This window comes from Fictibacillus arsenicus (genome assembly GCF_001999465.1).
Classification (GTDB): Bacteria; Bacillota; Bacilli; order Bacillales; family Fictibacillaceae; genus Fictibacillus; species Fictibacillus arsenicus.
In genome coordinates this window covers 230685-346027 of record NZ_MQMF01000001.1, presented here as the reverse complement: position 1 = coordinate 346027, position 115343 = coordinate 230685, and the positions used below count along the sequence as shown (strand labels likewise).

111 protein-coding genes and 3 other annotated features (2 of these 114 cut by a window edge) are annotated in these 115343 nt (G+C 38.8%); of the genes, 89 read left to right on the top strand and 22 right to left on the bottom strand.

Annotation, left to right across the window (positions count from 1 at the left end; genetic code table 11):
* Positions 1 to 126, top strand: partial view of a hypothetical protein gene (locus tag UN64_RS01670; protein WP_077359364.1) — the final stretch only. Its footprint begins 411 nt before the window's first position; 126 of the gene's 537 nt are visible here — the last part of the coding sequence; its start codon lies off the left edge, out of view; it ends in the stop codon at positions 124 to 126.
* 370 nt (positions 127 to 496) lie between these two features.
* On the opposite strand, the gene UN64_RS01665 is transcribed toward UN64_RS01670, so the two are convergent.
* Both UN64_RS01665 and UN64_RS20720 read right to left on the bottom strand, forming a co-directional pair.
* Positions 497 to 700 (bottom strand): PepSY domain-containing protein, encoded by a 204-nt coding sequence (locus tag UN64_RS01665; RefSeq protein WP_077359363.1) that lies wholly within the window; start codon positions 698 to 700, stop codon positions 497 to 499.
* Positions 669 to 806 (bottom strand): hypothetical protein, encoded by a 138-nt coding sequence (locus tag UN64_RS20720; protein ID WP_171978770.1) that lies wholly within the window; start codon positions 804 to 806, stop codon positions 669 to 671. Before UN64_RS20720 ends, UN64_RS01665 begins: the two co-directional genes overlap by 32 nt.
* A gap of 232 nt (positions 807 to 1038) precedes the next feature.
* On the opposite strand from UN64_RS20720, the gene queD reads away from it, so the two are divergent.
* The 6 genes from queD to mltG all read left to right on the top strand — a co-directional run bounded on the left by queD (position 1039) and on the right by mltG (position 5935).
* On the top strand, positions 1039 to 1512 hold the full coding sequence (gene queD, locus UN64_RS01660) for a 6-carboxytetrahydropterin synthase QueD (protein WP_077359362.1): 474 nt from the start codon (positions 1039 to 1041) through the stop codon (positions 1510 to 1512).
* Complete coding sequence (locus UN64_RS01655) at positions 1509 to 2237, top strand: 7-carboxy-7-deazaguanine synthase QueE (protein WP_077359361.1); 729 nt, start codon at positions 1509 to 1511, stop codon at positions 2235 to 2237. The genes queD and UN64_RS01655 overlap by 4 nt, the downstream gene beginning before the upstream one ends.
* A gap of 4 nt (positions 2238 to 2241) precedes the next feature.
* Entirely contained in the window at positions 2242 to 2913 is a 672-nt protein-coding gene (gene queC, locus UN64_RS01650; RefSeq protein WP_077359360.1) for a 7-cyano-7-deazaguanine synthase QueC, read from the top strand.
* Positions 2914 to 3000: 87 nt separating this feature from the next.
* Positions 3001 to 4074 carry a M42 family metallopeptidase gene (locus UN64_RS01645; RefSeq protein ID WP_077359359.1) on the top strand — a complete coding sequence of 358 codons (1074 nt, stop codon included), beginning with the start codon at positions 3001 to 3003 and terminating at the stop codon, positions 4072 to 4074.
* Between the two features lie 14 nt (positions 4075 to 4088).
* The gene (locus tag UN64_RS01640; RefSeq protein ID WP_077359358.1) at positions 4089 to 4604 is read left to right on the top strand and encodes a DUF84 family protein; all 516 of its coding nucleotides are present in this window, start codon (positions 4089 to 4091) and stop codon (positions 4602 to 4604) included.
* Between the two features lie 305 nt (positions 4605 to 4909).
* Positions 4910 to 5935, top strand: coding sequence for an endolytic transglycosylase MltG (gene mltG, locus UN64_RS01635; RefSeq protein WP_077359357.1), 1026 nt, complete (start codon positions 4910 to 4912; stop codon positions 5933 to 5935).
* Positions 5936 to 5973: 38 nt separating this feature from the next.
* On the opposite strand, the gene UN64_RS01630 is transcribed toward mltG, so the two are convergent.
* Entirely contained in the window at positions 5974 to 8142 is a 2169-nt protein-coding gene (locus UN64_RS01630) for a methyl-accepting chemotaxis protein (protein ID WP_077359356.1), read from the bottom strand.
* A 170-nt stretch (positions 8143 to 8312) separates the two neighbouring features.
* On the opposite strand from UN64_RS01630, the gene UN64_RS01625 reads away from it, so the two are divergent.
* The 7 genes from UN64_RS01625 to murC all read left to right on the top strand — a co-directional run bounded on the left by UN64_RS01625 (position 8313) and on the right by murC (position 16873).
* Positions 8313 to 9320 carry a PTS sugar transporter subunit IIC gene (locus tag UN64_RS01625; RefSeq protein WP_077359355.1) on the top strand — a complete coding sequence of 336 codons (1008 nt, stop codon included), beginning with the start codon at positions 8313 to 8315 and terminating at the stop codon, positions 9318 to 9320.
* Positions 9321 to 9333: 13 nt separating this feature from the next.
* Positions 9334 to 9651: a thioredoxin family protein gene (locus UN64_RS01620; RefSeq protein WP_077359354.1), complete on the top strand. Its 318-nt coding sequence runs from the start codon at positions 9334 to 9336 to the stop codon at positions 9649 to 9651.
* A gap of 72 nt (positions 9652 to 9723) precedes the next feature.
* Positions 9724 to 10149, top strand: a complete 426-nt coding sequence (gene queF, locus UN64_RS01615) for a preQ(1) synthase (protein WP_077359353.1) — start codon at positions 9724 to 9726, stop codon at positions 10147 to 10149.
* Positions 10150 to 10212: 63 nt separating this feature from the next.
* On the top strand, positions 10213 to 11031 hold the full coding sequence (locus tag UN64_RS01610) for a DUF1444 family protein (RefSeq protein WP_077359352.1): 819 nt from the start codon (positions 10213 to 10215) through the stop codon (positions 11029 to 11031).
* Positions 11032 to 11186: 155 nt separating this feature from the next.
* On the top strand, positions 11187 to 13835 hold the full coding sequence (locus UN64_RS01605; RefSeq protein ID WP_077359351.1) for a DNA translocase FtsK: 2649 nt from the start codon (positions 11187 to 11189) through the stop codon (positions 13833 to 13835).
* Positions 13836 to 14235: 400 nt separating this feature from the next.
* On the top strand, positions 14236 to 15333 hold the full coding sequence (locus tag UN64_RS01600; protein ID WP_077359350.1) for a nicotinate phosphoribosyltransferase: 1098 nt from the start codon (positions 14236 to 14238) through the stop codon (positions 15331 to 15333).
* A gap of 232 nt (positions 15334 to 15565) precedes the next feature.
* Positions 15566 to 16873 carry a UDP-N-acetylmuramate--L-alanine ligase gene (gene murC / locus UN64_RS01595; RefSeq protein WP_077359349.1) on the top strand — a complete coding sequence of 436 codons (1308 nt, stop codon included), beginning with the start codon at positions 15566 to 15568 and terminating at the stop codon, positions 16871 to 16873.
* Between the two features lie 144 nt (positions 16874 to 17017).
* Here murC and UN64_RS01590 read toward each other — a convergent pair whose 3' ends face one another.
* Positions 17018 to 18130 (bottom strand): aminopeptidase, encoded by a 1113-nt coding sequence (locus UN64_RS01590; protein ID WP_077359348.1) that lies wholly within the window; start codon positions 18128 to 18130, stop codon positions 17018 to 17020.
* A 175-nt stretch (positions 18131 to 18305) separates the two neighbouring features.
* Here UN64_RS01590 and UN64_RS01585 point away from each other — a divergent pair, with 175 nt between their 5' ends.
* The 3 genes from UN64_RS01585 (at position 18306) to ytxJ (ending at position 19605) form a co-directional block, all read left to right on the top strand.
* Positions 18306 to 18761: a DUF948 domain-containing protein gene (locus tag UN64_RS01585; RefSeq protein WP_066291735.1), complete on the top strand. Its 456-nt coding sequence runs from the start codon at positions 18306 to 18308 to the stop codon at positions 18759 to 18761.
* Positions 18762 to 19184 carry a YtxH domain-containing protein gene (locus UN64_RS01580; RefSeq protein WP_077359347.1) on the top strand — a complete coding sequence of 141 codons (423 nt, stop codon included), beginning with the start codon at positions 18762 to 18764 and terminating at the stop codon, positions 19182 to 19184.
* 82 nt (positions 19185 to 19266) lie between these two features.
* Positions 19267 to 19605, top strand: a complete 339-nt coding sequence (gene ytxJ, locus UN64_RS01575) for a bacillithiol system redox-active protein YtxJ (RefSeq protein WP_077359346.1) — start codon at positions 19267 to 19269, stop codon at positions 19603 to 19605.
* A gap of 73 nt (positions 19606 to 19678) precedes the next feature.
* On the opposite strand, the gene UN64_RS01570 is transcribed toward ytxJ, so the two are convergent.
* On the bottom strand, positions 19679 to 21832 hold the full coding sequence (locus UN64_RS01570; RefSeq protein ID WP_245801939.1) for a cell division protein FtsA: 2154 nt from the start codon (positions 21830 to 21832) through the stop codon (positions 19679 to 19681).
* A 128-nt stretch (positions 21833 to 21960) separates the two neighbouring features.
* Here UN64_RS01570 and UN64_RS01565 point away from each other — a divergent pair, with 128 nt between their 5' ends.
* The 3 genes from UN64_RS01565 to UN64_RS01555 all read left to right on the top strand — a co-directional run bounded on the left by UN64_RS01565 (position 21961) and on the right by UN64_RS01555 (position 25016).
* Complete coding sequence (locus UN64_RS01565) at positions 21961 to 23049, top strand: bifunctional 3-deoxy-7-phosphoheptulonate synthase/chorismate mutase (protein WP_077359345.1); 1089 nt, start codon at positions 21961 to 21963, stop codon at positions 23047 to 23049.
* A 245-nt stretch (positions 23050 to 23294) separates the two neighbouring features.
* Entirely contained in the window at positions 23295 to 24293 is a 999-nt protein-coding gene (gene ccpA, locus UN64_RS01560) for a catabolite control protein A (protein ID WP_077359344.1), read from the top strand.
* Between the two features lie 21 nt (positions 24294 to 24314).
* The gene (locus UN64_RS01555; protein ID WP_077359343.1) at positions 24315 to 25016 is read left to right on the top strand and encodes a 5'-methylthioadenosine/adenosylhomocysteine nucleosidase; all 702 of its coding nucleotides are present in this window, start codon (positions 24315 to 24317) and stop codon (positions 25014 to 25016) included.
* A gap of 229 nt (positions 25017 to 25245) precedes the next feature.
* On the opposite strand, the gene UN64_RS01550 is transcribed toward UN64_RS01555, so the two are convergent.
* Genes UN64_RS01550 through UN64_RS01540 form a run of 3 tightly spaced genes read right to left on the bottom strand, consistent with a single transcriptional unit; the run spans position 25246 to position 27717 of the window.
* Complete coding sequence (locus UN64_RS01550; RefSeq protein WP_077359342.1) at positions 25246 to 26400, bottom strand: acetoin utilization protein AcuC; 1155 nt, start codon at positions 26398 to 26400, stop codon at positions 25246 to 25248.
* Positions 26390 to 27040, bottom strand: a complete 651-nt coding sequence (locus tag UN64_RS01545; RefSeq protein WP_077359341.1) for an acetoin utilization AcuB family protein — start codon at positions 27038 to 27040, stop codon at positions 26390 to 26392. The genes UN64_RS01550 and UN64_RS01545 overlap by 11 nt, the downstream gene beginning before the upstream one ends.
* Positions 27041 to 27084: 44 nt before the next feature.
* On the bottom strand, positions 27085 to 27717 hold the full coding sequence (locus UN64_RS01540; protein WP_077359340.1) for a GNAT family N-acetyltransferase: 633 nt from the start codon (positions 27715 to 27717) through the stop codon (positions 27085 to 27087).
* Positions 27718 to 27876: 159 nt separating this feature from the next.
* On the opposite strand from UN64_RS01540, the gene acsA reads away from it, so the two are divergent.
* Complete coding sequence (gene acsA / locus UN64_RS01535; protein ID WP_077359339.1) at positions 27877 to 29592, top strand: acetate--CoA ligase; 1716 nt, start codon at positions 27877 to 27879, stop codon at positions 29590 to 29592.
* Between the two features lie 42 nt (positions 29593 to 29634).
* On the opposite strand, the gene UN64_RS01530 is transcribed toward acsA, so the two are convergent.
* Complete coding sequence (locus tag UN64_RS01530) at positions 29635 to 32499, bottom strand: transglycosylase domain-containing protein (RefSeq protein ID WP_245801938.1); 2865 nt, start codon at positions 32497 to 32499, stop codon at positions 29635 to 29637.
* A gap of 125 nt (positions 32500 to 32624) precedes the next feature.
* Positions 32625 to 32849: a binding site (T-box leader), on the top strand.
* 54 nt (positions 32850 to 32903) lie between these two features.
* Between UN64_RS01530 and tyrS the strand changes: the two genes are divergently transcribed.
* The 3 genes from tyrS (at position 32904) to UN64_RS01515 (ending at position 36169) form a co-directional block, all read left to right on the top strand.
* A complete protein-coding gene (gene tyrS, locus UN64_RS01525; RefSeq protein WP_077361073.1) occupies positions 32904 to 34163 on the top strand; it encodes a tyrosine--tRNA ligase in 1260 nt (419 codons plus the stop codon).
* Between the two features lie 67 nt (positions 34164 to 34230).
* Complete coding sequence (locus tag UN64_RS01520) at positions 34231 to 35133, top strand: aldo/keto reductase (RefSeq protein ID WP_077359338.1); 903 nt, start codon at positions 34231 to 34233, stop codon at positions 35131 to 35133.
* Positions 35134 to 35239: 106 nt separating this feature from the next.
* Entirely contained in the window at positions 35240 to 36169 is a 930-nt protein-coding gene (locus tag UN64_RS01515) for a methyl-accepting chemotaxis protein (RefSeq protein ID WP_077359337.1), read from the top strand.
* A gap of 582 nt (positions 36170 to 36751) precedes the next feature.
* On the opposite strand, the gene rpsD is transcribed toward UN64_RS01515, so the two are convergent.
* Entirely contained in the window at positions 36752 to 37354 is a 603-nt protein-coding gene (gene rpsD / locus UN64_RS01510) for a 30S ribosomal protein S4 (RefSeq protein WP_077359336.1), read from the bottom strand.
* 345 nt (positions 37355 to 37699) lie between these two features.
* Here rpsD and megL point away from each other — a divergent pair, with 345 nt between their 5' ends.
* A complete protein-coding gene (gene megL / locus UN64_RS01505; RefSeq protein WP_077359335.1) occupies positions 37700 to 38878 on the top strand; it encodes a methionine gamma-lyase in 1179 nt (392 codons plus the stop codon).
* A gap of 43 nt (positions 38879 to 38921) precedes the next feature.
* Here the strand turns inward: megL and UN64_RS01500 are convergent, their stop codons facing one another.
* Positions 38922 to 39407: a GAF domain-containing protein gene (locus UN64_RS01500; RefSeq protein WP_077359334.1), complete on the bottom strand. Its 486-nt coding sequence runs from the start codon at positions 39405 to 39407 to the stop codon at positions 38922 to 38924.
* 151 nt (positions 39408 to 39558) lie between these two features.
* Between UN64_RS01500 and refZ the strand changes: the two genes are divergently transcribed.
* The gene (gene refZ / locus UN64_RS01495) at positions 39559 to 40245 is read left to right on the top strand and encodes a forespore capture DNA-binding protein RefZ (RefSeq protein WP_077359333.1); all 687 of its coding nucleotides are present in this window, start codon (positions 39559 to 39561) and stop codon (positions 40243 to 40245) included.
* On the opposite strand, the gene hisJ is transcribed toward refZ, so the two are convergent.
* Positions 40210 to 41043 carry a histidinol-phosphatase HisJ gene (hisJ, locus tag UN64_RS01490; RefSeq protein WP_245801937.1) on the bottom strand — a complete coding sequence of 278 codons (834 nt, stop codon included), beginning with the start codon at positions 41041 to 41043 and terminating at the stop codon, positions 40210 to 40212. The genes refZ and hisJ overlap by 36 nt on opposite strands.
* Before the next feature lie 213 nt (positions 41044 to 41256).
* Between hisJ and ezrA the strand changes: the two genes are divergently transcribed.
* From ezrA to UN64_RS01460, 6 genes are all read left to right on the top strand, one after another.
* Positions 41257 to 42948: a septation ring formation regulator EzrA gene (ezrA, locus tag UN64_RS01485; RefSeq protein ID WP_077359331.1), complete on the top strand. Its 1692-nt coding sequence runs from the start codon at positions 41257 to 41259 to the stop codon at positions 42946 to 42948.
* Positions 42949 to 43119: 171 nt separating this feature from the next.
* On the top strand, positions 43120 to 44262 hold the full coding sequence (locus UN64_RS01480) for a cysteine desulfurase family protein (protein WP_077359330.1): 1143 nt from the start codon (positions 43120 to 43122) through the stop codon (positions 44260 to 44262).
* 5 nt (positions 44263 to 44267) lie between these two features.
* Complete coding sequence (gene thiI / locus UN64_RS01475) at positions 44268 to 45479, top strand: tRNA uracil 4-sulfurtransferase ThiI (protein ID WP_077359329.1); 1212 nt, start codon at positions 44268 to 44270, stop codon at positions 45477 to 45479.
* Between the two features lie 164 nt (positions 45480 to 45643).
* Entirely contained in the window at positions 45644 to 45832 is a 189-nt protein-coding gene (locus UN64_RS01470) for an alpha/beta-type small acid-soluble spore protein (RefSeq protein ID WP_066291687.1), read from the top strand.
* A 142-nt stretch (positions 45833 to 45974) separates the two neighbouring features.
* Positions 45975 to 47549 carry an acyl-CoA synthetase MbcS gene (gene mbcS / locus UN64_RS01465; protein WP_077359328.1) on the top strand — a complete coding sequence of 525 codons (1575 nt, stop codon included), beginning with the start codon at positions 45975 to 45977 and terminating at the stop codon, positions 47547 to 47549.
* A gap of 84 nt (positions 47550 to 47633) precedes the next feature.
* Complete coding sequence (locus tag UN64_RS01460; protein ID WP_139342994.1) at positions 47634 to 49241, top strand: amidohydrolase; 1608 nt, start codon at positions 47634 to 47636, stop codon at positions 49239 to 49241.
* Between the two features lie 222 nt (positions 49242 to 49463).
* Here UN64_RS01460 and UN64_RS01455 read toward each other — a convergent pair whose 3' ends face one another.
* Positions 49464 to 50261, bottom strand: coding sequence for an NAD kinase (locus tag UN64_RS01455; protein WP_077359327.1), 798 nt, complete (start codon positions 50259 to 50261; stop codon positions 49464 to 49466).
* 147 nt (positions 50262 to 50408) lie between these two features.
* On the opposite strand from UN64_RS01455, the gene UN64_RS01450 reads away from it, so the two are divergent.
* The 11 genes from UN64_RS01450 to UN64_RS01400 all read left to right on the top strand — a co-directional run bounded on the left by UN64_RS01450 (position 50409) and on the right by UN64_RS01400 (position 60114).
* Positions 50409 to 51080 (top strand): DUF2953 domain-containing protein, encoded by a 672-nt coding sequence (locus UN64_RS01450; protein ID WP_077359326.1) that lies wholly within the window; start codon positions 50409 to 50411, stop codon positions 51078 to 51080.
* 2 nt (positions 51081 to 51082) lie between these two features.
* The gene (ytfJ, locus tag UN64_RS01445; RefSeq protein ID WP_077359325.1) at positions 51083 to 51535 is read left to right on the top strand and encodes a GerW family sporulation protein; all 453 of its coding nucleotides are present in this window, start codon (positions 51083 to 51085) and stop codon (positions 51533 to 51535) included.
* A gap of 87 nt (positions 51536 to 51622) precedes the next feature.
* On the top strand, positions 51623 to 52123 hold the full coding sequence (tpx, locus tag UN64_RS01440; protein ID WP_077359324.1) for a thiol peroxidase: 501 nt from the start codon (positions 51623 to 51625) through the stop codon (positions 52121 to 52123).
* Positions 52124 to 52719: 596 nt separating this feature from the next.
* Positions 52720 to 53718: a class I SAM-dependent methyltransferase gene (locus UN64_RS01435; protein WP_077359323.1), complete on the top strand. Its 999-nt coding sequence runs from the start codon at positions 52720 to 52722 to the stop codon at positions 53716 to 53718.
* Between the two features lie 203 nt (positions 53719 to 53921).
* Positions 53922 to 55109, top strand: coding sequence for an acetate kinase (locus tag UN64_RS01430; RefSeq protein WP_077359322.1), 1188 nt, complete (start codon positions 53922 to 53924; stop codon positions 55107 to 55109).
* A 185-nt stretch (positions 55110 to 55294) separates the two neighbouring features.
* Positions 55295 to 56176, top strand: a complete 882-nt coding sequence (locus tag UN64_RS01425; RefSeq protein ID WP_077359321.1) for a carbon-nitrogen hydrolase family protein — start codon at positions 55295 to 55297, stop codon at positions 56174 to 56176.
* A gap of 30 nt (positions 56177 to 56206) precedes the next feature.
* Positions 56207 to 56872, top strand: coding sequence for a GNAT family N-acetyltransferase (locus UN64_RS01420; protein WP_077359320.1), 666 nt, complete (start codon positions 56207 to 56209; stop codon positions 56870 to 56872).
* A 52-nt stretch (positions 56873 to 56924) separates the two neighbouring features.
* Positions 56925 to 57596, top strand: a complete 672-nt coding sequence (locus UN64_RS01415) for a GNAT family N-acetyltransferase (protein WP_077359319.1) — start codon at positions 56925 to 56927, stop codon at positions 57594 to 57596.
* Between the two features lie 186 nt (positions 57597 to 57782).
* Positions 57783 to 58679: an AraC family transcriptional regulator gene (locus UN64_RS01410; protein ID WP_077359318.1), complete on the top strand. Its 897-nt coding sequence runs from the start codon at positions 57783 to 57785 to the stop codon at positions 58677 to 58679.
* 80 nt (positions 58680 to 58759) lie between these two features.
* Complete coding sequence (locus UN64_RS01405; RefSeq protein WP_077359317.1) at positions 58760 to 59596, top strand: EcsC family protein; 837 nt, start codon at positions 58760 to 58762, stop codon at positions 59594 to 59596.
* Between the two features lie 11 nt (positions 59597 to 59607).
* A complete protein-coding gene (locus tag UN64_RS01400) occupies positions 59608 to 60114 on the top strand; it encodes a MogA/MoaB family molybdenum cofactor biosynthesis protein (RefSeq protein WP_077359316.1) in 507 nt (168 codons plus the stop codon).
* A 33-nt stretch (positions 60115 to 60147) separates the two neighbouring features.
* Here UN64_RS01400 and UN64_RS01395 read toward each other — a convergent pair whose 3' ends face one another.
* Complete coding sequence (locus UN64_RS01395; protein ID WP_077359315.1) at positions 60148 to 60462, bottom strand: hypothetical protein; 315 nt, start codon at positions 60460 to 60462, stop codon at positions 60148 to 60150.
* Positions 60463 to 60677: 215 nt separating this feature from the next.
* Between UN64_RS01395 and UN64_RS01390 the strand changes: the two genes are divergently transcribed.
* The 7 genes from UN64_RS01390 (at position 60678) to UN64_RS01365 (ending at position 67475) form a co-directional block, all read left to right on the top strand.
* A complete protein-coding gene (locus tag UN64_RS01390) occupies positions 60678 to 61880 on the top strand; it encodes an argininosuccinate synthase (protein ID WP_077359314.1) in 1203 nt (400 codons plus the stop codon).
* Positions 61877 to 63262 carry an argininosuccinate lyase gene (gene argH, locus UN64_RS01385; RefSeq protein ID WP_077359313.1) on the top strand — a complete coding sequence of 462 codons (1386 nt, stop codon included), beginning with the start codon at positions 61877 to 61879 and terminating at the stop codon, positions 63260 to 63262. Before UN64_RS01390 ends, argH begins: the two co-directional genes overlap by 4 nt.
* A 65-nt stretch (positions 63263 to 63327) precedes the next feature.
* Positions 63328 to 63489: a hypothetical protein gene (locus UN64_RS20400; RefSeq protein ID WP_245801936.1), complete on the top strand. Its 162-nt coding sequence runs from the start codon at positions 63328 to 63330 to the stop codon at positions 63487 to 63489.
* A gap of 344 nt (positions 63490 to 63833) precedes the next feature.
* A complete protein-coding gene (gene ald / locus UN64_RS01380) occupies positions 63834 to 64958 on the top strand; it encodes an alanine dehydrogenase (protein ID WP_077359312.1) in 1125 nt (374 codons plus the stop codon).
* 140 nt (positions 64959 to 65098) lie between these two features.
* Positions 65099 to 65779 carry a metal-dependent hydrolase gene (locus UN64_RS01375; RefSeq protein WP_077359311.1) on the top strand — a complete coding sequence of 227 codons (681 nt, stop codon included), beginning with the start codon at positions 65099 to 65101 and terminating at the stop codon, positions 65777 to 65779.
* A 54-nt stretch (positions 65780 to 65833) separates the two neighbouring features.
* Complete coding sequence (locus UN64_RS01370) at positions 65834 to 66076, top strand: hypothetical protein (protein ID WP_077359310.1); 243 nt, start codon at positions 65834 to 65836, stop codon at positions 66074 to 66076.
* Between the two features lie 82 nt (positions 66077 to 66158).
* A complete protein-coding gene (locus UN64_RS01365) occupies positions 66159 to 67475 on the top strand; it encodes a DRTGG domain-containing protein (RefSeq protein ID WP_077359309.1) in 1317 nt (438 codons plus the stop codon).
* A 544-nt stretch (positions 67476 to 68019) separates the two neighbouring features.
* On the opposite strand, the gene UN64_RS01360 is transcribed toward UN64_RS01365, so the two are convergent.
* Positions 68020 to 68319 carry a YtpI family protein gene (locus tag UN64_RS01360; RefSeq protein WP_077359308.1) on the bottom strand — a complete coding sequence of 100 codons (300 nt, stop codon included), beginning with the start codon at positions 68317 to 68319 and terminating at the stop codon, positions 68020 to 68022.
* Positions 68320 to 68404: 85 nt separating this feature from the next.
* Here UN64_RS01360 and UN64_RS01355 point away from each other — a divergent pair, with 85 nt between their 5' ends.
* Positions 68405 to 69352 (top strand): DHH family phosphoesterase, encoded by a 948-nt coding sequence (locus tag UN64_RS01355; RefSeq protein ID WP_077359307.1) that lies wholly within the window; start codon positions 68405 to 68407, stop codon positions 69350 to 69352.
* Positions 69353 to 69414: 62 nt separating this feature from the next.
* On the opposite strand, the gene UN64_RS01350 is transcribed toward UN64_RS01355, so the two are convergent.
* The 3 genes from UN64_RS01350 to UN64_RS01340 form a co-directional block, all read right to left on the bottom strand.
* Positions 69415 to 69597: a YtzJ family protein gene (locus UN64_RS01350; protein WP_077359306.1), complete on the bottom strand. Its 183-nt coding sequence runs from the start codon at positions 69595 to 69597 to the stop codon at positions 69415 to 69417.
* A gap of 120 nt (positions 69598 to 69717) precedes the next feature.
* Positions 69718 to 70227, bottom strand: coding sequence for a sporulation membrane protein YtrI (ytrI, locus tag UN64_RS01345; protein WP_077359305.1), 510 nt, complete (start codon positions 70225 to 70227; stop codon positions 69718 to 69720).
* On the bottom strand, positions 70227 to 70559 hold the full coding sequence (locus tag UN64_RS01340; RefSeq protein WP_077359304.1) for a YtrH family sporulation protein: 333 nt from the start codon (positions 70557 to 70559) through the stop codon (positions 70227 to 70229). Before UN64_RS01340 ends, ytrI begins: the two co-directional genes overlap by 1 nt.
* Positions 70560 to 70721: 162 nt before the next feature.
* Here UN64_RS01340 and dnaE point away from each other — a divergent pair, with 162 nt between their 5' ends.
* The 8 genes from dnaE to UN64_RS01300 all read left to right on the top strand — a co-directional run bounded on the left by dnaE (position 70722) and on the right by UN64_RS01300 (position 81634).
* A complete protein-coding gene (dnaE, locus tag UN64_RS01335; RefSeq protein WP_077359303.1) occupies positions 70722 to 74105 on the top strand; it encodes a DNA polymerase III subunit alpha in 3384 nt (1127 codons plus the stop codon).
* 114 nt (positions 74106 to 74219) lie between these two features.
* Positions 74220 to 75461 (top strand): NADP-dependent malic enzyme, encoded by a 1242-nt coding sequence (gene ystJ, locus UN64_RS01330; RefSeq protein WP_077359302.1) that lies wholly within the window; start codon positions 74220 to 74222, stop codon positions 75459 to 75461.
* Between the two features lie 20 nt (positions 75462 to 75481).
* Positions 75482 to 76129, top strand: a complete 648-nt coding sequence (locus UN64_RS01325; protein ID WP_077359301.1) for a FadR/GntR family transcriptional regulator — start codon at positions 75482 to 75484, stop codon at positions 76127 to 76129.
* Between the two features lie 16 nt (positions 76130 to 76145).
* Entirely contained in the window at positions 76146 to 77000 is an 855-nt protein-coding gene (gene accD, locus UN64_RS01320; protein WP_077359300.1) for an acetyl-CoA carboxylase, carboxyltransferase subunit beta, read from the top strand.
* 2 nt (positions 77001 to 77002) lie between these two features.
* A complete protein-coding gene (gene accA / locus UN64_RS01315) occupies positions 77003 to 77980 on the top strand; it encodes an acetyl-CoA carboxylase carboxyl transferase subunit alpha (RefSeq protein ID WP_077359299.1) in 978 nt (325 codons plus the stop codon).
* A gap of 118 nt (positions 77981 to 78098) precedes the next feature.
* Positions 78099 to 79058 (top strand): 6-phosphofructokinase, encoded by a 960-nt coding sequence (gene pfkA / locus UN64_RS01310; RefSeq protein ID WP_077359298.1) that lies wholly within the window; start codon positions 78099 to 78101, stop codon positions 79056 to 79058.
* Positions 79059 to 79151: 93 nt separating this feature from the next.
* Positions 79152 to 80906 (top strand): pyruvate kinase, encoded by a 1755-nt coding sequence (gene pyk / locus UN64_RS01305; RefSeq protein WP_077361068.1) that lies wholly within the window; start codon positions 79152 to 79154, stop codon positions 80904 to 80906.
* Between the two features lie 332 nt (positions 80907 to 81238).
* Positions 81239 to 81634, top strand: coding sequence for an FxsA family protein (locus UN64_RS01300; RefSeq protein WP_077359297.1), 396 nt, complete (start codon positions 81239 to 81241; stop codon positions 81632 to 81634).
* A gap of 261 nt (positions 81635 to 81895) precedes the next feature.
* On the opposite strand, the gene ytvI is transcribed toward UN64_RS01300, so the two are convergent.
* Positions 81896 to 83011 carry a sporulation integral membrane protein YtvI gene (gene ytvI / locus UN64_RS01295; protein ID WP_245801935.1) on the bottom strand — a complete coding sequence of 372 codons (1116 nt, stop codon included), beginning with the start codon at positions 83009 to 83011 and terminating at the stop codon, positions 81896 to 81898.
* Between the two features lie 155 nt (positions 83012 to 83166).
* Between ytvI and UN64_RS01290 the strand changes: the two genes are divergently transcribed.
* The 21 genes from UN64_RS01290 (at position 83167) to UN64_RS01190 (ending at position 104982) form a co-directional block, all read left to right on the top strand.
* Positions 83167 to 83625, top strand: a complete 459-nt coding sequence (locus UN64_RS01290; protein WP_077359296.1) for a DUF441 domain-containing protein — start codon at positions 83167 to 83169, stop codon at positions 83623 to 83625.
* 207 nt (positions 83626 to 83832) lie between these two features.
* Positions 83833 to 84948 carry a citrate synthase gene (gene citZ, locus UN64_RS01285; protein WP_077359295.1) on the top strand — a complete coding sequence of 372 codons (1116 nt, stop codon included), beginning with the start codon at positions 83833 to 83835 and terminating at the stop codon, positions 84946 to 84948.
* A 113-nt stretch (positions 84949 to 85061) separates the two neighbouring features.
* A complete protein-coding gene (gene icd / locus UN64_RS01280) occupies positions 85062 to 86330 on the top strand; it encodes an NADP-dependent isocitrate dehydrogenase (RefSeq protein WP_077359294.1) in 1269 nt (422 codons plus the stop codon).
* Between the two features lie 78 nt (positions 86331 to 86408).
* A complete protein-coding gene (gene mdh, locus UN64_RS01275; protein WP_077359293.1) occupies positions 86409 to 87347 on the top strand; it encodes a malate dehydrogenase in 939 nt (312 codons plus the stop codon).
* 86 nt (positions 87348 to 87433) lie between these two features.
* Positions 87434 to 87904 carry a MaoC family dehydratase gene (locus UN64_RS01270; protein ID WP_077361064.1) on the top strand — a complete coding sequence of 157 codons (471 nt, stop codon included), beginning with the start codon at positions 87434 to 87436 and terminating at the stop codon, positions 87902 to 87904.
* 397 nt (positions 87905 to 88301) lie between these two features.
* Positions 88302 to 89015, top strand: a complete 714-nt coding sequence (locus tag UN64_RS01265) for a response regulator transcription factor (RefSeq protein ID WP_077359292.1) — start codon at positions 88302 to 88304, stop codon at positions 89013 to 89015.
* A complete protein-coding gene (gene pnpS / locus UN64_RS01260; RefSeq protein ID WP_077359291.1) occupies positions 89015 to 90748 on the top strand; it encodes a two-component system histidine kinase PnpS in 1734 nt (577 codons plus the stop codon). The genes UN64_RS01265 and pnpS overlap by 1 nt, the downstream gene beginning before the upstream one ends.
* Positions 90749 to 90992: 244 nt before the next feature.
* The gene (gene polA / locus UN64_RS01255; RefSeq protein ID WP_077359290.1) at positions 90993 to 93629 is read left to right on the top strand and encodes a DNA polymerase I; all 2637 of its coding nucleotides are present in this window, start codon (positions 90993 to 90995) and stop codon (positions 93627 to 93629) included.
* 66 nt (positions 93630 to 93695) lie between these two features.
* Positions 93696 to 94517 carry a DNA-formamidopyrimidine glycosylase gene (gene mutM, locus UN64_RS01250; protein ID WP_077359289.1) on the top strand — a complete coding sequence of 274 codons (822 nt, stop codon included), beginning with the start codon at positions 93696 to 93698 and terminating at the stop codon, positions 94515 to 94517.
* 60 nt (positions 94518 to 94577) lie between these two features.
* On the top strand, positions 94578 to 95210 hold the full coding sequence (ytaF, locus tag UN64_RS01245) for a sporulation membrane protein YtaF (protein ID WP_077359288.1): 633 nt from the start codon (positions 94578 to 94580) through the stop codon (positions 95208 to 95210).
* A gap of 14 nt (positions 95211 to 95224) precedes the next feature.
* Positions 95225 to 95830: a dephospho-CoA kinase gene (gene coaE, locus UN64_RS01240; protein WP_306460348.1), complete on the top strand. Its 606-nt coding sequence runs from the start codon at positions 95225 to 95227 to the stop codon at positions 95828 to 95830.
* A gap of 130 nt (positions 95831 to 95960) precedes the next feature.
* A complete protein-coding gene (locus UN64_RS01235) occupies positions 95961 to 97004 on the top strand; it encodes a glyceraldehyde-3-phosphate dehydrogenase (RefSeq protein WP_077359287.1) in 1044 nt (347 codons plus the stop codon).
* Positions 97005 to 97292: 288 nt separating this feature from the next.
* Positions 97293 to 97676 (top strand): adenosylmethionine decarboxylase, encoded by a 384-nt coding sequence (gene speD / locus UN64_RS01230; protein ID WP_066291566.1) that lies wholly within the window; start codon positions 97293 to 97295, stop codon positions 97674 to 97676.
* 103 nt (positions 97677 to 97779) lie between these two features.
* A complete protein-coding gene (locus tag UN64_RS01225; protein ID WP_077359286.1) occupies positions 97780 to 98175 on the top strand; it encodes a hypothetical protein in 396 nt (131 codons plus the stop codon).
* Positions 98176 to 98247: 72 nt separating this feature from the next.
* Entirely contained in the window at positions 98248 to 98709 is a 462-nt protein-coding gene (nrdR, locus tag UN64_RS01220; RefSeq protein WP_066291564.1) for a transcriptional regulator NrdR, read from the top strand.
* 126 nt (positions 98710 to 98835) lie between these two features.
* Complete coding sequence (locus UN64_RS01215) at positions 98836 to 100218, top strand: replication initiation and membrane attachment family protein (RefSeq protein WP_077359285.1); 1383 nt, start codon at positions 98836 to 98838, stop codon at positions 100216 to 100218.
* Positions 100219 to 100230: 12 nt separating this feature from the next.
* On the top strand, positions 100231 to 101175 hold the full coding sequence (gene dnaI / locus UN64_RS01210) for a primosomal protein DnaI (protein WP_077359284.1): 945 nt from the start codon (positions 100231 to 100233) through the stop codon (positions 101173 to 101175).
* 311 nt (positions 101176 to 101486) lie between these two features.
* A complete protein-coding gene (gene mqnC, locus UN64_RS01200; protein WP_077359282.1) occupies positions 101487 to 102593 on the top strand; it encodes a cyclic dehypoxanthinyl futalosine synthase in 1107 nt (368 codons plus the stop codon).
* A 131-nt stretch (positions 102594 to 102724) separates the two neighbouring features.
* Positions 102725 to 102871 (top strand): cytochrome c oxidase subunit 2A, encoded by a 147-nt coding sequence (locus UN64_RS20390; protein ID WP_139342991.1) that lies wholly within the window; start codon positions 102725 to 102727, stop codon positions 102869 to 102871.
* Between the two features lie 12 nt (positions 102872 to 102883).
* Positions 102884 to 103354: a cytochrome c oxidase subunit II gene (locus tag UN64_RS01195; RefSeq protein ID WP_077359281.1), complete on the top strand. Its 471-nt coding sequence runs from the start codon at positions 102884 to 102886 to the stop codon at positions 103352 to 103354.
* Complete coding sequence (locus UN64_RS01190; protein ID WP_077359280.1) at positions 103351 to 104982, top strand: b(o/a)3-type cytochrome-c oxidase subunit 1; 1632 nt, start codon at positions 103351 to 103353, stop codon at positions 104980 to 104982. Before UN64_RS01195 ends, UN64_RS01190 begins: the two co-directional genes overlap by 4 nt.
* A 21-nt stretch (positions 104983 to 105003) precedes the next feature.
* On the opposite strand, the gene UN64_RS01185 is transcribed toward UN64_RS01190, so the two are convergent.
* Positions 105004 to 105513, bottom strand: coding sequence for a hypothetical protein (locus UN64_RS01185; protein ID WP_077359279.1), 510 nt, complete (start codon positions 105511 to 105513; stop codon positions 105004 to 105006).
* Positions 105514 to 105667: 154 nt separating this feature from the next.
* Here UN64_RS01185 and UN64_RS01180 point away from each other — a divergent pair, with 154 nt between their 5' ends.
* The 9 genes from UN64_RS01180 (at position 105668) to UN64_RS01140 (ending at position 113249) form a co-directional block, all read left to right on the top strand.
* Positions 105668 to 106393: a Crp/Fnr family transcriptional regulator gene (locus UN64_RS01180; RefSeq protein WP_077359278.1), complete on the top strand. Its 726-nt coding sequence runs from the start codon at positions 105668 to 105670 to the stop codon at positions 106391 to 106393.
* 124 nt (positions 106394 to 106517) lie between these two features.
* On the top strand, positions 106518 to 107306 hold the full coding sequence (locus UN64_RS01175; protein WP_077359277.1) for a basic amino acid ABC transporter substrate-binding protein: 789 nt from the start codon (positions 106518 to 106520) through the stop codon (positions 107304 to 107306).
* Positions 107307 to 107323: 17 nt separating this feature from the next.
* A complete protein-coding gene (locus tag UN64_RS01170; RefSeq protein WP_077359276.1) occupies positions 107324 to 107980 on the top strand; it encodes an amino acid ABC transporter permease in 657 nt (218 codons plus the stop codon).
* Between the two features lie 101 nt (positions 107981 to 108081).
* Positions 108082 to 108951 carry a sporulation protein YtxC gene (ytxC, locus tag UN64_RS01165; protein ID WP_171978768.1) on the top strand — a complete coding sequence of 290 codons (870 nt, stop codon included), beginning with the start codon at positions 108082 to 108084 and terminating at the stop codon, positions 108949 to 108951.
* Positions 108952 to 109015: 64 nt separating this feature from the next.
* Positions 109016 to 109244: a binding site (T-box leader), on the top strand.
* A gap of 48 nt (positions 109245 to 109292) precedes the next feature.
* Complete coding sequence (thrS, locus tag UN64_RS01160; RefSeq protein ID WP_077359274.1) at positions 109293 to 111203, top strand: threonine--tRNA ligase; 1911 nt, start codon at positions 109293 to 109295, stop codon at positions 111201 to 111203.
* A gap of 376 nt (positions 111204 to 111579) precedes the next feature.
* Positions 111580 to 111719: a sequence feature (ribosomal protein L20 leader region), on the top strand.
* Positions 111720 to 111790: 71 nt separating this feature from the next.
* Complete coding sequence (gene infC / locus UN64_RS01155; protein WP_077359273.1) at positions 111791 to 112294, top strand: translation initiation factor IF-3; 504 nt, start codon at positions 111791 to 111793, stop codon at positions 112292 to 112294.
* Positions 112295 to 112317: 23 nt separating this feature from the next.
* Positions 112318 to 112521 carry a 50S ribosomal protein L35 gene (gene rpmI / locus UN64_RS01150; RefSeq protein ID WP_066291545.1) on the top strand — a complete coding sequence of 68 codons (204 nt, stop codon included), beginning with the start codon at positions 112318 to 112320 and terminating at the stop codon, positions 112519 to 112521.
* Positions 112522 to 112560: 39 nt separating this feature from the next.
* Positions 112561 to 112920, top strand: a complete 360-nt coding sequence (gene rplT / locus UN64_RS01145) for a 50S ribosomal protein L20 (RefSeq protein ID WP_066291543.1) — start codon at positions 112561 to 112563, stop codon at positions 112918 to 112920.
* A 101-nt stretch (positions 112921 to 113021) separates the two neighbouring features.
* Positions 113022 to 113249: a DUF1294 domain-containing protein gene (locus tag UN64_RS01140; RefSeq protein ID WP_077361060.1), complete on the top strand. Its 228-nt coding sequence runs from the start codon at positions 113022 to 113024 to the stop codon at positions 113247 to 113249.
* A gap of 4 nt (positions 113250 to 113253) precedes the next feature.
* On the opposite strand, the gene UN64_RS01135 is transcribed toward UN64_RS01140, so the two are convergent.
* Together UN64_RS01135 and UN64_RS01130 are read right to left on the bottom strand one after the other, a co-directional pair.
* Positions 113254 to 114279, bottom strand: coding sequence for a cytochrome d ubiquinol oxidase subunit II (locus UN64_RS01135; protein ID WP_077359272.1), 1026 nt, complete (start codon positions 114277 to 114279; stop codon positions 113254 to 113256).
* A gap of 16 nt (positions 114280 to 114295) precedes the next feature.
* Positions 114296 to 115343, bottom strand: partial view of a cytochrome ubiquinol oxidase subunit I gene (locus UN64_RS01130; RefSeq protein WP_077359271.1) — the 3' portion only. The gene runs 293 nt beyond the window's last position; 1048 of the gene's 1341 nt are visible here — the last part of the coding sequence; its start codon lies off the right edge, out of view — the gene reads right to left on this strand; the stop codon is at positions 114296 to 114298.

Genomic DNA, 115343 nt, shown 5'->3' with positions numbered 1-115343 from the left:
GCTTTATTGTTTGTCTTAATTCTTGTGCCGTTATTTATTCTGACAGTTTGGGAAAAGCGTCAGTACCTTACTACAAAATTCAAGATCGAAAACAATCTTTACAACCAAGATAGTCTTTATCGTTAAAAACAAAGCCCCACATTAGCTGAAATAGCCAATGTGGGGCTTTGTTTTGTATTGGATCTTTTCTAAAGGCTTTGATCTAAAAGATTGTTGTTTTTGGATATTTTTTATATCTTCACTGACAAGTTTACTGAAGTGCAAGGTGAGTGCCTACCACATGAGAAGCTTCTCGCTAGGTATGCAACGAGGAAGCTCACATCTGAAGCATTTACTTGTAGACGCAGGAGCAAGAAAAACTTACCTGAAGCGGACAGGTGAGACTCCTAATGGCGCAAAGCGCAAGGATGCTCACCGCCCGCCCCGCGGAAAGCGAGCATCCTGGAACGGAAGTCAACCACTTCCAATACCAACAAAGTTTACGGAAAAAGCTTTTTTATTTTTCTTCCAACTGCAGAAGGGTTCCTGTTTTTGCATCAATCAGAAACTCATAATGTACTGGGGCATTTCCATAACTTGAATCAGAAAAGCCGCCTTTATAAACTGTGTATGGAAGACCAAAAACAGAAGTGTTTTCCCGATTTACTAAAATCCATGAACCTGAAATGTTATAGTTTTGATTTGCTTTTTCTTTTAGCATTTTTTAACGCTTTTTCGGGTGAGAGCCACTCTGTTTGTTTTTTAGTAACTGCATATCCTACTGCAGCTCCTGCAAGTCCAGCAAAGATCAGGTTTCTCCATTTCATGATCATTAACCACCTTATGTAAAGTTTCTTTTCTTCTATTTTTTAGTATATCAAAGAAAAGCCTTCTTTTTCTTCTCTGTTTTTGTTAAGATACTCATGATACAGATGGAGGGTTCGCGATTCCCACCCCTCCTAAAACAAAACTAGGGAGCGTGAAGAATGATTTTCCACACTCTCTGCATGTGCAGAGATTTTTTTGTTTTCGTGCTCTCCACTGAAAGGATGAACTGGAATGACATATAAAATTCCAAAAGATGTTCAAATGCTTGACCGTGATATAAAGCGTGAGCAATTAAAATATCACAATAAACGAGTTGCTGTCTGCAAAGAATTTACGTTTGATGCAGCTCACCATCTTCACTGTTATGAAGGTAAATGTAAAAACCTTCACGGCCATACCTATAAACTTGTTATCACCATGAGTGGCTATGTAAATGAGATCGGTATAGCAGTAGATTTTGGAGAAATTAAAGAAATTTTTAAAAAGGCAATTGATGAAAAGCTTGATCATAGATACTTAAATGAAGTGCTTCCTCCAATGAATACAACGGCTGAAAATATGATTGTCTGGATATGGGAACAAATTGATGCTGAACTAGAAGAAAGAAGCCTATCTGAACAGGGACACAGACTCGAAGAATTAAAACTATATGAAACACCAACAAGTTATGCTGTTATAAAAAGAGAATGGATGGTGGGAGAATGAAATCATTTGTTCTGCCGTCTAAAGACATCTGGAAAAATTGGAAACTTCCAATGGTTGAAATTTTTGAGACAGTAGAAGGTGAAGGACTTCAGGCTGGCTATCCAACTGTATTTGTAAGAGTGTTTCATTGTAATCTGCGTTGTACTTGGTGCGACACGACTTATAGCTATGCACCTGCAAAACCTGAATTTGAAGCAACGATTGATGAAATAATCTCAACCATAAACTCTTTCCGTTCTTCTCGTATTTGTTTCACTGGAGGAGAACCTCTCATCCATCGAGAAAAGTCTGCAGCCTTGCTTATGGCAATGGCTGATTTAGATCACATCGTAGATATTCATATTGAAACTAATGGTGCCATTGATTTAGAACCTTTTGAAAATCTTCGTAACTCTCACCCGGAACTTCAAAGGAAAATGAGGTTTGTTATGGATTACAAACTTCCTGCCTCTGGAGAGATGGACAAAATGAACCTAGAAAACTTTAAGGAACTTCAAAATCAGGATGAAATTAAATTTGTGATCGGCTCAGAAGAAGATTTTGAAATTACACAACAAGTTGTTGAGAATCATTATAGAAAAGGGCAAATTTGTGTAAGTCCGGTTTGGGAAAGTATGCCGCCAAGAAGGTTAGTTGAACTTTTGTTAGAAAGTCATTTACCGAATGCTAAGCTGAGCTTGCAGCTTCATAAAGTAATCTGGCACCCAGAAGAGAGAGGGGTTTAACTTCATGAGTAAAAAGGCAGTTATTGTCCTTAGCGGAGGACTTGATAGCACCACATGTATGGGCATTGCGAAAGCGGAAGGCTATGATCTTTATCCTATAACATTTCATTATGGACAGCGTCACAATCGGGAAGTTGAACAGGCAATTGAAGTGGGTAAGTACTATAAAGTTGCTGACCATAGAATCGTTGATCTTACTTTCTTAAAAGATATAGGCGGAAGTGCTTTAACAGATGAGACTTTAGATGTTCCAACTGAGGCCGAAGAAGGCATTCCGGTAACGTATGTGCCTGCCCGAAATATGATTTTTCTTGCATTAGCGAGTGCATATGCAGAAGTAATAGGTGCAACAGCCGTTTATACAGGAGTATCTGCTGTTGATTACAGCGGATACCCTGACTGCCGCCCTGAATTTATCCATAGCATGGAAGAGACGATTAACCTGGCAACGAAAGCTGGGGTTACAGGGAAGAATATCCTTGTGAAAACTCCTTTAATCAATCTTTCGAAAAAGGAAACGATAGAAGCTGGATTATCACTTAATGTTCCTTACGAATTAACAACTTCTTGTTACAACGGAAAAGAATCGGCATGCGGAAAATGTGACAGCTGTTTGCTCCGTCTGAAAGGGTTTAAAGAAGCAGGTTCTTTTGATCCGATCGTATACGAAAACTAGACAATATTCATAAACCTAGAAAACCCCTTCTGATAAGGTGTACAATAAACGTGTACATAGGATTATTTAGAAGGGGTTGTTTTTAATATGAATAAAGAAACACTCGCATTGTTTAAAACGTTAACAGAGATGCCTGCTGCGCCAGGATTTGAAAGAGACCTTCGTAAGTTTGTCCGCCAGGAAATCGAACCGGTTTCTGATGAAATTATTCAAGATGGGTTAGGGAGCATTTTTGGAGTTAAAAAGAATAACGGCGGACCTAAGATCATGGTTGCAGGCCATATGGATGAAGTCGGTTTTATGGTTACAAAGATCACGAAGAACGGGATGCTGAAATTTCAGGAACTGGGAGGCTGGTGGAGCCAAGTTCTTTTGGCACAGCGTGTAAATATACACACAGATTCTGGAGAAGTGATCACAGGGATTATTGGATCAACTCCTCCTCATCTCCTTTCCGAGGATCAGCGCAATAGACCGATGGGAATTAAGAGCATGTATATTGATATCGGTGCAGATGATGATAAAGATGCTTATAACATGGGAGTCAGACCGGGTCAGCAAATCGTTCCAATCTGTCCTTTCACACCTATGGCGAACCCTAAGAAGATTATGGCAAAAGCTTGGGATAACCGTTATGGTGTTGGGCTTGCGATCGAATTGTTAAGAGAACTTAAAGGCGAAACTCTTCCGAACGAACTATACAGCGGTGCGACAGTGCAGGAAGAAGTAGGGCTTCGAGGATCAAAAACAGCTGCCAATTTAATTCAGCCAGATCTATTTTTTGCCCTTGATGCGAGTCCTGCAAATGACATGATGGGTGATAAAAGTGAATTTGGCCAGCTTGGAAAAGGTGCATTGTTAAGAATTCTAGACAGAACAATGGTTACACACAGAGGCATGAAAGAGTTTATTCTAGATACGGCTGAAACAAATAATATTCCATATCAATATTTTATCTCGCAGGGCGGAACAGATGCTGGAAGCGTGCACGTTTCTGGAAACGGTGTACCTTCTGCAGTAATTGGTATCTGTTCCCGTTATATCCATACACATGCTTCAATCATTCATATTGATGACTATGCAGCGGCAAAAGAACTGCTGGTTAAATTAATAAAAACTACAGATGCATCTACGCTCCAAACAATCTTAGAAAACAGTTAAGGGATGAATGTGTAATGAAAATTGGAATTGGGTCATCCAATCCCGCAAAAATTAAAGCTGCTGATGCTTTCTTGAACTATTTTGAGAATGCAGAGCTCGCTGTCTTTTCTTCTGATTCCCTTGTTTCCTCACAGCCATTTTCTGATGAGGAAACGAAGACAGGTGCAGTCAATCGTGCAAAAGATTGTGTACAGCAAGGTGTTGTAATCGGTCTTGGTTTTGAGGGTGGCGTGATGGAAATGGAAGATGGCATGTATTTAAGTAATTGGGGAGCGGTTGCGGATAGCCAAGGAAATATCCTTACTGCTGCAGGAGCTAGAATCTTGCTTCCATCTCAAATCGTTGAGGGTTTGCGTCAAGGCAAGGAACTAGGACAGCTTATGGGAGAATGGACAAATGATCCAGAAGTCAGGAAAAAGGACGGAGCAATCGGCGTATTTACAGCTGGACTTCTATCCAGAGGCGAAATGTTTTTTCATATTGCATCAATCCTGTTAGGTCAGTATGTGTATATGAATAGTAATAAATAAAAGAAGTGTCTCCTTTGAGGCGCTTCTTTTTTCTTAATTATTGTTGCCTTTTGAAGTAGTTGATTTCCGCTCCAGGATGCTCGCTTTCCGCGGGGTGTGCGGTGAGGATCCTAGCGCTTCTGGTATTAGGAGTCTCACCTGTCCCACTGCTCCCGCTGGAGTCTCACACCTTGCACTCCAATCAACTTGTCAAAGAAGAGAAAAAAACGACCTTAAGCAACTATCTTTTAGAAAACAGGCAGTCAAAAAGAATGATTTCAGGTGTTCTGGGCAGATTAGAAACAAAAATGTGAGGCGGATTTACTTTGAACACATTGTCGAAGAGAATTTTAACAGTCTCTCTAATCGTTCTTGCCTGTTTCTCATTATGGATTGGATATGAGACAAGACCTGTAGAAGGCAAGGCAGAAAAGCCTTTTATTCTTAAAGAGAAGACCGATTTTCAAAATCTTGCCGAGAAATTAGAGCAAGACGGATTCATTAGAAATAAGTTTCTCTTTTCTATATATGGAACGATAACTGGCAAAAAGTCTAAAATTGCTGCTGGTGAACATACCTTAAAATATGGGACCGGATACAAAGAGTTATTAGCAGATCTCTCTACACTTGACCGAGAAACAGAAGCTGTTGAAATGATTATTCCTGAAGGTATTACCGTTATAGAGATTGCTGACAGGTTAAGTAAAAAAGGCATCACTTCAAGAGATGAATTTTTAAAAGCATCTAGGAGATGGGATAGCTTAAGGAAAGATCAATTGGAGAGTTTACAATTAGAAGATAAGGAATTAGAGAAGGGAACAAAATATGCGATGGAAGGCATTTTGTTTCCAGATACTTATTTCTTTGAAAAGCAGCTTGATGCGGAAGAAGTAATCCGTCAAATGACAGATCGATTTATTGAAAAAACCGAGTCAATTGAAATAAAGACCGATCAAACACCATATGAGTGGATAACACTTGCTTCGATCATTGAAAAAGAAGCTTTATTGAATAAAGAGAAGCCTGTGATAGCAGGTGTTTTTATGAACAGAATTCAAGATAGCAAAAAGCTTCAATCTTGTTCAACAGTCCAATACTTGCTGGACAAACCAAAAGCAACATTGCGAAGAAAGGACTTAAAAATAAAAAGCCCCTACAATACTTATTTAAATGCTGGACTGCCGCCTGGACCGATTGCCAGCCCAGATCTTCAGTCTTTAAAAGCTGCCGCTGATCCTGAGGAACATGATTATTATTATTTCGTTGCCAAACAGGACGGTACATGGAGCCATTATTTCTCAAAAACGTATAAAGAACACCGCAAATATACTAATTTAAGCGGGAATTATTAAAAGGATGCCTCGATTTAAGGCACCCTTTTTAAATATCACTATTTTTGATCATGATCCTTTAAGTCTTCCGAAAGTAATATATTCTCTGCTAAAGGTTCCTCTTTATTCATTTCTTCTTTTTCAAGAGAATCAGCGTCTTCTATGTTTTCTTTCTCTTCGTAAACGTCGTCTTCATTAGTAACATCTTCTTCTATTGTTGCTGCAGCTTCTTGATATTCTTCCATAAAGTTTACTTTCTCTTCTTCAGAGAACACCGTTTCACCTAAACGGAATTGATCGACTTCCTGCTGAAGTGTCAGAGCAATTTCTTGTAATTCAGTGGCTGCCAGGTTCACTTGGTGGATTGCTTCTTTTTGATGAACACTTGATGCACTTACTTGTTCGCTTGTTGCAACTGATTCCTCTGAAATTGCACTTACCTCGAATAATTTTTCCGATAGGTTTTCATTGGCAGATTCAACACGTCCGATCGCACCTTTTACTTGAGTTATTCTGCCATTGATTTTTGAAACATTATGAATGATGCTTGTAAAAGCTTGTTCTGTCTGTTGTACAGAAATTTGCTGATCGTTTCTGTATTGTTCGAAACGAACTGTTTCTTTTGATAATAATTCCATTTGACTTGTCATTGATTTTACAAGCTTCTGGATTCTAAGTGCCTCATTCTTGGATCGTTCTGCAAGTTTTCTAACTTCACTAGCTACTACAGAGAATCCTCGGCCAGCTTCACCTGCTCTTGCAGATTCAATGGCGGCATTTAATGCAAGCAGGTCTGTGCTGCCAGCAATTTCTTGAATAGTTTCCACAATAGAATTAATTTGTTTAGACTGCTGAGACGCATGCTGAATTTCAGAAATTAAGCTTTGAGCCAGTTCCAAGAATTGTTCAGAATGCGTATTAAGCCGCTGTACAGTATCTGAGCCAGCCTTACCATCGTTTTCAGCTTTTTTGGCATCCTGTGAAATCTCATCACTTATCGTCGCTGTTTCTTTAATGGATTCAGTAACTCCAGATAATAGAACAGTGCATTCATGAAGGTGATCTGCTTGGCTTTGAGCACCAGTTGCTACTTGGGAGATAGCTTCTGTTACTTCATCACTTTGTGCTGTTGTTTCTTCAGATACTGCCGCTAGATTTTGAGAAGAACTCGTCAGCTTTTCAGCAGCATTCTTTACTTCGTTCATAGATTTCTGCATCTTTTCTGCCATTGCATTAAAGGTTTGAGCAAGGTCTGCCATTTCGTCTTTTCCTGAAGTATGTACACGGTAAGAGAGGTCACCTTCGCCGATAATAGTAGCACCTTCTTTTAGTACAGAAATAGAAGATTGTATGGAGCGAAGCAGCCATACACCGATAACTCCTAAAATTGCAAGAATGATTACACTAAGTGCTATTAAGCAGATTGTCAGCCAGAATTTAACCGACTTTTGTTTTGCTGAAAGAGCTGTATTCTCCTTTTGTAAGGATTTTTCAGCATCTGAAGTAGATTGATCTACCACTCCAGCAATTTTTTCAAATGTTTTTATGTCATCTTCAATTCGCTTTGTGATCGTTTGTATGGAATCTGCAGAATTTGTGTACTTTAATAGCTTTGATTTAAAGCTTGATAATTGATCTGCAGGTATATTTTTTGTATCAAGCATTTGATCGAATGCAACTGCACTGTCCTTAAAGTTCTTTACGGAAGTACTATCGTATTTAATATGAACATCTTTTTCATACGTTTGCATTTGCAGCAAGTTTACGAGTAAAGCCTGATCGTTCATCGTCTTTACTGTTTCCGCAAATTCATCAGAAGTTTCTGTCATCATCTGTTTTAATGAATTAAGCTGGCTGGTTAGACCAGTTGCAGATTCAAATGAGGTTTGATAAGCAGTTAGATCACTTTCGATTCCTTTAATGGATTTATCGCCAGTCTCTTTTGCAAGCTTGCTTGTTTCGTTCTGCAATGTCTTTAAATAAGTGAGAACGTTTTGCTTAGAGTCTGCACTTGGAGTACGCAGGTATTCTTGTTCCATTTTGCGTACTTCATTAAATGAACTTCGAATATTGCTGCTAGAAAGAAATGCACTTTGCACACTTTCTCTTTCGCTTTCCATTTGAGAATTCTGCCATAAAAATAAACCGATAAATGCAAGTAATACTATCATTCCGGCTAAACTGATAAGAAGCATCAGTTGAACTCTTTTTCGTATCGTCATGTTCATATGTATTCCCCCCTGCAATTTTATCGGCTTTTTTTACAGTTTTTGAAGTTTTTCTATAAAAGATAATGAAAGGGTTCCACTATTGTATACATGTGTCTTTACACCTGAGGGAAAGAAGATATAATGTGATAGTGTTATTGTTTTTCAACTAGAATTAAAGGAGTAAAGTCATGAGGGATTTTTTACATAAAAAAGGGATAAGTTTGTCTCCGAAGGTTTATTTCATTACAGGTTTTCAATATTTTGCTCTCGGTTTGATGGCTTCTCTTATCGTCGGACTGATTTTTAAAACCATAGGTGAGCAGCTGTCTATTCCGTTCTTTGTTAAAATGGGACAATTAGCTATGACATTGATGGGTCCAGTTATTGGTACGGCAGTTGCTTATGGATTAAAAGCACCTCCACTTGTCCTCTTTTCCGCTGGAATTGCAGGAGCAGCCGGGGCTGAACTTGGCAGTGTTGCGGGCTGTTTTGTCGCAGCTCTAATTGCAGTTGAGATCGGAAAGCTAGTATCTGGTGAAACCAAGTTTGATATATTAGTGACTCCTGCTGTAACCATTTTAACCGGTTATACCGTGGCTGCTTTTGTAGGACCGGGAATCGATCAGTTTATGAAAACTTTTGGACAGCTTGTTATGTGGTCGACTGAGCAAAGACCTTTAATAATGGGAATATTAGTAGCCTTATTATTAGGTCTTGCTCTAACCGGGCCGATATCATCTGCAGCCATCGCAATGATGTTAGGACTCGAAGGTATTGCAGCAGGTGCGGCAACAATCGGATGTGCTGCCCAAATGATTGGTTTTGCTACGAGCAGCTATAGGGAAAATGGCTTTGGGGGCTGGTTGACCCAAGGGATTGGTACTTCAAAGCTTCAGTTTCCAAATGTCGTGAAAAACCCTTACATCCTCATTCCTCCAACAGTTGCAGGTATCATCCTGGCTCCGATTGGAACGCTGTATTTTAAAATGGAGAATATTCCAGCTGGTGCTGGGATGGGGACGAGCGGACTTGTTGGTCAGATTATGACACTCAGGACTATGGGCTTTACCTTTGAAACATTTCTTGCTATATTTATTTTGCATTTTGCAGGCCCTATAATCATTAGTCTGCTATTATCAGAGTGGCTAAGAAAGACAGGCCGGATCAAATTCGGTGATATGAAACTGAATCAATAAGGAGCTGCTTAATATGGAAAACATTAAATCAATCGAACAATTTCAGGAAACGATAAAATCTGGTATAACTGTAGCTGTTTTCTCTGCAGATTGGTGTCCGGATTGTGTTGTTATTAAACCAATCCTCCCTGAGATTGAAGAGGAATATCCACAGTATAACTTCGTCTATGCAGACCGTGATGAACTAATCGAACTATGCCAGGAACTGGACATCTTCGGTATTCCTAGTTTTGTAGCATTTAAAGATGGACAAGAAATCGGCCGTTATGTGAATAAAGAAAGAAAAACAAAAGAGCAGATCACATCCTTTTTAGAAGAATTAAATAACTAGAACTAATAGGATAAAAGTGTATGTTATAATAGCGGTATAGTTATTTTTATAATTGAAGGGAAGTATTTCAGAATGGCAAAAGTTGAAGTGAACCACAGTAAATATGAAGGAATTCGTTTTGATATACAAGATGAGAACGTTATTTTAGTAGATATCTTAGAAACGATTCCATTCGAATATGAAGGTAAAGAAACAATGGTTACGATTCCGACAACAGAATTCACTTCTGTATGTCCTTGGTCAGGACTTCCGGATTTTGCAGATATTATTATCAGCTATATTCCGAACAAAGATCTAGTTGAGATGAAGTCTTTAAAATATTATTTAACATCTTACAGAAACGTAGGGATCTATCAAGAACATGCTACTAACCGCATTAAAGAAGACTTGGTAGAACTTCTAAAACCTAAATATTTAAAAGTTACAGGAAACTGGAATGCACGCGGCGGACTAGGAACTGAAGTAGTAGTAGAATATAAAGAAGATAGCAGCAACTAAATGAAAACCTCCTTTTGGAGGTTTTTCACGTTGATATACTTTCTCGCTTAATGAAAGGAGACGATCGTTTTGAGTAATACGATTAAACTGAAAAAGGCATTGGAACAAAAACTCTCAAATCCTGAACGTGAGATAACGTATCTGAGAGAAGAAGAAACGTTGAGAGTACAAGATACGCAAACAGGAAAAGGGGTTTCTCTTTCTTTAGGCGGACTTAGTGCGAAATGGGAAAAAGGAAAAGACCAGCTTTTAGAGGAGCTCGTCTATTATGTTGAGGAAGGTTTGAAAGCAGTTCGTTTATCTGCTGATGAAGAGTCTCTTTCACGTATTTTCCCTGTTATACGTTCAGCATCATTTCCTGCTGAAACACCAGAGGGTGAGAAACTCTTCTATCAAGAACACACTGCAGAAACCAGAATTTATTATGCTTTAGACCTAGGCAAAACTTATAAACTTTTGACGAATCATAAAATGAGGGATTTAAACATAGAGGAGTCTCAGGTTGTTGATGCAGCAAGATTTAATGTTAAGCGTCTGTCAACAGACTACAAGCAGGACCAGGTAGCCGGAAATACCTTTTTCTTCTTAAATCATAATGATGGTTATGATGCGAGCAGGATTCTAAATATCAGTTTCTTAGAAGAGATGAAGAAGCATATATCAGGTGAGATGGCTGTAGCTGTACCTCATCAAGATGTATTAATTCTTGCAGATATTCAAAATAAGCAAGGATATGACATACTGGCCCAAATGGCTATGCAATTTTTCATGAATGGCCGCGTACCTGTAACTGCTTTACCTTTTATTTATGAGAATAAAGAGCTTGAACCCGTCTTTATTTTAGCGAAAAATAAGCCCGTAGAAGATGAAACGAACGAGTAATCAGTAAATGTAGTTGCAAAATAAAAGCCGCTAGAACATTCTAGTGGTTTTTATTCTTCTTTTTGAGCCGCATGTGCTCAAATAAATATTTATACTATTGTTTCTCTTCTATTTTCGCTACAATAAAGAAACAACCAACAGAAATAGGTGAGAAAATGAGTTGGATAAAAAAATTAATGAATACGTTTTTTGATGATGATGATAATGAGGATGAATCCTTATATGAAAAAGAAGAGCAGTCTGTAAAAAAACAGCCTGCAGATGAGAAAGGCACTCCATCGCATAAGCCGGTCAGAACACCAGCTTTCAAAAACGGGAGAAAGCCTGTTCAACCTAATACTCAGCATTCGGCTAAAATGCTGCATAAGTATCCAGAGAACGCTCCTTTCCGTTTTCCGGTCATACCTGATGAAAAAACAAGCCATAAAGCTCAAGTCCAGCGAAATACATATCAGCCAAGAGAAAATAATTTTGAGAAAGAGCAGGTAGTCCGCAGAGAAGAAAGGTCAGCTAGAAGTGAAAGTAGAAGATCATCTTCTATGGCCCCGAATCAAAAGAAACCAGAACCAAAACGACCGGCATTTAAGGCTACGCACGTTCCATCGCCAGTTTATGGCTTTGAGAAAAAGAATAAAAACTCACATAAGCCAACAAACGATGCAAAAGATTCGGTTTCAGAGGTTAAATCAAGGTTTACTCCTACTGATGTGCCGTCACCTGTCTATGGCTATGGAAAGCGGAAACCTGAAGGGATTTTATTTATTGGGAGAGACATACCCCCAACGAACTCGATTGCGGAAGAACTTTTGAAATCAGTAGATGAAGCACTTCCTTCAGCACCTGAAGAAATCGTTTCTGTTTCAGAAGAAATAAGAGAAAATGTTGTATCTGATCCTGTAACTTCTGATGAAGATTTTGTGGATCAAGAACTAATTGTTCAAGAAAACCGAAAAGCTGAACCTCTATTGGAATTCGAACAAGAACAAGTATTTAAACAAGAACAAGAGTTGAGACAAGAACAAGATCAAGAAATGCTTACTGAGGAAACACAGGTTTTCCATCAGGAAAAAGCGACAGAGATCTTTGAAGAACCGGTTCAGCAGGAAGAGAAAAGAAACAGTGTAAGTGAGTTTTCTTCTACTGAATCTGAACCAGTACAACAAGAAAAAATCGAGCAAGAGAAAGAAGTACAACAAGAATCGGCTCCAGTTATAAAACGTGAAACACCAAGAAGCGGCGGACAGTATGTTCCTTTTAATGTGCTGATGCTAAAAAAGGACAGACAGACAAGCATGTCCCAGCCTAAAAAAGAACAAACAACAGTGAAACCTCAACCGCCTGCCACTCATACAAGACCAAAAAGAACAGTAAATGATACCAAGCAGTTATTTGTTCCCTTATCATTCTTAAATAAGGCGGCTGTATCACTAGAAGATGATGATATTTGGCTGAATGAACAAAAACATACTCTTCAGTCAACATTAGATAATTTTAACGTGAATGCAAAAGTTGTTCACATGACAAAAGGGCCTGCTGTAACTAGATTTGAAGTTCAGCCGGCACCGGGCGTCAAGGTTAACAAAATCACGAATTTAACGGATGACATTAAGTTAAGTCTTGCCGCAAGAGATATCCGTATTGAAGCGCCAATACCTGGTAAAAATGCAATAGGTATTGAAGTGCCGAATCAGCATAGCAGGGCGGTATTCTTGCGTGAAATTATTGAGCATGAGGTGTTTAGAGATTCAGCTTCATCTTTAACAGTTGCCTTAGGTCTTGATATTTCGGGAGCTCCTGTTGTAACTGACTTGCAAAAGATGCCGCATGGTTTAATTGCAGGTGCAACAGGATCAGGTAAGAGTGTCTGCATTAACTCCATATTAGTAAGCTTGTTATATAAAGCGAAACCAGATGAGGTAAGGCTGTTGCTCGTTGATCCTAAAATGGTTGAACTTGCGCCTTACAATCATATTCCTCATCTTGTTACACCGGTTATAACCGATGCAAAAGAAGCGACTGCCGCTCTAAAATGGGCTGTTGAAGAAATGGAACGACGCTACGAAGAGTTTGCAAAAACGGGTGTAAGAGAAATCAAACGGTATAACGAAAAGATGGAGCAGGAGAGGCTCTATCAGAACAAGATGCCTTATATTGTAGTCGTTATTGATGAGCTTGCTGATTTAATGATGGTATCTCCACAGGAAGTAGAAGAAGCCATCTGCAGAATTGCCCAAAAGGCTAGAGCATGCGGTATTCATCTGCTTCTTGCGACTCAGCGGCCGTCGGTAGATGTTATTACTGGTTTGATAAAAGCGAATGTGCCGACTCGGACAGCATTTGCAGTTTCATCTGCTATTGATTCACGAACGATTTTAGATATGAGCGGGGCTGAACGTTTATTAGGCCGCGGTGATATGCTATTTATGGAAAATGGATCGAATAAAGCCGTACGTATTCAAGGTACCTTCGTATCGGATGAAGAGATTGAAGAAGTAACGCGATATGTGAAAGAAGAATATAAAACAGATTATCTATTTACACGCGAGGAACTGATTCAGCATCAGCAAACAACGGAGGTTGAAGATGAGCTTTTTGAAGAAGCATGCTACTATGTGATCGAAGTAGGAGCCGCATCTTCTTCCAGTCTGCAGCGCAGGTTTAGAATCGGCTATAACCGAGCAGCGAGACTTGTTGATATGATGGAGAGCTTTGGATTAGTTTCTGAGGCGATGGGAAGCAAACCAAGGCATGTTCTTCTTACACAAGAAGAATTAGAGAATCGTTTATACAGTCAAGTAGATTAAGATGAAACTTTGTTGATTTTGAAAGTAGTTGATTTCCGTTCCAGGATGCTCGCTTTCCGCGGGGCGTGCGGTGAGCCTCCTGCCGCTCTGAGCCATTAGGAGTCTCACCTGCCACACTCGTCCCGCAGGAGTCTCGCACCTTGCACTCCAATCAACTTGTCAGTGAAGTGAATGAACAAAACTACTTATAAGCAACTATCTTTTAGAAAAGAGCCTTAAAAGAAAGAATAAACTGGCGGAGCTTCCGCCAGTTTTTCTAATTTCCGATGAATGTTCTTCATCCAATGAAAAAGCCCATCATAAATGATTTCCTTGAGTTATTGGGTCTTGTCGGCTATTATAGTGTGGGGAATAGTTCCCTTCTGTTATTAACCATGAAAAAGTCATGAGGAGTAAATAGATGAAAGAAATAGAATTAAAGCTGCAGGGAAAGATTAAGCGGCTGACGAATAAAACATTTAAATTTGATGAACGGATCGGAGAGGGATGGTTCTCTGCTGTTTATTTTCTTAAAACCTGTGAAATAGTAGAATCGTTTAAACCTGATAATATGGTAACGATGCAATTTTTCCAAAAAAGCGAGGCTGTTTTATGTGGTTCGGATGAGGCGATCGCTCTTATAAAGACGTTTGCTAAAGATCCTGACTCTCTAGAAATCTATTCGCTGAAAGACGGCGATAAAATTTCACCTTTTGAAACAGTACTCACTATAAAAGGACCCTATCAGAATTTTGGCTTTCTCGAAGGGATGATTGATGGAATCCTAGCCAGAAGAACGTCAGTAGCCACGAATGTTTATAATGTAGTGAAAGCTGCGAGCAAATCCGGTATCCAAAAGCCTGTGATTTTTATGGGTGACAGGGACGATCACTTTGCTCAGCAGGCTGGTGATGGATATGCATCCTATATCGGGGGCTCAACTGCACAAGCTACTCATGCTATGAATGAATGGTGGGGCAAAAAAGGTATGGGTACTATGCCTCATGCTCTTATACAAATTTTTAATGGCGATATTGTTGAAGCTACGAAAGCATACCATGCGAAATATCCTGAAGATGATCTGATCTCTCTTGTCGATTACAACAACGATGTCATTACAGATGCTCTGAAAGTAGCGAGAGAGTTTGGGGACACGCTAAAAGGGGTAAGGGTTGATACTTCACGTACGATGGTTGATCAATACTTTTTTAGAAACCCAGACGTGCTTGGTTCTTTTGATCCAAGAGGCGTTAACCCTGAGTTGATCTTTGCACTTCGTAATGCTCTAGATGAAGAAGGCTTTCAGCATGTAAAAATTGTTGTAAGCGGCGGATTCAAAAAAGAAAGAATCGAACAATTTGAAGAGCAAAAGGTTCCTGTAGATATTTATGGTGTAGGCAGTAATCTATTAAAGATCAATATTGGATTTACAGGCGACAATGTCCTGATGCATGATAATCATCAAGCAAAAGCAGGAAGAATCTATCGACATAATCCTAGACTTGAACGTGTAGAATAGCTTTAGATTAAATATTCCTTTTTTTGGTGAAGTTATAGGAAGGTATTCTTTTAATATCGGACTATTAGAATCTTATCATCTGTCTATCATGGTGATGAAACTTTATTTTTGCTATAATGGTTCAAGTATTTGAATCAGCCTGTAATTTGTAAGATATAACCATTCAAGTAATCAGGCATATAATAATACAAATAGGCCTTTTAGAAGGTGTTCTTTTTGTGGAGGGCTTTACATGACACAATACCATTTTATTGGAATTAAAGGGACAGGGATGAGCCCGTTGGCACAAATCCTTCATGACATGGGTCATGATGTACAAGGATCTGATATTACTCAATACATCTTTACGCAGTCAGCGCTGGAAGAGAGAAACATTCCTGTTTTACCGTTTGACAAAAATAACATTCAAGAAGGTCAAACCATTATTGCAGGTAATGCATTTGGTGAGCAGCATGAAGAAATTCAAGCGGCAAATGAAAAGAATATACCAATTCACAGATATCATCATTTTCTTGGTGAATTTCTTTCTAACTTTACTTCTATCGCCGTTACGGGTTCGCACGGAAAAACTTCAACGACAGGATTGCTTGCACATGTAGTAGGGGCGGCAAAGCCGACTTCTTTCCTTATTGGTGATGGAACTGGAAAAGGAAGCATGGGCAGTGAGTACTTCGTGTTCGAAGCGTGTGAATACCGAAGACATTTTCTTTCATACGAACCAGACTATGCAATCATTACAAACATCGACTTTGATCATCCTGATTACTTTTCTGATTTGAATGATGTAATCAGCGCATTCCAGCAGATGGCGATGCAAGTAAAAAAAGCGATTATCGCATGTGGTGATGATGCCAATCTTCAACAAATTCATGCTCAAGTTCCCGTTGTATTTTACGGATTTGAAGATCATAATGATTTTCAGGCTAAAAACATTCAACGCGGTGATGAAGGAACGACTTTTGATGTATTTGTGCGCAATACGTTTTATGGTACGTTCCAGATTCCTGGATACGGAACTCATAATGTATTAAATGCACTAGCGGTTATCGCGATCTGTCATTACGAAACACTGCCAATGGATATTATTAAAGAGCAGTTAAAGAGCTTTTCTGGTGTGAAGCGCAGATTTTCAGAAAAAGCAGTTGGCGATCAAATCTTGATTGATGACTATGCGCATCATCCGACTGAAATTAAAGTTACGATTGAAGCTACAAAATATAAGTATAAAAATCGTGAAGTGGTTGCTATTTTCCAGCCGCACACGTTTACCCGAACAAAAACTTTTCTTGATGAATTTGCAGAGAGCCTGAGTGAAGCTGACCATGTATACCTTTGTGATATATTTGGTTCCGCACGAGAAAATGCAGGCAATCTATCTATTGATAATCTTAAAGAAAAGATTCCTAATGCGGAGCTTATTTCAGAAGATACCATCGATGTTCTTAAGAAATTTGATAATGGTGTACTTCTATTTATGGGAGCTGGAGACATCCAAAAGTTCCAAAGAGCATACGAAGAAGCACTTACAGCAACTCCATAGGAAAAAAAGAAGCTGACCTATAATGAAATTATTATGGTGTCAGCTTTTTTCGTTGTAGATTTGAATATAGCTCATAAAACTAAAAGCATTTAAAGGACATTTGAAAAGACCGCCTAAATTAACTTTTAGGCGGTCTCATTCATATTACTTTAAGTTTTCTGGATTCAACTGTTCAAGTTCTGGTAATACGAATACACCATCTTTACGGATTAAAATATCGTCAAAATAGATTTCTCCACCGCCGTAATCAGGACGCTGAATCATTACCATATCCCAGTGAATGTTAGATTCATTTCCGTTATATGCCTCTTCATACGCTTGACCTGGTGTGAAGTGGAAGCTTCCATCGATCTTCTCATCAAATAAAATATCTTTCATAGGGTGCTTAATAAATGGATTTACTCCAATCGCAAATTCACCAACATAACGCGAACCTTCATCAGTATCAAAGATTTTGTTGATACGCTCTGAATCGTTTGCTGTTGCCTTTACAATTTTCCCATTTTCAAAAGTTAATTGTACATTTTCAAATGTGAAGCCATTGTAAGGTGAAGGAGTATTATAAGAAATCGTTCCGTTTACTGAATCTTTAACTGGAGCTGTAAATACCTCTCCATCAGGAATGTTATTCTGGCCAGAACACTTGATAGATGGAATATTTTTAATAGAGAACGACAAATCTGTGCCTGGACCTGTGATACGAACTTTATCTGTTTTATCCATTAAATCTTTAAGGGCAGTCATTGCTTCATCCATCTTGCCGTAGTCAAGGTTGCAGACTTCAAAATAGAAATCCTCAAATGCTTCAGTACTCATGCTGGCTGATTGTGCCATAGAAGCATTAGGGTAACGAAGAACACACCATTTTGTTTTCTTAATACGAATCTTGCGGTGCATTGCAAAAATTGTTTTTTCATAAAGTGCCATCTTTTCAGAAGGTACATCAGACATTTCGTTGATGTTGTCGCCTGAACGGAGTCCAATATATGCATCCATCTGACTCATCAATTCACCTTCGTGCTTTGCGATCATCTCCATTTGTTCTTCTGATGCTTGAGTATACTGTGCACGCATTACTGAATGATCCTTTAGCAATACAAAAGGAAAACCACCAGCTGCATATGCTTCTTGTACTAATGCATTTACTAATTCTTTTTGCAGTCCGAAGTTTTCGATGAGAACTTTTTCACCTTTTTGCAAGTTTACCGAGTATGTAATTAAATTTTTTGCGAGTTGCTGAATTCGCGGATCTCTCATGTTGAATAATCCCCCTATATATTTAATATCTTCTTTATTTTAACTTAATTTAAACAATTTGTAATGTTCTATTAAAGGAATTTAGCTTTATGCCAAGAATACTTAATAAAACACGTTTCCTTTGATATAAACTCGGGAAAAGCTAATAATATACTTTCAGGAGGTGTCTCGTATAATGGAAACCATTATTTCAATCAGTGTAGCTATTATTGCAGTAGCATTTGTTGTACTCGTTTATTTTTTGTCAAGAGCTTTAAAGTCCTTGCAAATAACCCTCGATAATGTCGCGGTAACGCTTGGGAGTCTGGAAAAACAACTGGACGGCGTGACGCGCGAGACAACCGATTTGTTACATAAAACAAACCAGTTAGCCGAGGATGTTCAAAAGAAATCGGATTCATTAAACCACGTTTTCTCTGCAGTACAGGATTTTGGTCAATCTGTTCAAAAGGTGAACCAATCTGTCCGTAAAGTTACTGACCAGATCACGGTAGAAACGGAGCGGCAGTCTAAGCAAATATCGCAAGCGGTTCAATGGGGGAATGCAGCATTGAATTTATGGGAGAAATATAAGCTCAAAAAGTCCAATGTTGATTCTGCAACAAACCAATATTCAAGAGGAGGAGTGTAAATGAGCAACAACAATAACAACAATCAAAACATTGACAGCAAGGATTTTATGATCGGTGCTCTCGTTGGAGGAATGTTAGGGGCGGCTGCAGCATTATTACTGGCTCCTAAAGCAGGAAAAGAGTTGCGAAGTGATTTAAATGAACAAGCTGAGTATTTAAAGGATAAAAGTAACGAGTTTTCGCATTTAGCTCGTGAGAAATCCTCAAATATTGTACGTACTGTTTCCGAGCAATCGAATCAAGTGGCTACAAAAGTTAAAGATTTAACTTCTAACCTGCGCAAAGACATTGATAAATGGCGTGCAAAAGAAGAAGAGAATGCTTCCGAATTGTATGGTGAAATCACAGACGATATTCAGGATGAAAAGACATTAGATTATGATCCTGCAAATGAACAGGAATTAGTAGAGCAAAAATATTGATAAGTAAATAACAAATATGAAAAGATAAGAAAAAGAATTTTATTTCTTTTTCTTGTCTTTTTATTATGGAGGTAGATTATTTATGTCACTTATTCAACTGCACAATGAACAGGATTGGAATTTAGTTAAGGAACAAAAAAAACGTATCCTTATTATGAAAAACAGTACAACATGTCCTGTAAGTCATGAAGCTTTTAAAGAATATCAAAAATTCGCTTCTGATAATGAAGAAGAAACACTATATTACTTAAATGTTCAAGACTCCAGACCGCTCTCTAATCTAATTGCAGAACAAACAGGAGTAAAACATGAATCACCACAAGTTCTGATTTTTGAAGATGATACCGTCGTTTGGCATGATTCACATTGGAATATTACAAATAAGAAATTGACTCAGGCAAATGAAAAAACAAAAGCGTAGCAGTTAACGCTGCGCTTTTTCTTTTTTCGTGAAAAAGTTGTTGATTTTCGATCCATGATACTCGCCCTTTTCCCTAAATAAGAACCTCAAACTTTAATTCTAAAACATCTCCTGTTTCAATCTCTGTTTGAAAGCCAGCTTTTTCTTTGTTTTTTAATATGACTAGTGTTTCACCTGGCCGCGGGGAAATTGCAATATCGACTTTAATAAAAATATCCTGAAAAATAAAAGGCTGCTGTGTTGTTTTTTCCATATTAAGTTCGTCATTTGGGTAAAGAACGGAATCTTCCGTTAGTAACTCACCATTACGATAGAACTTAAATAACGGCCTGCTAAGCGATACTTCTTCATTATTAAATGTTACCGAACAGGATTGATGAAGATTTAATTGAAGAGAATCAAGTAAATCTTTTAAGGTTACCTGTTTGTCTTTAACCGTCTCAAAAGTGAGTTGATCACCATCGTTCCAGTATGATGCTCTATCAATGATCTGGCCGTTTAGATAAATAGAATTATTTATACTTCGCGATAATAGGATCGGCTTGCCATCGACTTTTACAGAGAATGAGGAGTTGTTGTCGATTCGGTGCAATCCCTTTATCTCTAAGATTTCTACAATAGTATTAGGAAAATAAGAAATAAGTTCTTCTCGGTCATTTAATAAAGTTTCAGGGGTAACGAGTTGTTGATTAACATAATATTGTGTTTCGATGGTTGTCGGTTCGCCATTTATAACAATCGTTTTCCTTAAATGTTCTTGAACCGCTTCTTTTGCGGCAACAGAAGCATTTGCTCCATTTACACCTGCCTTATAGGAGATAACAGCTCCGTCAAAAATTTCATGCGATAGAGAAGCTTCCTTTCCGCTCATAATAATTTGCGGAGGGGTTCCAAGACCGCCTTTAATCATTTTTACTTGCCCATTGACCTTGATCATAAGCCCCAAACCAGGTCTGCCATATAGCTTAGAGAGGTCAGCGCCGCCGGCTATTAATGCATCCCCAATCGTTAGTTTTTTCACTTCGAATAACCTTATCGTTTTTTCATTAACAGTGATGGTTACATATTTAACAGGATTTTCTCTTGCTGCTATTCCAATTCCAACGGGGGTAACAAATTCAGGACCGGTCTGTTCAATGGATGAAGTAAGTGATGTTATAGCATCAATGCCTCGAATAGCTGCACGTTCTGTTGGTAAATTAAGCTTTTCGGCAATTTTCTCGCGTAGTCCTGGTGTCATACTTCCTCCGCCTACAAACATGACGGCTTGCGGTGGTTTAGCATTTAGCTGAAGAATTTCTTTTGTTATATTTTCAGCTAGATTTTCAATAGACGGCTTTATTTTTTCCAGAACTTCAGATTTAGATTTTTTAGAGGAAAATCCTAAAATATCGGTATATTCCACGAAGTCACTTTGGTATAGGGATCGCTTCATTTCTTCAGCCACCGGGAAATCCAATAGGAATTCTGAGCTGATTGCTTCCGTGATTTCATCCCCTGCAACAGGAACCATTCCATAAGCCACAACAGTACCTTCAGCGGTTAAAGCTATATCGGATGTTCCTGCGCCGATGTCAACGAGTGCCACGTTTAGTTTCCTCATAGATTGGGGGATCAGCACATTGATTGCTGCGATTGGCTCCAGTGTTAAAGCTTCCATTTCAAGATCTGCTTCTCGGAGAGCTCTAATTAAGGATTCTACAACCACTCTTGGAAGAAAAGTCGCAATTACCTCAACGGAAGCTGATAAACCTTGCTGACCGATAAAGCTTCCGATTTCTTGATCATCCAGGTAATAATGAAGAACCGAATATCCTACACAATCGTAGATATGATTAGATTTTTCATCCAGCATACTGGCTAGCTGAAACTGGGCATGCTGAACGGCTGCAAGCTCCATATGTATAATTTCTTCTTTGGATGTTACAGCAACTGTAGAGATGTCTCTTTCAGATCTGCCTTTAACTGTTTTTAAGGCTCGACCTGCAGCAGCAACACAAACTTTTTGGAGCGGTCCAGTCTCCATTTCAAGCGCTTTTTTAATTTTTACAATAACTTTAGCAACTGCAGGTATATGGTGGATTTGTCCATCCAGCATGGAGCGCTCTTCATGTTCCATGACTTTCATATGCAATATTTCATATTTTCCATCAGAATGCTGCTTTAATATCATACCGACGACTGAGCGAGTGCCGATATCCAGTGCAAATAAAAGATTTTTGTCCACGAAGGCACCTCTTTTTGATACGATAGACGTAAGGAATTGTTTAAACGATTTAAGCTGATAATTTTATAGTCTAATTATTAGAAATGTATCACATTTTTTACATTTTATAAATACAGAGGTGTATATAGATGAATCATCCAGAATTAGACACATTACGGACAGAGCTTGATGAAATCAATAAAGAGCTTTTGGAGTTAATCAGTAAACGCGGCGAGCTCGTTCAGAAGATCGGCAAGATCAAGACTGCACAAGGCATGAAAAAATATGACCCTGTAAGAGAAAGACACATGCTGAACTTAATAGCATCAGAAAATGAGGGTCCTTTTGAAACAGCTACTATGCAGCACCTTTTTAAAGAAATATTTAAAGCAGGTCTGGAACTGCAAGAAGATGATCATAGAAAGGCGCTTCTCGTATCTAGAAAACAGCGGTCACAGGATACTGTTATATCGGTAAAAGGGACTGAAATCGGAAGCGGAAGTCCGATTCTAATTGCCGGTCCTTGTGCTGTAGAAAGCTATGAACAGACAGCAGAAGTAGCCAAAGCTGTAACGAATAATGGGTTGAGAATTCTTCGAGGCGGAGCGTTTAAACCTCGTACTTCTCCATACGATTTTCAAGGACTTGGTATTGAAGGATTGAACATATTAAAAAAAATTGCAGATGAATTCAACTGTGCAGTCATAAGTGAAATCGTTCATCCAGATGATTTAGAAATGGCTTCTGAGTATTTGGATATTATCCAAATCGGTGCTAGAAATATGCAAAACTATGAATTACTAAAAGCAGCAGGGAAAATAGACAAGCCGATTCTTTTAAAAAGAGGGTTATCTGCTACGATCGAAGAGTTCATTAATTCAGCTGAGTACATCATGTCTCAAGGAAACGGCCAGATTATCCTTTGTGAGAGAGGGATTCGTACCTATGAAAGAGCAACTCGAAACACACTGGATATAACAGCTGTTCCAATTCTAAAACAGGAAACACATCTGCCTGTCTTTGTAGATGTTACACATTCTACAGGGAGAAAGGATCTGCTCCTCCCAGCAGCGAAAGCAGCTTTAGCAATTGGAGCTGATGGAGTCATGGCTGAAGTACATCCTGATCCTGCAGTAGCTTTATCAGATGCAGCACAGCAAATGAACATTAGCGAGTTTGAAAAGTTTGTTAGTGAACTTGTCAAAAAAGGCTTTATAAAAATGAATCAGATGGTATAGAGTGTTTCAACTTGCCGGCAGCAAATACGCTGCCGGCATTTATTATGGTTCAAGTACTAAAAAAGAGTATGATAAACTCTAATTTCGCTAAAAATAAGCAAAATAGGTATGTTTTCTTTTAAAATCATTTCAATTATTGAATAAATCGTGAAACATGCTCCTATTCGTTGCCTACTTTACTACTTTATCGTATGATATTAGCATTACATAGCTGTCGGACATGCAGTAAAAAAGGAGGACTTTTTTTGAATACAACAATTTATGATGTGGCACGCGAGGCAGGCGTTTCAATGGCAACGGTTTCACGTGTTGTTAACGGAAACCCAAACGTTAAGCCATCTACCCGTAAAAAGGTATTAGAAGCAATTGAAAGACTAGGTTATCGCCCTAATGCAGTAGCAAGAGGATTAGCAAGCAAAAAAACTACGACTGTAGGGGTTATCATCCCAGATATCTCAAGTATCTTCTTTGCTGAATTAGCAAGAGGAATTGAAGATATTGCAACGATGTATAAATACAATATTATTTTATGTAACTCTGATCAGAACAAGGAAAAAGAAATTCATCTATTGAACACACTGCTTGGAAAACAAGTAGATGGAATTGTGTTTATGGGCGGAAAGATTACTGAAGAGCATGTGGAAGAGTTTAAGCGCGCTCCGGTTCCGATTGTTATGGCAGCAACGGTGGACATGAACGAAGAAGTTCCTTCAGTTAATATCGATTATGAAAATGCTGTGTATGAAGCAGTTACAAACCTTCTTGAAAAGGGACACTCGTCTGTCGCTATGGTAACAGGACCTCTAGAAGATCCGATCAACGGCTACTATAAGTTCAACGGTTACCGAAAAGCGTTAGAGGAGCACGGGAAAAAAGTAGATGAGAGCCAAGTTTTTGTCGGTGAATACACGTACGATTCAGGTATTGAAGCTGTTGAGTCTTTCCTTGATAGCAATAATAAACCATCTGCTATTTTTGTAGGAACAGACGAAATGGCTTTAGGTGTTATTCATGGCGCACAAGATCGCGGTTTAAATGTTCCTGAAGATATTGAAGTAATCGGATTTGACAATACTAGACTTGCAACTATGGTTCGTCCAACCCTTTCAACAGTCGTACAGCCTATGTATGACATCGGAGCGGTAGCAATGAGATTGCTGACAAAATTAATGAACAAAGAAACGGTGGAAGAACATACTGTTGTATTGCCTCATCGTATTCAATTTAGAGATTCTACAAAATAAGTTCTGTTTGAGGTGGGAGAATTGAGAATTGGTATTATCGGTGCAATGGATGAAGAAATCGTATATATGAAAGAAGCACTTGATATATATGGGGAAAGCACTTTTGCACAAAATAAATTTTATGAGGGCACACATCATAATAAAGAAGTAGTACTCTGTAAATCAGGTGTGGGTAAAGTTAATGCAGCAATTACTACACAGATTCTGATCGACAGATTCCAAGTTACTCACATCCTATTCACGGGTGTCGCTGGTGCACTTGATCCTGTTCTTGAAGTGGGAGATATCGTTATTTCATCGAGCGCGATGCAGCATGATATCGATGCTTCTGCATTGAGTCCTGATTTTCCTAAGGGAACCATTCCCATGTTCGCCTTTGATTCTGAGTTTAAAGCAGATGAGAAGCTTGTTAAACTGGCAGAGGCAGCGGCTGAGAATCTTTCAGGACCAAAAGTAAAGGTTGGTAAAGTATTAAGCGGCGATCAGTTCATTGCGGATCGTGAGCTGGTTGAGTATTTTGGTGCTACTTTTAATGGGACGTGTATCGAGATGGAAGGATCAGCTGTAGCTCAAGCTTGTTTCTTAAACGAGGTTCCGTTTGTTATTATTCGTTCGATCTCGGATAAAGCGAACGGTGAAGCACCGGCGAACTTTGGTGAATTTACCGCACTTGCAGCAAGACGTTCATCTGATATGGTAGAGAGTATTATCGAATCACTATAAAAATTAGAACGCTTGTTCATGAAGAGCACCTTATTAGCAAGTTTTTTAGTTGGTGCAGATGTCATTTTTGTCGAAAATTGCATAAATTTTATTTTACCGTTGAATTATTACGGATTACCGTGTATAAAAAAGTTATTACCGTGCATATTTTTTGTTTTACCCTGCATAAATCTTCTAAAGACTATCTTATGGCAAAAAAAGGAGGTCTCCAACTGGAGTCCTCCTTCTTTTATGAGCTTTTTCGAATGGAATACAGGCTTTTTTCAAGTGTTGCCCTGTTTTTTGAAGTGATTTCTTCTTTTCTTGGAATCGGCTTATAGATGCCAGCTTCATCTTCCCATGTACGAGGCAATGGATGCTTGGCTTGTTTATCCCAGCGGGTAAGCCAGCTCTCGGTGATCGGACCACTTGGTGAATGATCATTCATCACACACCATAAATACGACCATGCTCTCGGCACGACACGCCAAATATCATATCCACCTCCGCCTGTTGCTATCCAGCGCCCGCCACAGTACTTATCTGCTACTTCTTTTGCTATTCTTGGTATTTCAGCATACGTTTTCATCGTCACAGATAAGTGGGTTAGAGGATCATAATAATGAGCATCAGCCCCATTTTGGGTGATGATCACATCAGGTTTAAAAAAGTCAGCTACTTCCCAAAGGCTCTTTTCATAGCATTCTAAAAATGATTCATCTTCAGTAAAAGCATCAACAGGAACGTTAAAAGAATAGCCATACCCTTTTCCAGCACCTTTTTCATGAATGGATCCTGTTCCTGGAAATAAATATCTTCCCGTTTCGTGGATCGATAACGTGCATACATCCGGATCGTCATAGAAAGCCCACTGAACGCCGTCTCCGTGATGAGCATCTGTATCTACATACAAAACACGTGCTTTATACTTTTGCTTCATATATTCAATGGCGATAGAACTGTCATTATAGATACAAAAACCGGATGCTTTGCCTCTGAACCCGTGATGAAGACCTCCGCTTAAACTAAGTGCGTGCTTAGCTTTCCCTTCCATGACCCAATCGACAGCCGTAAGTGTAGCCCCAACAATCCAGCTGCTTGCTTCATGCATGTTTTGGAAGATAGGCGTATCTTCCGTACCGAGTCCGTAATTTAGCCCGATTTCCTTACTGAGCGTTCCTTCTCCCGCTTTTTTAACGGCTTCAACATAACCTTTGTCATGAATAAGCATAATTTCTTCATCTGTTGCCTGTCTTGGAAGGACAATCTTGCTATCATCAAGACAGCCTGAATCTTTTAATAGTTCATAGGCTAACTGAACTCTAAGCTGGTTAAAGGGATGTGTATCATTAAATTTATAGCCTAAAAGATCTGGTGAATAAACAAAGACTGAATCATTTTCCATTGTTCTCACCTGGAACTGGTGGCCACTTCACTTCATAGCCATGATCTATTAAATGCTCGATTACTGGCAAAGGGTTCATCGTTCCAATTCTGAAAACAACAATCTTCTCTTTTTCATCATGAGAGGGGTAAACAAGTACAGAGCTGATATTCAAATGAAAATCTTTTAATACACTAGCTACTTTTGCTAGCTGACCCGCTTCGTTAGGTACAGCAACTTCCAAATGAGACCCTGGCTGATGAGTTCCAGTTAATTGAATAAAAGCATGAAGCATTTCACGTTCCGTAACTAAACCTACTAGCTTATTATCATCTAAAACGGGAATACAGCTAATGTTATGTTCGTAAAAAATAGTTGAGAGTTCTTCTGCAATATCTAATGGATGTGCCGTAAAAACCGCATTCTTCATAATCGTTGACACTGGCTTCTCAAAGTCTTCTGGATGTTCATTTTGATGAAAGATAGATGGACTTGCATCTTTTACTTCCCGGTCAGTAACAAGACCCAGCAAATTGCCGCTGTCATCCACAACAGGGAGGTAACGTACATCTTTTTCAAGCATAAGTTTAAGGGATGTTCCAATCGTTTCTTCCGCATGGATAGTCACTGTGTTTTTTTGCATCATATTTTGAACGATCACAATATACCACTCCCAAATAAATTCTCTCTGTATTATCAGTCGAATTAATACATAAATCGATTCTTAAAACGGATTCGATCAAAACGCTGAACGCTATCCAGGTCGATTCGCTTTCCAATTCGCACCATTAAACAGTTTGCAGGGTGTGAACTGATCTCCGGATCGTCGGTGGCCATATATTTAAGGTCCCCTGCATTCATCATTTTTTCCATGATCTTTCTATAATCCCATACAGAAAGTTTTGTTCCTTTTAAGTCCCAATGCCAATAATACTCAGTTGTGATGATGATGTAGTCTTCCATCGCATCATCCATCATAGAAACTTTTAATAGTGTCTTGCCAACTTTAAAATTACGGTAGTCAGGTATTACTTCAATAGCACCAAGCTCTAGCAGATTTTCCATGTTACCTTCTGACCACCGTTCAAGAGGATCCGGATACACATATGTAACATAGCCGATAACTGTATCTTTATTTCTTGCGATAATAATTCTTCCTTCATCCAGCTTAGCAATTCCAGTAACAGCTTTTTTTTGCTCGTTAGCTGGTCTGAACGCCTTTAGATCTTCATGAAAATAAAGACCTTGCAGTGTTTCGGATGACACGGGTCCTTCAACGGTTATTGTGCCATGAGATGTTTTTAAAGCAACGCAGTTATAAGTTTTATTGTGTTTCATGTCTACACCACCTAGGTTTGTTTCCATCTTCTATTATACATGATATCGTCGTATTGTAAGGGGTTTCATAAGCATTTTATAGATAGTTCTAATAAGTTAAAAAATTTTGATAATATGTTATACTTGAAGAGATATTCAATAGGGAAGGGAGAAATAGCAATGAAACTGGAAGCGCTTCCGATAATAAAAGGTGATTTTAATTTACAAGATTATGAGGCAGCATACGGAGCATTTGATTGGAAAGACATTGAGAAAGAATTCTCCTGGCATAAGACAGGTCGAGTAAATATGGCGTATGAAGCCATTGACCGTCATGCTGCATCCCATCGAAAAAACAAAGTCGCTCTCTATTTTTCAGATCAAAAGAGGGACGAGAAGTACACGTTTAAAGAAATGAAGGAAATGTCTAATAAAGCAGGAAACATGCTGCGCCAGTTAGGAGTAGAAAAAGGCGATCGAGTATTTATTTTTATGCCGCGTTCACCTGAGCTTTATTTCGCATTCCTTGGTTCCGTCAAATTAGGAGCAATTGTTGGTCCTCTCTTTGAAGCATTTATGGAAGGTGCGGTAAGAGACAGACTTGAAGACAGTGAAGCAAAAGTGCTAGTGACAACACCTTCACTTTTAGAACGTGTACCTGTCAGTGAACTGCCTAACTTAAAACATGTAATTCTTGTTGGAGAAGATGTAAAAGAAGAAGGACCATATGTAAGTTACTATGACAGCATGGCTAAAGCCTCTAAAGATCTCGATATTGAATGGGTTGACCGTGAAGATGGATTAATCCTTCATTATACATCAGGTTCAACAGGTAAGCCGAAAGGTGTGCTGCATGTACACAACGCAATGCTGCAGCATTATCAGACTTCTAAATGGGTTCTGGATCTAAAAGAAGAAGATGTATACTGGTGTACAGCAGACCCAGGCTGGGTAACAGGTACTTCGTATGGAATCTTTGGACCATGGCTGAACGGGGCTTCCAGTGTAATTAGAGGTGGACGTTTTTCACCAGAAGACTGGTATGGAACCATTGCAAAATACGGCGTAACAGTATGGTACAGTGCTCCTACAGCATTCCGCATGCTAATGGGTGCTGGTGATGAAGTTGTGAAGAAATTTGATCTATCCACTCTTCGTCATATCCTGAGTGTAGGGGAACCTTTAAATCCAGAAGTTGTCCGATGGGGTATGAAGGTATTTAATCTGCGTATTCATGATAACTGGTGGATGACTGAAACAGGAGGCCAATTGATCAGCAACTATCCTGCGATGGAGATTAAACCCGGTTCAATGGGGAAACCTTTCCCTGGTGTTGAAGCAGCAATTATTGATGATCAGGATAATATCTTGCCTCCATACCGAATGGGTAACCTTGCGATTAAAAAGGGTTGGCCGTCTATGATGCGAAAAATTTGGAATAATCCTGAAAAGTATGATTCCTATTTTACTCCTGGCGGCTGGTATGTATCAGGTGATTCTGCTTACATGGATGAAGACGGATATTTCTGGTTCCAGGGAAGAATTGACGATGTGATCATGACTTCTGGAGAACGTGTAGGACCTTTTGAAGTGGAAAGCAAGCTTGTTGAACATCCGGCTGTAGCAGAAGCAGGTGTGATTGGTAAACCAGATCCTGTTCGCGGTGAAATTATCAAAGCATTCATCGCTTTGCGTTCTGGCTATGAACCAAACGATGAACTGATTGAAGAGATTAGAAGTTTTGTGAAATCTGGGCTCGCAGCGCATGCCGCTCCTCGTGAGATTGAATTCCGCGATAAACTTCCAAAAACACGAAGCGGTAAAATTATGCGCCGTGTACTAAAGGCTTGGGAGCTTGATCTTCCAACAGGCGACCTTTCTACAATGGAAGACTAAAAAGGAAGACTAAAAGAATAAAAGACAGCAAAAACCCTCGAATCAATTCGAGGGTTTTTTGTCTTTCTTATTACCTTGTGTAGTGGCTGGTGGAGGATCTCCTGTGCCTGGATCAGTTGGCGGCGGTGGAGGATCCTGTGGCTTGTCTGGTTTATCTCCATCTCCTCCAGACGGTGGAGGAGTTCCGGGTTCTGCAGGCGGTTTCTTTTCACCAACCTGAACCTTTGTCTGAGCAGCTGATTCTTTTCCAGCGATATCAACCGCTGTTACATAGACAACTCCGTTAGAAACTTTCGCAGAAGTTTTATCTGCTGTAACAGACCCTATTTTCTTAAATGATTTGCCATCTGCTGAATGGTAGATTCGGTAGCCGATCACATCATTCTCACCATGTGCTGACCACGATAATACGCCATCAGACATTTTCGCTCCTGTTACAGGTGAAGGAACTTTTCCATTCTCTTTTAATTCTTTCTCAGGTACGATGTTGTTCAAGAGATCAATTTTCTGTGTAAGCTTATTCAGAGTTTCTAATCCTAGTTCTTTTAAGAACTCTTCTTTTATAAGCACACCCACTTTAGTAAATTCTTCAGGTGTTGTTGGCAGTGCTTTATACTTTGCGTCGCCAACAACCACATAACGGCCTTTTGTTAACGTATCATCTACTTCTTTAGGAGTAAACTTTGCGTTAAATAAATCGGTTGTTACAAGACCTGCACTTCGGCAAAGATCTGACGGGAGCTTGCCAGAGATTCCGCAGATTTCACGGCGTACAATTCCTGATGGCATCGCAAATCTTTGTTCAGGGTCAACTAATTGAGGTGCATGTTTATGAGCTGCATTTATTAACTGAGCCCATATAGTCTGATTTCTTTGACCGGTGTTACCAGCTAAATCAGCAGGAGTGTCATAACCGATCCAAACTCCGAATGTAACATTCGGATTAGAGGCTACAAACCATGAATCTTTATCTTCATTAGTCGTTCCTGTCTTACCAGCCCAATCAGACTGGAATGCCAGTTTTCGAGGTACACCTGCTGCAGTACCAGATGAAAGTACATCTCTCATCATATCAATCATTAGATAGGACGTCTGCGGGCTATAAACTTGTTTCGGTTCACTTTTGTGCTGATAGATCACTTCACCGTCATTTGTTTCTATTCTATCAATCATATAAGCATCAACAAATTTCCCGCTGTTTGCAAATGTAGAAAAAGCATTTACATTTTCTTCAACAGTGACCCCAATATCTAGAGCACCTAGCGCCATTGCAGTGTGGGCTCTGTCACCTTTAGTAAGAGTAGTTACCCCCATTTGAATCAGCTTTTCGGTAGCTTTCGCATGATCTACTCTTTGATAAGATCTGATAGCTGGGATATTTCTAGATTTCTTAAGTGAGTGACGAACAGAAACTAGACCATCAAAATCTTTATCATAGTTGTTAGGTTTCCATCCATTTATGTCGATTGGAGTGTCAGGTACGATTGTTCCTGGCTGAACTTTGCCTGTTTCAACAGCATAAGAGTATGCCAGTAATGGCTTCATTGTTGAGCCGTTTTGTCTAGGTGCGCTTGTTGCATGATTGGTTTGTTCTCTGTTAAAATCACGCCCGCCAACAAAACTGATTATCTTTCCTGTTTTATTATCAATTAATGTCGCTCCGACTTCTTCAGGCTGCGGCTTTTCAAGCTTTATTCGCTGACCTTTATTGTTATAGACATATTGATTGTCAGGTCCGAATAATCCATCATTCTTCACAACCTGCTGCATTTCATCATAGATCTTTTGATTGATCGTAGTATGGATTTTAATTCCTTTTTGTCTGATTTGAGTACGTGCGTTATCCTGATATTCTTTTAATTCTTCAGGACTCAATTCTTCTACTTTCTTACCATCTTTTTCAGCTTCTATTTTTGTGAGTACTTCAACTGTACGTTTTTGTATTTCAACAGTTAAAAACGGATATTTTTCGAAAGATGATTGTTTATTTGTCGTTAAGTTCTTTCTAATATCATACTGGATCGCTTCATCATATTCAGCTTGTGTAATCGATCCAGCTGAGAGCATGCGGTTTAGAACGGTTTTCATCCGTTTTAAGCCTGCTGAAATATCTTCTTTTGGCTCACCGCCATTGTTGAAAGGCGTGTACACGAACGGGTTCTTTGGAAGTCCTGCTATGTAAGCTGATTGTGCCAGGTTAAGCTTGGAAGCTTCTACTCCAAATATCCCTTCCGATGCTGCCTGGATTCCTGCCACGTTTCGTCCGGAAGAATTACGGCCATAAGGGACGATATTGAGATAAGCTTCAAGGATCTCATCTTTCTTCAACACTTTTTCAAGACGCATAGCTAGAAGTATTTCTTTTGCTTTTCTATCAAATGAAACTTCATTCGTAAGAATCTGATTTTTTATTAACTGCTGTGTCAGTGTACTTCCGCCTGTTACGATTGCGGCACCTGAAAATTCTTCATACATTGCACGTAGAATCGCTTTAGGCACTATGCCTTTATGTTCATAAAAATATTGATCTTCTGTAGAGATAATCGCTTTTATTACGTATGGAGAAACGTCTTTTAACTTAATTTCTTGCCTGTCCAAGTCTGATTGAAGTTTACCCATGTATTGATCGTTGTCAAAATAAACAGTGCTTGTTTCCTCGTAGTTGTAGATGTCTTCTTTCATAGACGAGTAAGCGCGTACGGGTTCATCCTTTACTAGTGAGGCAAAGAATCCTGCTCCTACTCCAGCTGCGAAAACACCGCCCAAAACAAAAAGAACTGCGACGATCAAAAACATGTTCCAAGTAACGTTATATGTAATTCGTGCTGTTCGAATAATACTTTTTTCATTCAAAAAGTGGACAAATTTCTCCCATTTTTGTTTAAGTCCATCAAAATGAGACATCATTTGGTACTCCCCCCCTGTGTATAAGTATAACATACGGTCGAATTGTGAAAATGGGCAGTTTTTTTGAAATTATAAGATTGACATGAATTTCGTCCATATGGTAAAAATAAAAGAACAATAATAATGATATAGCTAAGATAGGAATAAGTAGCAGATGTCTCCCTGTTTCAGAAAGCTGGTGGTTGATGCAAACCAGCACAAAGGCAGTTTGTGAATTACCTCCTGGAGCTTTCCTTGTGAACCGTTTAGTAGCAAGGAACGGATAGAAACCGTTACGAAATGAAGTGAAAAGCTTTTTTAACGAGCTTTTAATTAGGGTGGTACCGCGAGATTGTAATCACGTCCCTTTCAATTTGAAAGGGACTTTTTTTATTGCCATTAAAAAAGAGAAAGGAAAGAAAGAGATGAACATTTTACAAGACTTAGAATTTAGAGGTCTGCTTAATCAGGTTACAGATCGAGAAGGGCTTGAAAAAGAACTTGAAAGCGGGAAAGTAAAGCTCTACTGCGGGTTTGATCCTACAGCGGACAGTCTCCATATTGGTAACTTATTGCCGATTCTTACATTAAGAAGATTTCAGGAAGCTGGGCATCAGCCTTTTGCTCTTGTCGGTGGTGGTACAGGTCTGATTGGTGATCCAAGCGGAAGACAGACAGAAAGAACATTAAACGAAGCTGAAATCGTTGTTCAATGGACAGAAAAAATTAAAAGCCAGCTTTCTAGACTTCTTGACTTTGAAAGAGAAGGTAACCCGGCAAATACAGTTAATAACTACGATTGGCTTAGCCAGCTGACAATGATCGAATTTTTGCGTGATGTAGGGAAGAACTTTTCTATTAACTACATGCTTGCTAAAGATTCTGTAGATTCTCGTTTAGAAGGTGGAATTTCTTTTACTGAGTTCTCATACATGATCTTGCAGTCTTATGATTTCTTAAATCTTTTCCAAAAAGAAGATATTAAGCTGCAGATCGGCGGAAGTGATCAATGGGGCAATATTACTGCCGGAATGGAGTTAATCAGACGATCCGGAGAAGAAGAGAAGGCTTTTGGATTGACTATTCCTTTGATTACTAAAGCGGATGGCACAAAGTTCGGGAAAACAGCATCAGGGACAATTTGGTTAGATGCAGACAAAACGACGCCATATGAATTCTACCAGTTCTGGGTGAATGCAGCAGATGCTGACGTTATTAACTGGCTGAAATACTTTACATTCTTATCTCAGGACCAAATTGCAGATCTTGAAAAATCGATGGCAGAAGCTCCTGAAAAGCGTGAAGCACAAAAAGCTTTGGGACGTGAAGTAACAACACTTGTTCATGGAGAAGAAGCCTACCTTCAAGCAGTGAAAATTACTGAAGCATTATTCAGCGGAAATCTTAGCGACCTTACAGCAAGTGAAATCGAACAAGGATTTAAAGATGTTCCATCGTTTTCTGTAGAGAACCAAGCAGACATGAACATTGTAGATCTTCTAGTTGAAGCAAATATTTCTCCATCTAAGCGTCAGGCAAGAGAAGACGTAACTAACGGTGCTGTTTCAGTAAATGGTGAAAAGGTTCAAGACCTCTCCTACACAATTGATTCGAAAGACCGAATCGAAAATCGTTTTGTTATCCTTAGAAGAGGGAAGAAGAAGTACACATTGATCAGATACTAAATATATTTAGTAAAGAACCCTTAAACTTATAGGGTTCTTGTCTATTTTCGAAAGGATGTGCAAGCTTTTGAAACGAATTCAAATTGCGGAAGATCTTTCTTTCTCACAAATCATTCATGGACACTGGCGTTTAGCTGAATGGAACATAACCTCAGAAGAATTGCTTCATCTTGTTGAACAATGTATAGAAGCAGGCATAACGACATTTGATCATGCTGATATTTATGGAAATTATATGTGTGAAGAAATCTTCGGACAAGCTCTTTCTCTAAAACCATCATTAAGAAAAGATATTCAAATCGTTACAAAATGCGGCATTAAACTGGTATCAGAAAACAGACCGCATCATAAGATAAAATCCTATGATACAAGCAAAGAGCATATCATTACATCTGCTGAGAATTCATTGCAAAAGATGAATACTGATTATCTCGATGTTCTTTTGATTCATCGCCCAGATCCTTTTATGGACCCATACGAAACGGCTGAAGCTTTCCATCAATTAAAAGAAGAAGGAAAAGTAAGGCACTTTGGCGTTTCTAATTTCACGCCGCGTCAAATGGAGATGCTGCAACGTGAATTCAATGGTCCTTTAGTAACAAATCAGATCGAATTATCAGTGCTGCATGAACAGCCATTCTTTGATGGCACGGTTAACTATCTCCAAAAAGAATACATTAAACCAATGGCTTGGTCTCCTTTAGCTGGAGGGAAACTTTTTAAAGGACATGATGAAAAAAGTTTGAGAGCTAGAAAAGTCCTTGAGAAAGTCGCTAAAGAAACTGGTGCTGAATCCATTGATGAAGTTGCCTACGCATGGCTTCTGGCTCATCCGGCACAAGTGATGCCAATCGTTGGCAGCGGACAAATGAATCGGATTCAGTCAGCAATCAATGCCACAAATATTACATTAACCCGTGAACAATGGTTTGGTATTCTTCAAGAGAGTATGGGAAAAGAAGTAGATTAATAAAAGCATGAACCTCTTAACTAATGAAATTTAGTTAAGAGGTTTTTATTTATATAAAAAGGGTTTTATAATTAGTAATGAATAACTTATTAAATGGGGAAAAGAAATGTCATTGACCGTAGTGAAAAATTACACAACGAGTACACAAGTTTTAAATGAAGGTGCAGTGCTTGCTGCTATCGAAAAATCAGTAGCGATGATTGAATTCAACCCACAAGGCAAAGTGCTTTGGGCTAACAGTAATTTCGCGAAAACAGTGGAATATGAACAGAATGAGATGCCAGGTTTGTTACATAAACAATTTTGTACAGAAGAGTTTGTTAGAAGCAAGGAATATGAAACCTTTTGGAAAAGCTTGCGTGAAGGAAAGACTTTTCAGGAAAAGATTCAAAGGGTTACAAAATCAAACCGGCTGATCTGGCTTGAAGCAACTTATACTCCGGTAAGAGATGAAGTTGGGAATGTCATAGCTGTTGTTAAGATTGCAACTGACATAACAGAAAGAGAAAAAAATACGGTGGAAGTCGTTTCTCAATTGCAGCAGATGGCTGCTGAACTTCTTAACCGCGCTGAAGAAGGAATCAATAAGAGCGGAGAAGTAGCTGCCGCTACGGAAAAGCTTGTTCTTGAATCTACTGAGAACCTAGAAATTCTAACTTCTTTAAAAAAGCAAGCTGCTTCTATAGAAGATATTGTTAAAACGATTCGTGAAATTGCGACTCAGACAAATCTTTTAGCTTTAAATGCAGCTATAGAAGCTGCCCGTGCCGGTGACCATGGAAGAGGCTTTAATGTGGTTGCTGTAGAGGTTCGTAAACTAGCCAACCGCGTACAAGACTCCGTTCAGGAAGTTAATTCGCACATTGAGGGCATTACAAATGAAATAAAAAGAATCAGTAACGTAACGCACCGGTCTCAGCAAAGTATTTCAAACAGTCAAAAGCTTATTACACAAGCTATGGAAGAATTTACTGGAATTGAAATGGCAGCTCGCGACCTTGACATAAAAGCAAGTAAGTTTAAGGATATATTATAAAAAGAGCCGTTTATTTTTTTAGACGGCTTTTCTAAATGTATTCTTTTATGCCAAGACTTCTTTGGCAAGTTGGCTGGAGCGCAAGGTGCGTGTCTACCAACTGGGTATACTTCTTGCAGGGAAAGCGACGAGAAAGCCGCTTCAAAAATTATCTTTTAAACGCAGGAGCAGAAATACTTCCTTGCCCCGATTCTTAACCAAGGCTCACCGCATGCCCCGCGGAAAGCGAGAAGCCTGAAGCGGAAATCAACCACTTTCAATTACCTCTAGATATCCGAAAACAGACTCTTCTAAAAACGAAAGGCTCTTTTCTAAAAGATTTTTGCTTTTGATGTTTTTTTCTTCCTATGCAAGTTGATTGGAGCGTAAGGTGCGAGACTCCTATGGGACGAGCGGTCAGGTGGAGACTCCTAATGGCGCAAAGCGGCAGGAGGCTCACCGCACGCCCCATGGAAAGCGAGCAGCCTGAAGCGGAAATCAACTACTGTCGAAGAGCAACAATGTAGACGAAAACAGCCAAAGAAAAGACCTCGAAAAAAGAAAAACCCTGAAACCAATAAAGGTATCAGGGTTTTTGAACTCTTAACGAGAGTAGTATTCAACGATAAGTTGTTCTGTGATCTCAGCTGGAAGTTCTGAACGCTCTGGTAAGCGAGTGAAAGTACCTTCCAATTTGTTTTCGTCAAAAGTTAAGAAGTCAGGTACGAAGTTGTTTACTTCGATAGCTTCTTTAACAGCAGTAAGGTTGCGTGACTTTTCACGAACTCCGATTACATCTCCAGCAGATAGACGGTAAGAAGCGATGTCAACACGCTTTCCGTTTACTGTGATGTGACCGTGGTTTACTAATTGACGAGAAGCACGACGAGTGCGAGCAAGGCCAAGACGGTAAACAACGTTGTCTAAACGAGCTTCTAATAGAGCCATGAAGTTTTCACCATGGATACCAGGCATTTTACCAGCATCATTGAAAATGCGGCGGAATTGACGCTCATTTACACCGTACATGAAACGAAGCTTTTGCTTCTCCTGTAGTTGTAAACCATATTCAGAGATTTTCTTACGTTGAGTAGGACCATGTTGTCCTGGTGCGTAAGGACGCTTTGATAATTCTTTTCCAGTTCCGCTTAGAGAAATTCCAAGACGACGGGAAACTTTCCATGTTGAACCTGTATAACGAGCCATTAATGACTCCTCCTTCACTTGTTTGTTTTGTGTTAAAACAATACAGTGACTATGACCTTTTCAAAAGCTTATTTTGTATGAAAAACACTTTCACTTCAGCAGCCATGAAGCTACACGGTGTTCCCTGATTAAAAAATCAAGGTACAAAATAATTACTGTTGATGGACACAGTGCTACTTATTTTACACAAAGAACAGTATAAACTTTTTGTGTCCTTTATGTCAACCATGCCTGCTGTATACACAAAAATTTCAGAGGACAATTTGTAAAAAAGTACTCAATCATATATGATAATAAGTAAGAAAGCGCTTACATTTTTAAATCGTCCTAAAAGGAGAACTCAAAATGGATACAAAACGCTTTGAAACAGAAGTAATTCATAAAGGTTACAATGCTTTGCAGCACCATGGGAGTTTGTCTCCTCCTATATTTCAGACGTCTACATTTGTGTTTGATACTGCTGAAACTGGAGCGAGCCGGTTTGCTGGTGAGCAAGAAGGATACATCTATTCACGGTTAAGCAATCCAACTGTTACGATGCTTGAAGAACGCATAGCATCCATGGAAAAAGGTGAAAAAGGCCTGGCTTTTGGATCGGGAATGGCTGCAGTATCAGCTATTTTACTTGGTCTTACTAAGACGGGTGATCATATTCTTTGTTCAGAAGGTGTATATGGCTGTACGTTTGGTCTTTTGCAGTTAATGGAAGAAAAATATCATATCACACATGATTTTCACTCCATGAATGATGAAGATTCACTGCGATCGGCTATAACGGATCATACAACTGTCATTTATATAGAATCTCCAATCAATCCGACAATGAAGCTTGTGGATATAGAGATGGTAGCAAGAGTCGCAAAAGAATACAGCATACCTGTGGTTGTAGATAATACTTTTTCTTCTCCATATTTGCAGCGTCCGCTTGATTTAGGCTGTGATGTTGTCATTCACAGCGCAACAAAATATCTATGCGGCCATGGTGATGTTATAGGCGGGCTGGCAGTAGGAAGCAATGAACTTATGAGCCATCTTGCAATGACAACTCAAAAAGATATTGGAGGTATCATGTCTCCATTTGATGCATGGTTGTTGCTGCGCGGTATAAAAACATTGCCTGTTCGAATGGACCGGCATTGTGATAATGCAAAAAAACTCGCAGAATTGCTTAAAGAACATCCAGCAGTAGAAAAGATACTATTCCCGGGTGATCCTGAATTTCCTCAGTACGAACTAGCGAATAAACAGATGAAAAATGCAGGAGGCCTGATCAGCTTTCAGATAAAGGGAGACAAAGCTGCCGCCCAATCTTTTATGAATTCCTTACAATTAATAAAAATTGCCGTCAGTCTTGGTGACGCTGAAACTCTGATTCAGCATCCAGCAACAATGACACATGCGGTAGTTCCCGAAGAAAATAGAAAACAAATGGGGATTACTGATAAGCTTCTCCGCTTATCAGTTGGATTAGAAGCTTGGAAAGATATCTGGAGTGACCTGGAACAGGCACTGAATAGAATATAATCAAAAAGCACTGAGCAGCCTTTGCTCAGTGCTTTTTGATTTGTTAAATGTATTGAAGAAGAATATTTGAGAATTTCTCCAAATTCTCCCGATCCACTTCATCAAATCTTTCTTTTTCTGGGCTATCAATATCAAGAACGCCTAAAAGCTTCCCGTTTTTCACAAGAGGAACGACGATTTCCGATTGAGACGCTGCATCGCATGCGATGTGTCCAGGAAATTCGTGTACATCTTTAACGACAAGAGTTTCTTGATTTTTGGCAGAAGTACCACAAACGCCTTTTCCTAAAGGGATTCTTACACAAGCCGGAAGCCCTTGAAAAGGTCCTAAAACAAGCTGGTTTGATTCTTCTTCAAATGTGTAAAAGCCAACCCAGTTTACTCGATCTAAGAATTGATTCAACAAAGCTGATGCATTAGCTAAATTTGCTGTTGCATTTGTTTCTCCTTCAAGAAGTGCTGATAGCTGTTTGCATAATAGATCATAAGCTTTATTTCTGTCTGTACTATATTGTTGAACGGAAAACATCAAGATTCCTCCAAACCTGATAAATTGTTTATTCTATCCTATCAAATTATGTTGAACTATACACCCTTAAGCTCTTATTTGTCGAGCGATTATTAAAGGTTTATGTCTTCCGCCCAAGAATTTTATACATTAAAGAAGGACGGTGAAAAAAATGAAGAAAGATCCAGCAGAAACGAAGCTTAAAATTGCTGAAGCAGCCATTTACCTTTTTACAAGTCAAGGGTTTAAAGGTACGACTGTAAGACAGATCGCAAAAAAAGCAGGTGTGAACCTCGCATTGATCTCATACCACTTTGGCGGAAAAAAGGGACTTCTTGAAGAACTGATTACTTCATTTTTTGAAGGATATATCAGAAGAATCGAGATCGTGTATCATACTTCGAGCTCTTCATCGGTTAAAGGCATTTTTATTGAACTTGTTGAGACGCTATTGGTTTACCAGCAAAAGAATTTGCCACTTGCTCGATTTGTTTATCGGGAAATGACGCTCGATTCAACACTTGTTCGCGAACTGATGTCAACTTATCTTTTAAAAGAAAAATATTTTTTGCAAACGATGTTTGAAAAAGGTATGAAGAAAAAGGAGTTTCGGAAGCAGCCAATCGATTTTTTGACGATTCAATTTAAGGATATGATGATGCTGCCTTTTTTACATCCTTTGTATTTATCTGAAGTCTATCAGATTTCAGCGGAAACAGAGACATTCATCAAACCTTATAAAAAGTGGATGATCAATTGGTTTGATAAGTGCGTGTGCCAAACCGAAAGAAAAAATCCCCTGCTGTCTGCTGTTCAAGCGCCATTATTTGGCTCTATCCAAGAGAAGTGGGGAAGTTAATTTTGCATATGGTTCCAGCTGTTCAAGTCCTTGACCGAGTCCCTTAGCGCTATGGGCGTCTGACCCGTAAACGAGAGGGATTTTTCTTTTATGCGCTTCTTTAATAATCCAGCTTGGCGGATAGGGCTCACCGCAAAAAGGTTTAACAACACCGGCACCATTATAGTCTAAAGACATTCCACGTTCAGAGATATTAAGTAGAATGTTATTTATTTCTTCTTCCATGCTGAAATCTGCTGGGAACAGCTTCTGGAATTTCTTAGCTAGAGTTATATGACCGATTCTAAGCGGATGAAAGCTATTAAATGAGTGTTTAACCGACTTTTCAACCGCAGAAAAATACTGTTTATAAACAGAAGCTAAACTTCCCGATTTCCTGACCATCTCTTTAAAAACATTCTCATCATAATCCATACAAAAATATTTTCCCTCGATCTGCAAAAAGTGAACAGAAAGAATGGCATCGTCCAGTTCCGGCCAGACTTCACGAAGCAATTGTTCTGTCTCCAGTTCATATCCTTCGATAAAATCAATTTCCAGACCTGTTTTGATCGTGATAAATTTTTGGTAAGTCTTTTTTAATTCTTGAAGTTTTTGAAAATAATGATGCAGATCTGAATACAGCATGGCACTGTCTTTAGCAGGAGCAGGATCTGCAAAATTTTTAGGCAATGGGGCATGTTCAGTAAACGAAATGCCTTCTATTCCAAGGGAGATCGCTCTTTCAATATACTTTTCGAATGTGTCATTAGACCCATGCGGACAAAATGGAGTATGGACGTGTCCATCATAATACACCCTTTTTCCTCCTCCTTTCGACAAAATCTTCATTAATTTGGAAAAAATTTATCAAATTATGCAATTTTTTTGCGTCAAATGTGTGTTTACATGTTATCATAAAAGCATTAAACTGCAATTTTATACACAGATCAATCTATTAAATAGAAAATGAAATTATTAATACATAATACAGGGAATTAAAGAAATAGAACAGTAGAAGGGGTGCCTCCAATGATATACATAGTCATTGCCATAGTTACATTCCTAGCATTAATCCTTTACGGTACCATGTCGCGCCGAAGAATATATAAAGAAATTGACCGCTTGGAAGCATGGAAAATGCAAATTATGAACCGTCCTTTAACAGAAGAAATTTCAAAGGTTAAAGGAATGGCGATGATCGGGGAAACGGAAGAAAAATTTGAAATGTGGCGTCAGGAATGGGATGAGATGGTTACGACCCACCTTCCTAATCTAGAGGAAGACCTTTTTGATGCGGAAGAATATACTGACAAATACCGTTTTAAAAAAGCCCGCACCATTTTGACTAGTGTAAATAAAGCACTAGAAGGCATGGATGCCAGAATGAAAGAAATAACTTCTGAAATCAATGAATTGGTAACGAGTGAAGAACTTAATAGGGAAGAAATCGTAGAAGCGAAAGAAAAGCTGCAGGAGACAAAAAAGTATTATCTAACACATATTCGTGCACTTGGACAAACTGCAACGCTTTTTGATAAAGAATTAGATGAAATTAAATCGCTCTTTGAAACGTTTGAAGCACTAACTATTCAGGGCAGTCATCTTGAAGCAAGACAAAAACTTGTTGAAAGTTTAAACCGCATATCGGAGTGCAAGACTAAGATGCAGGGTGTTCCTGAGCTTCTTGTCATATTGCAATCTGATATACCTGTATCTTTAAAAGAGCTTAGTGCAGGATTTGTTGAAATGGAACAGCAGGGTTATGTACTGCATCATATTGGAATTGAAAAAGAGATTTCCTCTTTAAAAGAATTAAATGAAACAGCATTAAATAAAGTGTTTGAATTGGAATTGGAGTCTGCTCAAAGGGATATGGATGAGCTTATTCAGAAAATGGACCAGCTTTATGAAATGCTCGAAAATGAAGTGCATTCCAAACAGTTTGTTATGAAAGAAAGAGAGATCTTTACTTTTAACATACAGAACCTGCAAGAGCGCATTGAAAATCTGAAGGTAGAAACAGAAGTGGTTTCTTCAACTTATTTAATCGAACAGAATGAAGCGGACATGCAAAAGAAAATTGAAAAGCTTTTCCACAAGCTGCAAAGCCGATTCATTATTATTCAAGAATCAATCGATGAGAAAAGAGAGTCCTTTTCTGTTATTCGCGAAATGATGGAAGAAATGCAGAAACAAATGGAAGAACTGCAGCGATCTCAAAAGGTGTATGAAGAGATGCTTCATAATCTGAGAAAAGACGAATTAGAGACCAAGCAGAGTCTTAAAGAATTAAGAAGAAAGCTTCTAGAAGCAAGACGAATGGTTCAAAAAAGCAATCTTCCTGGTCTTCCAGAACATTATTTAATTACGATTGGTAAAGCAGAAGAATACATCATAGAAGTTTCAAAAAAGCTTGATGAAAAGCCTTTAGAAATGTCTGATGTATCTTATGTACTCAATAAAGCCCATGATGCTGTGAACGAAGGCTATGAAGAGACATCCCAAATGATCGAGAATGCATTCCTGGCAGAAAAGCTTATTCAATATGGAAACAGATTTAGAAGTTCATATCAATCGGTTTCTATCAGATTGATTGAAGCTGAAATTGCTTTCCGAAATTATCAATATGATGACGCACTTCAAATTGCGGCTTCTGCCATTGAAAGTGTGCAGCCTGGAATACTAAAAGAAATGGAAATCAATATGAAATCACATGTATAAGAACTGTCAGGATCTATTTCCTGCAGTTTTTTTACTGTTGTAAAAGAGTGAATTTCACCTTCTTGCAAAGACTATTTAGTAGGAATTGTATAGATGTCACGGTATTTGAATTATGATATGATATTGTAATGTGTATTTGTGGTCGGTATGTTTCAATTGGAGGATTCAACGATGATTTATCTAGATAATAGTGCTACAACGAAGCCATTTAAAGAAGTTCTTGATACTTTTTTAACGGTTTCTGAAAAATATTTTGCTAATCCATCTTCACTCCATTCTAAAGGTGGAGAAGCGGAAAATCTGCTTACAGCAGCAAGAAAATCGATAGCTGCTTTGTTAGATGTACAGCCTTCTGAAATCGTATTTACCTCAGGTGGAACTGAGGGTAATAATATTGCTATAAAAGGAATAGCGTACCAGCATCAAAATCGCGGAAAACATTTAATTACTACAGCGGTAGAACATGCTTCATCTTATGAGTCTTTTCAATACTTAGAAACACAGGGCTTTGAAGTTACTTATTTGCCAGTAGATGAGGCGGGTATGATTTCAATAGTAGATTTGAAGGAGGCAATGCGCCCAGAAACGGTTCTCGTTTCGATGCTTCATGTGAATAATGAGACCGGAACGATTCAGCCCATAAAAGAAATCGGTGAGATTTTAAAAGAACACAAAAAGATCTTTTTTCATGTAGACAATGTTCAAGGAATTGGAAAAGTACCTCTGCAGCTAAAAGAATGGGGAATAGACCTTTGCACCATATCTGCACATAAGATACATGGCTTAAAAGGAACGGGTTTGCTCTATGTAAAAAATGGTGTAACTCTTTCTGCCTTATTTACCGGCGGTGAACAAGAATATCGAAAGCGTGCAGGAACAGAGAATGTGGCAGGAATTGCTTCCATGGCAAAGGCTTTACGGTTAACATTGGATGAGATGCGTATAAAAAAAGAAAAGATCCTGGCAGTAAAGCAAGTATTTATAGAAGGATTGAAAAAAATAGAAGGTGTAGAGTTAAATACACCGGAAAAACATTCAGCTCCTCATATCGTTAATTTTTCTGTTGAAGGCATTAAACCAGAGGTGCTCATTCATTCTCTTGATAAACGAGATATATTTGTTTCGACGCGGTCTGCATGTTCTTCTAAACAAGGAGGCGCGAGCAGGATACTGTTGGAAATGGGTCTTGATGAACGACGTGCCTCTACCGCGATTCGTATCAGCACATCTTATGACAACTCATTGGAAGAGGCTAAAAACACGTTGCACGTATTAGAAGAAGAGATTTTAAATTTTAAAAAGGTAATGAGGTAATATAAATGCTTTATGATCATTTAGTAGTACGCTATGGAGAACTATCTCTAAAAGGGAAAAACAGAAGACATTTCGAATCTCAATTATTTGTCACTGTAAAAAGAAAGCTTCGTCAATATGACAAGCTTAAAATGGCTAAATTATTTGACCGCATCGTCGTTGAATTGAATGGCGAGCCACATGAGCCTGTTGTAAAAGCACTTCAGGATATCTTTGGTATTCACTCGATCAGCCTTGCACTTAGAGCAGAAAATGATTTAGCAGAAATCCAAAAAGCAGCTTTACTTGCACTTAAAGAAGCGATGATTCAAAAAGGGACTTTTAAAGTAACAGGAAAGCGTTCATTAAAATCATTTCCTGTAAACTCCATGCAGCTTAACCGCGAAGTAGGCGGTTACCTTTTAGAGCATACAGATGGCCTTACAGTTGATGTTCATAATCCTGATGTAAATGTGAAAGTAGAAGTGAAAGATACAGGGACGTATATCAGCTGCCAGACTTATGAGGGCGCCGGCGGTCTGCCGATAGGTGTTGGCGGAAAAGCAATGCTCATGCTATCTGGCGGGATTGACAGTCCTGTTGCAGGATATCTAACAATGAAACGCGGAGTCCGTATAGAAGGGGTTCATTTTCACAGCCCTCCATTTACAAGTGAACGCGCTAAACAAAAAGTTGTTGATTTAACACAGGAATTGACACGCTATAGCGGAGGAAAGATCAAGCTTCATATCGTTCCGTTTACAACGATTCAGCAAACGATAAAAGACAAGATTCCTGCAAGCTACAGCATGACGATCATGAGACGTGTAATGCTGAGAATTACCGAAAAGCTTGCTGAAAATAATCATGCAATGGCGATTGCAAACGGAGAAAATCTCGGACAAGTAGCCAGCCAAACGATGCACAGCATGTACGCGATAAACGAAGTAACAAATATGCCGATTCTGCGTCCGGTTATCACAATGGACAAGCAGGAAATCATGAATATCTCACATAAAATCGGAACTTATGATATCTCAATTCGTCCTTATGAAGACTGTTGTACAATCTTTTTGCCATCTGCTCCAAAAACAAAGCCAAAACGTGATAAGGCAATATGGTTTGAAAAAAACATTGAAAACCTTGAAGAACTCGTTGAAGAAGCGGTTCAAAATGTGGAAACCATCATTCTTGAAGAAGGCAAGACAACTGAGAATACGTTCGAAGATTTGTTCTAATAAAAGCCTGCACATTTTTGTGCAGGCTTTTATTTTCAACTTGTACATGAGAGTGAACGGTTAGAAAAGACAAAACCTTGTGAAATGGCAATACACACAACAATTTCCAAGAATTGAAACGGCCATTTCGTCACACATTATTAGTACGAAGGAGGTGAAACAAAATGGCAAACCAAAGCAACCAATTAGTAGTGCCAGGTGCACAACAAGCTGTTGACCAAATGAAATATGAAATCGCTTCTGAATTCGGTGTAAACCTTGGACCAGATTCAACTTCTCGCGCTAACGGATCTGTAGGTGGAGAAATCACTAAGCGTCTAGTAGCTCAAGCTCTAGGTGGATTCACAAAGTAAATAATAAATGGCTAATGGAGCGGGTTGTCCCCGCTCCTTTTAATATGTCCTTATCCGCTGACGAAATTTTAAAAATTTTCTAAAATATATTATAATGTTAATTGTAGTCAACTTTGAGGTATACGAAAGGGTGGATGTTGAAATGAATTTGGCAGCTCCAAGTATCTACAATTTAACAATGGAAATTGAAAAATACGCAGAGAACCCCGAAAAAATGGCTCTAATCTGGATGAACGAAAACAATGAAAGACAAACCATAACCTATAAAAAGTTAATAGAACGATCAAACCAAATTGCTAATTCACTTGAGGAATTGGGTTTAGGTAAGGGAGATCGAGTTCTTGTTATTATGCCTCGATTAATTGAAACGTACGCTGTTTATATCGCGTGTTTAAAAGCAGGTATCACAGTTATTCCTTGTTCCGAAATGCTAAGAGCTAAAGACTTGAGCTACCGTGTTCAGCATAGTGAAGCAAAAGCAATTATTGCAGACCATCAGTACACAGAACAGGTAAACGAAATAAAAGACGATCTTCCGACTATTACATACAAAATAAGCGCTAACAGTGACACGGAAAATTGGTTAAGTTTAAATGCAATAACAGAGAATGTAAGCGTTTCCTATAAGGCGCCTGAAACTTCAAAGGATGATATGGCATTTCTATCCTACACATCAGGAACAACTGGACAGCCTAAAGGTGTTGTACATACACATGGATGGGCATATGCGCATATCCGTACTGCAGCTAAAAGCTGGTTAAATATTTCCGAAAACGATAAAGTCTGGGCTACCGCAGGACCTGGCTGGCAAAAGTGGATTTGGAGTCCATTTCTTTCAACTCTGGGAACAGGTGCTGTAGGATTTGTCTATCAAGGGAAATTTGATCCTCAAAAATATTTAGCTCTGCTAGAGAATGAACATATTTCTGTTTTATGCTGCACCCCGACAGAATATCGTTTAATGGCAAAAGTGGACAATCTCGATCAGTATCGTTTACCACAGTTAAGAAGTGCTGTTTCCGCAGGAGAACCTCTAAATCGAGAGGTGATCGATACATTTGAAAAGTATTTCCATGTTAAAGTCCGTGACGGATATGGCCAAACGGAAAATACTTTGCTGGTTGGAACTATGGAAGGTATGGAAATTAAGCCTGGATCTATGGGGAAACCAACACCAGGAAATGATGTTGAGATCATTGATGAGAATGGTGCTCCAGTAAAGGCTGGTGAAGTCGGTGATATTGCGGTTCACAAAAATTGCCCTGCACTATTTAAAGAGTATTATAAAGATCAGGATCGAACGTTGATGGCTTTTAGAGGAGATTATTACGTTACAGGAGATAAAGCGAAGAAAGATGATGACGGGTATTTCTGGTTTGAAGGAAGAGGAGATGACATCATTATTTCATCAGGCTATACGATTGGCCCATTTGAAGTGGAGGATGCCCTTGTAAAGCACCCAGCGGTAAAAGAGTGTGCTGTTGTGGCAAGTCCAGATGAAATTAGAGGACATATTGTAAAAGCATTTGTAGTATTAAGAGATGAATCAGCGAGTAAAGAAGCTTTAACACCAGAATTGCAGGAACATGTCAAACAGCTGACAGCACCTTATAAATATCCCCGCTTGATTGAGTATGTGAGCGATCTTCCAAAAACGACATCAGGAAAGATTCGGCGAATCGAGCTTCGTCAGTTAGAAGCATCGAAAATGAGATAAGGTTGAAAAAGCAGGCTTTTGTCTGCTTTTTATTCTGAAAACCGTTATAATACAAAAAAGCAAATGTACAAAGGTGGTAGTATAGTGGGAACTTTGTTTCACAACGGAACAATATATACGATGGTTAGTGAAGATGATCAATGTGAAGCAGTTTATGTAAAAGAAGGGAAGGTTGTAAAAACGGGAACAAAGAATGAGCTAGATGAATGGTTTGGCAGCGAAATGAGCCATACTTTTGATTTAGAAGGCAATGTGATGTTTCCCGGATTTGTGGACAGTCATCTCCATCTCATCGGTCATGGTGAAAAGCTTATGAGATTAGATCTCTCAGAAATGACTTCTGCAGAAGAAATGGAAAAAGCGCTTAAAGATAAAGCGCAAACTTTGGATAAAGATGAGTGGCTGCTTGGCGAGGGATGGAACGAGAACAATTTTATTGACCGGAAAATTTTTCACAAGCACGAATTGGATGCTATTGCTGATGGACGTCCGGTTTTATTATCAAGAGTGTGCCGTCATGCATTTTTAGCAAATTCAAAAGCTCTTGAGTTAGCTGGTATTACGAGTGAAACACCTGATCCAGCAGGTGGCATTATTAAAAGGGATTCTGACGGGGAACCTACTGGTTTATTGCATGACAGTGCAGCTGACCTAGTAAAAAAAGCAGTACCAGAAGTTTCGCAGGAATATTTGAACAAAGCTTTAAGAACGTCTGTTGAATACTTGCTTTCATTAGGGTTAACCGGTGGCCACACTGAGGATCTTAGTTATTATGGATATGTTGAAAGGCCATTAAAAGCTTACAAAAAGGTTTTTGAAGAAGATGATGTAAAATTTAAAGCTCATTTACTCGTTCATCATGATGCCCTTGATGAATTTAAGAAGGTAAAACAAGATTATCAGCTGCCATTCGTAGAATATGGTGCCATGAAAATTTTCGGGGATGGAGCTTTTGGAGGACGGACAGCATGGCTTTCTCATCCTTATAATGATGCTCCCGAAACTTCTGGAGTTTATATTCACGAAGACGATGAACTTTTAAACCTGATTCAAAAAGCACGGAAAGAAAACATGAATGTTGCAGTTCATACCATTGGTGATATGGCTCTGCAGAAAACGATTGAAGCCCTTAAAGAATGTCCGCCTCTTGGTGGCAGAGACCGTTTAATTCATGCAGGTTTAGTATCAGAGTCTTTGATTGAAGAGATGAAAAAGCTGTCAATTATTTTAGATGTTCAGCCAGGTTTTGTTGCATCCGATTTCCCATGGCTGATTGAGCGTCTCGGCACCGATCGGATTCCGTATGCTTATGCTTTTAGAACCTTACTGGATGAAGGCATCATTTGTGCAGGAGGATCAGATGCTCCAATAGAACCGGTTGATCCGCTGTTAGGCATTTATGCAGCCAATGCAAGAAGAAAGCCGGGTGAAGACCATGAAGGGTATGTTCCAGAGCAAAAGCTTACGAGACATGAAGCGATCGGTCTATACACTTATGGAAGTGCTGCAGCTATACAGCAAGAGCATTATAGAGGATACATTAAAGAAGGGTTTACGGCAGATTTTACGGTTTATGACCGTGATTTGTTTTCTGTGCCCATTGATGATTTATTGAATGCTAAAGTAGTTTATACAATAATAGATGGTGAGGTCGCATTCAGCCAATCTGTTAAAAAAGTACCATCTGAATAAGAACAGCCTGCATACCCATGCAGGCTATAGTTTTTTGCTAAGAAGAGCAAGCTAATGTCTAAAAGCCTATAAATTCATTTGAAGGCCCATAAAAAATTTTGAAGGCTCATAAGTTCAATTTTGCACATAGATAAGCTAATATATATTAGATTAAAAAAGCAGGTTCCCAGACGGAAACCTGCTTTTTATATGTTTTACCCTTAAACGAACTCGTTTAGAACTCTACAAAAAACTTCTTTTTACTTTATGCCAGAATGAATTATCTTTTAGTTTTACCGTTTTAATTCTTTTCTCTGTAATTTCAAAACTCAGACTATCGCAATGTTTTATACTCATCGCTTCGTTATCCATTCCGATAATCGGGTAATGGCTGTTATCATGTTTGATCTTTAAGGACATTTTTCGGTTATCACTCAAAATAAATGATGAACCGAGCGTACGATACTGATTATTGTTTAAAGAAGCAAGCTCACTGATCTGATAGCACGCCAGCATTGGATCAACTACAGCACCGTTGACTGATTTATTATAAGCTGTACTTCCAGTAGGAGTGGATATGATTAAACCGTCGCCGCGGAAAGTTTCAAAATAAAGATCATCAATAAAAACATCAATTTCAAGTGTTCTAATAATAGAAGAGCGAAGTGAACATTCGTTCAAGCAATAAAAAGAACCTTGTCCATCAATCGTAACGGAAAGTGCCGGATACTTACGAACTTCGATCTGTTCGTTCTTCATTGCTTCTATCATGCCAGCTTGATCTTCGACATGAAAGTCACAATAAAATTCCGAATCCAGTGTGCTTACTCCCACGTATAAACAATCTTCTCTAAACCCTGTTTTGCGTACTGCCTGCAAAAACGAGCCGTCACCGCCAATACTTGCAATAATATTGGCCTCTTTTTCATCTTCCACAACTTCAAATCCTTCTCTTTCGGCTAACGATTTTAATCCTTCAGCTCTTTCGAGAATAGACTCTTCTCTTTTATAGAAAAAGAAAATCTTATTTCTTTCTGGCATTTTCCATTCCTCCTTTAAATGATTTTCCACAGTTATTGTGTTCGGTCGTAAAATATTGATTCCTTTTATATTGTATCAGACATTCTTATTACGTTTAGATTAAATGTCACTTGCCTATACTGAAAAAACAGAAGGGAAGAGCTTTTTATGGAATGGATCTTAATCATTTTAGGAATTCTTTTATTTTTATTTATTATTTTAATGTTTTCAACGCTGAATGTAGTTCTTCATTTTGTTCATCGCAACGATAACAGTGATATTCAGATCACGCTGCGTATGTATCGGTTTATTCGGTACACATTGCATATACCGATTGTCCAAATAGATGCTGAAGACCATTCAGTAAAGATAAAAGAAGAAAAGCAAACGAGTATGGGGCAGAAGAAAGAAAAGAAAAAGAAAATTTCATTTAAAAAATTAAAAAATCAGTATGAATCGTTTCAAAAAACATTAAAACATGTTCAGAACCTGTATCTCATACTTGCACAATTCTTAAAAAAGATAAAAGTGTCTCAGCTTGAATGGCATAGTGCTATTGGTCTCGGTGAAGCTCCATCATCAGCAGTTGCGGCTGGAACCGTATGGGGAATTAAAGGGATTGTCTTGCAGCTGATAAATACCTTTTTCCGTTTAAAAGGAACTCCATCGATTTCAGTAGTTCCCGTTTTTCAAGGAATGCACAGTGAAACAAGGCTATCCTGTATGGTTTCTTTTAAAATCGGGCATGCTATTGTCGTTATGTTAAAAATACTGAAGTCTTGGAGGAATTCAAGACGTTCATCTCAAGTAAATTCTGAATATATGACTGGAGGAGTGTAAAAATGAGTGAACATCCAATCCAGGGTTTAATGAAAACCGCTATGGAAAATCTTAAAGAAATGATTGATGTTAATACAATCATCGGAGACCCTGTTGAAACTCCTGACGGCAGTGTAATTCTTACCGTTTCAAAAGTTGGATTTGGATTTGCAGCTGGAGGAAGTGAATTCGGAAATCAGCAAGAATCTAAACAATCATCTCAAGGGTCTCAAGGCTCTTCGAACGGTGGAAAAGAAATGCCTTTTGGAGGAGGAAGCGGAGGAGGAGTTTCAATCACTCCAATCGCATTCCTTGTAGTAAGCAATACCGGTATAAAAACAATTCACCTAGACAACAGTACGCATCTATATGAAAGAATTTTAGACTTAGCTCCGGGTGTTATTGATAAGCTGCAGAATTTAATGAATAAAAACAAGCCAAAAGGTTCATCAAACACACAAACAAATGAGTTTTAAAAAGGAAGCTAACGTCTCGTTAGCTTTTTCTTCTGTGATGTTTTAAGATGAATAAGGAAGTACATAAATTTAAAGGAGGAGTTATCGATCATGAGCATAACATTTAAAGATAAGCCAGTCACTTTACTAGGAAAACAGTTAAAAGCAGGGGATCAAGCTCCAGATTTTAAAGTTCTAGCAAATGATTTATCAGAAGTTACTTTGGCAGATTCAAAAGGCACTGTAAGATTAATTGCAGCTGTACCTTCAGTTGATACAGGTGTATGCGACGCAGAAGTTCGCCGTTTTAACGAAGAAGCATCAAAGCTGGGGAATGTTAAGGTATTAACGATCTCTGTAGATTTGCCATTTGCACAAAAAAGATGGTGTGCTGCAGCAGGTATTGAAAATGTTCAGACATTATCTGATCACCGTGATCTCTCGTTTGGTAAAGCTTATGGTGTTGCAATTGAAGAGCTTCGTCTTCTTGCTCGATCTGTATTCGTTATCGACAGCTCGGACAAGATTACATATGTTGAATATGTAGATGAAGTAACGAGTCATCCAAATTATGAAGCAGCTATTGAAGCTGCTAAAGCTGCAAAATAAACAAACCAGTCATCTCCGGTGCAACGTCTGTACCGGAGATTTTTTATAAGCTTTTTTCTTATCGTTGCTTTTGAAAGGAGTTGATATCCGCTCCAGGTTGCTCGCTTTCCACGGGGCGTGCGGTGAGCCTCCTGCCGCTTTGCGCCATTAGGAGTCTCCACCTGACCGCTTCATGGAAGCATCCTTGCTCCTGCGTCTACAAGTAAATGCTACCTATGTGAGCTTCCTCGTCGCATGCCTTGCGAGAAGCTTCTCAGGTGGTAGGCACGCTCCAATCAACTTGCAATTGATGAAAATAGAAAAAGCCATAAGCAGCAATCCTTAAGAAAACAGGTATCACAAAGTGCTTCACTGAAAAGTTAATTGGAGTGGAAGGGCGAGACTCCTGCAGGATGAGTGGGACAGGTGAGACCATTCAATGTCGCAAGGCGACGAATGGGCTCACCGCACACCCTGCGGAAAGCGAGTCCTGTAAAGGAAGTTAACTACTTTCAAAAGCAACCAAATTTACAATAACAGTCTCTAAACCTTTAGATTGTGTATTATGCACTTCATTTGTTAAAATGTTTCCTGTGCAAACATAGGAGGACTCGGTAATGAGTAATTTTAAAGATGTAGAAAAAATGTTTATAGTAATGGATAATAGTGCAACAGCAATTAAGGAAAAGCTTGATCTCCCTTATTTAGACGCTCTCGTTGAAACAGGAGAAAATCTATTTTTTCAAGAGATCCCTAAAGAATATCCAAATGAGCTTATAAGTGCATTAAAAGATGAATATAAAAAGGTTAATCTTGCTGAATATGGCAAGGAAGAACTGCGAAAGGCATTTCAGCTTGCTGTATTGAAAGGCATGAAAGAAGCAGTGCAGCCGCATCACGCGATGACTCCTGATGCTGTTGCTTTATTTACAGGCTATCTCGTTCAAAAGTTTATGAAAAAGGCAGAACATCTTACACTGCTGGATCCTGTAACAGGTTCAGGGAACTTATTGACGGCTGTATTAAACCAGCTTAAAGAAAAGCAGTGTGAAGCGTTTGGTGTGGAAGTAGATGAAACTCTATTGCGTTTAGCCTGGGTTAATGCAAATATTCAAAAACATAAAGTAGAACTCTTTCATCAAGATGTGATCAAACCTCTTTATGCTGATCCAGTAGACGTAGTCGTAGCTGATCTTCCGGTTGGATACTACCCTGATGACGAAAGTGCTAAAGTGTTTAAAGTCAGTGAAAAAGACGGTCACACATTCGCACACCATCTTATCATTGAGCAATCCGTTCATCTCTTAAAGGAAGCTGGACTGGGAATCTTTATTGTTCCCAACAATCTTTTTGAAAGCGAGCAATCAGGCTTGTTGAAGGCTTGGATTAAAGAAAATGTAGCAATTTTAGGATTGCTTCAGCTGCCTGAATCTCTATTTAAATCAACTGTCCATGCGAAGAGTATCCTTATTCTTCAGAAAAATGGCGAAGGAGCTATAAAACCTAAACAAGCAATGCTGGCGCAGCTTCCCTCCTTCTCGAATAAAGCAGGACTTGCAAATGTGATGGAACAAATAAATGAGTGGTTTAAAACTGAATGGGAACGTGAAAAATAACAGCGTGGGACAACCTATGCTGTTTTTTTATGAGTTGCAAACGCATTCAAATCTGAATTGCATGAATATAAGGTGTAAGCGTTTTACAGCCTTGATTATAAATAGGGTCAATGTTTAAATAAGGAAGGATTATAGTAGTAATGAGTTAGAAGTGTGCACCAAAGCGCTCTTCTTTTTCATTGAATATGAAGGAGATGGCTATTTTGGCTAAAATTATTGCGATTAATGCCGGGAGCTCGTCCTTAAAGTTTCAGCTTCTGCAAATGCCAGAAGAAGAAGTTTTAACTAAAGGACTTGTTGAACGTATCGGATTAAACGATTCTATTTTTACTATCGAAGTAAACGGTGAAAAAATAAAAGAAGTAAAAGATATTCAAGACCACTCTGAAGCTGTTTCCATGCTTTTAGATAAATTGATTAAGCATAATATTATTTCTTCTCTTGATGAAATTGAAGGAATTGGCCACCGTGTTGTACACGGAGGAGAAAAGTTTAATGATTCAGTATTAATTACGGATGAAGTTTTAAAAGAAATTGAAGAGATTTCTTATCTTGCTCCATTGCATAACCCTGCAAACGTTGTGGGAATTAAGGCGTTTAAAAATGTATTACCGAATGTACCAGCAGTTGCTGTGTTCGATACAGCTTTCCATCAATCAATGCCGGAAAAGTCATTCCTGTACAGCTTGCCATATGAATACTATGAGCAATACGGAATCCGTAAATATGGTTTCCATGGTACAAGTCATAAGTATGTTTCCGAAAGAGCAGCTGAACTTCTTGGCCGTCCGGTTGAGCAGCTTCGCCTTCTTTCATGCCACCTTGGGAACGGAGCAAGTATCGCTGCAATTGAAGGCGGGAAATCAATCGATACATCTATGGGATTCACTCCTTTAGCTGGTGTAACAATGGGAACACGTTCCGGAAACATTGATCCATCGTTAATTCCTTATATCATGCAAAAGACAGGGCAAAGTGCTGAAGAAGTATTAAATGTTCTAAACAATAAGAGTGGTATGCTTGGCGTTTCTGGTTTCTCATCTGACCTTCGTGATATCGAAAGTGAAGCAGAGCAAGGAAATGAACGTGCTGAGCTTGCTCTAGAAGTATTTGCTAGCCGTATCCACAAATATATCGGTTCTTACGCAGCGAGAATGGCAGGAATAGATGCTATCATCTTTACAGCAGGAATCGGTGAAAACAGTACAGCAGTTCGTGAGCGTGTACTGCGCGGATTAGAATTTATGGGTGTTTATTGGGATCCTGCTTTAAATCAGGTTCGCGGGAAAGAAGCATTTATCAGCTATCCTCATTCACCTGTAAAAGTAATCGTCATTCCTACAAACGAAGAAGTTATGATCGCAAGAGATACGATGCGTATCGCAATGTAGTTTATAGAAGCAATCGTTGTTCATGTGTATGGCATGAACAACGATTGCTTTTTTGATGTGTAAAGTTGACAGAAACACATGGATTTTTGAAGGAATTACATATAGATAAAACTTTCTTTTTTGCTACACTTTAAAAGAAAGTAATTAGATACAGATATTGTAATTTTATGAAGGAGGGGATCACGATGAAACTTCGCGTTTCAGCTGTGCAATATCATTTGCATACGATTTCCAGTTTTGAGGAGTTTGAAAAGCAGATCACACATTATGTGAAGATCGCTGCTGAATTTAAAACAGATTTTGTTTTATTTCCTGAGTTTATTACGACACAACTGATGTCGATTCCATATTTGAATCAAGCCCAGCAGATCAATCAGCTGCCCCAATTTACTGAGGTTTATTATCAGCTGTTTACATCTCTTGCAAAAGAGTACCGTGTTCATATTATCGGCGGAACACATGTCATTGAAGAACAGGGGAAGCTGTATAATGTAGCTCATCTATTCTATCCGGACGGAAGAATTGGCAAACAGCCGAAACTTCATATCACTCCTACCGAGGTAGAAGAATGGAACATAACCCCTGGCGAGGGCTTGCAGGTGTTTGAGACAAACAAGGGTACGATAGCGATATTAACATGCTATGATATTGAATTTCCTGAAGTAGTGCGTATGGCAAGAGCGATGGGAGCAGATGTGATATTCTGTCCTTCTTGTACCGATGATTCACAAGGCTTCCACCGAGTACGATATTCCTGTCATGCTAGAACAATCGAGAACCAGGTATATGTAGTAACAACTGGTACAGTAGGTTCCCTTCCAACAGTTGACTTTATGCGTATGAACTATGGCCAGGCGGCTGTTATTACACCTAACGATGTTCCGTTTCCGCAGAGAGGCATTATGGCTGAAGGAGACATCAACAACGACATGGTCATTAGTGCTGATCTTGATCTCGACCTCCTTTATGAGGTTCGAGAAAGCGGTTCGGTGACCACATGGAGAGATAGAAGAAGTGACCTTTATCCTGATTGGGAACACTTTGTAAAAGAAGAACTGATTGGGTAACAAGTGAAGGTGAAATGGAGGATGCTGTTCATGTACAGAAAAGAACAATATCTTTATAAACAAGGTAAAGCATACAAGGCTGTCGTTCGAAATTATTCACAGCAAGACTTTGAAGAACTGATCAGCATTCAGAAAGAAAGTTTTCCGCCTCCTTTCCCTTCAGAACTTTGGTGGAACGAAGAACAGCTAAGCAATCATATAACACTCTTTCAGGAAGGCGCTCTTTGTGTGGAGATTGACGGCAAGCTTGCCGGTTCTATAACAGGGCTTCTTGTAAAACTGGATCTTAACAACATTGAACATACATGGGAAGAGATCACAGACAATGGTTATATTCGGAACCATGATAAAGATGGAGATACATTATATATTGTAGATATTTGTGTACGCCCTTCCTATCGAAGTCTTGATCTGGGTAAACTTCTTATGCAATCTATGTATGAAACAGTGATCAGCCTTGGGGCAAAGCGGCTCCTCGGAGGAGGGAGAATGCCGGGATTTCATAAACATTCACATGAGATGAATCCAGAGGAATATCTCGAGGGAGTAGTAAAAGCGGAGATCCGCGATCCTGTTATTTCCTTCTTGCTCCGCTGCGGAAGAACTCCTTTACAAATTGTGTCTAATTATCTGGAAGATGAAGAGTCTCATAACTATGCCGCTTTGATGGAATGGAAAAATCCTTTTATACAATAGGTATCGTTAAGGTATGGATAATTTTCAGGAAAATATATATTGGGGGAGAAACATGGAATATATAAAGATAAAAAATATTGATGATCCTTTATTTGTACAATTTTATTCGCTGATGAAAGAGATTTTTCCAAAAGAAGAAGTATTGGATTTTGAACTTTGGAGAGAGCCCCTTATCGATCCTTCTATCCGGATGTTTGTTGCAGTAGACGAAGGTAAAGTAGTCGGAGCTACTGAGTACCGCTATTATCCTGATATGAATATTGCTATGACGGATTTCACACTGATCGGCCAAGAAGGAAAAGGAATCGGTATTTTCCTTGCAAAAAATAGGCTGGAGGATCTTAATCGACTTGCAGCAGAACACGGAAAAAAGATTCGTGGAATGTTCGCAGAAATCTATAATCCTTATAAGGTGGAGGCGATTCCGTTCGGAGGGGTTTCTGCGATGAATCCTTATGTCCGGCGTGAGGTATTGTCCCACATGGGATACCAGAAACTGAACTTCTCTTATGTACATCCATCATGGCTCGATGACGGGGGAGCGGTAACCGGATTGGACCTTTGTTTCCTTCCGTTCGATTCTGAAATCACTTCATTAAACGGAGGTTTTATTGCCGAGTTTCTTTCCACCTATTACAGTGTTTTAGAAAACAAGCCTGCAGAATGGTTAAAGATGATTCATATTTTGCAGGACAAAGAGAAAATTGAGCTTGTAGCTATATAAAGCGGATTGCTTGTTCCTGAGGGAGCAAGCTTTTTATATGTTAAGAAAGATAATATTTTTGCAGGTTAGATAGATCGATACACCAAAAATTTTCAAGAACTAAATATAAGGTCAACCATGTCGCTAGCTTTGCATACAGTCAGCCAACCTGCGAGTTTTCTTTATTTGGTGTAAAATGATAGTACTATGAGTGAAGCGGGTGATGGTGTGACTTCTGCCATTTTAGGAAAGGTTATTAGAGAGAAACGTGAACAGCTTACGAGAGTAAAGTCCAGTTATCTCTCTTTTAAAACGTTTAAAGAGGAAAGTGAACAAACCGAATTTTCATATGAACCTGGCTTGTTGTTTGTGTTAGAGGGAAAAGTGAACTATCGTGTGGGTGATGATGAATTCCGAACAGTAAAGACCGGGGATTTCCTGCTGTACCCAAAAGGAGTCACTATTACGATTGAAGCAGAAAAAGAATCGCTTGGGGCTTTGTTTTACCTGAAGAAAGAGATTGTTGAACAGTTTATTCAGATGCTTATTCAGTATGGAAAAAGAAAGCTCGAGTTAAAGGAAACCAATAGAGTGTGCATTCTCCATCAAGACTGGTCTGCAGAAATAGGAGCAGTTCTTGCTGAGACCATAGAAAGAGTAACGAGTCTTAATGAAGACCAGGATTTCTTTGTGGTACTTTTGTTGAACAAACTGCTGTACTTCATCTTTCCGGATGAACATATGCTCTCAAAGATTTCGTACATGATGGAAACCAATTATTACCCTGATCCTGTATTAAATACAGAGGGTTTTTTCTTGGAAAACTATCATCAAAGAATTCGGATTCAGCACTTATTGGAGATAGCAATGGTTAGTGAGTCCCAGTTGAACCGTCTGTATAAAAAATATATCGGAATGTCTCCTATGGAGCGGCTGACAGATATAAGGATGGAGCAAGCCGCAATCCTTCTTCGCAATCCAGCCGTTGCAATCGCTGATATTGCTGCTCAAGTAGGTTATCAGAGTACATCAGCTTTTCTTCAGCAGTTTAAAAAGAAGTTTGCTCTTAGTCCAAAGGAGTTTCAAAAGTTAAGTTCACGGTAAATGATTGAAGAATATTTAGTCATTTTTTACTTCATTGCTTGTTTATACTAAACTATAAAAAAAGATAAAGGAGGAGCAGCATGTCTTATACCGAGCGAGAAGAACAGATATGGAAATCGATCGAAGCGTGGGAACAAAATTATTTTACATATGAGCCAACGGATTTTGGGCGAACTTATGAAAAATGGGTTACCAACCGGCTCACCCTTTTACCAGATGAAATGCAGGATAAAATAGGAGGTTATGTGGATTCTGTGCTTTTCCATATTCATGCCCTTATTCAAAACTCGCAATTTCAGCTTGATACCAAACAGCGGCTGCTTTCCGAAGCAAGAGTCTTTAGAGACGATATTTATGAAATAGAAGATCTAAAAAAGTGTACGATTGACCAGCTTTCCTATATGGCTGATCAGCAAATCGCACGGAATAGACTTCTGTCCTTTTCCCAGGGGGGGCTTGCGGGTACGGGTGGTGTGCTCTTTTTGGGAACTGATCTCCCAGCGATGGTAGCTCTCGGTGTTCGTTCTGTCCAGTCGATAGCTATGCATTATGGCTATGATATCCAGAGACCATCTGAAATGATGCGCTCACTGAAAGTGTATCATGCTGCAACGATGCCAAAGCGTTACCAGCAGGAAAAGTGGGATGAACTGATGGAGGAGATACGAGGGGAAGATGATCCAATCTTTTATGCAGGTACAGATGTCGTTGCTGATATTTCCTGGATGTCTCATCCAGTTAAACAAATTGTAAAGGTGATGGCTATTTTGCTTGTAAGAAAGAAACTCATGCAGGGCATTCCTGTTTTTGGGATGGCGCTCGGAGCTGTATTGAACTATCAGCAATCAAGAAAAATAACTGAAATTGCACATAAGTTTTATCAAAAAAGATATCTCTTTGAAAAATATAACGGATAGGTGTTCATTTTATGAGTATACAAGAACATAAGGCGCTTGCACCGGAAAAAGCAAGATGCATGATTGTAACCGTTAGTGATACGAGGAATGAAGAAACGGACAAAAGCGGTAAGCTCATCCGGTCATTCCTAATAAAACAGAATCATGACATTCGTGAGTATAGAATTGTAAAAGATGACAAGAGCCTGATTCATGAAGCTGCTCAGACTGCTATTAAAGATGAGAATATTGATGTCGTCATATTTAATGGAGGAACAGGCATTGCTCCGAGAGATGTGACGATAGAATCCTTATCGACATTATTTGAAAAAGAAGTCACCGGGTTCGGAGAGCTTTTTCGTATGTTAAGTTATACAGAAGACATTGGATCAGGAGCTATGCTGAGCCGAGCTGTTGCCGGAGTGCATGGAAAAACAGCTATTTTTGCACTGCCAGGTTCATCAGGTGCTGTAAAGCTCGGAATGGAAAAATTAATTTTGCCGGAACTTACGCATATCGTACAACAGCTGCATAAATAAAAGAGGATGCATAAGCACCCTCTTTTTTCTATTTTATCCATGTATTTTTGATGTTACCTGCTGGTTTAATCTGTACCATAGCCAGAGTTCATTAATGATGGATGCTTGGCTTGCAATTTTATCGTTTAATTCACAGGATAACTCAAAGTTTTCTTCTATAGACAATCGATCTTGAAGTTTATTAATTTGTTTTTCGATTTCTGCAATTCGGTCTGGAATTGTACCCCTTATCTTTTCCCATTGTAATAGAATAGTTCCTTGTTCACCCTTATCATAAGCTTCCCACGATTTATCCAAATCAGGAACTGATATTCCCAGCTTCTCATCCCACACAAAATGGTTATGCATCCGATCATCACCTCTTACTTTCATTGTACAAAAGGCGCTGCTATGAAGCCAGAATTATCATTGATATTATTTTTATACATTTTTAAGAATAACCTTGCATTTTCTTCTCTCTTTTTGTTATAGTATGTATTATTATAAATGGTATTTTTATAAACAATTATGTATAAAAATAAATAAAATATACATTATCAGGTTTTCAGGAGGAGAGATATCATATGGGAAAAAAGGTAGTTTTAGCGTACTCTGGGGGATTAGATACATCGGTGGCAATTCCATGGCTAGCGGAAAAGGGCTATGAGGTAATTGCATTATGCTTGGATGTTGGCGAAGGGAAGGACCTTCCATTTATCCAATCTAAAGCTTTATCAATTGGAGCTTCAGAATCTATCGTATTAGATGTCCAAAAAGAATACGCAGAAGAATATGCATTAGTTGCATTGCAGTCACATGCATTGTATGAAGGGAAATATCCGTTGATCTCTGCATTGAGCAGACCTTTAATCGCAAAAAAATTAGTAGAAACAGCTAAAAAATACGGAGCTACTGCAGTTGCTCATGGTTGTACAGGAAAAGGGAACGACCAGGTTCGATTTGAAGTTTCTGTTGCAGCACTAGCTCCGGATCTTGAAGTACTTGCGCCAGTGCGTGAATGGAGCTGGTCACGTGAAGAAGAGATTCAATATGCGAAACAGCACGATATTCCAGTTCCGATAAAAAAAGAAAATCCTTTTTCAATTGACCAAAACTTATGGGGAAGAAGCAATGAGTGCGGGATTTTAGAAGATCCTTGGGCAGCTCCTCCAGAAGAAGCATATGAGATGACAGCTGCATTGGAAAATACACCAGATGAGCCTCAAATCGTTGAAATTGGGTTTGAAAAAGGTGTTCCAGTTTCATTAAACGGAAAGAATGTTTCACTTGAAAAGCTTATTGATCAGCTAAACGAATGGGGTGGTGCACATGGTGTTGGACGTATCGACCATGTAGAAAATCGCCTGGTAGGAATTAAATCACGTGAAGTATATGAATGCCCTGCAGCAACGACATTAATTAAAGCACATAAAGAGCTTGAAGATTTGACACTTGTTAAAGAAGTCGCTCACTTCAAGCCGATCATCGAAAAGAAAATGACTGAATTAATCTATGAGGGTCTATGGTTCTCTCCATTAAATGCATCTTTAAAAGCCTTTTTAGATGAAACACAGACTCATGTAACAGGAACTGTGCGAGTTAAATTCTTCAAGGGCCATGCAATTGTGGAAGGAAGAAAATCACCTTACTCACTTTACGATGAAAAACTTGCTACTTATACATCTGACGACATGTTTGATCACGGTGCTGCAAAAGGATTTATCTCATTATGGGGTCTGCCTACAAAAGTTAGCAGCATGGTCCAAAAAAATGAGGTGAAAGTGTGAAAAAATTATGGGGAGGCCGTTTTTCAAAACAGCCCGAAGAATGGGTAGATGAATTTGGAGCTTCCATTTCTTTTGATAAACAACTAGCAAGTCATGACATTAAAGGCAGCCTTGCTCATGCCAAAATGTTATTCCAAAGTGGAATTATCAATGAGAGTGCATATGAGAATATAAAAAGTGGTCTACAAGATCTTCAAGTAGAAGAACAAGAAGGCAAGCTAAAGTATTCAGTAAAGTATGAAGACATACATTTGAACCTTGAGAAGCTGCTTACTGATCAAATCGGTCCGGATGGCGGAAAACTCCATACCGCAAGAAGCCGAAATGACCAAGTGGCAACTGATTTTCATCTTTTTGTAAAAGATGAAACCTTGGTGATTATAGATCATATCAATGAACTTCAAAACTCACTGCTGAATCTGGCGGAAGAACATGTTGAAACAATCATTCCTGGGTACACACACCTTCAGCGTGCACAGCCTGTTTCCTTTGCTCATCATGTATTAGCTTATTTTTGGATGCTTGACCGAGATAAAGAGAGACTGCAAGACAGTTTAAAAAGAACTGATATTATGCCGCTTGGAGCAGGAGCGCTCGCTGGAACAACATTTCCGATCGATCGAAATATAACAATGAACGAACTAGGGTTCTCTAAGAAATATTTGAACAGCTTAGACGCAGTCAGTGATCGGGATTTTGCTATTGAATTTTGCAGCAATGCTTCCATGATCATGATGCATCTATCACGTTTTTGTGAAGAACTAATTCTTTGGTCATCAGAAGAATTTGGTTTTATCGAGATCAGTGACAGCTTTACCACTGGCAGCAGCATGATGCCGCAAAAGAAGAATCCTGATATGGCTGAACTGATTCGCGGAAAAAGCGGAAGAGTATATGGTTCTCTTCTTTCATTACTTACATTGATGAAAGGTCTTCCTCTTGCATATAACAAAGACATGCAAGAAGATAAAGAGCCGGTATTTGACGCTGTAAAAACAGTCAAAGGCTGTTTAAGCATTATGACGGGCATGATGAATGAAATAAAAATTAATGAAGACCGAATGAACAAAGCCGTTCATCAAGATTTTTCTAATGCAACCGAACTTGCAGATTATCTTGCAAAAAACGGGATTCCTTTTAGAGAAGCGCATGAATTAGTAGGGCAGATGGTTCTTAATTGCATTCAAAAGGGATGCTATCTGCTAGATGTTAGCCTAAAGGAATACAAAGAATGGTGCCCAATCGTAGAAGAAGATTTGTATGAGGCACTTTCTCCTAAGACTGCAGTTGAAAAAAGAAATTCTGAAGGCGGTACCGGATTCCAAGCAGTACGCCAGCAGCTTGAGGCAGCAAAATCAGCTGTATATATTTCCAGTAATTAACCCAGATAACTTTCTCCTGAAGACAGAAACTAATGATACGTTTTTATATCGAAGGAGGAAGTGAAATGGAAAATAAGAAGCATCCGAATCAGCAGCTGGAATATGATCAAGAAGGCGAAATGACCGTTCATCAGCAGATTACTGAAGCTTACCAAAGCGGAGTAGTTGATAAAGTTGATCAAGGCCAGCAGCGCACAAAGTTAGATGAAGAGGAAAGTCTTCAATAGCAATAAGGAAAGGATAACTCGCCGTGAGTTATCCTTTTTTCTATTTCTTTTATATCGCTGACAACATAATCACACGTTATTTAAGAAAAACACACGTTAATTTAATTAATCGTACGTTATTCCTAAAAATCGCACGTTAAATGAAAAATATCGAATTTTCGAGATACTTCGAAGGTGCTCTTTCCCTTCAATCATGTTAAATGAATGTTTCCATATCAATTCGGGAACATTAAAAGCTGTCTTACATATAGAAATAAATCCGTCTTTTTATTTTAGTTTTTTGGTGGTATGGTAACTATAGATATGAAGAAAAAATTTCCAACAACTTTCAGGGAGGGAATGCAGTGAAGATTGGTGTACCGACTGAAATTAAAAATAATGAAAATAGGGTAGCGATGACTCCTGCTGGTGTACTAAATCTGGTGGCTTCTGGCCATGAAGTTTTTATACAAAGAGGAGCTGGCATTGGATCTGGTTTTTCAGATGAAGAATATGAAGGTGCGGGCGGAGTAATTGTTGAGACTCCGACTCAAGCGTGGTCAATGGAAATGGTTATGAAAGTTAAAGAACCGTTGCCAGAAGAATACTGCTTTTTTCGTGAAGGTCTTATTTTATTTACTTATTTGCATCTGGCTCCTGAACCTGAATTGACAAAAGCGTTAACAGAAAATAAAGTAATCGGAATTGCATATGAAACTGTTCAGCTTCCAAATGGAACGCTGCCTTTATTGACACCGATGAGTGAAGTTGCTGGAAGAATGGCCGCACAAATTGGCGCACAGTTTTTAGAAAAGCCTAAAGGCGGGCTTGGGATTTTGCTAAGCGGCATCCCAGGTGTAAGGCGCGGAAAGGTGACGGTTATTGGCGGTGGAGTTGTTGGAACGAATGCAGCTAAAATTGCTATGGGCCTTGGTGCTGATGTTACGATTATCGATTTAAATCCTGAACGTCTTCGTCAGCTCGATGATATTTTTGGTGTCGAGATTAATACTCTAATTTCAAATCCTCTAAACATAGCACTTGCTGTTCAAGAATCGGCTTTAGTAATTGGTGCAGTTCTGATTCCTGGGGCAAGGGCACCTAAACTGGTAACAGAAGAAATGATTAAGGGAATGCAGCCTGGGTCAGTTATCGTTGATGTAGCTATTGACCAAGGTGGAATTTTTGAAACAGTCGATCGGATTACTACTCATGATAACCCTACTTATGAAAAACATGGTGTGCTGCATTATGCAGTGGCGAATATGCCTGGAGCTGTTCCACGCACATCCACAATTGGATTGACTAACGTAACCGTTCCATATGCCCTGCAGATTGCGAACAAAGGGTATGTTAGAGCGTGTCTGGATAATGAAGCATTACTAAAAGGTATAAATACACTCGATGGTTTGGTAACCTATAAAGCGGTTGCAGAAGCTCACCAGTTAGACTACAAAGACGCAGGTTCAATTCTGGCTCAAAAACAATAGCTGTAATGAAAATAAGTCCGTGTTCAGCCATTTATTCCTTCAGGCTGGAATCGGACTTTTTTTATGTCCTATAATAGGGTATGAAAAGGAAAGTAGGATGAAATCACGAATCCTATTATTTGAAGGAGGGAGTATTAATAATGAAAGTGACGTATCATGGACATTCTGTACTTGAAATTCAAGCAGGTGAGCACTCGGTTTGGATCGACCCTTTTATTAACGGAAATGGTCAATGTAAAATCAGCGTTGAAGATGTAAAAGCAGATGTAATCCTTTTAACGCATGGTCATAATGATCATGTTGGCGACACTGTAGAAATTGCCAAGAAGAATAACTGCCTTGTTGTTGCACCGTTTGAACTTGCGAACTATATTGCTTCAAAAGGTGTTGAAACACATCCCATGCATATTGGGGGCAGCCGTAAATTTTCATGGGGTAAAGTGAAATTCACTCAGGCGTTTCATGGATCCAGTTATGAGGAAGAGAACGGAACCGTAGTCTACACAGGTATGCCTGCAGGAATTTTATTCTCCTATGACAATAAAACTCTTTATCATGCAGGGGACACGGCACTCTTTTCCGATATGAAAATGATTGGTGAATTGGAGAAACCTGATGCAGTTTTTCTGCCTATTGGTGATAATTTTACGATGGGACCAGAAGATGCATTAATCGCAGCAAAATGGGTCGGAGCTCCAGTGACCGTTCCTATTCATTACAATACCTTCCCGCCTATCGAACAAGATCCAGAAAGCTCTTTTGTATCCAAGTTAGGATCTGGTGGAAGAGTAATGCAGAGCGGTGAAAGCTTAAATATATAAATGATTCTAACCTCCCTTTCTATGCATACGAATGATAGTAAGGGAGGTTGTTTTATGAATCAGGAAAAAATCGCAAAGTTACTTATGCTCGTCGTTTTAGTCTACGTGGGATTACCTGCATTATCATTTGAAGGACTTACGCTGCAAACCTTTTTTTCAATTGTCTGGACAGGATTTGCCGGAATGCTGGTGCTAAGTTTACTGTTTAATAACAGTGAAGCTAGAAAAAGAACAGTTAGAAGACAGGCTTTCGTCGTTAATCAAAAGTCACGAAAAAGGGTGCATATGGAAAGTTGAGTTTCTGTTCCATTGCCTGTATAATCTGTATTAGTCGAATAACTGAAACAGATAGATACAGGTAAAAGGAACGGTGAATGTAATGCTAACAAAGCATGAACAAATATTGCAGCATATTATAGAGCTTGATGTTGGGTCGAAAATCTCCGTTCGGCAAATTGCAAAAGATTTAACAGTGAGTGAAGGAACGGCTTATCGAGCGATTAAAGAAGCAGAAAATCAGGGGATAGTCAGTACGATTGAACGTGTAGGTACCATTCGTATTGAAAGGCAAGCGAAGAGCAATATTGAAAAATTAACATTTGCCGAGGTTGTTAACATTGTTGAAGGACAAGTACTTGGAGGCAGAGCTGGACTTCATAAAACATTGCACAAATTTGTAATTGGTGCAATGAAACTTGAAGCGATGATGCGTTATGTTGATGCTGGAAGTTTATTGATTGTCGGAAACCGTGTTAATGCTCATGAGTTAGGATTAAAGGCTGGAAGCGCAATTTTGATCACCGGTGGATTTGACACGGAAGAAGAAGTGAAAAGACTTGCTGATGAATTGGAACTTCCGGTTATCTCTACGAGCTATGATACGTTTACTGTTGCAACCATGATCAATAAGGCGATTCATGACCGGCTAATTAAAAAGGATATCGTATTAGCTTCAGATATTCTAATTCCAATTGATGAAACACACTATCTTTTTCAGCAAGATAAGGTCGAGCGCTGGCATGAACTAAACCGTGAAACCATGCATAGCCGTTATCCTGTAGTGGATCAATCGAATCGTGTAACCGGTGTAGTAACCTCGAAAGATATTATTGGTGTGCCCGAGGACACGAATATTGAAAAAGTGATGACACGATCACCATTAACAGTAACGGAAAAAACATCTGTTGCAGCATGCGCACACATGATGATATGGGAAGGCATTGAGTTGCTTCCGGTTACAGGTTCTTCACATAAACTGATCGGTATTTTAACCCGGCAAGATGTGTTAAAAGCGATGCAGATGATGCAAAAACAGCCTCAAGTTGGTGCGACTTTCGATGATTTAATCACAACAGAATTAAAAGAACATAAGTATGAGAATGAAGTTAACTTCACTTGTAAAATCACCCCGCAAATGACGAATCATTTAGGAACTGTTTCCTACGGAGTGTTAATGACTCTTGTTACCGAAACAGCTCGCAAGGCTTTAAGAAGAATCAAAAAAGGTGATGTAGTCGTTGAGAACGTAACCTTCTATTATATTAAGCCTGTTCAAATAGACAGTGAAATACAATTTGTTCCAAGAGTGCTGGAAGTGAGCAGAAAATTTGGAAAAGTAGATGTTGAGATCTATCATGATGGTAAGATAGCAGGGAAAGCTATGATGATGGCCCAATTAATCGATCACCGTTCTTAGTGTTGAATGGCGTTCTAGGAAATCTTACACATTATGCTCCCTTCTCTGTAAAGGGTCTCAACAAAACAAATAACCAAGCGATCTTTTTAAAAGGCTGTTTTCGTATACTTTGTTGCTTTTGTAAGAGGTTAATTTCCGTTACAGGGCTCGCTTTCCGCAGGGTGTGCGGTGCCTTGCGACATTGAATGGTCTCACCTGTCCCACTCATCCTGCAGGAGTCTCGCCCCTCCACTCCAACTAACTTTCATTGAAGGAATTTATGCCAAATTTCTCAGCAACAACAATCTTTTAGAAAAGAGCGTTTTTATAAATTGTTGCTTAAAAGACATCACTGACAAGTTGATTGGAGTGTAAGATGTGAGACTCCTGGGGGATCAGTGTGACAGGTGAGACACCTAAGGACACAAAGCGTCGAGGTGGCTCACCGCACGCCCCCCGGAAAGCGAGCATCTGAAACGGAGATCAACCACTTCCACGAGCAACTAAGCTAACGAAAACAGCCAAAGAAAAAAGTCCCTTTCGGAGGGACTTTTTCATACTATCTTCAGTTCGTTTCTTTTGCTTCTTGACGAGCAAGAGCTAAAAAATGCTTGTACATTTTCCAGTTCATGAGTAAAAGAACCATTCCGTATGCGAGGAAAATAAGAGCAATCCAAAGCTGGACACGGCCTTCTACAGCTGTTAATTCGTTTAAACCAAAGGAAGCTAAAAATGCCCCAAGCGCCATCTTTGCTTTTGTCCCAGTCCATTGTTTATAAAAAGGCTCTTTTGCACGTACTTCACGAACTTTATAAAACACATATAGAGCAAAAGAAAGTATAATAAGGATAATAAAAATCGGCATAGAAAATTCCCCCAAGTATTTACTCCACTATATTGTAAACGTTTAAAACAAGAATTGCCACAACTAGGTGTAAAAGGAGTTCATTATGAAAGAGGAAATTTTAAATAAAATTAAACAATATGAACGAATTATTATTCACAGACATGTAAGACCAGATCCCGATGCGCTTGGTTCACAAGGTGGTCTTGCGGCCATAATAAAGGCAAGCTTCCCTGAGAAGGAAGTTTACGCTGTAGGGGAAGAGGAAGATAGCCTTATATTCTTAAATAAAATGGATACTGTCGAAGACGACATGTACAGAGGATCTTTAGTTATAATATGCGATACGGCGAATTCGCCAAGAGTCAGTGATACGCGTTACACTTTAGGTGAAACGGTTATAAAGATTGATCATCATCCTAATGAAGATCCGTATGGTGATTTAGTTTGGGTAGATACTGCGGCAAGCTCAACAAGTGAAATGATTATGGATTTTTATCTCTATGGAGCTGATAAAGGCTTAAAGCTGAACAGTAATGCTGCAAAACTTTTATATGCTGGCATTATTGGTGATACAGGGCGGTTCTTGTTTTCGAATACAACAGAAAAGACACATAGATATGCAGCTATGCTGATTGAAACAGGTTTTGCACCTTCTGAGATTCATGAGAACCTTTATAAAATTTCAGAGAAGCTGGTAAGATTAAATGGTTATGTTCTTCAGCATTTTTCAATAGTAGATGAATGTGTCGGTTTTATTCATCTCACAGAAGAAACATTAAAGAATTATGATGCAAGTGCCAGTGAGGCTTCTCTTTTGGTCAATTCATTCTCGCATGTAGAAGGTCTGTTAGCATGGGTTTTCTTTGTGGATGAACCTGATCAAATCAGAGTCAGACTTCGTTCGAAAGGGCCGGTTGTAAATAAGATTGCAGCTAAGTTTAATGGAGGAGGACACCCAAGAGCATCAGGTGCAACTATATATACAAAAGAGGAAACTCAGTCTGTGCTTTCAGAATTAAGGAAAGCTTGTATAGAATATAAAACCAAATAAAAAAGGCCTCATCGGAGGGCCTTTTTACACTTTTGAAGACTTGCTATCAAGTCTTACTTTCATTAATTTTTTTCTGGGATAAACCAAGAGCCAAGATCAGTTACATCTTCATGAACTTTCAAGTTTAACTTAGCAAGCTCTCTTTTAATTAATTCTGCTACTTCTTTCGTTTCTGCGAAAGCAGAGAAACCATTCTGCAATTCTTTAACCTTTTCACGTGCAAGTTCTTTTCGATTAATAATCATTGTAGTTTCCCCCCATTATTCACTCTTTTAATAATATTGTATACAAAAAATGGGGTGAATGCTATTTCGCTGCCTAAAGATTCATAAAAATGTAATATTTAGACCATAATTTATGCATATTCATTCAACTGCATGCGCAGATATAAAAATTCGAAGGTTTCCTGCGTAGAGAAATAAATGGTCGATCTTAACTTCATATTTTTGTTCATCATCGAGCTGAAATGGTTTATTTTCGATAGCTTGTTCGAGTAAAACGTGACTTTTGGCGATTGTCTCAGTGTCTTCGCCAATTAAATGTTCCAGATCATCTTCAACGGCTTTTGTTAAATGCAATTTTGTAAGATTTGATATTTTATCAGATGATGTGCTTGAAAAGCGGACATTAATTTCATGCAGTTTGAATTTCTTTGCCAGTTCCTCGTTTGCCTTTTCATCATCTGAAGTTAAAATTTCATTTTTCTTCTTATAATCATCTATTTTTAACTCTTGCTCTTTTAATTTATGGATAAGACGTTCATGAGCCAATCCGCCCTGAACGAGGAAAAATGCCCAGCCGATGATAAAGCCGATGGCCACACCTGCAAAAAAGCGCTGATAGCCTTTTCGGTGATAAAGCGGTGGAATCCTCATTAGTCTATTTGCTCCTGGCTAAGCCACTGAATTAATATAATTGCAGTATTGGCACCAGCGATTGCAACAAAAATATATGTGAGCTGTTTAAAAATCTCAAAAGTTGCTCCATTTTCAAAACTTCTTTCAAAGTTTGATATGGTATCAAATGTACCTCCGATTGCTGCAACAATCGCCCAGATTTTAAGCTTCTTAGCCAGTTCAATCATTTCGAGAATAGGGGCTTTTCCAACAAGAAATGCTGCTAGTCCGCCTATCAGCGCTCCTCCTAAAAGCACACCAAATGCAATAGCAAAATCGAGAATAATATTTGCAAAAAAATCGCGTATCATGAGAACCCTCCTCTCTTATCCAATGTATGGACAATAAATGAAGAGTATGCTCGTTTTACAGATAAAGAGTTTAACAGACATCACATAGCGTGTTTCATTAACACACTCTAACTTCTGTACTATAATGGAGTTGGAAATAGGTGCAAAAAAGGAAGTGAAAATATGGGATTTGTTCCTCTGCATATACATAGCGAGTATTCTCTTCTCGAAAGCTCTTGCCGCATTGACGCTCTTGTAGAACGAGCAGCCGAATCAGGCTTTTCTGCATTGGCATTAACAGATAAAGCCAATATGTATGGAGCATTGAAATTTTATTCGGCGTGCAAGAAAGCGGGTATAAAGCCCATTTTAGGTATAGAGGCGGAAATTATAGAATCAGATTCAGAAAGTGATTCACATACAAAACAATGGAGTAAAATCCTTTTATATGCACAAAACAATGAAGGATATCAAAATTTATTAAAGCTTTCAACACTGATGCAAACCAAGCAGGGTGGAGAGATTACTCCCATTTCTCATGAAGAACTTTCAACTCATTCAAGAGGTCTGATCGCTTTATCGTCAGGTCCAGAAGGGGAGATTCAACAGTATCTGGCTGCTGAAAGACGTGAAACGAATATGCTGGAAAGATGTATTCGATTTTATCAGGATACTTTTTCAAATCGTTTCTATCTTGGTCTGGAGGATCATGGTACAGGTTTTGAGAAAACGTTAAATCTTCAGCTTCAGTCCCTTGCAAGAGAATTTAATCTTCCGCTCCTTTGTGCGCATGAAACCTATTATTTACACGAAGAAGATGCAAAGGCCCATGATGTCCTTGTTTGCATCAAAAATGGAGAGAAGATAAATAATCCTGAAAGGTATAAACTGCCTACAGGGGAATATTATTTTAAATCTCACAATGAAATGGAAAGATTGTTCTCTCATTCTTCAGAAGTATTAGAAGAAACTCAAAGACTAGCGGACATGTGCAGCCTAGAGCTCACCTTGGGAGAGATTGCACTTCCGAAATATCCTGTTCCAGGTGATAGAGACAGTTTTGAATATTTGAGAGAGTTATGCTTAAAAGGTGTAAAAAATAGATTTGATACGGTGACACGTGAAATCGAAAACCGACTTCAATATGAACTAAATATCATTAAGAGCATGAATTTTGAAGATTATTTCCTGATCGTTTGGGATTTTATGAAATATGCACATGATGTAAAGATGATAACCGGGCCTGGTAGAGGTTCAGCTGCGGGATCTTTAGTTGCATATGTACTTGAGATTACCAATGTAGATCCGATCCATCACAGCCTCATTTTTGAACGATTCCTAAATCCTGAGCGAATTACGATGCCTGATATTGATATAGATTTCCCCGATAATCGCCGCGATGAGGTTTTGAGGTATGTAGCCGAGAAGTACGGTACAGATTATGTAGCTCAAATTATTACGTTCGGTACGCTTGCTGCAAGAGCTGCTGTGAGAGACGCAGGCAGAGTAATGGATTTGCCTCCTGGCTTGATTGATCAAACTGCAAAAAATATTCCTTCTAGACCAGGTATCTCTCTAGAAGACGCATTAAAAGAATCACATGGTTTGCAGCAGACATTTCAATCAGATCAAAGTGTGAAAAAGCTTATTGAAATTGCGATGAAGCTTGAAGGTCTTCCAAGGCATGCCTCAACCCATGCAGCAGGGGTGGTACTCTCCCGAAACCCGCTCGTACAAACAGTTCCGCTGCAAACAGGACATGATGGGATACCGTTAACTCAGTACAGTATGGAATGGCTTGAAGCTGCTGGACTATTGAAGATGGATTTTCTTGGCCTGCGAAACCTATCATTAATCGAAAATATTTTACTTTCTATAGAAGAGATTGAACAAATCAAGATCAATCTAAATGAAATACCTTTTACTGATCGAAAAACTTTTGAACTACTATCACAAGGAGACACGACAGGAGTCTTCCAATTAGAATCCGACGGAATGCGAAAAGTTCTGCAGCAGCTTAAGCCTACTGAATTTGAAGATATCGTTGCTGTCAATGCGTTATACAGACCAGGACCAATGAAGAACATACCAGATTATATCGCTGGCAAAAACGGTCTGAAATCAGTGGAGTACATGCATCCTGATCTTGAGCCTATATTAAAGAACACGTACGGAGTTATCGTTTACCAGGAACAAATCATGCAGATTGCAACAAAAGCAGCTGGCTTTACTTTAGGTGAAGCAGATCTGCTTAGAAGGGCAGTAGGAAAGAAAAAGCGTGAAATTTTGATGAAGGAACGCGAACATTTTGTTGCAGGCTGCTTAAAACAGGGATATGATGAAAAGTCTGCAGATGCTTTATATGATCTGATTGTACGGTTTGCTGATTATGGTTTTCCAAGAAGCCATGCAGTGGCATACAGTGTTATTGCATATCAGCTCGCCTTTTTAAAAGCCAATTACCCAATTCATTTTATGGCAGCATTACTTTCGAGCGTTATTGGCAATCATGATAAAGTAAGTCAGTATATAAAGGAATCAACGCAGAAGGGAGTTAAGATTCTCCCTCCCTCTATTAGAAAGAGTACAGCAATTTTTATACCTGAAGATTTAGGTATCCGCTTTGGTCTTTTAGCTATTAAAAACGTAGGAATAAATGCCATTCATACTTTAATGCACGAAAATAAAAAAGAACCATTTCAAGACCTTTTTGATATTTGTGCACGGTGTCCTCAAAAAATTGTGAACAAAAGAACACTGGAGTCTCTAATTTTTGCAGGAACGTTGGATGATTTAGGAGAAGACAGAGCTGTATTGCTTGCTTCCCTTGAAACAGCAATTGAATATGGAGAAGAATTTCAGGAGATATCAAGAAAAAACCAGATGTATCTTTTTGATGATGATATTAATCTTCCTAAACCTTCTTATGTTCAAGTTCAGTCCTTTCAGGATAGCGAGAAGCTGAAATTCGAGAAAGAATCATTAGGTTTTTTCTTCTCATCACATCCTTTAGAAAGATTCCGCACTGTGCTGAAAAGTTGGGCAGCAACTGACATAGCTGGTATAAAGGGTAAAAATCCTTCTGTACGGCTTGGTGTATTAATTGATAAAGTCAGTGTCATAAAAACGAAAAAAGGAGAACTGATGGCCTTCCTTTCGATAAGTGACGAAAGCGGCGAGATAGAAGCTGTCGTTTTTCCTAAAGTGTACGAATCATATCATGGTCTTCTGCAAAAAGGAGAGCAGCTATTTTTGGAAGGAAGTGTTGAACAGCGAAATGATGCTTTGCAAGTATTGATTAATAAGTGTAAGCCGCTGAATGAATTGAAATCAAAAGAGCAAGCTGCTGTGTTTATTAAGATTGATAAACAGCATCACTCATCTGAATATTTGAACGCGATCAAGCAAATATTGGATCAATCGAAAGGGAGCATCCCTGTTGTTTTGATCTATGAAGAAACAAAACAAAAAGTTCAGATCTCACAAAAGATTAATGCTAATGAGGAATTGCTCATGGAGCTCCAATCCGTTGCTGGTGAAGGTAACGTAGTATTTAAAAGAAATTAAAAAACTTTACAGCTTGTTAACATTTGATATAATGGATGAGTCAATAACAGTGGTCTGACCACCTCCTAATTTGACTCATCAACTTTAAATATAAAAACATTAGGAGATGAAACGATGTCTACTTTACGAGAAGAAGCTCTACACATGCACAGAACACATCAAGGAAAACTGGAATCAAAATCAAAGGTGCCAGTCCGTAACGCAAAGGATTTAAGCCTTGCCTATTCTCCTGGTGTTGCAGAACCTTGTAAGGATATTTATGATGACAAATCAAAAGTCTATGATTATACGATGAAAGGGAATACTGTAGCTGTTGTCTCTGACGGAACAGCAGTATTAGGATTGGGGAATATCGGTCCTGAAGCAGCTCTGCCTGTTATGGAAGGAAAAGCTGTTTTGTTTAAAAGTTTCGCAGGTGTTGATGCTTTTCCAATCTGTTTAAGCACAACGGACGTGGATAAGATTGTTGAAACGGTTAAGCTGCTTGAACCTACATTTGGCGGTGTGAATTTAGAAGATATCGCAGCCCCTAATTGTTTCGTTGTTGAAGAACGATTGAAAAAAGAAACAAATATTCCAATCTTTCATGATGATCAGCACGGCACAGCAATTGTTACATTGGCAGGACTTGTTAACGCATTGAAATTAACCGGCCGAGAAATGTCCAAAATCAAAGTAGTGGTAAACGGTGCAGGTGCAGCTGGGATTGCGATTATTAAATTATTGGACCGCTTTGGAGTTAAAGACATCATTATGTGTGACACAAAAGGCGCTATCTATGAAGGCCGTCCATTTGGTATGAACTCTGTTAAAACAGAAGTTGCATCATTTACTAATCGTACAAAACAAAAAGGTACTCTTGCTGATGTAATCAGTGGTACAGATGTATTTGTGGGTGTGTCTGTTGAAGGTGCGCTGACAAAATCTATGGTCGAATCTATGAACCCAGAGCCAATCATTTTTGCAATGGCTAACCCTAACCCGGAAATTATGCCTCACGAAGCACGTGAAGCGGGCGCAATGGTTATTGGAACAGGCCGCTCGGATTTCCCTAACCAAGTTAATAATGTACTAGCTTTCCCGGGTATTTTCCGTGGAGCTTTAGATGTGCGAGCCACTCATATAAACGAAGAGATGAAAATCGCAGCGGTTCATGCTATTGCAAATCTTGTAAATCCAATGGAATTAAGCGCAGAATATGTTATTCCGGCTCCATTTGATCCAAGAGTAGCTCCTGCGGTTGCAGCTGCTGTAGCAACTGCAGCTATGGAAACAGGTGTAGCAAGAATTCGTGTGAATCCAGCAGACATCGCAGAAAAGACAAAGAGGCTTGCTATCATCGGCAAAGATGAATGAAAGTGGTAAAGGAGAGAGGAATGTCTGTCCAGCCTACCGAAAAAGTATATATTGAAATTTTAAAGAAAATCCAGGCCATTATTGTTGAAGACCGTCTTCAAGCAGGTGATAAGCTCCCATCAGAAAGAGAGCTCAGTGACCGCTTAAACGCAGGAAGGTCTTCTGTCCGTGAGGCTTTAAGAGCACTTGAGCTACTTGGCTTAATCGAAACAAGAAGAGGCGAGGGTACTTTTATACGTGAGGCAACAGGACATAGACTGGTAGAAGTACTCGCATCCTTTATTCTTACCGATAAAAAGGCCAGGCACGATCTGCAAGAAACACGAAACATAGTCATTAAAGACTGCATGGAACTTGCAACAATGAGAATCACTTCTCTAGAGATAAGTAAACTCGAGCAATTAACTAAGAAGATGGAACAAAGCGATCAAGAAGTTAGTTATCTTTGTAAAGCATTCGAAAAAAGTGTAATCCAGTCATGCGGCAATCATCTTCTTTATCGTTTATATGTGGAACTTACGGGTTATGGGTCATCAGTACAAGAAACAGATTCATATTGGTCTCCAAAATTTTGCAGGGAAGTTCTTTCTCTTCTTACTGATAAGAATACACAGAAGTTAACGGATCTGTTATCAAAACAAAACGATGCCTTAAACGCAATCGAATAGGTGGTGTTATTCATTCATGATTAAAGGGTTGTTCGTAAAAAAGAAAAAATATGCCACAATACCTACTGGTAAAGTCAAACAAGACGTACCAGAAGGGATTATGAGTAAATGCCCGGAATGCAAGCATATTATGGTCACAAAAGAATTAAAGAAGAACTTGCTTGTATGCCAAGGCTGCCAGTACCATTATTCGATGTCATCGCAGGAAAGAATAGCGAGTCTGATAGATGAGGGTACTTTTACAGAATATGACGCAGATATGATTTCAAAAAATCCATTGGATTTTCCTGATTATCTTGAAAAACTAGAGAGTGACCGAAAGAAAACAAAAATCAATGAAGCTGTAGTTACTGGAGAAGGGAAAATAAACGGTTTGGACGTAACGCTAGCTGTAATGGATTCCCGTTTTAGAATGGGAAGCATGGGTTCTGTAGTAGGTGAGAAGATTACACGTGCTATCGAGAAAGCCATCGAAAATAAAAATCCGTTTATTATCTTCACTGCTTCAGGCGGCGCACGTATGCAAGAAGGCGTTCTTAGTCTTATGCAGATGGCGAAGACAAGCGTGGCTTTGAAGAAACTCAGTGATAAGGGACTTTTATTTATTTCTATTATGACTCATCCCACTACTGGCGGTGTTTCAGCGAGCTTCGCTTCAGTAGGAGATTATAACTTTGCTGAACCAAAAGCCCTTATTGGATTTGCAGGCAGAAGAATCATCGAACAGACAATAAGACAGGAACTGCCGGATGATTTTCAGACAGCAGAGTTCTTATTGAAGCATGGTCAGTTGGATGGTGTAATTCACCGTAGCGATATGAAGAAAACACTTGGTACATTATTAAAAATTCACTCAGAAGGGAGGCGTTAAGCATGGCGGCAGAGCTAGAATTTGAAAGACCGATACACGAACTCGAAAAGAAAATAGCAGAATTGAAGTCTTTTATGGAAGAAAAAGATATTGATCTTACAGATGAAATTCAAAGACTTGAGGAAAAGCTTTCTAGATTGGAAAACAGCACATATTCTGAGATGAAACCATGGGATCGTGTTCAAATTGCCAGACATGCTGAACGCCCAACTACCCTTGATTATATAAGCTATTTATTCACAGACTTCATTGAACTTCATGGAGACCGTCTATTTGGTGATGATGAAGCAATCGTTGGAGGAGTAGCTTTTTATAAAAACCTTCCAGTAACTGTGATCGGGCACCAAAGAGGGAAAGATACAAAGGAAAATCTGCGCAGAAACTTTGGTATGCCTCATCCAGAAGGTTATCGCAAAGCTTTAAGATTAATGAAACAGGCTGAAAAGTTTAATAGACCGATCATTTGTTTTATCGATACAAAGGGTGCATACCCTGGTAAAGCGGCAGAAGAAAGAGGACAGAGTGAAGCAATCGCCCGTAATCTAGTAGAAATGGCAGGATTAACAGTTCCTGTTATTTGTATTGTGATCGGTGAAGGCGGAAGCGGCGGTGCATTAGCTCTTGGTGTAGGTAACTATGTTCACATGCTTGAGAACTCTACGTATTCTGTTATCTCACCAGAAGGTGCAGCTGCAATTCTCTGGAAAGATGCCTCACTAGCAAAAAAAGCAGCTGAATCTATGAGAATAACTGCTCCAGACTTAAAAGAACTAGGAATTATTGATGAAATCATAGAAGAAGTAAAAGGCGGGGCTCATAAAGATCCAAAACGCCAAGCAGAAGAAATTGACAGTGTTTTAGAGTCTTCATTAAACAACTTACTTTCAATGTCTCAAGATGAACTAATTGAGCAGCGTTATGAAAAATATAAAAAAATCGGACAATTTGGGTTTGTAAACGATTCCATTGTTGTTAAATAAGGAATGTGCTCTTCCGCTTTAGGAAGGGCACATTTTTTTGCCTATTGTTGTCTATTGTGTTCAACATTTGAACATGATATTTTAATAAGACGAGAGAACTAGAGAGGTGAAAGGTTTCATGAAACGGATAGGAGTTTTAACAAGCGGCGGCGATTCTCCGGGCATGAATGCCGCGATTCGCGCGGTTGTCCGAAAAGGCATATTTCATGATTTAGAAGTTTATGGGATATACAATGGTTATGCAGGACTGATTTCAGGGAATATAAAAAAACTAGAGCTTGGCTCTGTTGGTGATATTATTCATAGAGGCGGAACAATGCTTCATTCTGCCCGCTGCCTGGAGTTTAAAACACCAGAAGGACAGCAAAAAGGAATTGAACAGTTGAAAAAATACGGAATTGAAGGTTTAGTTGTTATCGGTGGTGACGGCTCATTCCAAGGAGCTAAGAAACTATCTGAACAAGGATATCCTACGATTGGGGTTCCTGGAACAATTGATAATGATATTCCTGGAACTGATTTCACAATTGGTTTTGATACAGCACTTAATACAATTATTGATGCCATTGATAAAATCCGTGACACTGCCACATCACATGAACGCACGTATATTATTGAGGTAATGGGACGCGATGCAGGTGATCTTGCACTTTGGGCAGGACTTGCTGATGGAGCTGAGACAATTCTTATACCAGAAGAAGAACATAAGATGGAACAAGTTGTACAGAAGCTGCAAAGAGGGCACGAACGCGGCAAAAAGCACAGTATTATTATCGTAGCTGAAGGGTGCGGAAGCGGTGTCGATGTTGCAAAAGAGATTGAGACACTAACAGGCTTTGAAACGAGAGTAACCGTTCTGGGTCACATTCAGCGCGGGGGATCACCGACTGCTTTCGACCGTGTATTAGCCAGCCGTCTCGGAGCTCAAGCTGTAGAACTGCTTTTGCAAGGCAAAGCTGGACGAACTGTAGGTATTGAAAATAATAAGCTTGTGGATTATGACATTACAGAGGTTTTATCTAGAAAGCATTCGATAGATAAAGATATGTACAGATTATCACAGGAACTATCCATATAAATAACCCGCAGAATAGCATCGTATAGCTGATGTGTATCTTCAGTCTGTACGATGCCTTCTTGCGAAAAAGAAAATCAGGAGGCCATTTACATGATGCGTAAAACAAAAATCGTTTGTACTATAGGTCCAGCAAGCGAAAGCATTGATAAACTAAAAGATTTAATGAATGCCGGAATGAATGTTTCCCGTCTGAATTTTTCCCATGGTGATTTTGATGAGCATGGACAAAGAATCCAAAATATTCGTGAAGCCTCAAAAGAACTTGGCAAAACGGTTGCTATTCTTTTAGACACAAAAGGTCCAGAAATTCGTACACAAACACTTGAAGGCGGAGTTGCAGAGCTAGTAGCTGGAAATGAACTTATCATATCCATGGAAGAAGTAATCGGAAATGATAAAAAGATTTCAGTAACTTATCCTGGTCTTGTTGAAGATGTTGAAGTAGGATCAAGAATCTTGCTTGACGATGGACTTATTGAGCTTGAAGTTATGGAGATTGGAAGCAAAGAACTGACAACGAAAATTTTAAACTCTGGAACTTTAAAGAACAAAAAAGGTGTTAACGTTCCTAATGTCAGCGTGAAGCTGCCTGGAATCACAGACAAAGATGCAAAGGATATTGAGTTTGGAATTCAGCAAGGTGTTGACTTCATTGCTGCATCTTTTGTACGCCGTGCAACAGATGTTCTTGAGATCCGTGAAATTTTAGACAGACATCAAGCTAATCATATTCAAATCATCCCAAAGATTGAGAACCAAGAAGGTGTCGAAAACATCGACGAAATTCTTGCTGTTTCTGATGGTTTGATGGTAGCACGTGGAGATTTAGGTGTTGAGATTCCAGCTGAAGAAGTACCGCTTGTTCAAAAAATGCTCATTAAAAAGTGTAATGAACTTGGAAAGCCGGTTATTACTGCGACGCAAATGCTTGATTCTATGCAGCGCAACCCGCGCCCGACACGTGCAGAAGCAAGTGACGTAGCCAACGCTATTTTTGACGGCACAGATGCAATCATGTTATCTGGTGAAACTGCAGCTGGTACATATCCAGTTGAAGCAGTATTAACGATGCATAAGATTGCAAGCCGTGCTGAAAGTTCATTAAATTATAAGAACCTTCTATCTTCTAAGAGCAAAGAAAGTAAAACAACGATCACAGATGCGATCTCACAATCTGTTTCATTTACTGCTTTGAATTTGGAAGCTGATGCTGTTATTACAGCTACAGAAAAAGGTCAAACTGCACGCATGATATCAAAATACCGTCCCAAAGCACCAATCATCGCTGTAACAAGCAATGAAGATGTTTGCCGCAAGCTTGCATTAGTGTGGGGTGTTACACCGGTTTTAGGTGAAAAAGCAGCAACGACAGATGAAATGTTCCAGGTTGCGATTGATTCTGCACTTAAAGCAGACGCTGTTAAACATGGCAGCTTAGTTGTTATTACTGCAGGAGTACCTGTTGGTGAATCAGGTTCAACTAACTTGATGAAGGTTCATATCATCGGAGATGTACTAGCTAAGGCACAAGGAATTGGTCAGTCATCAGCGTCAGGTAAAGTAGTAGTAGCGAAAACAGCAAAAGAGGCTATGGAAAAAATGACAGAAGGCGCAATACTTGTTACGGTTGGAACAGACCGTGATATGATTTCTGCATTTGAAAAAGCCGCTGCTGTTATAACAGAAGAAGGCGGTCTTACAAGCCATGCTGCTGTTTGCGGAGTATCTATGAGCATACCTGTAATTGTTGGGCTTCAAAATGCGACAGACATTTTTACGGATGGTCAGGAAATTACAATCGACGCGTCTGTTGGATATATTTATGACGGCAGAAAGAATGTTATCTAAGAAGTAAGCTTTTGTAAGGGTTGAATTCCGCTCCAGGATGCTCGCTTTCCGCGGGGTGTGCGGTGAGCCTCCTAGCGCTCTGCGCTGTTAGGAGTCTCACCTGTCCCACTAATCCCGCAGGAGTCTCGCACCTTGCGCTCCAATCAACTTGCTAAAGAAGTGTAAGAAAAAAATCATTAAAGCAACAATTTTTAGAAAAAAGCTAATATAAAGAGAGAAGGGACGAAACCTTCTCTTTTTTCATACGTAAAAATGTAAAAGATAGACAAGAAGTAGAGTAAGAGCAAGTAGATACGCTTCTTTGTATGTCGTATGAAAGCGGTGATTACTGTATGTTTAGAATTTTATTGCTTATTTTTATTCTTGTGCCAGCCATTGAAGTTGGACTTTTCATTTTTGCAGGACAGTATATTGGAATTCCAGCTACTATTGCGATTATCTTTTTAACAGGAATAATAGGAGCTTTCCTAGCAAAAAGGGAAGGTACCGAGACGATCAACAAAATTAAAATGCAGTTAGGAAGCGGACAGATGCCAGGTGATGCAGTTCTGGATGGAGCTTGTATTTTAGTCGGTGGTGCATTGCTTTTAACACCTGGATTTCTTACTGACTTTGCTGGATTCTCTCTGCTGTTTCCCCCGGTACGAAAAGTAGTGAAGATTTGGCTTAAAGCTAAACTGTATAATAAAATAAAATCAGGCCAGTTTTATATTATAAGGCGACCATAGATTTTCTTTACTTAAAAAGAACGCTGCAGAATGCAGACGTTCTTTTTTATATGATAATTTTACTTATTACTTAATGGTTAATGAGGTCTCTTGTCGAAAATTCGATAAATTTTTGTATGTGTGGAAATATTGAATAATGAGTTTAAATGGATACAGATATTAGCTTACTCGAGGGAATTTTGCTTAGGACTCCGTAAGCCTAAACGCGCCGACTCAACAAAAATGTTCAATAACAACAATCTTTTAGTAAAGAGCCCGTATTTACTTTATTGGTTTCATAATAAATTGATAGATTTCATGAAAGAATTTTGCTTCATATAATGCACGGATCACAACAAGGAAGACAGGACCTATGATCAAACCGACGAATCCAAACAGTTGAAATCCTGCAAAGAGTGCAGCTAAAGTAGCCAGTGGATCTAATCCTATCGTTTGTGCAAGCAGCTTAGGCTCCATGATCTGCCTTTGTATAACAACTACTCCATAAAGAATAGATAATCCAATCGTAAGTGTGTAGTTGCCAGTTAAGAAACAATATGCGATCCATGGGAGAAACACAGCTCCTGTTCCTAAATAAGGAAGAAGATCGATCGCACCTATCAAAACAGAGATCGTAACGGCATAATCAATTCTCAAAATAAGAAGGCCGATTAAAACGATGGAGGCGGTTATTGATATCAAAGTAAGCTGTGCTTTCAAAAAACCAAATAGAGCTTTTCTAAGCTCGAAATATACTGTTTTAACAGTGAACGTAAGTTTTTCTGGAAAGATGTCGGTTAAAAAACCAGTTAATCGATACCAGTCTTTACTTATAAAAAATGCTGCCAGCAGGGAAAAAATAAATACAGTAAGAAATGTAGGCAAACTTACAATCATTAATGACACACTATTAATAATGGCTTGTGTAATTCCAGTTGCGTTTGTAGTGATGCCCGTTCCTATTTTTTCGATGTTATCCATCACGGTTTCCTTCTGATTGGTTCCCAATTTACTGTATATTGAAAGTAAATCATGATAGAGGGGAAGTACCTGGGTTTTAAAGTAGTTCTCAAAATAAAAGACAAGCTCCTGAATATAAGATGGCAGTTCATGAGCAATATAAGCAAATCCAGTCATCATCTCCTGGATAAGCAAGGTGAGGATTAAGACTAGGAATCCGAGAAGAGCTATAATAGCGATTATAACAGCGAGTGCCCTGTTCATTTTAAAACGATATGATAAAAACCCTACAAAAGGATTTATAATAAGTGCAATTAAGGTACCTGCAATAAATGGATAAAGAATGGCTGAAACATAATATCCTGTAAAAATAAGAGCAGCAGCAATTATAATAATATAACTGAAGCGGATTATCCGCTGTACCATATCGGCCTGCAAGGTTAATCACCTTCTTTCATGTGACTTGAAAATGGCTGTTTTCATTAAAATTGTAGCTATTAGAAGATGTTGATTTCCGCTCCAGGATACTCGCTTTCCGCTGGGCGTGCGGTGAGCCAACAGTCTTTTAGAAATGAAATAGAAAGGAATTTATAATGGAATCTTTACTTTTTTTAATGGGTCTATTAATTATTGGGGTGGCTGCAAAAAACCAATCTCTAATAATCGCGATCGTCTTTTTATTAGTGTTAAAATTTACAGGTTTAGGTGAAAAGTGGTTTTCGGTTATACAACAAAAAGGTATTAATTGGGGTGTTACTATTATTACGATAGCAGTTCTTATTCCTATTGCAACAGGTGATATCGGTTTTAAACAACTGCAGGAATCACTTAGCTCTTTCTATGCATGGATTGCACTGTTATCAGGCATTTTCGTTGCAGTTATCGCAAGCAGGGGACTAGTACTGCTTCAAAATGATCCGCATATTACCGCTGCTCTAGTGTTTGGCACAATACTCGCAGTGGCACTATTTAAAGGAGTTGCTGTAGGTCCGTTGATTGGTGCAGGAATCGCATATCTTGCCATGAAAATGGTCGAAATGTTTACTGCATAATCACCTTAATAGGCATGAATTAAGCGTTATCCGTTCACAAAAATCAGATTTTTGTTTATAATTGATGTGTATGTCCCATTTCCTTTAAATAGTCTTTCATTTTCTTCTCTCTTTTTTTGAGAAGAAAAATGTAAGCTCTTTCTATTTTTAAAAAAATGAAACAATTAAAGGAGAAGAGAGAATAACAGAAAAAAAGGAGAGATAGCCATGACAGCTACAAGAGGATTAGAAGGAATTGTTGCAACAACATCTTCTGTCAGCTCTATCATTGACGATGTTTTAACCTATAGAGGGTATAGCATTGATGACTTAGCTGATTATGCAACTTTTGAGGAAGTTGTATACTTGCTTTGGAATGGTAAACTGCCTAACCAATCTGAACTAGATGAGTTTAAATCAGAGCTTTCAGAAGCGAGTGAGCTTCCTGCCGAATTGTTGGAACAAATGAAATCGCTTCCTTTAAAGAACGCACATCCAATGACAGTTTTGCGTACAATCGTGTCTACACTTGCGATGTATGATAAGGATGCAGAGGATATGTCAACGGAAGGAAACTACAAAAAAGCCATCCGTCTACAGGCACAAATGTCTTCACTAGTAACGGCATTTGCACGTATTAGAGATGGAAAAGATCCTTTATCTCCTAAAAAAGATTTAAGCTATGCTGCTAATTTCTTATATATGCTAACAGGCAAAGAACCTGATGAAATTTCTGAAACTGCTTTTAATAAAGCACTGGTACTGCATGCAGACCATGAATTAAATGCATCCACATTCACTGCACGTGTATGTGTTGCGACACTATCCGATATCTACTCAGGAATCACAGCTGCGATTGGTGCTCTTAAAGGGCCGCTTCATGGCGGAGCAAACGAACAGGTTATGAAGATGCTTTCTGAGATTGGTGAAGAAGCTAACGTTGAATCATACTTGGATAAAGCGATTGAAAACAAACAAAAGATCATGGGCTTTGGACACCGTGTATACAAAAATGGAGATCCTCGTGCGAAACATTTGCGTGAGATGTCTAAGCAGTTAACTTCAATTACTGGTGAAGAAAAATGGTATACGATGAGCGTAAAGATTGATGAAACGTTGAAGCAAAAGAAAGGCTTGCTTCCAAACGTAGATTTCTACTCTGCTAGCGTTTATCACAGCCTGGGTGTTGATCATGACTTATTTACGCCAATCTTCGCTATCAGCCGTGTTTCCGGCTGGATCGCACACATCTTGGAGCAGTATGAGAATAACCGTCTGATCCGTCCGCGTGCTGAGTATATCGGACCTGATATGCAGCAATTTGTACCATTAGAGCAAAGATAAGCGAAAATAAAAACAATCATTTGAAAAAGAGAAGGAATTCTTCTTCTCTTTTCACTATGTTTTTTAGTAGACTAGTATGGTAAATGTATTTGCAGAAATAGGAGGAATTTAGAATGTCTAACGGAGAACGTATTACAGTTGACAACGGAGTGTTGAATGTACCAAACCAGCCAATTATCCCTTTCATTGAAGGTGACGGAACTGGACCAGATATCTGGGCTGCTGCTTCACGAGTATTAGAAGCTGCTGTTGAAAAAGCATATAACGGTGAGAAAAAAATTGTTTGGAAAGAAGTTCTTGCTGGCGAAAAGGCATTTAACCAAACGGGAGAATGGCTTCCATCAGAAACTTTAGATGTTATTCGCGATTACATAATTGCGATTAAAGGACCTTTAACTACACCAGTCGGCGGAGGAATCAGATCTCTAAACGTTGCACTAAGACAAGAATTAGATTTGTTCACTTGCTTGCGTCCTGTTCAGTATTTCAAAGGTGTACCTTCACCGGTAAAACGTCCTGAAGATACTAACATGGTTATCTTCCGTGAAAATACTGAAGATATCTATGCAGGTATCGAATATGCGAGCGGTTCTGACGAAGTGAAGAAGCTTATTCAATTCCTTCAAGATGAAATGGGTGCTAACAAAATCCGTTTCCCTGAAACATCAGGAATTGGTATTAAGCCTGTATCTTCAGAAGGTACACAGCGTCTAGTGCGTGCTGCGATCCAATATGCGATCAACGAAGGCCGTAAGAGTGTAACACTTGTTCACAAAGGGAACATCATGAAATACACTGAAGGAGCTTTCAAAAACTGGGGTTATGAGCTAGCAGAAGCTGAATTCGGAGACAAAGTATTCACTTGGGCTCAATATGACCGTATTGTTGAAGAGAGCGGAAAAGACGCTGCAAACAAAGCTCAAGCTGACGCTGAAGCTGCTGGAAAGATTATCGTTAAAGATTCTATCGCTGATATTTTCTTACAACAAATCTTAACTCGTCCAGCTGAATTTGATGTAGTTGCAACAATGAACTTGAACGGTGACTACATTTCTGATGCACTTGCTGCACAAGTTGGCGGAATCGGTATTGCTCCAGGAGCAAACATCAACTACGAGACAGGGCATGCTATTTTTGAAGCAACGCACGGTACTGCACCGAAGTATGCAGGACTTGATAAAGTAAACCCTTCATCTGTTATCCTTTCAGGTGTACTAATGTTAGAACACTTAGGCTGGGGAGAAGCAGCTAAACTAGTTCTTTCATCAATGGAAAATACAATTGCAAGTAAAGTAGTAACATATGACTTTGCACGTTTGATGGACGGTGCTACAGAAGTTAAATGTTCTGAGTTTGCAGACGAACTAATTAAAAATATGTAAGCAAGGGCCCCTTTCATTAGGGGCTTTGCTAAAATTAGTTTAGTAAACGTTTTCTATAATGTTTCTGGAGGGAAAGACATGGCAAACAAGCGTAAAAAGATTTCAGTTATAGGTGGAGGATTTACCGGAGCAACAACTGCTTTCATTTTAGGGCAAAAAGAAATCGGGGATGTTGTATTAGTTGATATTCCTCAAATGGAAAACCCTACAAAAGGGAAAGCGCTTGACATGATGGAAGCAAGTCCTGTCCAAGGTTTTGACGCTGCCATTACGGGTACTAGTGATTACGCTGATACGGCTGGTTCTGATGTTGTAGTAATCACTGCTGGTATTGCACGTAAACCTGGGATGAGCCGAGATGATCTTGTCAATACGAATGCAGGAATCATGAAGAGTGTTACAAAAGAAATCGTTAAACATTCTCCTGACTGTACGATCATCGTATTAACAAATCCAGTGGATGCCATGACTTATACAGTTTTAAAAGAGTCTGGATTCCCTAAACAACGTGTAATCGGTCAATCTGGAATTCTTGATACAGCTCGTTTCCGTACTTTTGTTGCTATGGAGTTAAACCTTTCTGTAAAAGATGTAACTGGTTTCGTTCTTGGCGGACATGGTGATGACATGGTTCCTTTAGTCCGTTACTCTTATGCTGGTGGAATTCCTTTAGAAAAATTAATTTCAAAAGAACGTTTGGATGCAATTGTGGAGCGCACACGTAAAGGCGGCGGTGAAATCGTTAACTTATTAGGTAACGGTTCTGCTTATTATGCACCAGCTGCTTCATTAGTTGAAATGGTAGAAGCTATTGTGAAGGATCAGCGCAGGGTACTTCCTTCGATTGCCTATTTAGAAGGTGAGTATGGCTACAATGGTATCTGTCTAGGTGTACCTACAATCTTAGGCGGCAATGGCTTAGAAGAAATCATTGAATTAGAGCTTACAGCTGAAGAAAAATCTGCACTTGATCAATCTGCAGAATCAGTAAAGGCTGTAATGAAAGTTCTGGCATAATGAAAAAGAAGATTCGGGAGCTTGTCCCGAATCTTTTCTCCTATTAGAAATGAAAGCGTTAACATTAAGGGGGAACTAAAGTGCTGATCGGAAAAAAGAGAAAGCTTGGCCGAAAAATTAATGAAATCCAGGCCGGCGAGAAACTCGAAATGCAAGAAACGATTGAAGATAAAGACCTTTTGCTGTATCTAGGATTAACAAACGATAACAACCCTCTTTTTATACAGCATGATTATGCGACACTTACACCATTCAAAAAGCCAGTAGTACCTCAAATTATGCTGATGGGGATGGTAACTTCATCAGTATCGAAATACCTGCCTGGTCCAGGAAGCTCGATTACACGTTCGAATTTTCATTTTGTAAAACCTGTATATCATTATTCAAAACTAACATTTTTATTTGAAATCACAGAGGTAGACCGGGACCATCATTTAGTCACGATGAAAGCAACTGCAAAAAATGAAGAGGGGACTGAAGTTTTGTACGCAGACCTTCAAGTTTGCCCCCCATATCCGCCAAAATCCATAACATCAAATACGATGGAAAACTTTTAACCCCCTTTCTGATGAAAGGGTGTTATTTTTTTGTGAAGGCTGTTTCGTAGTGCTTTGTTGCTAATTAAAGCGGTTGATTTCCGCTCCAGGTGCTCGCTTTCCGCGGAGATAAGGGAGTACTTGTGCTCCTGCGTCTACAAGAAAATTCTGACGAAGCAAACTTCCTCGTCGCATTCCTTGCAAGAAGGATACACAGGAAGCATGCACGCTCCAATCAACTATTCAGCGATGAAAATGCCTTATAAAACAACAAAGAGATTAAGAAAACAGAATAGTGAATGTAAAATATATGTAAAGAAAATATTAAGCGAGTATGAAAATTTAGCGATTTTTGTACACACTAACAAAAACATAGTATGATAAATTTGTAAAAGTCGCTATAAAGGTGGGAATTTGAATGAGCCAAAAGTTACTCGTTGTAGAAGATGAAATTTCAATTTCAACATTGTTGCAATTCAATCTAGAACAAGCAGGATTTCAAGTAGTAACAGCAATGGATGGCAAAAACGGACTAGAAAAAGCAGAAAGTGAAATTCCTGACCTGATCATATTAGATCTCATGCTCCCAGAAATGGATGGGCTGGAAGTATGCAAAGAGCTGCGCTCAAAAAAGTTAAACATTCCAATTCTTATGCTGACGGCTAAAGATGATGAATTTGATAAAGTGCTCGGTCTTGAATTAGGTGCTGATGATTATATGACAAAACCTTTCAGTCCAAGAGAAGTAGTTGCACGTGTAAAGGCGATTCTCAGAAGGACTGCAGCAGCGGGACATGACACAGAAAAACATAAAAGAGATGAAGTGGAACATCTTCAAATTGGAGAGGTAGATATTTACCCTGAAAATTATGAAGCTTACTTTAAAGAGAAAGCGCTGGAATTAACACCGAAAGAATTTGAATTGCTGGTGTACCTTGCGAGACATAAAGGGCGTGTTCTTTCTAGGGAGCAGCTTTTGTCGGCTGTCTGGAATTATGATTTTGTTGGAGATACGAGGATTGTTGATGTTCATATCAGCCATCTTCGGGAGAAAATAGAGACAAATACTAGAAAACCGATTTATATTAAAACGATTAGAGGACTGGGATATAAATTAGAGGAGCCTCAATAATGAACGAATTTAAAAACCGGGTACTCACGTTTTTTTTACTCGGTATTTTACTGGTTTTTATACTTCTGGCACTCATTATGGGCAATATTGTTCATCACAGTGTTAAGGAAAAAAGAATGCAGTTTTATGCGGGAGAGTTAGGGTTAATTGAACAAGTCTTGAATACAGAAGAAGAGCCTTCAACAATTAAAAATCTATTAAGATATGCCTCAAAGGATTTAAATGGAGAAATTTATGTTCTGGATTCCAACTGGAACGTTAAATATACTTCGGATGGAAATAGTCCTAGAAACATGTCGTCTTATTACCCTAAAAAGCAATCTTCTGATAATGAACTGGTTCAAAAAAATGAGAACGGAAAAATTTATTATACGCTTGAGCGAAAGCAAAAAGAAAATACGGGCTATATACAGTTAGCTATTCCAGAAGGAGCAGCAGAAGCAGCTGAAAGATCCATCTGGATTATGATGTCTATCGGTTTTCTAATATGTTTTGTCATTATCCTGTATGTATCAGTAAAGGTGATCCATAAAATTGTCCGCCCTGTTGATGAAGCAACACAAACTGCAAAAGAGCTCGCTAAAGGAAATTTTAAAGCTAGAACATACGAATATTACGGTGAAGATATTGGGGAACTAAACTATTCACTTAATGTCCTGGCACGTAATCTTGAAAAAATGACAAAGTCTCAGGAGTCTCAGCATGATAGGCTTATAACTTTGATTGAAAATATGGGCAGCGGATTGATTTTGATTGATTCGAATGGATACATTAACCTGGTGAATAAAGCATTCAAAGAATTATTTAAAGAGCATGCTGACTATTGGACAGGTCATTTGTTTTACGAAGTTTTCCCGCATGCAGAAATTAAAGATATCGTTAAAGAAACATATTTAACCGAAAAGAACGTAAAAAAGAATGTTGTTATCCCAATTCATATTGAGCGAAAACACTTTGATGTTTACAGTGCTCCCGTCTTGGATGTGAAGGGGAAGCTTAGAGGAATTGTACTCGTATTCCACGATATAACAGAATTGAAGAAACTGGAACAGGTCAGAAAAGATTTTGTTGCAAACGTATCACATGAGCTGAAAACTCCGATCACCTCTTTAAAAGGTTTTGCCGAAACACTTTTAGATGGAGCAGGGGAGAATGAAGAATTCCGCAATAAATTTTTAACGATTATGCTAAATGAGAGTGACCGTCTTCAAGCTTTAATACAAGACTTGCTGGATCTTTCAAAAAGTGAGCAAGGATTCCATCTGGAAGTACAGAAAGTTAACTTCGAAGATTTGGTTAAAGAAACAATAGAGATATTGCTGCCAAAAGCTGAAAAGAAAAATATTAAACTTTCATTATCCGTTTCTGGTAACCCAATGCTGGACGGGGATGCACCGCGTCTGAAGCAAATTATCATTAATCTTGTGTCTAACAGTCTCACCTATACACCAGCAGATGGATCTGTATTTGTAAATGTGGAAGAAAAGAAAGACCATGTGAAGCTGATTGTTAAAGATACAGGAATAGGTATTAAAGAAAGTGAAATTCCCCGTATATTTGAACGGTTCTATCGGGTTGATAAAGCAAGAAGCAGGAATTCTGGCGGGACAGGTCTAGGGCTTGCTATCGTAAAGCATCTAGTAGAAGCGCACCACGGTACAATTAAAGTAGAAAGCAAGATCGGAGAAGGTTCTCAATTCATAATACGATTCCCCAAAAAGGCAGAGTTATAAGATTTACAATTCCTTTACACCGTTGTTTTCTTTAATTAATAGTTAAACCGTACTATAAAAGTATCCTTTTTCAGTACCCCCTTAGCGAGAGTCCTCCATGGATTCTCGCCTTTTTTTGTAGTTTGAAAAGCAGCCGGACCTCTTCGTAAACAGCCAATCCTTACATACCGTTCCTTCTTTTTTGTTTCTTTTAGCCGTCATGATACAATAGAAATTAGAGAAATGTCCTCAGGAGGTAACGGACTTGGGAAAAAATAAATTAGTTTTAGTAGATGGAAATAGTATTGCATATAGAGCTTTTTTTGCTTTGCCGCTGTTAAACAACGATAAAGGCGTTTATACGAATGCTGTTTATGGTTTTACGCAGATGCTTCTTAAGATTTTAGAAGATGAAAAGCCCTCGCATATGCTTGTGGCATTTGATGCGGGAAAAACGACTTTTCGGCATAAAACGTTCGGAGAATATAAAGGCGGCCGTCAAAAAACTCCGCCTGAACTTTCTGAGCAGTTCCCATTTATCAGACAGCTGCTGGATGCTTTTAAGATTAAAAGATATGAACTTGAAAACTATGAAGCTGATGATATCATCGGAACACTCGCTGCAAATGCCGCAGATGGCAACTGGGAAGTAAAAGTATTTACGGGGGATAAAGATTTGCTTCAGCTTGTAACACCTGATGTCGAAGTTGTTCTGACGAGAAAAGGTATAACTGAAGTAGAAGCTTATACAGTTGAACAAGTAAATGAACGTTATGGCATTACTCCAGATCAAATTATCGATATGAAAGGTCTTATGGGTGACCCTTCCGATAATATTCCTGGTGTTCCTGGAGTAGGAGAAAAAACGGCCATCAAACTCATCAAAGAATATGGCTCTGTAGAAAAAGTGCTGGAGTCGATTGATCAGATTTCAGGAGCGAAATTAAAAGAACGGTTAACCGAAAATAAAGATCAGGCATTAATGAGTAAAGAGCTTGCAACGATTACAAAAGAAGCACCAATCGGGCTTGGATTAGAAGATACGAATTACGAAGGGTATGAAAACAATTCTGTATTTCCGTTGTTTAAAGAGCTAGGGTTCCAGTCTCTCCTGGAACGATTAGGCGGAGATGAAGAAATTCTTCCAGAAATCGAAAAAGAAGAATTGAATTTTCAAACAGTGTCTTTTATTGACGCTGAAATATTGCAGAATCCATCCGCGTTGATTGTAGAAACGCTGACTGAGGATTACCATAAAGCAGACATTCAAGGTTATGCGATAAGCAATGAGAAAGGAACGTTTTATATTTCATCAAGTCTTGCTGAAGGCTCAAATGAATTTAAAGAATGGCTTGAAGATGACGAAAAAAAGAAGAGAATGTTTGATGCTAAAAGAGCTCATGTTGCTTTAAAAGGACAAGGAATTCATTTAAATGGCATCGAATTTGATATCCAGCTAGCTTCTTATCTTCTGAATCCATCGGAGTCATTAGACGAAGTAGCTGATGTGGCTAAGCAGTATGGAAAGCTGAACGTTGACTCAAATGAGAAGGTTTATGGAAAAGGGGCAAAGAAAAAACTGCCTGAAGAAGATATTCTAGCAGAACACCTTTGCCGAAAAGCACATGCTATCTTCACTTTAACTGATGTATTAGCAGATAAATTAAAAGAGAATGAACAAAGCAACTTATTCTATGATTTAGAGATGCCATTATCTTTAGTGCTTGCAAAAATGGAAGAGATCGGTGTGAAGGTAAAGGCAGATACTCTTAGAGAAATGGGTACTGACTTAGAAGCTCAGCTTTCTGCGCTTGAAAAAGATATCCATGAACTCGCAGGCGTTTCGTTTAATATTAATTCACCAAAACAGCTTGGTGAGATTCTTTTTGAAAAATTAAATCTGCCTGCAATTAAAAAAACAAAAACAGGTTATTCTACCTCTGTTGATGTTTTAGAAAAATTAGAAGGCAAACACGAGATTATCAATAAAATACTCATTTACCGCCAGTTAGGTAAACTAAGATCAACTTATATAGAAGGCTTGTTAAAGGTTGTTCATGAAGATACAGGAAGAATTCATACTCGATTTAATCAAGTGCTGGCACAGACAGGGCGACTTAGTTCGATTGATCCGAACCTGCAGAACATACCAATTCGTCTGGAAGCAGGGAGGAAAATCAGACATGCTTTTGTACCATCGCAGTCTGGGTGGAAAATATTAGCTGCGGATTACTCTCAGATCGAGCTTCGTGTACTAGCACATATATCTCAGGATGAAAACCTTATGGAGGCTTTCCAAAGCGAGATGGATGTTCACACCAAAACAGCTATGGATGTCTTTGATGTTAACAAGGACGAAGTGACATCTGAGATGCGAAGACATGCGAAAGCAGTTAACTTTGGTATCGTTTATGGAATCAGTGATTATGGATTATCTCAAAGCTTAGGAATAACTAGAAAAGAAGCTGGTGAATTTATTAAATCCTATCTGGAGAGCTTCCCAGGTGTACAACAATATATGAAGGATAGCATTGCTGAAGCTAAACAAAACGGATACGTTTCTACGTTGCTTCATCGACGCCGATATCTGCCTGAGATCAACAGCAGAAATTTCAATTTGCGAAGTTTTGCTGAGCGGACTGCAATGAATACTCCTATTCAAGGCACAGCCGCCGATATTATAAAGAAAGCAATGGTTGATATGGACAAACGTCTCATTGACGAAAAACTTGAAGCAAAAATGCTGTTAACTGTTCATGATGAATTGATCTTTGAAGCTCCAGAACAAGAGATTGAAAAGCTGAAGAAAATTGTCTGTGATGTTATGGAACAGGCTGTTCAACTTGATGTACCTCTTAAAGTCGATGTAAGCTGGGGCGACTCGTGGTATGAAGCGAAATAAATAAAAAAGCAGCATCCCCGGTTTCTTTTGGGGTGCTGTTTTTCATAGTAAAGTGTGGTGAAACTTTTGCCGGAATTACCTGAAGTTGAAAATGTGAAAAATACACTTAATCAATTTTTACCTGGGAAAGTCATTAAGGAAGTGGAAATTTATTGGGATAATATCATCAAGCACCCAGAAACAGAAGAATTCGTTTTAAGGCTTAAAGGTCAGAGTTTTGAAGAAGTGTACAGAAGAGGGAAGTTTCTAATTTTTCATCTGAATGAGGATTCTCTTGTTTCTCATCTGAGGATGGAAGGCAAATATGGGCTGTTCAAAAAGGAAGAACCTGCTGATAAGCATACACATGTTATCTTTTCTTTTACAGATGGAACGGAGCTCAGGTATAGAGATGTCCGGAAATTCGGCACAATGCATCTATATCCTAAAGGTACAGAAGAAAATCATCTTCCTCTAAGCTCATTAGGTGTCGAGCCGCTATCAGATTCTCTTACCGCCGGACTTATGAAAAAATTATTTTCCAAGACAAAACGCAGCATTAAAGCAGTGCTCCTTGATCAGACATTCATCGCAGGTCTCGGAAACATCTATGTGGATGAAGTATTATTTCAAGCGAAAATACATCCTGAAACACCAGCTAATGAATTATCTATACACAAGTTAAAAAAATTAAAGAATGCCATTACTGATATTTTAGCTGAAGCGGTAAAACATGGCGGAAGTACGATCCGTTCCTATACGAATTCGATGGGTGAAGCTGGGGGCTTTCAGCTAAAATTGTTCGTGTATGGAAGAAAGAGTGAGCCTTGCCGTATATGCGGAAAAGAAATCGAGCGCATGGTTGTAGCAGGAAGAGGCACTCACATTTGTAAGAACTGTCAAAAATAAACCAATTTTATACTCCTTTCATATACTGCTTTTACCGTTAACTGAAAGGAGTACAGGGACATGGTGGCTTACTCATTTGTATTACTGGCACTGGCCGTCAGCCTGGACAGTTTTGGAGCCGGATTAACGTATGGAATGAAATCCATTAAAATTCCTTTTCGCTCCATATTAATCATTGCAATTTGTTCAGCTGTTACCTTTTTATTTTCAATGTTCCTCGGATTTACTTTAGAACAGTTTATTACTCAAAAAACAGGTGAAGTGTTAGGTGGCTTAATTCTTCTTGGAATCGGCATCTACTCTCTATGGCAGGTTTTTTTACCAGAGAAAGAAATCGTTGAAAAAGAACCAAAAAATTTAGTGCTATTCGAAATAAAATCATTAGGAATCGTTATTCATATTCTAAAAAAACCAGTCATGGCTGATATTGATAAATCTGGTTCCATTACTGGCTGGGAAGCAGTTCTGCTGGGAATAGCTTTGTCGCTCGATGCTTTCGGAGCAGGAATAGGAGCTGCCTTAATTGATCTTTCGCCTCTTTTGACCACAGCGTCAATTGCAGTAATGAGTGCTCTGTTTTTATGGGGCGGTATGGCATTGGGTTTATATTTTTTTAATAAAACGAATTGGATGAAACGATTATCAATATTGCCAGGTATTTTACTGATTGTAATGGGTTTATTAAGGATGTAACAGGAGGAATACCATTGATTATTGGATTAACAGGCGGAATCGCAACCGGGAAATCTACAGCCAGTCTTATCTTAAGTGAACAAGGAATACCTGTCATTGACGCTGATATTATTGCAAAGGATGCAGTAATGCCTGGAAAAGATGCTTACGAAAAAATAGTCGCGTTTTTTGGAGATGAAGTTCTTCTATCTGACAAGAACTTAGACAGAGCAAGATTAGGAGAAATTATTTTTAATAACTCTGAAAAACGGCAAAAGCTAAATGAAATCGTGCATCCTGCTGTGCGGTCAGAAATGAAAAAACAAGCTGAACTGTATTTGAGCGGAGGTAATCCTTTGGTGATCATGGATATCCCTTTATTATTTGAGAGTAAACTTAATCACATGGTAGATGAAACATGGTTAATCTATACTCATCCAGACTTACAGCTTAGGCGTTTAATGGAGCGGGATGGATATTCTGAAGAACAAGCATTATCAAGAATTAAATCTCAGATGCCGATTGATGAGAAAAAAGAATTAGCAGATGTTGTGATTGAGAATAATGATACGAAAGCAGAATTAAAACAAAAATTACTTAATATACTACATGACGTAACAAAAACAGACTCTATTAATTAGGTCTGTTTTTTATTTTATGCCCCTTTTTTGCCTAATTTCAATAAAAGTATGTTCTTTTTGAGGTTCATTATGATATACTAATTGCAGATAGAAACCTTAAAGAGTATAACACATTGGAAGGAGCAGCTTCATGAAAGCAAAAATTGCAATTAATGGCTTGGGGAGAATCGGAAGAATGGTCTTCCGCAAAATGATGGAGAATGATGATTTCGAGGTTGTAGCTGTTAATGCCAGCTATCCAGCAGAAACACTTGCTCATATGGTTAAATACGATTCCATACATGGGACTTTTCCAGGAGATGTTGTAGCTGCAGAAGATGCCCTTTTTATTAATGGAAAAAAAGTAGTATTAGTAAATTCCCGTGACCCTCGTGAGTTGCCTTGGGGTAATCTCGGAATTGATATCGTAATTGAAGCAACAGGTAAATTTGTATCTCAGGAAACTGCAGGACTTCATATCGAAGCCGGTGCTAAAAAAGTAATCATTACAGCTCCAGGCAAGAATGAAGATATTACCATTGTTATGGGCGTAAATGACAGCGATTACATTTCATCAGAACATCACATCATTTCAAACGCTTCATGTACTACGAACTGCCTCGCACCTGTTATAAAAGTGCTTGACGATCAATTCGGTGTTCAATCCGGTATGATGACAACGGTGCATGCCTATACAAATGATCAAAAAAATATTGATAATCCGCACAAGGACCTTAGACGTGCCCGTGCCTGCGGAACATCCATTATTCCGACTTCAACAGGTGCAGCTAAAGCTATTGCTAAAGTTCTTCCGCATCTTGAAGGTAAACTAAATGGAATGGCACTTAGAGTTCCAACACCAAATGTTTCTTTAGTTGATGTTGTAGTAGAATTGAAAACTCCTGTATCAAAAGACCAAGTGAATCATGCATTCCAGTCTGCGGCGGAGGGATCAATGAAAGGCGTATTAGAATATAGTGATCTGCCTTTAGTTTCAATTGATTATAACGGAAATGAAAACTCTTCTATCGTTGATGGTCTATCAACTATGGTGATGGATGGAAATAAAGTTAAGGTATTAGCTTGGTATGATAATGAGTGGGGCTATTCTTGCCGAGTGGTTGATTTGGCAAAACATGTAGCAGTTGCACTTAACAGCAAAGTACCTGTAGAGAAAAACGCTTCTGTTTCATAAAGGTAAATGAAGGATAATAATAACAAGCCGGGAAATTTCCCGGCTTCTTTACGTTTAGTACGGATATGCTTTTTTGTTGAAAAAAACTATTAAAAAAATTTACCCGGAATTATTGCAAATCAATTTTAAAAGAAGTATACTATGTTTCGTGAACTTCAAATAAAGCAAATTAAGGCATTGAATGCTACTTAAAGGGTTAGGACCTCTCTGGACTAACTTGCCCCCGTGGTAGATGTTCGATACCGCATGCTTGAAGGCATGATTATTTTTAAAAGGGGGACTATGCTAATGGATACAATGGGAAGACACGTAATTGCTGAGTTATGGGGTTGTGATTCTGAAAAATTAAATGACATGAAGTTTATTGAAGAGACATTCGTAGACGCTGCATTGAAAGCAGGTGCAGAAATTCGTGAGGTTGCTTTTCATAAATTTGCTCCGCACGGTGTAAGTGGAGTAGTCATTATTTCTGAATCTCATCTAACTATTCACAGTTTTCCTGAGCATGGTTATGCAAGTATTGATGTTTATACGTGTGGAGATCGAATTGATCCTAACGTAGCTGCTGATTACATTTCAGAAGCATTAGGCGCTAAAAAACGTGAAAATCTGGAAGTTCCACGCGGAATGGGTCCGATTGCCGTTGCCAAATCAAAAGTTACTGCTCAATAATTAAAAACAGAATGTAAGCGAGGTGTGAAATTTCACACCTCTTTTTATTTTTTATAAAATAGGGAATAATACGTTACAAATTATGTTGTTTTGGAGGTTTGTTATGTTTAGAAAGCTTCAAAATCTAATGGAAAATCACGCGGAAACGAGTGAACAGCATGTAGACGAAAGACTTCGAACCCATTACTTTAAAGCTAACAAGTCTGAAATGATGAATGTTATAAAACAAATTTTAGATGAAGACACGAACTTTACAGAGCTTGGGTTTTCTGAGGAGAGGGGAGAAGCGACATTTGAAGTGAGACAGCCAAAAAATGCTTTTGTTGTAGTCAGTGTAGTGACAGTAAGACACAACCATACTGCAGTAGATTTAAATGTTTCAACAGAGTCTGCTCTGCCTTTTAATTTTGGAAACAATCAGCGTCTAATAACGAGCATATATGAAATTTTAAAACAGCGACTCCCATTTTTGGGGACCTCTATGGCTGAAAATTTATAGGAATAGCTTGTCACAAACCTCCCTTTTCTTTAAGATAGATATAGAATAGAAAATTTTTTGGGGATGATTACAATGAGGTGTCCTTCTTGCCAGCATAATGGAACAAAAGTGCTTGATTCCAGACCTGTACATAGCGGCCGGTCTATTCGCAGAAGACGGGAATGTGAAGATTGCAGCTATAGATTTACTACATTTGAAACGGTAGAACAAACACCGCTTATCATTGTTAAAAAGGGCGGAGAAAGAGAAGAATTCAGCCGCGAAAAGATTCTTAGAGGGCTTATTAAAGCTTGTGAAAAGAGACCTGTCCCCCTAGAAACGCTTGAGAATATAGTGGATAATATTGAAAAAGAACTGCGCAACAGCGGAGCGTCTGAGATTTCCAGTACTGCAGTTGGCGAACAGGTAATGGAACATCTTTCAAAAACTGATGAAGTAGCCTATGTAAGATTCGCCTCTGTTTATCGCCAATTTAAAGATATTAATGTTTTTATACAAGAATTAAAAGAACTGATTAACAAAGATGAGCGTTAAAGCTTCAGTTGAACAGCTATAACGCTCTTTTATCGTAATAGTGCAACTTTGGCTGACGGATAAACAAAACGTCAGCCACCTTTCTTTCACAGAAAGAGAATTTTATGTATATAAAGGGTGAAAACGATGACGGTACATTTTCAGGAAGTAGTGCCCGTTGATACTTATTCCGTCCAGAGCAAAAGCTTATTGAATGAAGTTGATCAAAACGTACTGACTTTGCTCTATCAGCCATTAATAGGCGCATTTGCGCACAGTTTGTATTTAACTTTGTGGTGCGAAGCTAAAATGAACCATAAATCAAAAAAGCATCAGCACCTCATGAACCTAACGCAATTTTCTTTAAAAGATATTTTATCAGGAAGAAAAAAACTCGAAGCGATCGGATTGTTAAAAACGCTGAAAAAAGATGGTGAGAGCTCCAGGGAATATATATATGAACTGCAGTTGCCGCTTTCTCCAAAAGCTTTTTTCACAGATGGGTTCCTTAGCATCTATTTATTCAACCGTCTTGGACAAACAAAATTTAATGAGATAAGAGAATCATTTTTAATTCCACAAACAGATTCATCCGGTTTCCATGACGTTACTGCTTCGTTTAGTGATGTTTTTACTTCTTTGCATCCTTCTGAAATGACATCAAAAAGTTATTCGGAAATTAATGAAAATGTTGTTTCCGAAAATGTATCCTTTTTAGAAAAAGGAGTGCAGGGTAAAGTTTCCTTAAATGAGACTGACTTTGATTTTGAAGCAATGGTTAATCAAATCTCGACTTTTGTAGTGCCTAAAGAAGTTTTAACACCAAAACTAAAAGAATCAATCTATAAGCTAGCTTATATCTATCAGCTTGAACCAATGGATATGAGCAGACAAATACAAAATGTATATTATTCTACGGGAGATATTAATGTTGAAAATCTGAGAAGAGAGATTCAAAAATGGTATCGTTTTGAACATGAAGAAGGTCTGCCTGTGTTAGCATTAAGAACACAGCCTGTTCACCTTAAAGCACTTCAAGGGATGGAACCAAAATCACAAGAAGAAGAGCTAATTAAATATTTTGAAGAAGTATCACCGTTTCGCTTATTAGAAGATTATAGCGGAACAACACCTTCTGAAGTTGATTTGAAGCTTGTTGCCTATTGTATGCTTGATCAAAACTTAACACCGGGTGTCACGAATGTTCTACTGGATTATGTTTTGTCTGGTAATGATATGAAACTCGCAAAGGGTCTCATAGAACGAATATCATCACATTGGGCGAGGAAAAAAGTACAGACGGTGCCAGAAGCAATGGCGCTTGCACGAGATGAAAAAAGAAAATCAAAAGAGTGGCAAGAAAAGAAGACATCGAAATCTAAGTTTTATAATGGAAATCAAAAGCCAAATGTGTCTGTTCCAGATTGGCTAAAGCCCGAAATAAATCCAGAAAAAGTAGATGAGAGCAGCTCTTCAAAAGAAGATGAAAATCGAAAATGGCTTGAAAGCTTGTTAAATAATTCGAAATAAGGGGGGATTAACGTGGAATCAATAAAGGAATCTGTTAAGCAAATGCCGGGATTTGAAAAATTTCAGGAAAAATACGAATTAATGAAACAACAAGTCCTTACAGATCCAAGAGTGATGCGTTTTTTAAGAGAAAACCCTGATATTTCAGATACCCATGCAGATAAATTGTTATCTAGTTTTTATACTTATAAAAATGAACAGCAGGCATGCAGCAATTGTCCTGGTTTAAATAGATGCCCTAACTTGATGCAAGGTTATAGATCTGAACTTACAAGAGTGAGACAAACTGTGGAATTACGATACAAACCTTGCGAACTGAAGATACATGATGAACATAAAAAGTCGATGGCCTTGCTTATAAAGAGTTATTTTATACCGAAAGAAATCCTGGGTGCTACATTCGACCGTCTTTATAAACATAGCATCGATGATACGAGACGAAACGCGATTTCTAAAGCATATGAGTTCGTACAGATGGCAGGGACCAGCCAGCCGGTAAAAGGCATCTACTTTTATGGAAAGTTTGGTGTAGGAAAAACCTATCTTCTTGGGGCAATCGCGAATGGACTTGCTGAAAAAGGTATTCATTCACTGATGGTTCATACACCGGAATTTTTAAGAGAGATGAAGCAATCTCTTTCTGATGGAAGTTTTGATACGAAGATGGAGCTCTTAAAAACAATTCCAGTACTGATGCTTGATGATATTGGCGCTGAGAACATGACGAACTGGGTTCGTGATGAGATTATTGGGGTGATCCTTCAGTATAGAATGATGGAGAAGCTTCCAACTCTTTATACATCAAATTGTGATTATGACATGCTGCAGCAGCATTTATCATACTCACAAAAAGGCGGCCTTGATGAAGTTAAAGCTCTAAGAATCATGGAACGTATTAAGCACTTAAGTTCTCCTGTTTTCATGGGCGGCAATAAAAATTTCAGAGAAGAATTCTAATAGACTTCTGTCCGTTGAGCGGGCAGAGGTCTTTTTTAAAGTCTGTTTTCGTAAACCATGTAGCTATGGTAGTTATTGATTTCCGCTCCAGGTGCTCGCTTTCCGCGGGGCGTGTGGTGAGCCTCCTAGCGCTTTGCGCCTTTAGGAGTCTCACCTGTCCCGCTGATCCCGCAGGAGTCTCGCACCTTGCGCTCCAGTTTTCTCTTAAAATTTTTTTTAAGCTGTTTTTCTTTTTCTTTTTATACAAAGCTGTCTCTTCTATTAAAATATGATAGGATAAGTACATAAGAAATTCGATTCGGAGGTTGCCGATGAGTATTGAATCAATTTTACAAAAAGCAATAGGCGGAGAACGTTTATCTGTGGAAGATGCCGTTAAACTATATGAAAGTGATGAAGTGGAGCGCATGGGAGAAGTTGCCGACCTCATTATGAAGAGGTGGCATCCAGAACCTGTCACTACTTTTGTGATCGGTCGCAATGTTAATTACACTAATTTTTGTGATACATATTGCAGATTTTGTGCATTTTATCGCCCCCCTGGAAGTGAAGAAGGGTATGTGCTTGATGATGAAGTGATTTTTCAAAAAATCCAGGAAACAGTTGATGTTGGCGGTACAGAAATTTTAATGCAAGGCGGAACGAACCCTAACCTTCCGTTTAACTATTATACTGATTTGTTGAGAGAGATTAAAAAACGTTTTGATATTACCATGCATTCTTTCTCACCTGCTGAAATTTGGAAGATGGTTGAAGTATCAGGATTATCACTAGAAGAAGTCCTTCGTGAATTAAAAGAAGCGGGTCTTGACTCACTTCCTGGCGGAGGTGCAGAGATCCTTGATGATCGTACGCGCAAAAAGATCAGCAGATTAAAAGGTTCATGGACAGAGTGGATTGAATGTATGAAAACGGCTAAAAAAGTTGGTTTGCATTCAACTGCTACGATGGTTATCGGATTTGGGGAAACTTTTGAAGAAAGAGCACTTCATTTACAAAGAGTCCGTGATGCTCAGGATGAAACGAATTGTTTCCTAGCTTTTATTTCATGGACTTTCCAGCCGGATAACACAAATATGAAAGCAGAGAAAACAACACCAAGAGAATATCTGAAGAACGTAGCCATCTCTCGAATTTTCTTGGATAACATACCAAATTTCCAATCCTCATGGGTAACAATGGGACCAGAAGTCGGTAAAAAGTCTCTTCATTACGGGTGCAACGATTTTGGAAGTACGATGATGGAGGAGAATGTTGTTTCTGCAGCCGGAACTACACATAAAGTAAATACAAACTTAACCCTGCGTCTTATTCGTGAAGCAGGAAAAATTCCTGCTCAGAGAAATACGAAATATGAAATTCTTCGTACTTTTCAAGATGAAGAAAATGCAGAAAAAGATTTTGTTATGCAAAACTAATTCAAAACACCTGACAGCATTTTAAAATGTGTCAGGTGTTTTTTTATTTCAGATACCGTTATGACATTTGTCACAGCGGTATTTTTTTATTGAGCTTATTCTTTAAGTGTGAAACCTAAGGAGGAATGAAGATGCCGCAGCTGCAAAGTGAGTATAAAGAAAAAGTAAAGGTGAAGAAGGAAAAAGAATTGCTAGGGACGCTGCTTTCAGTTATGGGTGTTGGCTTGTTTATCGTTTTGTCATGGGCAGCAGTTTACTTGCTTTATCTATCTAGATAGGAGGTTTTAAAGATGCATATTCATAAATACGAGAAAATCTGGCTTTGGTCAGGAGCAGTGTGTTTAACGATCTTTTTATTAATTGTAGGTGTTTCAGCCTATGCTATGGGCAACCAGCCTCCAAGTCACATGGAAACAATCGATCCTAAAAAAGCAGCATTAACTGCACCATTCGACAAACCTGCTCTGACGAAGATAGGGGACAACGAGTATGAGGCAGTTATGCTAGCTCAAGCTTTCACATTTACACCATCAAAAATGACTGTTCCGAAAGGTTCTACCGTTCATTTTAAAGTGACGAGTACAGATGTTGTTCACGGTTTTCAAATCCCTGCAACAAATGTAAACATGATGATAACACCTGGGTATGTGAGCAAAATTTCACATACGTTTGATAAACCTGGCAAATATCTTATTTTATGTAATGAATATTGTGGAGTTGGTCATCAGGTAATGGCGGTAACTTTGGAGGTGACGTCATGATTGATAAAAGAGATGCGCAGTTAAGTCTAGGTTTTTTAAGTGTAAGTTTTATGGCATTATTTATTGGTGCCATAGCAGGTCTGTTACAGACACTGGTTAGAAGCGGTACGATCGAGCTTCCGCTTTCTATCGGATATTATCAATTGTTAACCGCTCATGGTGTTTTATTAGCACTTATTTTTACAACTTTTTTTATTGTTGGTTTTTTATATGCAGGTATAAGCAAAACAATGGGAGCTCTTTATGATGTTCCGAGAAGAACTGGCTGGCTTGGATTTGCCATGATGACTTTCGGAACAATATTAGCAACCATATTTATTCTGCTGAACAAAGCAACTGTCCTTTATACGTTCTACGCTCCGCTTCAGGCATCACCATGGTTTTATGTAGCACTCGTTCATGTTGTAGTTGGCAGCTGGCTTTGCGCTTTCTCAATGTGGAATCAGTATTACATTTGGAAGAGAAGAACCAAAAACAAACTTTCTCCTCTTTTTAGCTACATGGCTGTTATGACGATGGCATTATGGTTCATCGCAACACTAGGTGTTGCAGCAACAGTAATTCTTCAATTCATTCCTTGGTCGATTGGCTGGGTAGATAAAATTGATATATTAATCAGCCGGACGCTGTTTTGGTATTTTGGGCACCCTCTCGTGTACTTCTGGCTGCTTCCAGCTTATATGTGCTGGTATGTCGTCATCCCTAAAATCATTGGAGGGAAAATATTCAGTGATGCTTTAGCAAGGCTTTCTTTCGTACTCTTTCTTTTATTCAGTATTCCAGTAGGCTTTCACCATCAGCTGTTAGAGCCAGGTATCTCGCATTCATGGAAGTTTTTCCAAGTAGTCCTTACGTTTATGGTAATAGTTCCTTCATTAATGACTGCATTTTCAATGTTTGCCGTATTTGAAACAGCAGGAAGAAAAAAAGGCGCAAAAGGTCTGTTTGGATGGTTTAAAGTTTTGCCTTGGAAAGATGTACGTTTTTTTGCACCGATGATGGGAATGCTGATTTTCGTTCCTGCAGGAGCGGGTGGAATCATTAACGCGAGTCATCAATTAAACCAAGTTATTCATAATACGTTATGGGTAACCGGACATTTTCATCTAACTGTTGCTTCAACAGTTGCTCTTACCTTTTTCGGAATCGCTTACTGGCTTGTTCCGTATCTAAGTGGACGAACTCTAACACCGCAAATGAATAGACTAGGAATCATTCAAACAATTTTGTGGACTGTAGGTATGGCTTTTATGTCAGGTGCAATGCATTTAGTCGGTCTATTTGGAGCACCTCGCAGAACAGCCTATACGACTTACTCAGACCATCCTCAAGCTCTGGATTGGGTTCCTTATCAAGCAGCAATGGCTATCGGAGGAACGATTCTTTTTATTGCCATCTTGCTTTTGATGTATATCATAGGGTATTTGGCTTTTAAAGCACCGAAAGGAGAAATGGATTTTCCTGTCGGAGAGGTGGAGGAGGAAGCTGCAGCTACTCCGGTAATTTTAGAAAATTGGAAGCTCTGGGTAGGTATATGTGCAGCGTTGATCTTAATAGCTTATACGATTCCGTTTTGGCATATGATAGAGCATGGACCCCCAGGATCACCTGGTTATAAATTTTGGTAGGAAAAAAGCTTGCAAACGTCTTCAAGTTTGCAAGCTTTTCTTTTTTTGTAATGAAAAATAAGTACAGTCTGTTTGATTAAAAAAAAGATCTAAACGATTACTATTTGTATGAATGGCTTTATATAAAACAGAAAGAACACTTTTATCCAATATACTGTATAAAAGACTTGGATTTTTTTTATCGTACACTGCACATTGGGAACCACTAGACTCTTTCATTAACATTATTTCCTTAAAGGTTTTAATGCCGGGAAAAGGAAAAGCCTCATGTAGAACCCAAACATCATCAGAGATAGCTAGAGATATAGCAGCATGAATAGAAGAAAGTGGATCCCTCACTTTATAATAAGGGGTTAGAATACGAGCAGTATCTTTTACATAAGGCAAGTAAACAGCAGGCTGATCATTTATCACAATAATTTCTTTGAAATAGGGCTTAAGTTCGTTAATTAAGCTGACGACAGCTGATTTATCCTCTTTTGATAAAGATTTAGAATCGCTTATTTCAGTTAGTATGACTGCGGCAGTCACTTTAATCCCTCCTTTTAAAAAAAGGATAAAACAAATTTTTAAATAAGGATGTATCAAAAATCACACATTGTTCATAGTTCGTGTGATTTAAATCACACTTATTTTTCTTGTTGTGGATTATAATGGGAATATGAGAAGCGGGGGAGGTTTGAATATGGGTGCCTGCACACAGCAACAAAATTTTTGTTCCTATCAAAATACAGATGTTTTTTCAAAAAACACTTTTCAATATTTAGAAAGCATTATGTATCCCAAGAAAGTGGGAGCGGATCAATTCTTATTTTTAGACAATGACACGGCAGACAAATTGTTTTATTTAAGGGAAGGCCAGATTAAAATTACGAAGGTGACTGAAGAAGGCAAAGAGCTGGTTCTTTACATTTTTCAAGAAGGTGATCTAATTGGTGAACTGGGTGTTTCTTCGGATTCACGGTATAACTATAGTGCAAAAGCGACAAGAGATTGTGATGTAGGTGTGATTCAGCAGCAGGATCTGGAAACAATTATCTGGCAGCATGGTGAAGTTGCTGTTGAATTTATGAAGTGGATGAGCAATATGCATGCTATCACCCGTTCTAAGTTTAGAGATCTCATGCTCTATGGAAAAAAAGGTGCATTATGCTCGACGTTAATCAGACTGGCTAATTCATATGGTAAAATGACTTCATCAGGTATTACTTTATCACAGCATTTTACGAATACTGATTTGGCAGAACTTATCGGGACATCACGCGAAACGGTTAACCGAATGTTAAGTCAGCTGAAAAAAGAAGGTGTTGTGACTTTTGAAGCTGGCGGGAATATTAAAATTACTGATTTAGCATATTTAAAAAATGCTTGCAGTTGTGAGGACTGTCCTTTAGAAATCTGCAGAATATAAAGTATTAACTAAGATCTCAAAACATTGGGATCTTTTTATTTTGAATTTATTTATTGAATTTTCCTTAAATTTAAAATTTTGTGTATAATATAAGAATATTTAGAATAAAGGGGGACAACTTGCAATGAAAATGAAACAAAAGTTGAAAACGGGGATTATAGGATTGTCCGCAGTATTATTAGCAGCTTGCGGAAGCACTGGCTCTGGATCTGATGCAGAAAAGCTAACGATAGGAACTGATGCAGCATATGCTCCTTTCGAATCTCTTGAAGGAGAGAAGATCGTTGGATTTGATGTTGATTTATTAGATGCTGTTATGAAAGAAGCGGGCTTTGATTATGAAATGAAGAACACAGGCTGGGAGCCGCTATTTATTGCTCTGAAAAATAAAGAAGTGGATGCAGGTATATCTGCAATTACCATTAATGATGATCGTAAGAAAACCTATGACTTCTCATCACCGTATTTCGAATCAATTAATATGATTCTTGCAAAAGATGGTACTTCGATTAAGAGCGCTAAAGATTTAGAAGGGAAAAAAGTAAGTGTTCAAAACGGAACAACTGGTCAGGAAGCTTTAGAAAAAATGTTTGGAAAGAGCGAAAATATTAAGAAGTTTGAGAATAACACGTTGGCTATTCAAGCCTTATTAAACGGAGAAGTTGAGGCAGTTGTTGCTGACAATGCCGTCGTTCAGGAATATGCAAAAAACAATCCTGATAAAAAGCTAGTTACAATTACTGATCAAGAAAATTTTGAAAGTGAATTCTACGGTATTATTTTTCCAAAAGATGGTGAGCATCAAGAAAAAATCAATAAAGCTTTGAAAAAAGTAATTGAAAATGGAAAATATGCTGAAATCTATAAAGAATGGTTTGGTGAAGAACCAAATGTAGATGCATTGAAACAATAAACTTTCTGGAGGTCTACATGGAATTTTCTTTTCAAATCATAAGCGAATACATGCCGCTGTTTTTAAAAGGTACTTGGATAACGATTCAGCTATCTTTGCTTGGCATACTTTTCGGAACTATTCTAGGTTTGTTTATAGGACTTGGGAAAATGGTAAAAAACCCGCTTATTAACCTTCCTTGTAACTGGTATATAAGTTTCTTCCGGGGAACGCCCTTGCTTGTGCAAATCTTACTGATCCATTCAGCGATGATGCCGCTTATAATGAAACCGCCTAATGTTTTTGTTTCGAGTGTATTAGCTTTATCATTAAATGCAGCGGCTTATATAGCTGAGATTTTCCGAGCTGGAATACAATCAATCGACAAAGGACAGATGGAAGCAGCAAGATCTTTAGGGATGAATCATGTACAAGCTATGAAACATGTTATTCTTCCCCAAGCTTCCAGAAGAATGATACCGCCTCTTGGAAATGAATTTATTGTATTGATAAAAGACTCTTCGCTTGTTTCAATCATTGCCACACCAGAATTAATGTATTATGCACGAGCGATGATGGGTCAGTATTACCGTCCTTGGGAACCATATATGACAGCAGCTTTCATGTATTTAATTCTTACTCTTGGGATGGCTTATATTCTCTCTAAAATTGAACGAAAATTTGTTTATGATTAAACAACTCGGTTTCCGGGTTGTTTTTTCCTTGTTTAACTAACATTTTTCAGAACCTAGTCCCATATATTGTATTACTGAGATTTTATATGGGGGGGACTTGCTTGATCACAATCGCTTTTTCACACCCGTCTGACGGAACCGCTGTCCTAAAAAAAATAATCCGGACGGCAGCCAAGATTAAAATTAACCCTTCCTTTGCCAAATTATCTGATGCTTCTTCAAAAATTCTTGAACTGCACATACATGAACATAAAGAATTCATTTTGGATGTGTTAACGGAATTTACAAGAAATAAGGTAGAAGATATTTGTTTAAAGGAAATGATCGAACATGCTTTTTTTTATAGTGACTCTGCTGAACAAAAAGAAATCTTCTCTATATCAAAGAGCATTATCTTAGGGGAGATTGAAGGAATCCCAGAAGTGAAAAATCTTCCAAGTTTAAGTGAAATCATACGAGAACAGTGGCAGTCTATCTTATCGGAAAAAAGAAACTTTCTAGAGTTTGAAGCTTTTTTAAAGTTTCGTCTTAAAGATTATTTAGCAACTTTGCTCAAGGTTGTTGAATGTGCAATTGATGAATATAAATTAGAGCTTGAGTATCAATCATTTATCGAACATTTGCGTACATGCTTATCAAAACAAAAATCTATTCTAAAAAATGATATCGTAATCCTCTTTGACCAAGAAAAAGTAATCCTTTTTGATGAAAGGCAAAATCAGTTAACAAAAACTGAACTTCAGCACTTGCACGATAGGGCATTGAAATTAACGAATGCAGTGAACTTGGATGAACGCCTCCTTGGACCTCTAATCGGATTAGCTCCTTCATCTGCCAGGATTTATGCATATGATTTGGATCATCCGCTTCTGCAGACGGTAAAAAATATTTTTCAAGAAAAGGTCACCATATTGCCAATTGAGAAGATGTCTTTAAAAGAAAACCCGTATCCATATAAAAAAAAGTCATAAACTGTCATTGTCCTCTTGCTTTTTGAAAAGCATCTGCATATAATAAGTTTATAATTTTATCATTTGATCTGTATTGATAAGGACATGAAGCAGCTTTTACGGTTTTTAGAGAGGGAAGTCACGGCTGAAAGCTTCCTAACACGAAAATTTGCTTTACCACCTTGGAACTTCAGCGGTGAATTAATATTTAGTAATCGCTGACGGCAGCAGTCCGTTATACTGTCCGAGTGCCGTAATTTATTTATATTTTACGGAACAAGGGTGGAACCACGAGATCATCACTCGTCCCTTCTATAGGGACGGGTGTTTTTTGTTTTATATAAATAAAAGGAGATGTTTTTATGTCGTCAATTTCAATTACATTCCCAGACGGATCAGTCAAGGAATTTCCAAAAGGAGTAACTTCAGAACAAGTTGCCGAAAGTATTAGCCCTAGTTTGAAGAAAAAAGCGGTAGCAGGGAAAGTAAACGGACAATTGTTTGACTTTTCACGCCAGATTGAAGAAGATGCATCGATTGAGATTGTCATGCAAGATTCGCAAGAAGGTCTTGAGATGACTAGACACTCAAACGCCCACTTGCTTGCTCAAGCGCTTAAGCGATTATATCCAGATGTGAAACTTGGAATCGGACCAGTCATCGATAATGGTTTTTATTATGATGTAGACATGGCTCATAATTTAACACCAGAAGACCTTCCTGTAATCGAAAAAGAAATGAAGAAAATCGTAAACGAAAATCTTCAAATCGTTCGAAAAGAAGTAACACGTGAAGAAGCTCTAGAAATCTACGAGAAATTAAATGATCATTTGAAACTTGAGCTAATCCGCGATCTTCCTGAAGGAGAAAAGATTACAATCTATGAGCAAGGTGAGTTCTTTGACCTTTGCCGCGGACCGCATGTTCCTTCAACTGGAAAGATCAAGGCTTATAAACTAATGAGCATCTCTGGAGCGTATTGGCGAGGAGATAGCGACAACCAAATGCTTCAGCGGATTTATGGTTCAGCATTCTTAAGCCAAAAAGATCTGGATGAGTATCTGCACTTTATTGAAGAAGCACAAAAGCGTGATCACCGTAAATTAGGAAAAGAATTAGAACTTTTCATGTTCTCAGAAGAAGCGCCTGGAATGCCTTTCTATCTTCCGAACGGTCAAACAATTCGTACAGAACTTGAAAATTTCTCGCGTGAACTTCAGCGTCAAGTTGATTATGATGAAGTGCGTACACCATTTATGATGAATCAGCGCCTTTGGGAGCAATCTGGGCACTGGGATCACTATCATGAAAACATGTATTTCTCTGAAGTAGATGATACAAAGTTCGCGATGAAGCCGATGAACTGCCCAGGCCACATGCTTATCTTTAAAAATAAGCTTCATTCATATAGAGATCTGCCAGTACGTATGGCTGAATTTGGCCAGGTTCATCGCCACGAATACAGCGGTGCATTAAACGGAATGATCCGTGTTCGTACTTTCTGCCAAGATGATGCACATATTTTTGTAACACCACAACAGATTGAAAGTGAAATTAAAAACGTATTTAAGTTAGTTGATAAAATTTACAGCACATTTGGCTTTGAATACTCTGTTGAACTTTCAACTCGTCCTGAAGATTCTATGGGTGATGATCGTTTATGGGAACAAGCTGAAGGCGCATTGAAGAATGTATTAGAAGATCTGGGTATGAACTATCACCTTAACGAAGGTGACGGCGCATTCTATGGTCCGAAAATCGACTTCCACATTAAAGATGCGCTTAAGAGAAGCCATCAGTGTGCAACAATTCAGCTCGATTTCCAGATGCCTGAAAAGTTCGACCTTACTTATGTAGATGAAAATAACCAAAAGGTTCGTCCTGTCGTTATTCACCGTGCGATCTATGGTTCGATCGACCGTTTCTTAGGAATCTTGGTTGAGCACTTTGCTGGCGCGTTCCCAACTTGGCTTGCACCAGTACAAGTAAAGCTGATTCCTGTATCCGATGTTCATAACGAGTATGCGTATAAGCTTCAAGATGACTTGAAAAAACATGCTGTTCGAGTGGAAATTGATACTAGAAACGAGAAGATGGGATATAAGATTCGTGAAGCTCAAATGAAAAAGATACCTTACATGCTCGTACTAGGCGATAAAGAAATCGAAGACAATACTGTAAACGTTCGTAAATATGGCGAGCAAAAATCAGAAACAGTTTCTTATGAAGATTTTAGAGATAAGATTCTAGCTCAAATTAACGAAAAAAGATAATTTTAAAAAGAAGCTGGCCCAAGAGATACCATTTTTTTGGCGTCAGCTTTTCTATTTTTGTTTAAGTGTTATAAATAGGAGGATTTTTTAGTGGAATTCATATTCGTATAAAGATCACCGGGCGAATATAAGGTACCGCCGGGTGAAACAGAGTGATTTTTGGGTGAAACTCGGCCGCGTTGGGGTGAAACGTGAGCTCGAATGGGTTAAACTGTTCTTGAACGGGGTGATGCTTTTTTTTCTTCACTCTCTAAAAAAACTCTTGCATTACTTTTCAAAACGAAGTAAAATTAATTTCGTTGCTTATTACATTCGTTGTTTGACACATTTCACGCCAATATGTTATAGTATGTAAGGTTAATAAAATAAGTTTGACGCTAAAAAGCAGAAGCACCCGCTTCTCACCTGGTTCGACGCCTCTATTGGCTGTTGATGGGTAGATGGAATTCAGGCATGTCATTAGTACATAGCCGGTTTACGTGTGGGTGAATTATGCGCCGACGCTTTTTTTATTTGCAGAAATAACAAGTCGGGTGTTTTTAACACTCACTGAAAAAATTTGGAGGTGACTTACTATTAGTAAGGACATGTCTGTCAATGAAGGCATTCGTGCTCGTGAGGTTCGCTTAATCGGTCCTGATGGAAGCCAGCTTGGCATTAAAACAAGACAGGAAGCTCTAGACCTTGCGGCAAACGCAAATCTTGACCTTGTACTCGTTGCTGCAACTGCTAAACCGCCAGTATGTCGTATTATGGACTACGGTAAGTTTAAATACGAGCAACAGCGTAAAGATCGTGAAGCACGAAAAAATCAAAAAGTCATTACGACTAAAGAAATTCGTCTTAGTCCAACAATTGAGGAAAACGACTTTAATACGAAGCTTAAAAATGCCCGTAAGTTCCTTGAAAAAGGCGATAAAGTAAAAGCAAGTATTCGTTTCCGTGGACGTGCAATCACTCATTCTCAAATCGGAAAAACGGTATTGGAGAAATTAGCGAAAGAATGTGAAGATCTTTCTACGGTGGAAACTCACCCGAAAATGGAAGGTCGAAGCATGTTTCTTATCCTAGCACCTAAAGCCGAAAAATAATTTTTACCAGGGAGGTAACCATTATGCCTAAAATGAAAACTCATAAAGGTGCTGCAAAGCGCTTTAGAAAAACTGGATCAGGTAAATTAAAGCGTGCGAGCGCTTATACAAGTCACTTGTTTGCTAACAAGTCTACTAAAGCTAAGCGTAAGCTACGCAAAGCGAAACTTGTTAACAGTGGTGACTACAAGCGTATCCGCACATTGTTAACTTACAAAAAACGTTAATCATACGATAAGTTGATTTAAAAATAGGAGGTTTTTAATATGCCAAGAGTAAAAGGTGGCTATGTAACACGTCGTCGTCGTAAAAAAGTTCTTAAGCTAGCTAAAGGCTATTTCGGATCCAAACATAAATTATTTAAAGTAGCTCAACAACAAGTATTCAAATCTTTAATGTACGCTTACCGTGACCGTCGTCAAAAGAAGCGTGACTTCCGTAAGCTTTGGATTACTCGTATCAACGCTGCTGCACGTACAAACGGTCTTTCTTACAGCCGTTTAATGCACGGTCTAAAACTTGCGGGAATCGACATCAACCGTAAGATGCTTTCTGAAATCGCAATTACTGACGAAAAAGCTTTCGCAGAATTGGCTTCAAAAGCAAAAGACAGCCTAAAAGCTTAAATTTTACTAAAAGAAAAGATCATTTCCTCAATTGATGGAGATGATCTTTTTTACATTTTGAAAGGAAAAGGGAAAAGGTGTTTATTTTATATTTGATCATAATGAATACAGTTGCTTACTTGGTCATGAAAAAAGACAAATTTTATGCACAAGAAGGTAATTGGCGTACGCCTGAATCAAGACTATGGCTGCTTGCTATTGCTGGAGGAGCTCCAGGTATGTGGCTTGCGATGAAGAAATTCCGCCATAAAACGAAGCATTCGTCATTTCGTAACGGTTTACCGATCTTAAGTATTTTTATTACAGTTATTGCAGGATGGTTTTTGTAGAATATTAATCCTGCTGCAAATATCGTTTGTCTTTTAAGAACAGACGCCAGAAAACATAGAAACCTGGTGTTAATATGGCGAGACCTACTATATACATAATCATTAATGAGTAGAAAGTTTCTGTTGCAGTAAAAGCTTCATAGATGGTTAGATCGGGATAGACGATATATGGCAGATGTGCCATTCCATATCCGACGCTTGCCAATCCATATTGTAAAACTGTTGCGAGCAGTGTAAATCTTGGCCGTCCAATTCCTGGGCGGTTTTGTTTTGGCCACCAAAGAGAAGCGTATGCTATGCAGAATGCAATTAATGATAGAATGAACCATATTTTTTGATCCATTAGGTTATCAACAAGCCATCCAGCTTCTGGTGCCATAAATAAAAGTGTGAATAGAGCGGATAACAGTGTTAGCGGTCCAAGAAGTATCGCATTTCCGCGATATAGCCGGTAGGCATCTTCTCTATTGGATACACGCGAATAGTCAGCTAAAAAAAGAGAAGATAAGTACAGCTCAGAAGTCAGTCCGAATAGCACGTATAGATATAAAGTAGGACTGGAAAAAAGCTTCCCTAATAATAGGCTTTGAATCTCTCCATCAACACTGATAAATCCTCCCTGTGAAATAGGGAGTACGGCGATCAGCAGGGATGGGATTAATAGTCCTGAAATTCCTGAAATAAAAAACATCGTCTTCCGGTAGCCTTGCACAGAATAGGAAAATACCATAAAAGCACTTCGGATAGCCAGAAAAAATAGGATCAGCGATACTGGGACAAGCATTACTGTTCCAAGCGTATAGGCACCTTTCGGAAAGAAACCTACGAACGCTACAACTAAAAGGACAAGGAAAGTATTCGTTATCTCCCAGGTCGGCGAAAGAAAACGATTTGCGATCTTTCCTGCCATTGTTTTGTGATTGTTATAAACCATCGCCCAAAATCCTGCGCCGAAATCAATCGAGCCAAAAATACTGTAGACAAATATGAAGCTCCACATGATGAGTATCGCAAGTACCTCTTCACTCATACCATTCCCCTCCTTCCTATCCGTATAGTTTATCCATATCTTTAGACACTGGATTGCGTTTGAAATAAGCAGTCAATATTAAAATCGTCAAAACACTCAATAGAGCATACAAAAGTAAAAACAAGAGGAAAAGCATTCCAAGATTTTCATTCCTCGTGGCTGCTTCTGCAGTTGTTTGAACTCTGTAAATGGTCCATGGCTGTCTGCCGCTGCAGCTGAATACCCAGCCAAATTCAATGCACAGCATGGAAAGCGGACCGGATAAGACGAGCGACCAAAGCAGCCATTTTGGAAAAGGTTTGCCCCTTTTCTTAATAAAGAACCACCAATACAACAATGCGATGCCTGCAAGTCCTAATAAAAGTGTTCCGATACCCACCATTAAGTTAAACAAAGTATGCACGTAAAAAGGAGGCCATGTTTCCCGCGGGAATTCATACAATCCTTTTACTTCAGTATCAAACTTGCCTGCTGCAAGCCAGCTCAATGCCCAGGGAATTTCGATGCCGTATTTTACTTCCTCTGTCTTCGGATCGGTGAAGCCGCCTATCGCAAGCGGTGCATATCGCTGGGTTTCAAACAAACCTTCTGCAGCTGCTAATTTCTCTGGAGAATGCTGATGAAGGATCTGTGCTGAGTGATGCCCTGATAATGTGGATATGAAACTCATCGTAAAAGCAACTGCAAGGGACATGAACAATCCTTTAAGGTGATAAGCTCGTTCCCGGTCAGAACGCTTTTTCATTAGTTTGAATGCAGCTACTGATGCTACTGCAAAAGCACCTGTCATATAAGCAGTAATCGCTACATGGAAGGCAGAAGATACGAAACTTGGGTTAAAGAATGCGTCCCATGGGTGAACATCATAGATCGTACCATCTGACTTTATCTTAAAACCGTCAGGCGTGTTCATCCATGTATTTACCGCTGTAATAAGAATAGCTGAAGCAACAGCTCCAAAGGCAACAAAGAAAACAGAGATCAGGCGGAAGTACTTTGGAAGTCTGTCAGCGGCATACACATAGATAGACATGAAAAGAGCTTCTAAGAAAAAAGCAAAGATT

Coding starts and splice junctions, on each gene's coding strand:
- UN64_RS20400 (WP_245801936.1), top strand. CDS start 63,328: ATGGAAAATAAGAAGCATCCGAATCAGCAGCTGGAATATGATCAAGAA.
- UN64_RS01500 (WP_077359334.1), bottom strand. CDS start 39,407: ATGTTTTCCGTTCAACAATATAGTACAGACAGAAATAAAGCTTATGAT.
- UN64_RS01410 (WP_077359318.1), top strand. CDS start 57,783: ATGAGTGAAGCGGGTGATGGTGTGACTTCTGCCATTTTAGGAAAGGTT.
- UN64_RS01365 (WP_077359309.1), top strand. CDS start 66,159: ATGCTAACAAAGCATGAACAAATATTGCAGCATATTATAGAGCTTGAT.
- nrdR (WP_066291564.1), top strand. CDS start 98,248: ATGAGGTGTCCTTCTTGCCAGCATAATGGAACAAAAGTGCTTGATTCC.
- ytxJ (WP_077359346.1), top strand. CDS start 19,267: ATGTCACTTATTCAACTGCACAATGAACAGGATTGGAATTTAGTTAAG.
- acsA (WP_077359339.1), top strand. CDS start 27,877: ATGAAACTGGAAGCGCTTCCGATAATAAAAGGTGATTTTAATTTACAA.
- UN64_RS01390 (WP_077359314.1), top strand. CDS start 60,678: ATGGGAAAAAAGGTAGTTTTAGCGTACTCTGGGGGATTAGATACATCG.
- UN64_RS01235 (WP_077359287.1), top strand. CDS start 95,961: ATGAAAGCAAAAATTGCAATTAATGGCTTGGGGAGAATCGGAAGAATG.
- UN64_RS01300 (WP_077359297.1), top strand. CDS start 81,239: ATGTTTAGAATTTTATTGCTTATTTTTATTCTTGTGCCAGCCATTGAA.
- UN64_RS01435 (WP_077359323.1), top strand. CDS start 52,720: ATGAGTAATTTTAAAGATGTAGAAAAAATGTTTATAGTAATGGATAAT.
- pyk (WP_077361068.1), top strand. CDS start 79,152: ATGCGTAAAACAAAAATCGTTTGTACTATAGGTCCAGCAAGCGAAAGC.
- dnaE (WP_077359303.1), top strand. CDS start 70,722: ATGGGATTTGTTCCTCTGCATATACATAGCGAGTATTCTCTTCTCGAA.
- UN64_RS01190 (WP_077359280.1), top strand. CDS start 103,351: ATGATTGATAAAAGAGATGCGCAGTTAAGTCTAGGTTTTTTAAGTGTA.
- queF (WP_077359353.1), top strand. CDS start 9,724: ATGGCAAAAGTTGAAGTGAACCACAGTAAATATGAAGGAATTCGTTTT.
- ytrI (WP_077359305.1), bottom strand. CDS start 70,227: ATGAGGATTCCACCGCTTTATCACCGAAAAGGCTATCAGCGCTTTTTT.
- UN64_RS01630 (WP_077359356.1), bottom strand. CDS start 8,142: ATGAACATGACGATACGAAAAAGAGTTCAACTGATGCTTCTTATCAGT.
- ystJ (WP_077359302.1), top strand. CDS start 74,220: ATGTCTACTTTACGAGAAGAAGCTCTACACATGCACAGAACACATCAA.
- tyrS (WP_077361073.1), top strand. CDS start 32,904: ATGAACATTTTACAAGACTTAGAATTTAGAGGTCTGCTTAATCAGGTT.
- thrS (WP_077359274.1), top strand. CDS start 109,293: ATGTCGTCAATTTCAATTACATTCCCAGACGGATCAGTCAAGGAATTT.
- UN64_RS01405 (WP_077359317.1), top strand. CDS start 58,760: ATGTCTTATACCGAGCGAGAAGAACAGATATGGAAATCGATCGAAGCG.
- ezrA (WP_077359331.1), top strand. CDS start 41,257: ATGATATACATAGTCATTGCCATAGTTACATTCCTAGCATTAATCCTT.
- UN64_RS01550 (WP_077359342.1), bottom strand. CDS start 26,400: ATGGAAAATGATTCAGTCTTTGTTTATTCACCAGATCTTTTAGGCTAT.
- UN64_RS01325 (WP_077359301.1), top strand. CDS start 75,482: ATGTCTGTCCAGCCTACCGAAAAAGTATATATTGAAATTTTAAAGAAA.
- UN64_RS01655 (WP_077359361.1), top strand. CDS start 1,509: ATGAAATCATTTGTTCTGCCGTCTAAAGACATCTGGAAAAATTGGAAA.
- UN64_RS01645 (WP_077359359.1), top strand. CDS start 3,001: ATGAATAAAGAAACACTCGCATTGTTTAAAACGTTAACAGAGATGCCT.
- rpmI (WP_066291545.1), top strand. CDS start 112,318: ATGCCTAAAATGAAAACTCATAAAGGTGCTGCAAAGCGCTTTAGAAAA.
- UN64_RS01180 (WP_077359278.1), top strand. CDS start 105,668: ATGGGTGCCTGCACACAGCAACAAAATTTTTGTTCCTATCAAAATACA.
- UN64_RS01370 (WP_077359310.1), top strand. CDS start 65,834: ATGAATCAGGAAAAAATCGCAAAGTTACTTATGCTCGTCGTTTTAGTC.
- UN64_RS01600 (WP_077359350.1), top strand. CDS start 14,236: ATGAAAGAAATAGAATTAAAGCTGCAGGGAAAGATTAAGCGGCTGACG.
- UN64_RS01195 (WP_077359281.1), top strand. CDS start 102,884: ATGCATATTCATAAATACGAGAAAATCTGGCTTTGGTCAGGAGCAGTG.
- speD (WP_066291566.1), top strand. CDS start 97,293: ATGGATACAATGGGAAGACACGTAATTGCTGAGTTATGGGGTTGTGAT.
- citZ (WP_077359295.1), top strand. CDS start 83,833: ATGACAGCTACAAGAGGATTAGAAGGAATTGTTGCAACAACATCTTCT.
- mdh (WP_077359293.1), top strand. CDS start 86,409: ATGGCAAACAAGCGTAAAAAGATTTCAGTTATAGGTGGAGGATTTACC.
- UN64_RS01580 (WP_077359347.1), top strand. CDS start 18,762: ATGAGCAACAACAATAACAACAATCAAAACATTGACAGCAAGGATTTT.
- ytfJ (WP_077359325.1), top strand. CDS start 51,083: ATGAGTGAACATCCAATCCAGGGTTTAATGAAAACCGCTATGGAAAAT.
- UN64_RS01175 (WP_077359277.1), top strand. CDS start 106,518: ATGAAAATGAAACAAAAGTTGAAAACGGGGATTATAGGATTGTCCGCA.
- UN64_RS20720 (WP_171978770.1), bottom strand. CDS start 806: ATGAAATGGAGAAACCTGATCTTTGCTGGACTTGCAGGAGCTGCAGTA.
- UN64_RS01170 (WP_077359276.1), top strand. CDS start 107,324: ATGGAATTTTCTTTTCAAATCATAAGCGAATACATGCCGCTGTTTTTA.
- UN64_RS01375 (WP_077359311.1), top strand. CDS start 65,099: ATGAAAGTGACGTATCATGGACATTCTGTACTTGAAATTCAAGCAGGT.
- UN64_RS01640 (WP_077359358.1), top strand. CDS start 4,089: ATGAAAATTGGAATTGGGTCATCCAATCCCGCAAAAATTAAAGCTGCT.
- UN64_RS20390 (WP_139342991.1), top strand. CDS start 102,725: ATGCCGCAGCTGCAAAGTGAGTATAAAGAAAAAGTAAAGGTGAAGAAG.
- pfkA (WP_077359298.1), top strand. CDS start 78,099: ATGAAACGGATAGGAGTTTTAACAAGCGGCGGCGATTCTCCGGGCATG.
- UN64_RS01420 (WP_077359320.1), top strand. CDS start 56,207: ATGTACAGAAAAGAACAATATCTTTATAAACAAGGTAAAGCATACAAG.
- UN64_RS01340 (WP_077359304.1), bottom strand. CDS start 70,559: ATGATACGCGATTTTTTTGCAAATATTATTCTCGATTTTGCTATTGCA.
- UN64_RS01135 (WP_077359272.1), bottom strand. CDS start 114,279: ATGAGTGAAGAGGTACTTGCGATACTCATCATGTGGAGCTTCATATTT.
- ytaF (WP_077359288.1), top strand. CDS start 94,578: ATGGTGGCTTACTCATTTGTATTACTGGCACTGGCCGTCAGCCTGGAC.
- UN64_RS01265 (WP_077359292.1), top strand. CDS start 88,302: ATGAGCCAAAAGTTACTCGTTGTAGAAGATGAAATTTCAATTTCAACA.
- infC (WP_077359273.1), top strand. CDS start 111,791: ATGTCTGTCAATGAAGGCATTCGTGCTCGTGAGGTTCGCTTAATCGGT.
- UN64_RS01470 (WP_066291687.1), top strand. CDS start 45,644: ATGGCAAACCAAAGCAACCAATTAGTAGTGCCAGGTGCACAACAAGCT.
- UN64_RS01625 (WP_077359355.1), top strand. CDS start 8,313: ATGAGGGATTTTTTACATAAAAAAGGGATAAGTTTGTCTCCGAAGGTT.
- UN64_RS01480 (WP_077359330.1), top strand. CDS start 43,120: ATGATTTATCTAGATAATAGTGCTACAACGAAGCCATTTAAAGAAGTT.
- UN64_RS01530 (WP_245801938.1), bottom strand. CDS start 32,499: ATGATGTCTCATTTTGATGGACTTAAACAAAAATGGGAGAAATTTGTC.
- accD (WP_077359300.1), top strand. CDS start 76,146: ATGATTAAAGGGTTGTTCGTAAAAAAGAAAAAATATGCCACAATACCT.
- UN64_RS01450 (WP_077359326.1), top strand. CDS start 50,409: ATGGAATGGATCTTAATCATTTTAGGAATTCTTTTATTTTTATTTATT.
- UN64_RS01400 (WP_077359316.1), top strand. CDS start 59,608: ATGAGTATACAAGAACATAAGGCGCTTGCACCGGAAAAAGCAAGATGC.
- rplT (WP_066291543.1), top strand. CDS start 112,561: ATGCCAAGAGTAAAAGGTGGCTATGTAACACGTCGTCGTCGTAAAAAA.
- rpsD (WP_077359336.1), bottom strand. CDS start 37,354: ATGGCTCGTTATACAGGTTCAACATGGAAAGTTTCCCGTCGTCTTGGA.
- UN64_RS01565 (WP_077359345.1), top strand. CDS start 21,961: ATGAATCATCCAGAATTAGACACATTACGGACAGAGCTTGATGAAATC.
- queD (WP_077359362.1), top strand. CDS start 1,039: ATGACATATAAAATTCCAAAAGATGTTCAAATGCTTGACCGTGATATA.
- UN64_RS01225 (WP_077359286.1), top strand. CDS start 97,780: ATGTTTAGAAAGCTTCAAAATCTAATGGAAAATCACGCGGAAACGAGT.
- UN64_RS01620 (WP_077359354.1), top strand. CDS start 9,334: ATGGAAAACATTAAATCAATCGAACAATTTCAGGAAACGATAAAATCT.
- UN64_RS01515 (WP_077359337.1), top strand. CDS start 35,240: ATGTCATTGACCGTAGTGAAAAATTACACAACGAGTACACAAGTTTTA.
- UN64_RS01665 (WP_077359363.1), bottom strand. CDS start 700: ATGCTAAAAGAAAAAGCAAATCAAAACTATAACATTTCAGGTTCATGG.
- UN64_RS01350 (WP_077359306.1), bottom strand. CDS start 69,597: ATGATTATTAATCGAAAAGAACTTGCACGTGAAAAGGTTAAAGAATTG.
- mqnC (WP_077359282.1), top strand. CDS start 101,487: ATGAGTATTGAATCAATTTTACAAAAAGCAATAGGCGGAGAACGTTTA.
- icd (WP_077359294.1), top strand. CDS start 85,062: ATGTCTAACGGAGAACGTATTACAGTTGACAACGGAGTGTTGAATGTA.
- UN64_RS01585 (WP_066291735.1), top strand. CDS start 18,306: ATGGAAACCATTATTTCAATCAGTGTAGCTATTATTGCAGTAGCATTT.
- queC (WP_077359360.1), top strand. CDS start 2,242: ATGAGTAAAAAGGCAGTTATTGTCCTTAGCGGAGGACTTGATAGCACC.
- UN64_RS01290 (WP_077359296.1), top strand. CDS start 83,167: ATGGAATCTTTACTTTTTTTAATGGGTCTATTAATTATTGGGGTGGCT.
- UN64_RS01455 (WP_077359327.1), bottom strand. CDS start 50,261: ATGCCAGAAAGAAATAAGATTTTCTTTTTCTATAAAAGAGAAGAGTCT.
- UN64_RS01215 (WP_077359285.1), top strand. CDS start 98,836: ATGACGGTACATTTTCAGGAAGTAGTGCCCGTTGATACTTATTCCGTC.
- UN64_RS01360 (WP_077359308.1), bottom strand. CDS start 68,319: ATGCCGATTTTTATTATCCTTATTATACTTTCTTTTGCTCTATATGTG.
- UN64_RS01355 (WP_077359307.1), top strand. CDS start 68,405: ATGAAAGAGGAAATTTTAAATAAAATTAAACAATATGAACGAATTATT.
- UN64_RS01415 (WP_077359319.1), top strand. CDS start 56,925: ATGGAATATATAAAGATAAAAAATATTGATGATCCTTTATTTGTACAA.
- UN64_RS01605 (WP_077359351.1), top strand. CDS start 11,187: ATGAGTTGGATAAAAAAATTAATGAATACGTTTTTTGATGATGATGAT.
- mbcS (WP_077359328.1), top strand. CDS start 45,975: ATGAATTTGGCAGCTCCAAGTATCTACAATTTAACAATGGAAATTGAA.
- UN64_RS01140 (WP_077361060.1), top strand. CDS start 113,022: ATGAATACAGTTGCTTACTTGGTCATGAAAAAAGACAAATTTTATGCA.
- pnpS (WP_077359291.1), top strand. CDS start 89,015: ATGAACGAATTTAAAAACCGGGTACTCACGTTTTTTTTACTCGGTATT.
- UN64_RS01540 (WP_077359340.1), bottom strand. CDS start 27,717: ATGAAACACAATAAAACTTATAACTGCGTTGCTTTAAAAACATCTCAT.
- UN64_RS01590 (WP_077359348.1), bottom strand. CDS start 18,130: ATGAGAGATCCGCGAATTCAGCAACTCGCAAAAAATTTAATTACATAC.
- megL (WP_077359335.1), top strand. CDS start 37,700: ATGGATACAAAACGCTTTGAAACAGAAGTAATTCATAAAGGTTACAAT.
- refZ (WP_077359333.1), top strand. CDS start 39,559: ATGAAGAAAGATCCAGCAGAAACGAAGCTTAAAATTGCTGAAGCAGCC.
- UN64_RS01425 (WP_077359321.1), top strand. CDS start 55,295: ATGAAACTTCGCGTTTCAGCTGTGCAATATCATTTGCATACGATTTCC.
- UN64_RS01395 (WP_077359315.1), bottom strand. CDS start 60,462: ATGCATAACCATTTTGTGTGGGATGAGAAGCTGGGAATATCAGTTCCT.
- thiI (WP_077359329.1), top strand. CDS start 44,268: ATGCTTTATGATCATTTAGTAGTACGCTATGGAGAACTATCTCTAAAA.
- accA (WP_077359299.1), top strand. CDS start 77,003: ATGGCGGCAGAGCTAGAATTTGAAAGACCGATACACGAACTCGAAAAG.
- murC (WP_077359349.1), top strand. CDS start 15,566: ATGACACAATACCATTTTATTGGAATTAAAGGGACAGGGATGAGCCCG.